The sequence below is a fragment of the Dyadobacter sp. NIV53 genome, from assembly GCF_019711195.1.
Lineage (GTDB): Bacteria > Bacteroidota > Bacteroidia > Cytophagales > Spirosomataceae > Dyadobacter.
The window spans coordinates 3,633,303-3,748,645 of the sequence record NZ_CP081299.1; the positions used below are offsets into that span (position 1 = coordinate 3,633,303).

The window sequence follows — 115,343 nt, forward strand, 5'->3', positions numbered from 1 at the left end:
TCTGGAAAATATACGTTTACATTATCCCAATCCATGCGTCAAAATCCTCTTCCCTTTGTACTAAGTGTGGGAATCAGCGTGGAAAAAGTCCGGAAAGGAGTCAAATAGTAACTAGCCAGATGATCCGTACCACGGCTGAAACACCAAGCTTCGTGAAAAACCTGATCATTCAGCCCTGTCACGGATAGTTTCGCAAAACCTTCTTATGATAAGTTATGAATAAGCTGATATATCTGTGGTTTGCTGTAAAAACTGCGTTTTGCTCCTGCCACTCAGATCATAAAATGAATGGTTTTGAGAGAATAAAATCGCATTACAAAATCATTAAAACCGGTGTACTTCCTGATGTTGCAAACGAAAGCTCAGGACTGGTAAAAGGTAATAATCCAAATTCATTCTGGACCAATAATGATAGTGGCGGCAAGCCAGAATTATATAAAATTGATTCCACCGGCAAACTTCTGTCTGTAAAAAAAGTTGATAACGCTCAAAATACAGACTGGGAAGATCTTACAAGTGATGAAAACGGCACTATTTACATTGGTGATTTTGGGAACAACAGCAATACCAGACGTAATTTAAATGTATATAAAGTACCGTTAAACAAACCGGACACTGAAAAAATAACTTTTAGTTATGCTGATCAAACAGAATTCCCTCCATCTGAGGACAAACTGAATTACGATTGTGAAGCATTTTTTTACAGCAGGAAAAATTTATACCTTTTTTCCAAAAACCGAAGTCCAGCCAATCATTATGTAAGATTATATCAGATGCCTTCTGAACAGGGAAATTATACCATATCTCCAATAGACAGCATCCGGATAAAGACACAGGTGACATCAGCAGATATCAGTCCGGACGGAAAGACATTTGCATTACTTACTTACGGGAAAATTCTGCTTTTCGGGATTGAAGAAGGCAAAATAAATTTCAAACGTCCTTTGGGATGTTTCAGAATTGTAAGAAAGCAAACAGAAGCGCTTATATTCCTGAATAATTCGGATATGCTGGTTACTAATGAGCAGAAACAGATCTTCCGCTTTACTTATCGCTGATGTTATGTTTATGTTAACAAAGCAACAAAACGTGTAATGTGAAAATCACATCCGTTAATTTTGAGCTCGATTTAATAACAAAAACAAAATGAGCACTGCAAAAACTATACATTCTATTCCGAAAGTATTAGTAGTTGATGACGATTCAGATATTGTAGAACTTCTCGAATATAATCTTATAAAGGAAGGATATTCCGTTTTAACTGCCTCTAATGGTAAAAAAGCAATTGAAATTGCAAAAACATTTTTACCGGATTTAATTTTGCTAGATATTATGATGCCTCAGCTCGATGGTATCGAAACGGGCCGGATTTTACGACAGAACCCAGATATTAAAAATACCTACATACTTTTTCTTACTGCACGTTCGGAAGAGTATTCGGAAGTAGCAGCTTTTGAAGTTGGAGCAGATGATTATATCACAAAACCCATCAAACCACGTGCTTTGATGAGCCGTATCAATGCATTATTTCGCAGAGAAGCCCAAAAAGCTGACTCGGGAGATCAGATTGAAATTCTTGACCTGGTAATTAACCGCAAAAATTATACCGTTACGCAAGGCTCGGATAAGTCTGTTGTTCTTCCTAAAAAAGAATTTGAGCTGCTATTTTTTCTTGCCCAAACACCAAATAAGGTTTTCAACAGGGACGAGTTACTTCAAAAGATCTGGGGTGCCGATATTTATGTTCTGGAAAGAACCGTTGATGTGCATATCAGGAAACTGCGTGAAAAACTTGGTGACAGTTATATCAAAACCCTGAAAGGAGTTGGGTATATGTTTAGTAACGAAAGCGAATAACCATCGCAGTTACTTTCCTTAACCAACCCAAAAATTAGATGGGCCACAAACATTAACGTTCTTTTTCCTTATTCTTATCTTTTTTCTTCCTGAAAGCCAGCTTGATATTAACTTCACCGTTTTCATCAATCGCTCTCAGGAAAATCTTGGAACCTTCGCGTTTTTCAGGATTATTAGGATCAAGAACGTAAGTTGAATCCCTTCTTTTCAGGTTACTCAGCGGAATCTGAATGTTAATGTCAGTCTTTTTACCAAAGCTGTAAATCCCGTCAATAAATAGCGTGATTACATTGGACTCAATTTCCATTGGAGCTATTTCAATCTCTTCACCACTTAGTTTAAATGTATTTTTTATCGGTGCAAACTGGACACTTTCAAAGTTACGCCGTTTGAATACCAGCCTTTTCATTTTCAGAAATGGCTCAAAATTATTGATATAACCATCTGTAAGATTAATATTTAACAACCCTTTCATGGAAGAAGGAACAATTCTGACATTATTATTCAGCCGTGTCTCAAAACTAAAATCCGTGTTTAACTTTCCTTTTAAATTCTGATCAGTAATGGTTTTTTGTCCAAAATTCTCAAAAGAATAGAAAACTGTTTGTACATCTGCATTCGTTATTTTCCCTTTCACCACAACATGCGGTAATTGATTTGCCCCGGAATTATTCATTTCTCCGGATATTCTCAATTGTCCGCCTTTAAACGCATTCATCAGGAAATATTCAATACGCATCGAATTATCCTTTACAGTAAACTCTCCTTTAACCTTAGTTGCCTGGAAGTTTTTGTATTTCAATTGATTAGAATTCAGTTTGGCAGTTATTTCTATATTATCAATCGCATTGTCGAGTAGATCCGAAAGTTTGAGTTTCTTTTTGCGTTTGTTTACTACTTGCGCTCTTGGTGCGAGTAAGGTTTCAAGCCAGTTTAACTTCCAGGATGGAATATTCACATTTACCGCCGCGCGGAGAGGTTTGGGAGAACCAAATAAATAGGGTATCAGATCCACTACTTTCCCGTTGATAAAAAGCATATTCTGGCCGTCAGAAAGGCTCAGTTTTGGAATAACCAATGCTTTTTCATTAAACACAAATTCTCCTGCTATTTTTTTCAGATGCACCTGACGAGGCAGATAATCCATAGAAATATTCTGCAATGATGCTTTGCCCCACAATTTCCCGTTAAACTGGTCACTTTTGGGATTATAAAATGCTTTCAGACTTCCATTAAAATGAAAATCAATTTTAGCTTTTCCATTCTTAAAACGATATCGGGCGGGGTCAAATAAAGAGTTTAAATTAGTTGAATCGGCCTGGATAGTACCATCAAAAATAGCCATCGGATTTCTGAAATTGTTAATCGTCAAAGCAAAGTTGAATGGTATTGTTTCAAATTGTCCGGTTACATTGGGTGCTGTTAAACGTGCATTATATACGCTGGGAACTCTGCTCGTATCACCCTGATTGGTGTAATTCCCGTCTGTCTTTACATTTCTCAACGTTCCAACCGGCAAATTATATTCAAATGGTACTGTTTTAAAATGAACGTCTACTCTCGGTATTTTTTCTGATAACTGTCCTTCGATTTTAACCTCTGTATCAACTTCTGTATGAATGCCGATGGAATCAATCTGCAACCTGGCTTTCGTGTTCAGCAATGGAAGTGCGTTATCGACTGCGATTTTTTTTGCTTCAAAATTCATTCTGAATAACTTAATCGAGTCAGACAGATCAAATTCCCCGGTAATAGCTATTTTGTCATGTGTGCTGCTTTCTAATACAGAAGGATAGATTTTGAGATTCTTTTTATCGCCGTCATATGCGATAGATAAGTTAATATTTGTTTCCTGGTTAATTAAAAAACCTCCTTTTTCCGGCCTGAATGTTAACCCGTTAAAAAATATGGTGCCTGTAAAATTGACATTAGTTGTAGAATCCGTGATCGTAACATGATTAGTGGCATCACGGAACAGTGCACTATAAGATTTGCCCGAAATAGAATCAGCAAAGCTTACAGCAAAATTGATGAATCTCAGATTACTTAGTTTTTTTATCAGATCATCCTGATTTCCCGAATCCTTATCATCCTTTTTTTAGTATCCGGTGTTTTAAAAATACTTAGATTCGTGTAGCCATCCTTTTGTTTAAACATTTTCAAACTCCCGTTTTGCAATACGAGGTTTCGGATGATGATATCACCTTTATAAAGGCTGTTAAAATCAAGTGCAACGTGAATTAGTTCTGCTTTTAAAAATGGTGTCTGATGTTTTTCATAAATGCTGTCAGTAAGCAGTACATTATCTAATGTGAAATTAAGGCCAAAGCCGCCTGTAAAAGGGCGAAATTTGAAATCCTCAATTTCAAGATCCCCATTCAGATTTTCATTTACAAGAGCCTGTACCTTACGAAAAATCTTTTCCTGATTGCGATATAGCCAAATCTCTACCGCTCCAAACAGGAATAAGGCACACAACGCAAGAATACCAACGACTTTTAAGATTTTCGCAAACATGTAACGGAAGGTAATTAATCAGGACTTGTAAGTTAGCCCATATAAACTGATTATTAAATGCTACGAACTAATACATATTAATTGTAATAATAGCGTGCCAGAAACTTACGCCTGACAATAAGAATTAGATGTTAAGTATCTCAATTTCGCTATTCACAGCAAAAAATGCTAGTTTTGCGCACTTATTTTATAGTGAAGAAGTTGATTATCATAAATATTGCTAAATAATAATGCTACTAAGCGAACAGGAAATATTACGCCGCCAAAAGCGTGAAGAATTGATACGAACAGGTATAGAACCGTATCCTACGGAAGAGTTTGTGGTAAATACTTACTCTGCTGATATTAATAAAAACTACGAAAACAATAAGATAGATTATAAGCATGTAACTATGGCCGGCCGCCTGATGGGTTTCCGGATTATGGGAAGTGCTGCTTTTGCCGAGTTGCAGGATAGTACCGGACGGATACAATTGTACTTCCGCCGCGACGATCTTTGCCCGGGAGAAGATAAAACACTTTATAATACAGTATTCAAAAAACTATTGGACATTGGTGATATTATCGGGGTAACCGGTTTTGTTTTTACTACGCAAACCGGGGAAATATCAGTTCATGTTCAGGAATTTAAAATTTTAAATAAATCGCTTCGTCCGCTTCCAGTGGTAAAACGGGATGAAGAAGGGAATGTATTTGATGGATTTACGGATCCTGAACTACGCTATCGTCAGCGGTATGTAGATCTGATCGTAAATCCGGAAGTCCGTGATATTTTTATCAAACGTGCCCGTATTATTACCACGATGCGTTCTTATTTTGATTCAAAAAGTTGGCTGGAAGTAGAAACACCCGTCTTACAGTCAATTCACGGAGGAGCAGCTGCAAAGCCGTTTGAAACACATCATAATGCACTGGATGTGGGTCTTTATCTACGTATTGCTACCGAATTACATTTAAAAAGACTGATCGTAGGTGGTTTTGAGGGTGTGTATGAAATTGGTAAAAATTTCCGTAATGAGGGAATGGACCGTACACACAATCCCGAATTTACATTGCTTGAGCTTTATGTAGCTTATAAGGATTATTTCTGGATGATGAAAATGACGGAGGAAGTTCTGGAAAAAGTGGCTATTGCTGTCAACGGAACTGCCACAGCTAAATTTGGTAATACTGAACTTGATTTTACAGGCCCATACCCAAGATTAAGCATTACGGATGCAATTCACCAATATACAGGCTTAAACGTGGAAGCTCTGGATGAGGTTTCCATCCGTGAAAAATGCCGTGAATGGGGAATGCAGGTGACTGAGAGCATGGGAAAAGGAAAATTGATTGATGAGATCTTCGGGGAAAAAGTGGAAGAGCATATCATTCAGCCTACTTTCATTATTGACCATCCGGTTGAAATGTCTCCGTTAACCAAAAAACACCGTTCAAAACCAGGCATGGTAGAACGCTTTGAGCTTTTTGTAAATGGAAAAGAAATTGCCAATGCTTATTCAGAATTAAATGATCCGATTGAACAAAGAGAGCGTTTTGAAGATCAGCTCAAACTGAAAGAACGTGGTGACGATGAAGCAATGGAAATGGATGAAGATTTCCTGCGCTCGCTCGAATATGGTATGCCGCCTACTTCAGGAATTGGTATCGGTATTGACCGTTTAACGATGTTACTTACTAATAATTTGAGTATTCAGGAAGTTATTTTCTTTCCACAGATGCGACCTGAAAAGAAACAGGAAATGGCTAAGGAAGCAGATTATATTGCTGCCGGTGTACCTGCGGTGTGGATTCCGGCATTACAAAAAATGAATATCCTGATGATTGAGCAATTGAAAGCTGCAAGTCCGAACAAAATTTTTAATGACTTGGGTGGAATGAGGAAAAAGCTGAAAATTGAAGAAAAAATGCCAACCCTCGATGATATTAAAACCTGGGTGGAATAAGAATCATTTCTCCTGAAAAAGAAAAATACCGCAGCATCGCTACGGTATTTTTCTTTTTCAGCAAGTAGATATATGATTATATCTTTTTTACCTGCACGGCGTTAAGTCCTTTTTTTCCTTCAACGACCTCGTATTCAACCTGGTCATTTTCCCGAATAGTAAGTCCTCCCAATCCTGTAACATGGACAAAAATGTCTCTGTTTGTGTCGTCTTCAACGATGAAGCCGTATCCCTTAGCTTCATTGAAAAATTTTACAGTACCTGTTGGCATAATGTTGAAAATAAAAAAATAAATAAGGTGAAAATACATCAGAATTGTAAACACTTCACGTTATAAGCTCAACTGCATTACCAAATGATTGAGGCAAGTCTAACAGAATTGCAAAAGATATTTTGGCAATTTCTATCAAGGCATCCTAATAATAATGAACTACTTACAAATTCTTCAATCACAAAGAAACAAAAATTGTCCGTAAAACAATTTATTTGAATAAATAATTTGACAATTTACGAGTAAACGGTAATTTGCTGTTTCACATATCTTTAGATAAAAATCGGGAACGAGTTGGAATTGGGGTTGAATATCGCTAACTATGAGGCAATTATTGAAAATAAGGGTATGAACAGACTTCGGTATTACGTAGAGAATCAAATATTTGGTGTATGTGCGAATTTGGGCGAAAAACTCAATTTTCCTGCCAGTAGTATTCGCTTATATTTCATTTATGCCACATTTATGACATTTGGGTCACCAATTATACTCTACCTTGTGCTTGCATTCTGGATGGAATTACGCCATCACTGGCGAAGACATAACAGTCCTACTATTTGGGAGTTGTAGGAAGTTCAGGTTTTGTAAGTTGTGTAAAATCATGTTTTCCCAAGACAAAATACTCCCATACTATGCTGCGGTAATATAGCGGTGCTCTGTAATGGGTACGTTTCTGCCCTTTTAATAAAGAAGGGATCATGGCATAAAAAGCAAAATGTGCTTTTAAAATTGCAAGTACGTCAGGCCATGCTCCGGTAGTCATAAACCGGGCGCTAGAAATCCCGTCAAGAATCAATCTGAAAATAACTGTTTTCCAGCGCCGCCCTTTTGGCAAATTTTTGAAAAGCATAATCAGGTTATTCCTGTAATTCAGGAAAGTCTTTTTAGGATTAGACTTGTGCAGGGTTCCTCCTCCAACGTGATAAACTGTTGATTTTCCGGAATACGTTATTCTGTATCCCATATTGAGCAAACGCCAGCATAAGTCAATTTCTTCCATATGTGCGAAAAAGCGTTCATCGAAACCTCCAGCTTTGTGAAATGCTTCGGACTTTACAAAAAGGCAAGCTCCTGTTGCCCAAAATACATCCCTTTCATCATCATACTGACCCAAATCTTCCTCTCTGGTATCAAATATACGGCCCCGGCAAAAAGGATAGCCCAGGTAATCCATATATCCGCCAGCAGCTCCGGCATATTCAAAGTGCGTACGAAAATCATAGGCCAGAATTTTTGGCTGACAGGCCGCTATATTTGGATCCGATTCCATAAAACTAACAACAGGCTCAATCCAGCCTGTTGTTACTTCAATATCCGAATTGAGAAGAATATAATATTGTGAATTAATGTGCTTCAGGGCTTCATTGTAGCCACCTGCATAGCCTTTGTTTTCAGAGATAGAAAACGTTTTAATAGCAGGATAATGATCCCGCAGCCATTGCAGGGAATTATCTGAAGATGCATTATCAGCAACCCAGATTTCATAACCTTCCGAATGACTTAAAACATTTGGCAGGAATTTCTCAAGATAATGCCTGCCATTATAATTAAGAATAACTATTGCAACACCAGGGTTCATGAATAAGGGAATTATTTCATAAATCCACCTAAATCCAACCCCGGAATATTGGGAAGAACTCCGTCTGTAGCTTTTTGAAGATGCTCTTTAATTTTGGGCTCAACCTGCTCAAATGCTTTATTGACTGCCGCAACAATCAAATCCTGAAGCATTTCTTTATCGTCAGGATTAACCAAATCTTTATCTATATCAAGGCCAATCAGGCTTTTTTGTCCGTTTACCGTTGCCTTAACCATGCCTGCTCCTGACTCAGCCGTTTCAACTATAGTGGCCAGCTGATCCTGAGCCTCTTTCATTTTGGACTGAAGGTCTTTCATTTTTCCCATCAAGCCCATCATATCACCCATGTTTCCAAACATACCTTCCTGTTATTAAGTTGTGTTTTAATAAAAACAAATTGCCCCAAATGGTTCCTTATCTTAAAAGCATAAAAGTACCTTTTTTTTCAACAGTTTGGTTTATAATGTCCACAGCTTTTAATCGGTATGCATAAGATCCTGCCGGAGCGTTTGCCCCGTTTATAGTTCCGTCCCAACCTTTAGTAATATCATCAGAATGGAAAACAACATTTCCCCACCTGTTATAAACATACAAATTGAATGACTGCAACAAAGTGGCTTTTGCCTGCAAAATATCATTATTTCCATCTCCATCAGGTGAAAATGCTCCCGGAATAAAAATATTTGCATTACGGTTAATAGAAATTAAATTGGAAAAGCTCTGAAAATCAGAATCCGCAGAATTGGCCCTGACCTGAAAAGTATATTCCAGATCACTTTTAGAATCCAGTGTAGGAGTATAGGAATGGCCCAGCTGAACATTTTTTTCTACTTTTGAGCCTCCTGAGCCTGTCTGTAAAATATCATAAGAAGTCACTTCGGGCAAAACCGGTTTTTCAGGTGTCCAGCCCAGATTCAGAAAACTATTTGTCAATAAAACTGTACAAATTGGTTCTGTGGCGGCAACTTTCTGATCACAGGAATTGGTATAACTCATCCTGTAACAATAAGATTTCTCATTTGTTTTTACTTCTATATCTGCAAATTGGTTCTGATTGGCCAGCGTAATAATTTTTTTAAAAATCGTACTGCCCGCCTCGGCTTTTTCAATTGTCAGATAATAAGTACTATTTAAGCCAACAATTGGGACTTTGGCACTGATGGTCACATTATTGTTGTCAATGACAGTAACATATGCTTTATCAATTGGCTTGGCCGAAGACAAATCTGCTTTGAGAGCAACAGGCGCAGACGAAGAAGTTATCCCGTTAATTTTAGCAATCACCTGATATTCGGAATAACTGCCACATTCTATCTCTTCGTCGGTATAGGTTATTTCGTCTATGGATGTGAAGGTTTTAATAATAGCCCCGTCCCGTAATAAATCATATTCTGTAAATCCCGTTGGAAAGCCATATTTACTCCAGGTTAATGTGTTTTTTCCATCTTCCGATTTACCCGATAATACCATGCTGGAAATCGGATTGGTAATAAGTTTGCTCGCACACAAGTCCTCTGAGGATAATCTTAACTGGTATATCTGGTTTGTATTTAATCCGGCAATATCATAAGGCTGAATACCTCCGGAAGATCTGATGCCATGTGTTGTATAAGTTGAGCCGTCTTTACTATACTGAATGGATGTAGGAATAGAAGTTAGTCCCTGATAAGTAATCCGGACAGATCCGTCTGCCCGCATAGCTACGCTTTGAATTGCAATGTTAGCCAATTGGACTTGCTGAAATAAGATTGGAAGAGACAGCGTTCTTCCATTGCTACAAGCAGTGTTACTCGTATATATTCCTTTAATTGTAACGATCGGACTTCCTGTGGTGCTGGCATAAACGTGCTCAAGATTCAAATCATCGCCTTTTTTCCAGATTTCAGCAGCACTTCCATCACCCCACTTAATTTCCAGCTGATCATAAACTTGTAGATAAACATTGTTAACCAATACGAGTTTTATTTTCCCTCCGCCACAAGATGAATACTGTGCATTAACCGTATTTGTTTCATACACCTTCACTTGTTTACAGGTTGAAAAAACACCAGTTGATACCGCTCCGTATTGTAAAACAGTATATGTTCCGGCTGCATTATAAGTGAAGGACGAATAATTCGCGTAAGATGGATTCTGCGCTACCTTATCATATGCAAGCTGGTATCCTACGGTAATGGAATTTGGTACAAGATTAGTAATTTTTACAGCCAGGGGGGCACATCCTTCTGTGGGTGTAATTTCAAAATCCCCACCGCCAATGTCACACAATCCCTGGCCGGAAACATGTGAATTTATAAAAAACGAAAAACAGATAGTTAGAGCTAAATGTAATGGTAATCTCATATGTGTGTGTGTTTAACTTATAGTCTTCTTCATATCAAAAAGATATTTTGAAGACTTATTCCCAAAAATTCGAATTATGAACTCAAATTTTGAAATAGCATATACTATTTCCTCATTATCAGAAACTTAACTAAGTATCAGAGAAATCCATTTCCCTACTTGCCGAATAAAAACAAGTTTCTTATCTCTTATATCAGACTAATAACTGTCTTTAACGCGTGAATATTGCTATATACGCAGCAAATATACAAATTACTATCTGATCAATAAAAAGCTACCGGTCTTAGATATAGCCCGGTTTGACCGATCAGTAATATTCATCTTAAAAGTGTAATATCCTGCTGGTGCCGGTTTCCCATTTATATTTCCATCCCAGCTGTCGACCGCATTTCCTGATTGGAAAACAACCACTCCCCAGCGATTAAAAACACGTATTTCAAATAACGATGCAAAATAATTTTTTACTTCAAACCTGTCATTAATACCGTCTCCATTTGGAGTGAAGGCATCAGGAATTAACACAATGATGTCCCGTTTCAAATTTATTACATTCGAATAACTTAACAGATTCCCATCTGAGGAATGTGCTTTTATTCGAAAAGAGTAAACAGATTCCATATTCAGGTCAATACCATGGCTCAGACTAAGCTGCTTGGGCAATTCGTCCGTTATTTTACCATCTGCATCCATTTGCAACAAGTCATAAGAAGCTATTGCCTCTGTAAAAGGCGATTCGCTGTTCCAGGTTATTTCCTGGATATTATTTTTTAGTAATATTGAACAGACCGGTTCACTGAAAGAAGGTGCAGTTTGCTTACACGCATTTTCATAATTAAAACGGTAGCAATAGGAAGTCTGGCTGGTATTCACATTACTGTCGTCAAACGTAAGGCTTTCATTGACCGGGTTAGAAATTTTTTGAAATCCGGAGCTTCCCAGATCTGCTCTCTCAACGATCAGATTATAAGTACTCGTCAGGCCTTCTCCGGAAAGCTCCACTTTTGAGACAATAAGGTTATTATTTTCAACGGACACGCTTGCTTTTTTTATAACTTCCGGAACTGCCGATTTGGGAGAAACCATGATCGGCGCTGAATAAGAACGTACGTCATTTTCAACAATCGCTACGATTTCGTACTTATAATTATTGCCGCATTTTACGTTGCTGTCAAAATACGAAAACTGGTCAGCAGTTGTATAAATTACCGTATCGTCCCGTTTTAACTGATATTGCAGAATATTTCCTGCTCCGGAATAAGCCTCCCATGTCAGCGCATTTGTTTCGTCTGCGATAGATGTTCCTTCGGTTATTTTTAAGGTGCTTACCACAATACTTTCAACCGGATTATCACAAAAATCCCTTGAAATAAGCTTGAAGCGATAAATTAGATTCGGATTAAGATTTTCAATCGTTGCAGTTTGAAGGCCGCCAGCTTTCCCGGTTTTTGAAGTTGTAACAAACAAACCATCTCCTTTGTCAATAAAAACTTCGGTTGGTACACCTTCTTCTCCTTCATATAATAATTTCGCAGTACCGTTCGCCTGCATTTCTACACTGCTTATTTTTATTTTTTCCAGCGACGGAGGATTTAATACTCCGGAAATGACGGTAGGAACTAAATTAGATTCGCATAGCCCCGCAGTATATCTTCCACGGATTGTAATGTCTGGTATGATACTGCCGGCTTTATAACTATGGTTAATAGTAAGAGGATCTCCATTTTTCCAGGTTGTAAGTGCAGAACCGTCCCCCCAGTTTATTTCAACCTGATCGTATGCTTTCGCTACGCTGTCCTGGATCAGCGTCAACCGGATGCGGCCGTTCTGACAAGTTACTAATTCTGCTTTCGGAGCCCTCGTTTCGTATACTACGACATCTTTACACAAACTAAACCCTGTACCTTCTGCACTTCCAAACTGAAAAATGGTGTAAGTTCCCGGGTTTTGATAAGTATAAGATGAGTCTTTCGAAAAATCTTTATCTTCAGGAAATGTTGTCTGAGTTTTGTCAAAATCATAAATATAACCTAAACTCTGAGCTTTCGGAACCTGATTTTTTATAGCCACTGTCAGAGGCGCGCACCCTTCTGACGGAACTATTAGAAAGCCGCCCGTCGTTCCGCAAAATTGTGCAAAAGCATTTGCCGTAATTAATATTAACTGAACCGCCAGAAATGTACTGAGTATTTTTATTTTCATGAATACGCTAAGTGTTACTTCTTATTCTTTCCAAGTCTTGAAACGCATTTTGCCAAACCTTTGTTTTCCTTATTACAAATCCAAAAATAGAACTTTTCCACATTTAGACTGTACCTTTACATTTTAAAACGTGATTTTGTTTAAAACTATTTTTCATCAACCCAATTAATGAATAATAACGGTAATACAATTGTGTTAGATACCATTGAGGAAGCCATTGAAGCGATTCGCAAAGGTGAAATGATTATTGTAGTTGACGACGAAGATCGTGAGAATGAAGGCGATTTCGTGTGTGCAGCTGAACTGGTAACTCCTGAAATTGTCAATTTTATGGCCCGTGAAGGCCGTGGTTTAATATGTGTTCCAATAACTGAAGAGCGTTGTGTGGAATTGGAATTGGAAATGATGGTGGGTAATAATACCGCCTTACATGAAACTGCATTTACCGTCTCGGTAGATTTGCTGGGTAATGGATGTACTACCGGAATTTCAGCAAGCGACCGTGCCAAAACGATTCAGGCTTTGGTAAATCCCGAGACAAAACCTCAGGATTTAGGCCGGCCTGGTCATATTTTTCCATTAAGAGCAAAAAAAGGCGGGGTTTTACGTCGTACGGGACATACAGAAGCAGCCATAGATTTCCCTCGTTTGGCAGGCTTGTCTTCGGCTGGTGTATTAGTAGAAATCCTGAATGAAGATGGCTCTATGGCCCGCCTTCCTCAGCTTCGCGAAATAGCCAACCGTCATAACCTGAAACTGGTAAGTATCAAAGACCTGATTGAATATAGATTACGCGAAGAATCTTTGATAAAAAGGGAAATCGGAGTAGATATGCCTACCAATTGGGGACACTTTGATTTGATGGCTTACAGACAAATTAATACAGGAGATTTACATCTGGCATTGGTAAAAGGAACCTGGGAAAAAGACGAACCGGTATTGGTACGTGTCCATTCATCCTGTATGACCGGAGATATTTTCGGATCATGCCGTTGCGATTGCGGCCCTCAGCTGCATGCCGCTATGGATATGGTAAACAAAGCAGGAAAAGGTGTAATTGTATACATGAACCAGGAAGGACGCGGAATTGGATTACTCAATAAATTACGCGCATATAAGCTTCAGGAAATGGGCCGTGATACGGTAGAAGCAAATCTCGAATTAGGTTTTACGAGCGACGAACGCGATTATGGCGTAGGTGCCCAAATCCTGCGTGACCTGGAAGTTTCCAAGATAAAACTTATTACCAATAACCCTAAGAAACGTGCCGGACTGATTGGATATGGCCTGGAAATTGTTGATTCTGTTTCAATTGAGATACCGTCTAATCCTCATAATGAAGCTTATTTGATCACAAAAAGAGATAAAATGGGCCATAATCTGAGTAATCTTACATTTCCTGTTAATAAAGGATGAGCCAGGTAAAAGTAGCAGTAACTGAAAGTGATATTTTAAAATGTCGCAGAGCTATACAAGCTCTGCGACATTCATTAACAGACGATATATATTTAGACCAGGCTCTTAAAACGCTTGCTGATAACCGTCAGTTTGTTTTTATTGAAGAAAACGGAGAGGCTGCAGCAGTGGCTGTTTTTGAAACTGGCTACAATCTGTTCCGTGGCAAATACATCTATATTGATGACCTTTCTACGCTTCCCGAATACCGTGGAAAAGGATTTGCAGGCATTCTGCTGGACTGGATTTCAGAGTATGCCAAAACCGAAAATTTTGATGAGATTCATCTGGATTCGGGAGTAAATGAAGCACGTACAAATGCTCACCGGCTTTATCTTAATAAACGATTCCAGATAACAAGTCTTCATTTCGTTACAAAAGTTTAATTTTGATTTCAGACCCTTTTTGAAGGGTTTTTTTTTACAAAAGCACTATAGTTAAATGAATATAAATCAGGTTTTTGAAGCATTCAATTCTTTACGGGTACTTGTCATAGGTGATGTAATGCTCGACTCCTATGTTTGGGGAAAAGTTGAACGGATTTCGCCAGAAGCTCCTGTTCCGGTTGTTAACGTAAATAAACGGGAATATCGCCTTGGAGGCGCAGGAAATGTACTTCTGAATGTGCAAGCCCTAGGTGCAGAGGCTATTATCTGCACAGTAATCGGAGCAGATACTTCCGGGGATCTGTTAAAAACGAGCCTGACTGAAAAAGGCCTGAATTGTGAAGGTTTGTTGAGAAGTAACAACAGGGTTACCACAATTAAAGAAAGGATTATTGCCGGTTCGCAACAGGTTGTGCGTATTGATACAGAGACAGATAAGCCCATTCATACAGAAGAAACTGAACGTTTGATAGCCAAAGCTAAAGAACTCATCCCTTCAAGTAATGTGATCATTTTTGAAGATTATGATAAAGGTGTGCTTACAGCCGAATCCATTGCTGAAATAACTGAATACGCCAATGAACATGAAGTACCTACGGTTGTAGATCCAAAAAAGAGAAATTTCCTTGCGTATAACAATACAACACTTTTCAAGCCCAACCTGAAAGAACTTCGCGAAGGTTTAAAAGTGGATTTTAATGTCGACAATCCTGAAGAATTACAAGCCGTTGTCGAACAGTTAAAGGCAACACTTAATGTAAAAGGAGCATTGATCACACTGTCTGAAAAAGGCGTTTTCATTGATTTCCAGAACGAAATTCATAAGCTTCCGGCACATATCAGAAAAATCGCAGACGTTTCAGGAGCAGGCGACACGGTGATCAGTATAGCAGCCTGCTGTATTGCACTTGGGCTCTCACCAAAATCAATCGCTGCGATTTCCAACCTGGGTGGCGGACTGGTTTGTGAATCCGTAGGTGTTGTTCCTATTGACAAAAATTTATTAAAAACCGAAGCAGAAAAACTGGTACTGGATTAATCGTTTTCAATTACCAGTTAACACCTGTTTGCCCTAATCCTAATTTACGTGTAAACCGTGAAGAGAAACCGGATTTGCTGGTAATATACCGCACACTTGCACCAATGTATGGTGTTGTTGCCGGATTATATGAACTCAGGTTTTCATGGGCGCTGTTAAAAGTCCGAAGCTGGCGGAAAGTCGTGACGCCAGCTTCCAGAGAAACATTCAGCACAGAAAATAAATGTACATTGGCTGCTGCTCCTACTTTAATATGGCGGTAATTTTCCCGTCGCAGCATTTTTTCTTCGGGAGTTTGTACCTGAAAACCGCCACTGTATCCATTCAGTCCGGCCATCATATCCACATTGAACCATTTGGTAACTTTATAATTTGCATTTGCCATAAACGGCAGCAGAGCTGATAACCGCCAGTGTTTTCCCAAACCTTTATTGACACCAAAAACCGGAACAAAACGGAGTTTCTGGTTATATGCCAGTATTGAACCATAAATAATCTGGGTGCGAAGTCCGAGAATGTGCATGCGAGCGGCACCTCCCCAGAAAAAAGGCTGAGGCGTAAAAAAAGTTTCATTGGTTTCTGTCATTCCCAGGCCTCCTCCATATACCCAAAGCCGGTCCTTAATACTTGCCTGTAAGCGTATGACTCCTAACGATAGTGTTTTATAACCATTGGTGGGAATGTCCTTTCCATCCACAGTCGGCTGTATTTGTGTAAACTGAGCCAGCATCACGGTATGTATCGCACGCAAATCCAGTTTCTTTTTCAGACTATAACCCAGTTGTACTTCGCTTTGAATTGGAATAATTCCGTAAAAACCACTTCTTGTCACTCCATAATCCTGCGTTCCGTTCATGCTGGATGGTACACTGTAATCTGCTTTTAAAGTTACATTGGGATAAAATAACCGGCTTAAAGCAAAATGTTGTGCTTTTACCGAAGATATGATAACCAGCAAAAAGCAAATTAACAGGTAGCAGGAACGATTCATGATAAGAATTTGGGGTGTGTTTAGGGCAAATAACGTGGAAATAGAAATGCTATTGTATAAGTGTATTTATCAGAAATATAAAATGCAGGTAGTTCTATTTACCAAATGGCCGTATCATATATATCACAGTATTAATTTCAAACACTTTACTTTCTTAGATTTAGTTTCAATGCATTCTATAATAGTATGAAAAAGCTACTTATCCTTCTATACTTTTTGATTGCTCATTCTGCCGCTTTTTCTCAGATTCCTGAAACTACTTATGCCGAAAAGTTAGGTTTTCCAAAAGGAAAAAAGGTACTGATCATTCATGTAGATGATGTCGGTATGTCATACGAATCTAATCAGGGAGCTATAAAGGCCATAAAAGAAGGTGTTGCTAATTCTTTGAGTATTATGATGCCTTGCGGATGGGTGCCGGGCTTCGTTCATTATCTGAAACAAAATAAAGAACTGGATGCCGGTTTACATTTAACATTAACTTCTGAATGGCAGGATTACCGCTGGGGACCATTGGCAGGGACAATGAATGTAAAAGGATTAGTCGATCAGGAAGGTGCCATGTGGCCAAACGTGGCCGATGTTGTTAAAAATGCGTCTGCCGATGAAGTAGAAACGGAGATCCGGGCACAACTGAGCCGCGCCAGAAAAATGGGTTTTGAACCAACACATCTTGATTCTCACATGGGAACATTGTTTGCTACACCGGAATTTATGGAAAGATATTTGAAAGTAGGAATACAGGAAAAAATTCCGGTGATGTTTCCAGGCGGTCATAATACAGCGTTACAAGAAGTGGAAAAGATGGATCCTGAACGATTAAAGATGATAAGAAGGGTTGGAAAACAGCTTTGGGATTCAGGATTACCAGTACTGGATGATCTGGAAAATAACAGTTATGGATGGAACAAACCGGAAGCTGGTGATACCACAAAAAAAGCACTTCAAAAATATAAAACGGCTAAATACATCAATGCATTCAGTAAACTGAAACCCGGACTCACGATGGTCATTATGCATTGTACGGTACATTCAGAAATATTTCCTCATATATCTGATTCTGCTCTAACACGCGAAGGTGATCTCCTGGCAATGATTGATCCTGAACTGAGAAAATACATTGAAAAAGAAGGAATTATACTTACAACCTGGAGGGAAGCTATGCAGCGGAGAGGAAAAGTAAAATAGTATTAAAGAATCCCGATGCTGTTCATTACCTCGCGATTTGCAACAAGAGTAATTTTATTTTAACAGTTAAATGATTTTAAAACAAACAAAGCCCCGAAAGACAAAAATCTCCGGGGCTTTGTTATATCAGGAAGCCGAAAGCTTACAAATCAATTGCTTCACCGTAAGCCGCTTCAGTTGCACCTTTTAATGCTTCTGACATAGTTGGGTGTGGATGGATCGAACGCATAATTTCGTGAGAAGTTGTTTCCAGTTTACGGGCAACTACTACTTCCGCGATCATTTCCGTAACATTAGCGCCAATCATGTGAGCTCCAAGGAATTCACCATATTTAGCGTCGAAAATTACTTTTACAAAACCTTCAGTAACACCGGCTGCGGTTGCTTTACCAGATGCTTTGAAAGGAAATTTACCGACTTTAATATCGTAACCAGCTTCTTTTGCTTTCTTTTCAGTAAAACCTACCGAAGCAATTTCAGGCTGGCAATAAGTACAGCCCGGAATGTTGCCATAATCCAAAGCTTCTGTTTTATGCCCTGCAATTTTTTCAGCGCAGATAATTCCTTCCGCAGTCGCAACGTGTGCCAATGCAGGGCCGGGAGTACAGTCGCCTATAGCGTAAAATCCGGGAACGTTGGTTTCATACCACTCGTTTACAGAAATTTTGCCTTTATCAGTCTTGATACCTGTTTCTTCCAGACCAATATTTTCAAGATTTGAAACTATACCAGCTGCTGAAAGAACAACATCAACTTCAAAAGTTTTTTCTCCATCTGGAGTTTTTACAGTAACCTTACAACCATTTCCGCTGGTATCTACTTTTTCAACTGATGAGTTTACATAAGTATCAACACCAAGCTTTTTGTATTGTTTGGCAATTTCTTTTGAAATGTCTTCATCTTCAACCGGAACAAGATTTGGAAGAAATTCAACCACAGTAACTTTCGTTCCCATTGTTGCATAAACATAAGCAAACTCCATTCCAATTGCACCAGAACCAACAACCAGTAAACTTCCAGGCTGTTTTTCAAGACTCATCGCCTTGCGGTATTCAATAACTTTCTGTCCGTCAATTTTAATATTCGGCAACTCACGTGCTCTTGCACCTGTCGCGATAATAACGCCTTTACCAGCAGTATAATCAGTTTTTTTGCCGTCTTTATCGGTAACTTCAACGGTTTTTACACCTTTCACTTTACCATAGCCCATGATGACGTCAATTTTATTTTTCTTCATCAGGAATGAAACTCCTTTGCTCATCCCGTCTGCAACGCCACGGCTGCGTTTGATCACCGCTCCAAAATCAGCAGCAGATTCGCCCACGTTGATACCGTAATCTTTCGCATGTTTGATGTATTCAAATACTTGCGCACTTTTAAGAAGAGCTTTAGTCGGAATGCATCCCCAGTTCAGGCAAATGCCTCCTAAAAGTTCTTTTTCAACAATTGCAACTTTAAGTCCTAATTGAGAGGCACGAATTGCTGCGGGGTAACCACCGGGACCGCTTCCAACAACGATCACGTCATATGTTTGAGCCATTTTCTGGGTATTTTTATTTGAAAGAAATGGATTGACAAAAATTTGCCACAAAGTTAAGACGATTTGCCGGAATGCCTACACCGACAACGCAAGGTATTTAAGTGAACCCGACGGTAATCATGAATTGTTATACCTTTGTGACTTTCATATTATAAAACCTTATTGATTTGGAATTGGTTCTTTAATTTCATAAGGTTATTTTTTAACTTAAAAATTCAAAACTTCAAATGACAGCAGAGCAATTGAAAGACTTGAAGGCCCGTGTAGAGGCTTTGGGGAGGTATCTTTGACTACGATAACCGAAAAAACCAGCTAGAAGATTTAGAGCAGCAAACGGTTCAGCCAGAATTCTGGAGTGATTCTGAACGTGCTGAAAAAACAATGCGTGAAATCCGCGGTTTGAAATTCTGGACCAACGGATATGAAGAACTTTCGAGGCTGCGTGATGATCTGGACACGATCTGGGAGTTTTATGACGCCAGTGAAGCTACAGAAGAAGAGGTAGACGAAGAGGGCAAAAAACTTTCTGACAAGCTGGATGAAATTGAATTCCGGAAAATGATGGGCGAGGAAGGCGATGAATTGCCTGCCGTTATTGAAATTAATTCCGGTGCTGGTGGTACTGAATCCCAGGACTGGGCTTCTATGCTGATGCGGATGTACATCATGTGGGCCGAGAAAAACGGATACAAAGTACGTGAGGTAGATTTGCAGGATGGTGATGTGGCAGGTGTAAAATCCGTTACATTGGAAATCAGCGGCGAATATGCCTATGGAAATCTGAAATCTGAAAATGGTGTACACCGCCTGGTTCGGATTTCACCTTTCGATTCCAACGCCAGGCGCCATACTTCATTTACGTCGGTTTATGTATATCCATTGGCTGACGACAATATTGAAATTGACGTCAATCTGGCTGATATTACCTGGGACACGTATCGTTCCGGCGGAGCAGGCGGGCAGAATGTAAACAAGGTGGAAACGGCAGTTCGTCTGCATCACAAACCTTCAGGAATTGTAATTGCCTGTCAGCAGGAACGTTCTCAGCTGATGAATAAAGAAGTAGCCATACGTCTTTTGAAATCGCGTTTATACCAGATCGAGCTTGAAAAACGCAATGCCGCCCGTGCAGAAGTGGAAGCTTCCAAACGTAAAATTGAATGGGGATCTCAAATACGGAGTTATGTTCTAGACGACCGCCGTGTAAAAGATCACCGTACGGATTACCAGACATTTAATACAGAAGCAGTTTTAAATGGCGATATTAATGATTTCATCAAAGCATATTTGATGGAATCGTAAGGATTTGATTGGTTAAAAACCTCCCGGCATTTTCAGTTCATTGGATTCGCCTGGAGGTTTTTTTGGGCGTTTCAAAGCAAATAACTTGTTAAGTTGAAATTGATTGTATTTCCATTTACAATAGGTACAATTGGAATTTGGAAAAATAGGGGAATCATCACAAAGTGTTACTATGGGAACGACTGAATTTATTATTTACTGGATTTCACCAACTACCAAATCCACTATGGCAAAAATTCATGAATGAGTCCATTATTACAACCCTCCACTTTCACAAACTCGGCAACGGCCCAATTATACTACTTGCCTTTCATGGCATCGGTCAGGATGGCATAAGTTGCTTCAAACCATTTTCAGAAAACTTGGGCAACTATTACACCGTTTATGCTTTTGACCTTTATTTTCACGGCAAAAGCATTGAATCATCAGAAGTTAATTTTTTTAGTAACCAGGTCATCACAAAGAAAATATGGGCAAAGACAATCCAGGAATTTCTTCATAAAGAAAAAATTTCACGTTTCGATGTTGCCGGTTTCAGCATGGGCGGACGATTTGCATTAGCCACACTGGAAGCTTTTTCCAATCAAATTGACAAAGCATTTCTCATCGCTCCCGACGGTATTTCTGAACATCCTTTATACACATTAGCTTCTGGATTTAAACCAACCAGAAAACTTTTTGGATGGTTAATGCAAAACCCGAACTCTTTTTTCAAAGCCGCCAATATTTTTCAAAAAGCCGGGTTTGTCCACAGCAGTCTTTACCGGTTTACCCAGCATGTTTTGAACACCTCCGAAAAACGGCAATCTGTTTACAATTCCTGGGTAGGTTTTCGTAAACTTCATTTTGAAATTCCTGAACTCTATCAAAAAATTAAAGTCAATGACATCGATTTGTATCTTTTTATTGGAAAGTATGACAAGCTTTTAAAGGAAAAAGGAGTCATAAGATTGGCAAATCTTCTTCCTGCTGACAGGTATATAATTTTACAAAACGGGCATTCACAACTGGTTGAGAAGGTTGCATTTTATTTGAAAAATATTCTTAAAAACTGAAATCGTTCTGCCATCAATACGATTTTGACTAAAAACGTTCTACACTCAGAACACTTTCATTATAAATTAGACAACTTCAATGTTTCAACTATTTTTTCAGAAAAATTTTATTCATCTTGTCTGTATCTCTTAGATTTTACTTTTGCCTAAAAAGAACCTAAACCGTTTCTGAAAAAATAACTCTGTTCATGTCACAAAAAAACGATACAAACTGGCGTCTTAAAGCCATTATGGGCGGCTCCGCCGGGAATCTTGTAGAATGGTACGACTGGTATGCTTACTCCGCATTTTCTCTTTATTTTGCCAACAGTTTTTTCCCGGATTCCAACCCAACAGTACAACTTCTTAACACAGCCGGTATTTTTGCAGTGGGTTTTTTGATGCGGCCTATTGGTGGTTATGTCTTCGGGAAACTGGCCGATACAAAAGGAAGAAAAGAAGCCATGACGTTATCAGTATTACTGATGTCATTCGGTTCTTTGCTTATTGCTTTTTTACCTGGTTATAAAACGATTGGTATTGCAGCGCCCATTTTACTTTTAATTGCACGTTTATTACAAGGCCTGAGTGTGGGCGGCGAATATGGCACGTCAGCAACGTACCTGAGTGAAGTTGCTACTAAGGAAAGAAGAGGATTTTATTCAAGTTTTCAATATGTAACGCTGATTGGCGGGCAATTGATCGCACTGGGCTTACAGCTTTTATTACAACGTATTTTCCTGACCGACAAACAAATGCACGAATGGGGATGGCGTATTCCATTTGTGATCGGGGCAATTCTGTCATTAGTTGCATTATACCTGAGAAGCAATTTACATGAAACGGAAGCTTTCCAAAATAAGGGCGGAACCGCAAAAAAAGAGGGTTCAATCAAAGAATTATTAAAACATCCAAAAGCACTTACCACTGTTGTCGGGCTTACTATGGGAGGAACGCTTGCTTTTTATACGTATACAACATATATGCAGAAATTTCTGGTCAATACAGTTGGGTTGAGTAAGGATCAGTCCACCACATTAACTTTCTGCTCTCTTTTTATATTTGCTTTGTTACAACCTCTTTTTGGAATGCTGAGTGATAAAATCGGTCGCCGCCCATTATTAATTGGCTTCGGTATTTTAGGTACGCTCTGCACAGTACCATTACTTACAACACTCAGTACCGTTACCACCATGACAGGAGCGTTTGGGTTATTAATGGCTGCATTGCTTATTGTGAGCGGTTATACTTCTATCAACGCGGTGGTAAAAGCCGAGCTATTTCCAGTCGAAGTCCGGGCATTGGGTGTTGGACTTCCATATTCCCTGACCGTTGCGATCTTTGGCGGAACGGCCGAATATCTTGCTTTATGGTCAAAAAATGCAGGCCATGAAAGTTATTACTACTGGTATGTAACTATCTGCATATTGCTTTCCCTTGTAGTTTATATAAGAATGAAGGATACCAAACATACTTCACTGATAGAAAGCCATTAAACACCTGCTTTACAGTATAATTACCAGTTTTCAATTATAAGAAAAGATAAATTATCTCTTGACATAATCCATCAAATTTTATAGCTTTCTGGAAATCAAACCTTTCAGAAACCATGAATATGATTGATAAAATCGAACGTTGGGGCGATACACACCATCCGGCCTGGCTGGATGTAGTTCGCATAGGTTTAGGAGTGCTCCTATTTGTAAAAGGTATCAGTTTCATCAGCGACACAACCAAGCTTTCTGAGTTAGTCAACGAGCTTGATATTCGATTGTGGACCGTAGCAGCAGTTCACTATGTTGCCTTTGCGCATATTTTTGGAGGGTTTCTGATTGCACTGGGATGTCTTACAAGAATTTCCTGCATTATTCAAATCCCAATTCTGATCACTGCCGTATTTTTCCTGAACATTCGTCAGGGATTCTCTTATATGAACTCTGAATTATGGCTCTCCATGATTACGCTGATATTGGTTATAACGTTTACCATCATCGGTTCCGGGCGTTTCTCAATGGATGAATGGATGCGTACACACGATAACTAAGTCATTATGAGTGCGGTTTGCCTTAATCTTTTCTTTTAAATTGAATATTACCGGTGACTTTCATAAAGTGCCCGTAAAGCTAAATCATAAAAAACCGCACTCAAAAAATATTTTTTCTCTTCTGATAATTCCTTCCTGAAAACGGATTGGTGCTCCTGGCTTGCATCGCCTGAAATTTCTTGTAAATCTTCTCCCTATTTGTACATACACTATGTATATCAATTTAAGAATCCAATAATACCAGAAAGTGGTATTTAGGAATCCCTTTGTGAATGATCGCATTTAACCTAAAACATGCATTGTTTATGAAAAGAAATTACATTTCACTTATTCTGCTTTGGTTATTTTTAAGTGTTTCTGCTACCAGCTGCAGCAACGATCATGACGTTCCGCCGGAGGGTTGGATCAATGAGCTGGAAACTTTATTAGGGCCTGGAACTGCAACTACACTAACAAATTGGTTCGCTGCCGGGCTGGACGAAGAAAAGACCAAAGAGGCTTTTGAAAAATCCAGTGACAAGGCAGGTTTAATGAATAATCTGAAAAATGCACTGAGTATTTACCACCAACGTGTTTATATTGAAGATTGGGATCATATTCCGGGTATTGAAAAATCAGATTATGTACCAAACGGGCTTTCAGCAGGAATATCGGATCCTGTATGGAACAATCCTGACCTTGACCTGTCGGCGGCCGATGCAGCTAACTTTGTAGATGCCAGAGCAGATGAACTTCCAGCCGGAACAAAAATTTACCGGGTTACTGGCGGCAATCCTGCTGGCGGATACTGGACAATTCAAAAGCCCGGTTCAGTTGGAGAGGTAATTGGAGGCACAGCAGTTCGGCCGGAATGGAATAATTTTTCCAAAATGTATGTATATGAAGTACCTGCGGGACAAACGCTGAAAGTATGGAGAGGAACCACAGCCAGACAACTCATTACAGATGGCATCATTAATCCGCATTTGCCCGGTGGCGCCGAACAGCTTTTTATTCCTTTTGCAGTCAGAGATAATGCATTTAAATCCTTAGTTCAAGAAACTACATTACCATGGTAAACGACTTGCAATTACAAATTGATAACTCTTTAAATGACTTAATTCAACTCTTAAGTGCTGAATCACATATAAATGAAGGCATTTCCCGGTTTCTTCTGTATGTAAAAGAAAAAAGTTTCTGGCACAATCAGGTAATGCCGGCCAAATGAAAGAAATGATCAGAGGTATTAACCGTTACTCTGATGAATTTGAATTTACTGGTACCAATGCAAAAAAAATCAAAGCCAGTATTGAACGGTTGTATAATCTGGCAAATTGATTTTACATATATTTTTTAAAAACACTAACTATTCCCAACTCATCCTCAATCTGTTTAATTTCGTTAAGCAGATTGTCCATTTTTCCCTTTAACTCATCCGTCAGAATCCCAACTTCCCTTCTTGTATAAAGTGAAATCGGAAATCCGCGCTTTTGAAGACTGTATTTGGCAATGATCGGATAAGCTGAATGAACCAAATCCATCGAATCATTGAAAAACTGCTGCACTTTTGCGACATATTCCCGGCGATCCGGATCATTGTAATGTTTACATATCCAAACCACCAGTTCCGGATATATATTTCCCTGAATACAAGAAAGTCCGGCTGCACCAGCTTCTAATGAAGAAACAGCATTGACCATGTATGCATCGTACAATCCAAATTTATAGTCACTTCCGACAGCCAAACGACGGGCGACTTCTTCCTCATCCAGGCAAGTATCTTTGTGATAAACTATTCTCCCGCTTTGTAATAACTCCCCCAAAACTCTACTGTTTATCAATCTTTTATACGGAACCGGACATTCATAAAAACCAAGTGGGATATCATTCGTCAGGTTGATCAGTTCTTTCATTTTTTCAATGAAAACCGCATCAGATTCTTCTTGTTTTACAATAAGACTCGTGATAACAATTACAGCCTGGACTCCGGTCTCATATATACGTTTTACAAATTCCGCCTGTTCCGTAACAGATCCGCCAAATGTTCCGGTGGCAACTACCGGAACTCTTCCTGCCACCTGATTTACAACAGCTTGTGTGATATCAATTCTTTCCTGCTCTGTCAGTTCAAACATTTCGCTGGACAAACAATTTGCAAAGAGCCCGGCAGCACCTGCTTCCAGATACAGCTCCGTTAATGATTTTAATCCATCAAAATCCACTTTTCCAGTATCAAGAAAAGGAGTGAGCATAACCGGAATAAATCCTTGTGGTAAAGAAGAGGTTTTGGAAATTTGAATCATGTATTTTTAATGGTTAAAAGAGCCGTTTGTGGGATCACAAAAGATGGCAACGATGGCGAATTCATAAATTGATCAATGGTTATCTATCACAATATCCGGTTCAGGATTAGTTTTGCGTTTCAGCTTCGTCAGGATTAATCCTGTTAAAAAGATAGTGAGCGTTCCAACAACCATGATCATGTTCTGATGAAGCGGGTTACGTAAATAGGCGTATTCATCCGGTAGCTGTGATGAAAAAGTCATCCAGATAATGACAATAATCCCAATCAAAGTAGCCGTTAAAGCTTCTGTATTTTTGGTGTTTTTTGAAATAATACCTAAAAGAAACAATCCTAACATGCCTCCGGCAAAAATTCCGGATAACATCCACCAAACATCCAGTACACTTTTTACACCAATCATGGCAATTCCAGTCAGCATCCCTAAAAGGCCAAAACCAGTTGTAGCTATGTATAAAAGCTTCATTGACTGCTTAGCGGTAAGATCCGGTTTGATATAACGCTGATAAATGTCAACCGAAAAAACCGTGGCTGAAGCATTCATTCCTGAACTGATCGTACTCATTGCAGCAGACATTATGGCGGCGATGATCAGCCCGAGTAAACCGGTCGGAACCTTATTTACCATGAAATGCGGCATAACTTTATCACCATATTCGGCAGGAGTGAGGGTAGAAGCTAAATTGCTAATTGCTTCTGCTGTTCCCTGAGGCAAACGTTCGGTTGCTGCCTGCATTCTTACAGCATTCAGCAAGTCGGGACTACTTTGGTAATAGGCATATAAACAGGAACCTAATACAAAAAAGATCAGTGAGACCGGCAGGTAAAGATACACACATAGCCAAACAGAACTTGCGGCTTCTTTAATGGATGTTGTTGTATGATAGCGCTGTACATAATTTTGGTCCATGCCAAAATTGTTCAGATTCATGAAAAATCCATACAATAACACGACCCAAAAAGACGATTGGACGAAATCAGGAGCAAAGGTTCCGAGGCTGAATTTGTGATCTGTTTGGCCAATATCAATGATTTTAGAAACTCCTCCATCCATACTGCTGACAACAAGATATAAAATGACCAGCGCCCCAATCGTTTTGACCACGCCTTGTACTACTTCCGTCCAGATTACTGCTTCCATCCCGCCCATAACCGTGTACAAAACGATACAAATGCCAACAACAATCATAATTGTTGACATGGGATAACCTGTAAGTGCTTGTAAACTAAGTGCGATGCCAAAGAAGATTGATCCCATCCGGGCGAGCTGTGTCAACAAAAAACACGCTACTGCATAAGTACGTGCCCAGGAACCAAAACGCTTTTCCAAATGTGTATAAGCCGAAACTTCTCCTGTATTACGGTAAAATGGAATGAAAAATTTGGTTGCTACCCAGGCAGCAAGCGGCATCGACAGGCTAAAAACAAACGAATTCCAATTGCTTCCGTAAGCTTTGCCGGGAACACCTAAAAAAGTATTACTACTTAAAAAAGTGGCATAAATGGAAATACCAATTGCCCAGCCAGGAATTTTTCCGGAGGCCTTCGTGAACTGATCCGCCGTTGTATTTTTTCTTGAAAAGTAAATACCTACCGCTATCATGCCTGCCAGATAAATAATTACAACAGCAAGATCTGTAACGGGTAAGGATTTCATTCCACTTTTGGGTAAGTATATTTTTAATTACAAAAGGAAAGGACTTTGCCGATGACATTATACTAATTGTCACCGCTATTATTGTACGGTATGGGCAATGATTAAGACTATTTGTAGTTGTAATTATTTCTCAGTCGCTTTTTTATCTTTAAAAAAATAACCCATTCCAAGTGTAGAGATTACAATGAGAACAAGAATAAAAACCTTTGTCCATAACCCCTCATTCGGATGTTTAAGCAGATAAGCAATATCCTGGGCTTCTTTTCCTGCCCAAACTGCAAGTATGGTACGCGGAATCATTCCCAAAGTACCTCCCGCAAGAATTTGTTTGAAACGTGCTCCTGCCATTGCAAAAAATAAATTGGCAACAGCAAAAGGCAGGATCGGGGAAAGTTTGGCAAAGAAAATCAACCGGAGTTCGTTTTGATGAAAACGATTTAATAAAGGTACTATCTGTGGGTAAATCTGTACCAGGTAATTTCTTACAGATTCAGGGTGCAAAAATCTTGACATACCAAATATGATAGCAATAGCTCCCAGATTCAGGCCAAAAAGCAATGGAATAGCAACCCAACCCAGAAAATAACCATAAACCAGTGCAAGAAAAGTAGGCGGGGTCAGGGCAACGGACGAAGCAAATGTGAGAACAACTGTCACGATGATCCAGGATTGTAATGGCCAGTTTCTTAACAAACTTTCATTGCTGATTGCCCAGGCTGTTACAAGAGAAGTAGTCACAAGCGGAATAATCGTGAGCAAAACACTGATTATAACCGGGAGTGAAAGTTTTCCTGCCGATGAATTCTTTGAAAACATATTATTTAAAACTGATCAATTATGTTGATTCAACGTGATGTATAGCTAAAAGGTTTTTCATAATCTTATCTTTGTGAGAAATAGCCTCCGGCATTCAGCGGTCGGCTTTCAGAAAAATAACGAGCTAAAAGCTATCTGCGGTCTGCCGCGTGGCTAATAGCTGTAAGCTAAAAACACATGAAATTCGGAACAAAAGCTATACACGCAGGCGTACAACCTGATCCAACAACGGGTGCCATTATGACGCCGATTTACCAAACCTCCACCTACGTGCAGGAAAGTCCGGGTAAACATAAAGGATATGAATATTCACGCACGCACAATCCAACCAGAACTGCCCTGCAAAATGCTTTGGCCGCTTTGGAAAACGGGAAACACGGAATTTGTTATGCTTCCGGCCTTGCTGCTACGGATGCGGTTTTGAAAATGTTCCGCCCGGGTGACGAAATTATTGCAACCAATGATATTTATGGTGGATCTTACCGGATCATGAAGAAGATTTATGAGCCTTTCGGTTTGGTTTTCAATTTTGTTGATATGAGCGATATTACCAATATTGAAAATGCAATTACCGAAAAAACCAAACTGGTATGGATAGAAACACCAACAAATCCATTGTTGAGGATTATTGATCTGGAAGCAGTAATTAATTTATGTAAAACCAAAGGGATTTATACTGCAGTTGATAATACTTTCGCTTCCCCTTACTTGCAAAATCCGCTGGATATGGGTGCTGATATTGTCATGCACTCGGTGACGAAATATTTGGGCGGGCATTCTGATACTGTGATGGGTGCGCTGATCACAAATGATGATGAGCTGGCAAAACAGCTGGCTTTTATACAAAACGCAAGTGGTGCAGTACCTGGCCCACAGGATTGCTTTTTGGTATTGAGAGGGATAAAAACACTTCATATTCGTATGCAGCGTCATTGTGAGAATGCAATTATAGTTGCGAACTGGCTGGAAACTCACTTAAAAGTTGGTAAAGTTTATTACCCCGGCCTTGTTTCCAATAACGGCCACGAACTTGCAAAGAAACAGATGAGAGGTTTTGGAGGTATGCTTTCTTTTGAGTTGAAGGGAGACGTTTATGAAGAAGCTATTCACGTAATGGAAAGCCTGCAGGTATTTTCATTGGGTGAATCATTGGGCGGAGTTGAATCATTATGTACGCATCCGGCGAGCATGACGCATGCAAGTATTCCAAAAGAAGAGCGCGAAAAGGTAGGATTAAAAGATACGCTTATTCGGTTAAGTGTTGGTATTGAGGATGTGGAAGATCTGATTGCCGATCTTGAGCAAGCAATTGGGTAAGGTCTTTTTTGCAATCGCAAACCAAAAGACTTACTTTTGAAACCGCATTTTAAAGAAACAAAAAATCAATAAATAATATGGAATTAACAGGAACGGTCATTGCTTTACTTCCTGAGGTAACCGGCCAGGGCAAAAACGGAATGTGGCGTAAGCAGGAATTCATTCTTGAAATCCCTTCCCAGTATCCGAAAAAAGTTTGTATTTCGTTATGGGGAGATAAAATCGATCAGGCTGGATTACAGGTAAACGATTCTGTGACTGCGTCGATTGATGTGGAAAGCCGCGAATACAATTCCCGCTGGTATACCGAAGTAAAAGCATGGAAAGTGGATAAAGCAGGAAGTGCAGGCGCAGGTTCAGCTCCGGCGGCTGGCAATAACAAAGCAGGAAACAGTCCATTGCCGTCAGTAACTACGTTCAGCGAAGACGAATCGGACGATCTGCCGTTTTAATTATTAAACAAGCCATACAGCCAGGCCAATGAAAAAAGCAATTCCGCTATGAATCAGATTATTCTTGTTTTTGTAGGTGGCGGATTAGGTAGCCTTGCACGTTATGGTACTGGTAAAGTTTTCATTAAATGGTCGTCAGTTTTTCCTTTTGGAACACTGACGGCCAATATTTTTGCCTGTCTGATCCTTGGATTCTTTACCGGCTGGGCTGCATTAAAACCAACCGATTCCGTTACAACTTATCGTGCTTTTATAGCAGTGGGCTTTTGTGGTGGATACAGCACTTTTTCTACTTTCACGAATGAGACGATACAACTGATCATCCATAACCGGTTTGCAGATGCATTTATAAATGTAGTGATAAGCGTAATTCTTTGCTTTGGGGCTACTCTTCTGGGAATGTGGATTGGCAAATGATTTCAATCCATTATTTAATTTGACTGATAAGCCAGTGACATTGTAAAACGATCGAGTATTTCGTGGGGGTGAACTTCCAGTATTCGTGCTAATACCATAACTACCAATGTATTGGAAGCCATTTTTCGGGGAATTCCGGCAAATGCAGCAAAAACATCAACGGTTACGGATTTCTTTTCGTCCAGAAGTCTCATTAATTTTTCTTCCTTTTCACCGTAATTGAAACGGATGTCACGTTCTCCGCGTCCGCGCCGCATAATCTCTTTCATCTCACGGCTGGCCTGGATTGACTTATCTTCAACACGAATATAAGCCTGCCTGTTTCCGGTTGAATCAATCACATAATGAGGTTTGTCAATACTTCTGGGAATGGTAATTACCAGTACGTCCCGATCTATAGAAACAGGAATTCGTTCTGAACGAAAATTAATTTTGGGATAAATATAGGTGCTGATGGCCTTCGTGAGCGTATATTCGTCTTCCTCTACGTCTTTGAGCCCCTTGATACTCTTGTCATCTCCGACTCCGATGAACAACTTTCCACCACCGGTATTGGCAAAAGCTACCATTTCCCGGACAATCTTTTCAGGATGATTGGATTTCAGTTTGAATTCCACGTGCTCACCCTCACCTTTTTTTACTAACTCTTTCAGCAATCGAAGTTCCATCAGTAGAATGGATGAATATCTGAATTATGACAAAATCATCTGGATTAATCTTTCTGCCCTTTCTTAGATAACGTTAACAATTTACATTTTTGGATATTATAAAAAAATTTGTCTGCTACTTTTTAATAAAAATCATTGGAAACAAAAAAAACGGCACTTGATAGTGCCGTTCTCTTATTTTAATATTCGTCTTCGTTAAAAAAGAAGTCATCTTTTGTCGGATAATCCGGCCAAATTTCCTCAATGCTTTCATAAGGCTGACCGTCATCTTCAAGTTCTTGTAAGTTTTCAACTACCTCTAACGGAGCGCCTGTTCTGATTGCAAAGTCAATTAGCTCGTCTTTGGTAGCTGGCCAGGGAGCATCTTCAAGATATGACGCAAGTTCGAGTGTCCAGTACATAGTATTTTCGCCTATTAATAGTTACTAACAATTTTTGCAAAAGTAAAAAAATTTGCCTCTTTTAATAGCTTTAAGCGAAAAAAAGAAAAATAATTGTTTTTTGAGGAAAAATATTTTTCTTTTTAATATAAAATATTGACTATCAAATTATTATATTTTATCAATATAAGAAAAAATCCTTTAAGTCACTTGTGATAATTATATTAAATACCTGCTACATTGGAGTTACTTGATTGTAGCAAAAAGAAAATTAATAACAAATTCATTGCATGCCGTAGCCATACCACATTAATTAATAGTACCGTAACCACGTCATGGAAGTTGGTCTAAGCTACTTTAATATCTGCAAACAGGTAGTATCGATGGTACATTATTACGGTCTTCATGGTAATTCACTCCTTGTTTTGTAATTTTCCCAATCATTTAGTACACAATATATATGACTATTGAAGTTTGTGCCTATTCTCTGGAGTCCTGTATCAATGCACAGGCCGGTGGCGCGGGAAGAATTGAATTATGCGGCGGATTAGGTGAAGGCGGAACAACCCCAAGTGCAGGACTTATTGAATTGGTTCGTGAGCACATCCAGATTCAACTTTACGTAATGATAAGGCCACGCGGAGGTGATTTTGTATATGACGTGTTTGAGGAGGAAATCATGAGGAAAGATATTGCTCTTGCAAAAAAACTGGGAGCTGATGGTGTAGTACTTGGTATTCTTCATGCTGACGGACAAGTAAATATTGAGCGGACAAAAGCATTGGTTGATTTCGCATATCCTTTAAAAGTAACATTTCACCGTGCATTTGACCTTACGCCGGATCCTGTAAAAGCGCTCAAAGCTGTCATTGAAACAGGTGCTGAAAGGATATTAACATCAGGCCAGAAACCTTCTGCGATACAGGGAAAAGAACTTTTGGCTAAATTATCAAAAGAAGCCGGCCAGTTAATAGAAATCATGGCAGGAGGCGGAGTAAACCATACCAATGCCGCAGTATTAAAAGAAGCAGGGGTACATGCCTTGCATCTTACTGCAAAAGCATTCCGACCCGGCCGGCAAAAGTTTTTTCCTTCAGATATTTCTATGGCTGGCGAAATACCTGACGAACGTTCCGTACTTTACAGTGACCTTGATCTGATAGAAGCAATTGTTCAGACAGTTTCCGTCTGACGTTTTTTACCAACTGGTCCATTTATCGACATAAAACCTTCTGTATGAAAGTTTTTAAGGCATTTATATCACTTGCTTTCTCTATTAGTTTTGTGTACGTCCTGAACAGATCCTGGGGCCGGATTCCGGCACTTGGTTCCTTTATTAGCCCTTTTGTCGGATTCTGGCAAAACGGAGACAGGCCGGTAGATCCTAAAGAAGAAGTGATCCTAAAACTAGACGGCCTTAAAAATGAGGTTATCATCAGGTTCGATGATACCGGCGTACCGCATATTTTTGCAAAGAATGACTTCGATTTATTTTTTGCGCAGGGTTATATTACAGCAAAGGACAGATTATGGCAAATGGATCTGCAGGTGCGTGCTGCCTCGGGCCGGCTCTCAGAAGTGCTTGGTTCTGCTACCTTAACGTTAGACCAGAAAAGCCGTCGGCTGGGAATGGGTTATGGAGCAGAGGCAAACTTAAAGGTTGCTATGAGCGACAACCGCTCGCGTGAAGTATTGCTTGGTTATTCAGCAGGAGTAAATGCGTATATCAGTCAGCTTACTCCGAAAGCTTTTCCGGTGGAATACAAATTATTGGGATACAGGCCTGAGCCATGGAAACCAATTAATACCATGTATATGCTGGAGCAAATGACTCTTACTCTCGCAGGACGATCTAATGACCTGAATATAACAAATGTCCTGAAAAAATACGGGCAGGAAGTTGTAAACCAATTATTCCCTGATTATCCTATGTTAAGGGAAAGCCCGATCATTCCGGTAGGTACAAAGTGGGATTTCCAGCCATTGCCACTACCAGTTAAAGGTACATTATCACAAGCCAAAGATTCATCTTTAATAAAACTAAAAGGAGTAAGCCAGCCACAATTCCCAGCCAAAAAAATACTAAAATTACCCAAAAGAGATCCTAAAATTGAGGGCTTAGGAAGTAATAACTGGGCAATTTCAGCTGAAAAATCGATTACCGGGTATCCCATCCTGGCCAACGACCCTCATTTGGAATTAACCTTACCTTCGATCTGGTACCAGGTTCAATTGCATTCTCCTGATATGAATGTTTATGGCGTTTCATTACCTGGTATTCCGAGTGTGATTATCGGTTTCAATCAGAACGTAGCCTGGGGCGTAACCAATGTTGATGCAGATGTTTTTGATTTATATAAAATAAAGTTCAGGGATAGTACCAGAGCTTATTACTGGCATGATAACAAATGGAAAGCAACACGTAAACGCGAAGAGCTTATTTATGTAAAAGGCCAGTTGAAACCTATAAAGGAAGAAATTATTTATACGCATCATGGCCCTGTTACTGATGCTGATGACTCAGAAAAAATACCTGATCTGGCTGTGAAATGGATAGGGCATGAAGCCGGAAACAGCTTTCTGACATTTTATGAACTGAATAAGGCCAGAAACTATGAAGATTACCGAAAGGCTTTAAAATACTATGTCGGGCCTGGACAAAACTTTGTTTTTGCTGATAACGGAAAAAATATCGCTATGACTGTCAATGGAAAATTTCCTTTGAAATATAAAGATCAGGGGAAATTTTTGCTGGACGGCTCAAATCCTGATGACGACTGGCATGGCTGGATACCTGCTGAACAAAATCCATATGTAAAGAATCCACCAAGAGGATTTGTCAGTTCAGCTAACCAGTCTTCTACTGATACAACTTATCCGTATTATATCAACTGGATGTTTGCTCAATCAGAAAGAGGCGTTCGTATTAATGAGCGGCTGGCAGCTATGACTAAAGCAAATGCGGATAGTTTGAGAATGTTACAGAATGACAACTTCAGTGTTCTAGGACGTACGATTTTGCCAAAACTATTATCAATCCTTGACTCTGCTTCGCTTAACACCGCTCAAAAAGATGCCGAAACAGCATTATCTGGTTGGAATTATCAGAATAGTCCTGAATCTATCGCAGCATCTATATTCGAAACCTGGATGCCACTACTGCAAAAAGCAATATGGGAAGATGAGTTTAACTCCAATTCCGTCGCATTGGAATTTCCATCCCGTGACCGTACTTTGTTCATGATCTTGTATCAGCCAAATGAAAAATGGTTTGATAATATAAATACAGTTAAAAAAGAAACCCTGCATGATATTGTTGCAGAAAGTTTTAAAGAAACGGTTGATACCATTACTGCAGGCCATGGATTTATGAGCCCGGACTGGCAATGGTCACAGGTAAAAGGCACCGAAATTCGTCATTTAAGCAGAAGACTAAAACCTTTTAACGCTCCATTGCTCAAAACAGGAGGAGGAAGCAGTATTGTCAATGCTATTACAAAAAGGCATGGGCCTTCATGGCGTATGGTCGTACAATTAGGTGCTTCACCAAAAGCTTATGGCATTTATCCGGGCGGGCAATCCGGAAATCCCGGAAGTCCGTATTATCTGAATTTGCTGGAAAAATGGGAAAAAGGCCAGCTGAATGAATTGATTTATCTAACGTTTCCCGACCAGCAGAACCCTCATCTTACATCAAAAATTACGCTTAAAAGCAATTAACAGGACATGAATTTCATTCTTATATTTGTAGTCACTGCCATTTTACAATTTTTTGCACCCTGGTGGACTATCGCACTGGTTCCCTTTTTGGTCAGTTTATGGCAGCCCGCTTCGCCAGTCAGATCTTTTGCAATAAGTTTTGCCTCCATTGCATTGCTATGGTTTACCTACGGATTATATCTTCATATTAATTCAGAAGGTGCTATGTCAAACAAAATTGCTGAAATTTTTTCTTTGCCAAATGGTATACTCCTTCTGCTTGTTACAACTGTTGCAGGTGGTTTGGTGGCAGGTTTTTCTGGTTTGTCCGGTTCCCTGGTACGGCAAACATTTGATAACTAGCCAATAACAAGTCTTGAAATTAATAATACCTACTTTGTACCCACAGCTTCCCGGATATTTATTGTACTTAAACACAAATCATTATCTTTGCGGCTCTTTCAAAAAAAACAATAAAACTTTAAAGACGTGAATAACAATACTTCGTTGATTTGGAACATCGTGCTTACCCTTGCTGTGGCGGTGTTATTCTTTTTGCATTTTTCAGGAAAACCTGAGGCTGGATCGGTAGCAGATGGTGGAGTTGTAGCCGGACGCCGGACAGTTTATGTACAGGTAGATTCCCTTTTGAAAAATTATGATTTTTATAAAGAAACCAAAAAAGAACTTGAAAATAAAAATTTCCAATTGGAAAATGAGCTGAATACAAAAGGAAGATCATTACAAAATGAAGTTGCTTTTTTCAGCAAAAAGCTCAGACAATGACGCCTGAACAAGCTCGTTCCACAGAAGCTCAGCTAATGAAAAAACAGCAGGATCTTGTTGCTTACCGTGATCAGGCTGCTCAGGCATTAGGCCAGGAAGAAGCAGTTAAAAACGAACAGCTTTATAAAAATATCAGGGCGTATATGGAAAAGTACAACAAAGAAAATGGCTACGAATATGTTTTAGGCTATTCTCTGGGTGGTGGAATTCTTTTTGCCAACCCATCTTTGGATGTAACTAAAAAGATCATTGACGGCTTGAATAAAGAACATGCAGGAACTGCAAAACCTGATACTACGAGCAAAAAATAATATTCAGTCAGAATTTATCAGCATTCTGATTCATTGCATATAGAACGAGGTCGCCAATTTGGTGCCTCGTTTTTTTTTGATTTAATGGCTACTATTACTTATCATTAGAAGGTTGGAGGAAACGATCGTGGGACGGCTCGGGCAAGTACAAAAAATTATATATTGTGGCTGAAAATGATTTACAGTTAATTTCTGAAAACAAAAAAAGGCACTGAATGATCAGTACCTTTTCTCAATCTTATAAAGAACTAATATTTTCTTATACAGCAGTCGAAGATATTTTAGCTCCGATATATTCCCGGTTCATACGGGCTATGTTAACCATACTAATTTCTTTCGGACATTCTGCTGAGCAAGCACCAGTGTTGGTACAAGCACCAAATCCTTCGGCATCCATTTGAGCGACCATTTTTTCTGCGCGGATGCTTCTTTCAGCCTGGCCTTGTGGTAATAAAGCCAACTGAGATATTTTGGCAGATACAAAAAGCATAGCCGAAGCATTTTTACAAGCTGCAACACAAGCTCCGCAACCGATACATGCAGCGGCAGAAAACGCATCGTCAGCCGCTTCTTTTGGAATTGGCAAGCTGTTTGCATCCTGTGCATTACCTGTATTAACAGAAACGAATCCACCTGCGGCAATGATCCTGTCAAATGCATCACGGTCTACAACCAGATCCTTGATAACCGGAAAAGCACCTGCACGCCATGGTTCCACAACAATAGTGTCACCATCATTAAACGAACGCATGTGTAATTGACAGGTTGTTACACCTTTCAAAGGTCCGTGCGGACGTCCGTTTATAAACATATCACATGACCCGCAAATCCCTTCGCGGCAGTCATGGTCAAATGCAACTGGTTCTGTTCCTTCTTCGATCAGCTTTTCATTAAGAATGTCGAACATTTCAAGAAAAGACATATCCGGAGAAACAGTATCGAGACTGTAATTTTCAAAACCTCCTTGTGTATTACTATTGCTTTGTCTCCAGACTTTAAGCTTAATATGCATGTTACCTGCACTCATTGTTGTAATAGTTAACGGTTATCAATTAACCTATAATATTATTAAGCCAATGGCCAGCTGCAAACGGTTGATAGCCGAATGCCGACAGCCGGCGGCCATTATTTATAACTTCTTTGGGCAATTTTAATGTTATCGTAAATCAGCTCTTCTTTATGTAATTCCCATTCTTCCTGGGCCTTGTGCTCCCATGCAGAAACAAACATAAAGTTTTCATCGTCACGCAGTGCTTCACCTTCTTCCGTCTGATGCTCCTCACGGAAGTGGCCTCCACAGGATTCCTCACGCGTTAATGCATCAATACACATCAATTCTCCTAATTCTATAAAGTCAGCAACACGGCCGGCTTTATCCAGTTCAGGGTTAAATTCTGTGATATTTCCCATTACTTTCACATCGCTCCAGAACTCTCTACGAAGCGCACGTATTTCAACGATTGCTTCTTTAAGTCCTGTTGCATTTCTTGCCATTCCACATTTATCCCACATAATTTTACCCAGGCGGCGGTGGAACAATTCAGGAGATGTGTTTCCCTGAATTTTAATCAATGTATCGATCCGGTCTTTTACTTCTTTTTCTACCTTAACAAATTCCGGGTGATCCGTTGGAATTTTACCCGTTCCTATTTCTTTCGCCAGATACGATCCGATCGTATAAGGAATTACAAAATATCCATCCGCAAGTCCCTGCATCAATGCAGAGGCACCCAAACGGTTTGCACCATGGTCGGAAAAATTTGCTTCTCCCATGCAATACAAACCAGGAACAGTAGTCATCAGATTGTAATCAACCCAAAGTCCACCCATTGTGTAGTGAACAGCAGGATAAATACGCATAGGCACTTCATAAGGATCTTCTCCTGTGATTTGCTTATACATATCGAAAAGGTTACCGTATTTTTCTTTTACGACTGCTTTTCCCCAAACTGTTATATCTTCTTTTGAAGGATTTGCGATGTTATTTTTATTCGCTTCACCTCTTCCGTACCGCTCAACCGCGGCAGCAAAATCAAGGAAAACAGCAAGCTTCGAAGTTCCAACACCATATCCGGCATCGCATCTCTCTTTTGCCGCACGTGAAGCAATGTCACGGGGAACCAGGTTACCAAATGCAGGATAACGGCGTTCTAAGTAGTAATCCCTTTCGCCTTCTGGAATTTCGTTTCCGGGACGCGTGTCATTTTTCGCTTTTGGCACCCAAATCCGTCCGTCATTACGAAGGGATTCTGACATCAAAGTCAATTTCGACTGGTGCTCTCCTGAAACGGGAATACAAGTCGGGTGAATTTGTGTAAAACATGGGTTACCAAAGAATGCACCACGTTTGTGCGCTTTCCAGGCAGCTGTTACATTGCTACCCATTGCATTTGTTGAAAGATAAAATACGTTTCCATATCCACCAGTACAAAGCAAAACAGCATGGCCGCCATGTCTTTCAATTTCTCCTGTGATCAGGTTTCTTGCGATAATACCGCGGCATTTGCCATCGATATTAACAACATCAAGCATTTCGTGACGGTTGTACATTTTGACTGTACCCATCCCAACCTGACGCTGCAAACCTGAATAAGCTCCAAGTAATAATTGCTGACCTGTTTGTCCAGCCGCATAAAATGTACGCTGAACCTGAGTTCCGCCGAAAGAACGGTTAGAAAGCAGACCACCATATTCACGTGCAAAAGGAACACCGGCAGCAACGCATTGGTCTATGATATTTCCTGAAACTTCGGCAAGACGATGAACATTACCTTCTCTTGCACGGTAGTCACCTCCCTTAATTGTATCATAAAAAAGACGGTAAACAGAGTCACCATCATTCTGGTAATTTTTAGCAGCATTAATACCACCTTGTGCAGCAATCGAGTGTGCGCGACGGGGAGAATCCTGAAAACAGAATGCTTTCACTTTATAACCCAATTCCGCTAAGGTAGCGGCTGCCGAAGCACCGGCAAGTCCGGTTCCAACGACGATTATTTCCAGGTTACGTTTATTAGCAGGGTTTACGAGAGGAACCGAAGATTTGTATTTACTCCATTTAGTTTCAATCGGCCCTACTGGTATTTTGGCATCCAGACGAGATGAAGTTGCCATATATGTTTTTAATATTTAATTAATCGGAAAAAATTAAATTCGAAAATTTAAGCTATAAGCTTAATTGTCATTTTACTTTACCCAGCCGAAATAAATAGAGATAGGCATCAGTGCAAAAAGTACCGGAATAATAATGGAATAAGCTGTTCCGATAAATGAAACAAGGCCATTGTATTTAACGTGATTCCAGCCTAATGTTTGAAATGCACTTTTGAATCCGTGCAAAAGATGCCAGAAAAGTGAAATGCAACCCAATACGTAAATCAAGACGACCAACGGATTCTGGAATATATCAAGCATCATTTGATATAAATTAAGCTCCTCTCCCGTAGCAAACTGATTAGAACGGTTTGGAATCCAGAAGTGAGATGTATGGATGACCAGGAAGATCAGCAATAATGTGCCAAGCAGGCCCATGCTTCTTGAATACCATGTGCTATTGGCCGACGGATTAGTGACCGCATATTTGATAGGTCGTGCGGCACTGTTAGTTTTCCACAACATAAGCCCATCAATAATGTGGATAAGAAATCCCGCAACAAGCCCAATTTCAAGCGTACGGACAATTGGATTTGTACCCATAAAATGTCCCCACTCAGTAAAAGTTTCACCGCCATCATTGTAAAAAATCATGGCATTGATTCCGGCATGAATAATCAGGAAAGTAATCAGAAATAGTCCGGTAAGAGCCATCAGGAGTTTCTTACCAATGGAACTCGTTAACGTTTGTGTAAACCACGACATAGGAAACACGAATGGTTTTAGTGCAAAAAAATAAGGTATATTTAGAACGATTCAAAGGTATAGCACAAACCTATGCGAGACAATAGAACTGTGCCATTTTTATAAATCTGTATATAATTTATAATGATTATTAAGAATCAAAAGCATTTTTGGCCTGCACATTTTCCAAAATCCCAATACCAAATTAGCTGATAAATAAACTCTTAAACGGAATGCCATTGATATACACATTTTTAGCATAATTTTCGTTCAGAATTTAACCAGGTTAATTAAAGCAGGATAAATCTTATGCGCGCTCTTTTACGGTTCCGGATTTTATTAATATTCAGTTTGCTCTCCCTTTATGGATATCAGTCAAACGCGACACATTTTCGTGCAGGTGAAATTACAGCAAGGCGTTTGCCCGGTGCATCTGCAAGTGACCTCACTTATGAGATTAAACTTACCGCATATTTTGACGTAACCCCTGCCGGAATAAACGCAGCAAATGCAGCAAATGATGTTAATTTCTATTTTGGAAGCGAAGGCCCTGTAAATGTAAAAAGGATTCAGAGTTCGGTTGTAAATATCGGAAATAACACTACTATAAATGAGTATATAACTACGCATAGATTTCCATCGGCTGGAAAATTCCAAATTTCAGTAATGATGGAAAACCGGAATGCCAATATCCTGAATTTAAAAAATGGTATTGGAACTGATCAGGTAAATTTCTACGTCCATTCTTCTCTCGAGATCAACGCAAATTTTGGCCTGAACCAGACCCCAGTAATGCTCAACGCACCTATTGACGTTGCCGCTGTTGGCCAGCGCTATATCCATAACCCGGGTGCTTTTGATGCAGACGGTGATAGTTTGTCATACAAAATGTTTGTTCCACAACGAAGTCCGGGAAATGGTCTGGGAATAGATATTCCATACGTTGATCCCAACCAAGTGCGTCCACCCGGTCAAACGGAAGCCGGCGCCAGCCCTGCCACTTTCAGCCTGAACCCTATTACTGGGGACCTGATCTGGGATGCGCCGACGTTAAAAGGATTATATAATGTAGCATTTGCCGTAGAGGAATGGCGTGATGGTGTTCTGATCGGCCAGATCGTGCGCGACATGCAGATCATCGTCGAGGATGCCGACAACAAAAGGCCGGTCCTAGAACCCCTGCCCGACCTGTGTGTCGAGGCCGGCACGCTCATCCGGCAGGCCGTCAAAGCCACCGACAAAGACGGCAACAAGCTCACACTGACCTCCAACGGCGGTATCTATGAAAGCACGCTGGTCAAACCCGCACTGGCCAGCTTTACCGTCGCCAACCAGGGAGCGCTCAGCACCGTCACCGGGCAGCTGCTGTGGCAGACCGGCTGTGACCACATCCGGCTCGAACCCTACGAGGTCCTTTTCAAGGTCGAGGACGGGCCCGCCACCGGCAACCCCGCCTTCTTCCGCAAACTGGCCGATATCACCACCCTGAACATACGCGTCTACGGGCCCAAACCTCTCAACCTCAAAGCCGTGCCCGCCACTGACCCGGCCGGTACTGCTTACAGGCTCACCTGGGACCCCTACAAATGCCAGGTCAGCGGCGCTAAAATTATCATCTACCGCAGTGAAGGCTGCAAGGATATTCCGGAGGATGTCTGCATCACGGGCATCCCCGCCGGCTCGGGCTATACCGAGATCGCACGCGTAGGCGTGGGCGAGCTCACCTACCTGGACAATACAGGGCTGGAAGCAGGCATCTCTTACAGCTACCGGCTCGTGGTCGCTTTCCCTAGGCCCGGTGCCAACCCCAACGAACCCGGCAGCCTGGTCGGCGGCGGACAGAGCGTGGCCTCGGACGAATCCTGCCTGAACCTGCCTACCATCATGCCCGTCATTACCCATGTCACGGTCGATTCCACCGATACGGCCAAAGGCGTCATCACCGTCAGGTGGACTCGCCCCACCTCACTGGCCGGCATACCCGCACAGTACCGGCTCATGAGGGCCACAGGCCAGAACGGGAGCGTTTTTACAGAGGTCATAAAGATCCCCACACAGCTGGACCCCAAAGTAGCCGATACGCTCTATGTGGACAAAAACCTGAACACCACTGCCAATGCCTACCGCTACCAGATCGAATATTATACCACCAGGGCCGGGGCTCTGGCTTTGCAGGACGTCACAGAACCGGCCAGCAGTGTCCGCCTCGAACAGGGTGCCGCAGATCCGGCACGTATCCGCCTGAACTGGTCGGCCATCGTGCCCTGGAGCAACGAACGCACCGTGCACCGTGTCTACCGCGAGGACAAGGCCAGGCCGGGCACTTTCAACCGCATCGACGATGTGCAGGTACAGGCAGGGCAGCCTTTCAATTATACCGACGACGGCACCGACAGGTTTGCAGCCGACGGCATTGTCAATGTCACCATTTCCAAAGAGCTCACCTATTGCTATAAAGTAGAGACCGTGGGCTCCTACAACAACCGGCAGATCAAGCCCGATACCCTGCTGAACTTCTCGCAGATCATCTGTGTGTCGGCCTCCGATACGACCAAGCCCTGCCCCCCCGTGCTCAGCATTGACCCGCTCGACTGTGCCGCGCTCAATGCCGCACCGGAGACGTTCTGTGACCAGGCCACCTTTACCAACCAGCTCACATGGACCTACCCGCAGCTGCCCTGTGACCAGAACCTGACGGCCTACAAAATCTATTATGCACGCTATGAAGGAGACCCGCTCACACTGGCAGGTACCGTCACTGCACCGCCCATACCGCTGGCCACTTCCTTTGCCCATGAAGGCCTGAGCTCATTTGCGGGCTGTTACTACGTGACGGCCGTCAACGGCTTCGGCACCGAAAGCGCCCCCAGCAACACCGTCTGCAAGGACAACTGTCCCATGTATGTGCTGCCCAATGTGTTCACCCCCAACGGGGACCGCAAAAACGACGTGTTCCGCCCTTTTGACTGCCCCGCTTTTGTGCAGTCGCTCACTTTCAGGGTCTTCAACCGCTGGGGAGCACAGGTCTATGACACCAAAGATGTCAGCATCAACTGGGACGGCAAAAACAAGTCCGGCAAGGAGCTCTCCGCAGGGCAATACTACTATGAGGCCGTCATCTACTTTGAATCCGCCAGCAAAGATGCCAAGCCCACCACCCTCAAAGGGTGGGTACAGCTCATGAGGTGACCCGCTTTTTTCTTTCACTTTCTATCAGTTCCTTTGTAGCCCCGGTAATAAAATTCCTGGGGCTACTGTATTTTATATATCATGATTAAAGCAAATAAAACGTTGATTATCAAGTAAAAATAATCTGGCTACTAGCGCTATTTTTATTTGTGATTTGCGATTTGTCCATGTTCCGCGTTAATAATACTATAATCTGCATCATATTAATGGTGAAAACACACATTTTTAGCTATATTTTCGTTGAATTAAAACAATCAGACGCTCGGATGCTAACGGTTATTTAATTGTTTTCATCTGAAAAATAGCTTCTGTCCAACTTAGTAAGTACTCTATCATCACATATGCGCTCTGTTTTACAATATCTGCTTTTAACTTTCTTTTTTGTGGTCTTGTTCATCAGCTTTGAAGCAAAGGCAACGCACGTTCGTGCGGGTGAAATCACAGCAAGACGAATAAATACCGGATCTGCCAGTGCATTAACATATGAAATAAAGCTGACTGCGTATTTCGATATGATAAATGGCCAGGGAGCAGCCGATGCACAGGAAAATGTGACTTTCACAATTGGTAACGTCAATTCTACCAGTCCGGGTGTTGTTCTGGTAGCACCACGAATTAAACCAATTGTTGATATAGGAAATGGTACCACCAGAAACATTTACATTATTCAGTATACTTTTCCTGCGGCACAGAAATACCGTATCTCGTTTGAAGTGGACAACAGGAACAATAATGTTTTGAACATCGGCCCTCCGCCAACCCAGAATCTAAACTTTTACGTAAGTACCATACTCGAGATCAACGCAAATTTTGGCCTGAACCAGACTCCAGTATTACTCAACGCGCCAATTGACCTAGCGGCTGTTGGCCAGCGCTATATCCATAACCCGGGTGCCTTTGATGCAGACGGTGATAGTTTGTCATACAAAATGTTTGTTCCGCAAAAAAGTCTGACAAACGGAGCAGGTATCAATCTGGAATACAAAGATCCTAATCTGGTTGGAGCTCCCGGCCAGACGGAAGCGGGTGTGAGCCCTGCCACTTTCAGCCTGAATTCTATTACAGGAGATTTGATCTGGGACGCACCTGTAACAAAAGGTTATTATAACGTTGCTTTTATAGTAGAGGAATGGCGTGACGGTGTTCTGATCGGCCAGATCGTGCGCGACATGCAGATCATCGTCGAGGATGCCGACAACAAAAGGCCGGTCCTAGAACCCCTGCCCGACCTGTGTGTCGAGGCCGGCACGCTCATCCGGCAGGCCGTCAAAGCCACCGACAAAGACGGCAACAAGCTCACACTGACCTCCAACGGCGGTATCTATGAAAGCACGCTGGTCAAACCCGCACTGGCCAGCTTTACCGTCGCCAACCAGGGAGCGCTCAGCACCGTCACCGGGCAGCTGCTGTGGCAGACCGGCTGTGACCACATCCGGCTCGAACCCTACGAGGTCCTTTTCAAGGTCGAGGACGGGCCCGCCACCGGCAACCCCGCCTTCTTCCGCAAACTGGCCGATATCACCACCCTGAACATACGCGTCTACGGGCCCAAACCTCTCAACCTCAAAGCCGTGCCCGCCACTGACCCGGCCGGTACTGCTTACAGGCTCACCTGGGACCCCTACAAATGCCAGGTCAGCGGCGCTAAAATTATCATCTACCGCAGTGAAGGCTGCAAGGATATTCCGGAGGATGTCTGCATCACGGGCATCCCCGCCGGCTCGGGCTATACCGAGATCGCACGCGTAGGCGTGGGCGAGCTCACCTACCTGGACAATACAGGGCTGGAAGCAGGCATCTCTTACAGCTACCGGCTCGTGGTCGCTTTCCCTAGGCCCGGTGCCAACCCCAACGAACCCGGCAGCCTGGTCGGCGGCGGACAGAGCGTGGCCTCGGACGAATCCTGCCTGAACCTGCCTACCATCATGCCCGTCATTACCCATGTCACGGTCGATTCCACCGATACGGCCAAAGGCGTCATCACCGTCAGGTGGACTCGCCCCACCTCACTGGCCGGCATACCCGCACAGTACCGGCTCATGAGGGCCACAGGCCAGAACGGGAGCGTTTTTACAGAGGTCATAAAGATCCCCACACAGCTGGACCCCAAAGTAGCCGATACGCTCTATGTGGACAAAAACCTGAACACCACTGCCAATGCCTACCGCTACCAGATCGAATATTATACCACCAGGGCCGGGGCTCTGGCTTTGCAGGACGTCACAGAACCGGCCAGCAGTGTCCGCCTCGAACAGGGTGCCGCAGATCCGGCACGTATCCGCCTGAACTGGTCGGCCATCGTGCCCTGGAGCAACGAACGCACCGTGCACCGTGTCTACCGCGAGGACAAGGCCAGGCCGGGCACTTTCAACCGCATCGACGATGTGCAGGTACAGGCAGGGCAGCCTTTCAATTATACCGACGACGGCACCGACAGGTTTGCAGCCGACGGCATTGTCAATGTCACCATTTCCAAAGAGCTCACCTATTGCTATAAAGTAGAGACCGTGGGCTCCTACAACAACCGGCAGATCAAGCCCGATACCCTGCTGAACTTCTCGCAGATCATCTGTGTGTCGGCCTCCGATACGACCAAGCCCTGCCCCCCCGTGCTCAGCATTGACCCGCTCGACTGTGCCGCGCTCAATGCCGCACCGGAGACGTTCTGTGACCAGGCCACCTTTACCAACCAGCTCACATGGACCTACCCGCAGCTGCCCTGTGACCAGAACCTGACGGCCTACAAAATCTATTATGCACGCTATGAAGGAGACCCGCTCACACTGGCAGGTACCGTCACTGCACCGCCCATACCGCTGGCCACTTCCTTTGCCCATGAAGGCCTGAGCTCATTTGCGGGCTGTTACTACGTGACGGCCGTCAACGGCTTCGGCACCGAAAGCGCCCCCAGCAACACCGTCTGCAAGGACAACTGTCCCATGTATGTGCTGCCCAATGTGTTCACCCCCAACGGGGACCGCAAAAACGACGTGTTCCGCCCTTTTGACTGCCCCGCTTTTGTGCAGTCGCTCACTTTCAGGGTCTTCAACCGCTGGGGAGCACAGGTCTATGACACCAAAGATGTCAGCATCAACTGGGACGGCAAAAACAAGTCCGGCAAGGAGCTCTCCGCAGGGCAATACTACTATGAGGCCGTCATCTACTTTGAATCCGCCAGCAAAGATGCCAAGCCCACCACCCTCAAAGGGTGGGTACAGCTCATGAGGTGACCCGCTTTTTTCTTTCACTTTCTATCAGTTCCTTTGTAGCCCCGGTAATAAAATTCCAAGGGGCTACGGTATTTTATAATCTACTCTTTTTTAAAATCTTATATGAAAAAAGCTTATATATTTCCAGGACAGGGTTCTCAGTTCAAGGGAATGGGACTGGACTTGTATCAATCTTCCGATTCAGCTAAAGCATTGTTTGAAAAAGCCAATGATATTCTCGGCTTTGAAATTACAAAAATCATGTTTGAAGGAACTGATGAAGAACTGAAACAAACGAATGTAACCCAGCCAGCAATTTTTATACATTCAGTGGCTCTTGCCAAGACAACTACTGATTTTACTCCTGACATGGTTGCAGGACATTCTTTGGGTGAATTTTCTGCATTGGTAGCTACCGGAGCCTTGTCTTTTGAGGACGGCCTGATACTTGTTACAAAACGTGCCGATGCCATGCAAAAAGCCTGCGAAATACGGCCATCCACCATGGCAGCAATTCTTGGACTGGATGATAAAACAATAGAAAATATTTGCGCAAGCATTCAAGATGAAATTGTTGTTCCTGCCAATTATAACTGTCCCGGACAAGTTGTAATTTCGGGAACCATTGAAGGCGTGGAAAAAGCATGTGAGTTGCTTAAAGCAGCAGGAGCAAAACGCGCCCTGATCCTTCCGGTTGGCGGCGCATTTCACTCTCCATTGATGGAACCTGCGCGCGAAGAACTTGCGGCAGCAATTTACGCAGCCCATTTTGAAGCTCCTGTTTGCCCTGTTTACCAGAACGTAAACGCCAAGCCATCTACCGATGTAACAGCGATACGGGAAAACCTTATTTCACAGCTTACCGCTCCTGTACGCTGGACTCAGTCTGTGGAAGCAATGGTGTCTGATGGTGCAGGGATTTTCATTGAATCGGGCCCGGGAAAGGTATTGCAGGGGCTTGTGAAAAAGATTGCGAATGGGGTAGAATTAAAAAGTATTTAATTTTTTTCTCCAAATGCTTGACAAGATCAATTCCCCGTATTACTTTTGCACCACTATTTACAGTTTTGGCTGATGGTGTAATGGTAACACAGGACATTTTGGTTGTCTCGTTCAAGGTTCGAGTCCTTGTCGGCCAACAATAGTTAAGAAGAGCTCACCCGCAAAGTGAGCTCTTTTCTTTTCTAAACCATGGATAAAACTATCCATTTCTGCTACATAAGCTTAATTCGATTACAATTTCTCAAATTAAGATACGAAAACTAAGAAAAGGTGACATATATAGCATACGTTGTATAATATTTTCATACGAAATGTTACATTTACCATGTTTTCAATCTAAACGCTACCCAAATGAAAATCGATAAAGTAAAAAAACGCGATCGTGAGCGCACAAAGGGTAAAATATTAAAGGCTGTTGGTGAAGTTATTGAAAAATACGGAACCGAAAAAGTTGGGGTTAATCTTATTGCACGCACTGCCGGCGTTAACAAAGTATTGATTTACAGATACTTTGAAAGTGTTGACGGTCTTATGGAACAATATGTAAAATCAGGTGAATACACATCAACTACGGGTGACGAATTCATTGAAAATATTGAACCGATAGCAATAGAAGACCGCAACAAGGCATTTACCCAGGTAATGTTAACTTTCCTCAATGATCTGCGTGAAAGAAAAGCCACGCGTGATCTGTTAAGATGGGAAATAGGTACCGGAAAGTCCATGTTATCTGATTCTAGGAATGATGTTGGAAACCGCTTGCTGGAAAAAATAGGTGAACTTCCCCAATTTAAAGATACTGGCGCACTGATGGCACTTCTTACTGCCGGAATATACTATCTGGTTATTGCAGCAGATTACCGGGGGAAATTAATTGATGTTGACCTGAATTCTGAAGAAGGCTGGAAACGTATTGAAGATGTAATAGAACGGATCATTTTTGATTTAGGTAAATAAAGATTTAAGAAGCTTTGAAGTCCTTTTCTTTAAATAATAGAGAAGGACTTTTTATCAATAGACGATATACTGTATTCCTTGACTTATATTTGTTCCATTGATTTTCTTTAAAAGTCATTACCTGAATCTGAAATTTATAGTCTGCACCAACTGAATTAAGTGGATAGCAGACTAAATAATTATGAGTGTATTAAAAAAACTGGCCAGTGATACCGCAACTTACGGCATCAGCACCATGCTGGGCCGATTTCTGAATTATTTACTGGTCGCGCTTCATACCAAACTATTTGAACCCGAACAAATTGCGGCTCAGGGCCAATTGTACACTTATGCAGGTCTGGCACTTGTGTTATACACATTTGGCATGGAAACTGCGTTTTTCCGTTTTGCCCGTCAGGAAACCGATAGAAAGGAATATTACAACCTCATCCTGAGTGCTGTTACCATCGTAAGTCTGTTTTTTTCTGGCTTACTTTTCATTTTTGCAGAAAGTGCAGCTGATTTTATCAAATACCCTGAAAGCGTTTCCATAGTCAGGATGTTTGCCATGATCATGGCCATTGACGGCATCGTTTCTATTCCGTTTGCCAGGTTACGACTTGAAGGCAAAGGAAAGAAATTTGTGGTACTGAGGGTAGCAAATATCCTGATCAACATATTTCTTAATCTTTTTTCCTGGTTGTCTGTAAGGATATTTATGCTGGTAAATATCTGACGTTTTTAAAACCTGTCATTGGTGTTTTTTACAACCCGCTGCATGCTCCGGATTATATCGTATTGGCCAATCTGGTTGCGAACCTTGCGTTCTTCTGGATGCTGAGAAAAGAACTGGCAGATTTTAAATTCGTTTTTAACCGAACCCTCTTTAAACCGGTTTGGGTTTATGCATTTCCGATCATGATCATGAATGCCGGCGGTGTCCTCAACATGCTTTTTGACCGGGCTTTCATTCAGTTTCTGCTTCCTGACCACTTTTATCCCGGCCGGACAACAAAGCAGGCTATTGGAATTTACGTACAGTGTTATAAACTGTCTATTTTCATGAGCCTTGCAACTCAGGCGTTTAAATATGCAGCCGAGCCTTTTTTCTTTTCAAAAGGTGAGGATAAAAATGCACCGCCTGTTTTTGCTAAAATCACTAAATGGTTTGTTATCATCTGCGTACTGATGTGGGTGGGGATAAGCCTGAACCTGGATCTGCTGGCAGAATTATTTTTAAAGAAAAAAATATATCACGAAGGATTGCCAGTAGTGCCATGGCTTTTAGCCGGATATCTGTTTCTGGGCGTATATTATAATCTTGCAACCTGGTTTAAGCTCACAGACAAGACCCAGTATGGAACCTGGCTGACTTTGACAGGCGCACTAATAACAATTGCTACCAGTTTTATTCTGGTACCTAATATCGGTTATCTTGGTTTCGCCATTGCTTTTGCACTTTCCGGTTTTACAATGGTTGCCTTGTGTTATTATTTCGGACAAAAATATTATCCTGTTCCTTATGATGTAATATCGGCTTTGGGATATATTGGAGTAGGCGCACTTCTTATTTTCGGATCGACATTTTTCAAGATTCCCGACTTATGGATTTCTGTTCCCATCCACATGTCAGTATTCACTGTTTTTCTGGCAGGTATCTTTTTGATTGAGAGAAAAAATATTCCTTTTTTGCAGAAGAAATAACGGTTAGTTGTGGGTTGTCAGTGATTAGCCGCTTTCCGTTCTAACTTTAAACAGCGCGGTCGCAGCTTTAAACTTTTGACTCTAAACTTAAAACTTCATCTTTCCATTTCCCGCAATAGCTTATTTGAGAACAAGAATTCTTTCAATTCAGGAACGTCTGTTTTAGTAATGGTGCTGTTTAAACCCTCCCATAATTTATCACCCTGATACAGGAAAATAATATTCTGCCCGATTTCCAGTACCGAATTCATATCGTGCGTAATGATGATCGTTGTGATCTCATACTCTTCCGTAATCTCTTTGATCAGTTCATCAATTTTAACAGAAGTAAGCGGATCAAGTCCTGAATTGGGTTCGTCACAAAACAGGTACATGGGGTTCATCACAATAGCCCTGGCTATACCTACGCGTTTTTTCATACCACCACTTATTTCTGACGGCATTCGTTTAGCTGCTGCTTCCAGGCCTACACGCTGAAGACAAAATGCTACGCGTTCCCGTTTTTCTTCGTGCGACTGGTCCGTAAGCATATCCAATGGAAAGCGTACATTTTCCTCCACGGTTTTAGAATCAAAAAGTGCACCTCCCTGAAACAGAACACCCATTTCACGGCGAATAGATTGCTGTATATCTTTATCACTATTATAAAAATCCCGTCCGTTATATAACACTTGTCCTGCATCCGGCTTTACGAGCCCGATCATCGTTTTCAACAAAACACTTTTGCCGGTACCACTGCCTCCGATAATCATATTTGTTTCCCCTTTTTGAAAAGTGGACGTAATTCCTTTTAAAACCTGTTTACCGTTAAAAGATTTCGTGATACCTTTTATTTCAATCATACCATGTTGTATTAATGAGCAGAAATGTCAGATTTTGGCTGAACCTGAAAAAATTATAATAATAACTGAGCCAGCATATAATCGGCAATCAAAACAGAAATACAACTATTTGTTACAGCCTGGGTACTTGCCTTACCAACTTCCAGTGCCCCGCCTTCAATAAAAAATCCCTGAAAGGATGATATCGTCGAAATCAAAAACCCAAATACAAACGGTTTTACACACATAAAAAACAGATTGTAAGGAACAAATGAATCACGGATGCCGTACAAATAATCTCTTTCTGTAATAACACCTGTAAGTGTTCCGGCCAGATATCCACCAAAAATTCCGAGAAAAGCGGCAAAAATAACAAGCATGGGAAAAGTAAACATGGCCGCCAAAACTTTGGGAAGTACCAGATACGAAGAAGAGTTGATTCCCATTACTTCCAGTGCATCAATTTGTTCCGTAATACGCATCGTACCCAGTTCACTGGCAATATTTGATCCTACTTTTCCTGCAAGTACAATACAGGTGATTGTAGGAGCAAGTTCAAGGATCTGCATGTCGCGCACGATAAGCGCAACGGTTGAAACGGGGATAATAGGGCTTACCAGATTATACGCTGTCTGGATGCAGGATACCGCTCCGATAAAAGTAGAGACAATGGCAACAATAAAGATAGAACTCACTCCAATCCCCACGCACTCTTCCATGAAACGCCGCCAGTAAACAGATAACTTTTCACCTTTGCCAAACAATGATCCCAAAAAAATGAAGTATTTTCCGATAACAGACATAATATCTTAATTGTATTCAATATTTTCGGGAAAATTAGACAAAAAAAGAAGCAAACAGAAAAATGAATCCATTAGTAATAGTAACCGGAGGTACAAAAGGGATAGGAAAGGCAGTGATTGAACGGTTTATGGAAGGTGGTTTCGATGTAATTACCTGTGCCAGAAATAATACGGATCTTTTTTCTTTGCAAGAGGAAATGAAAACCAGCTTCCCTTCCGCTGAGCTTTATTATCTGCCGGCTGATCTTTCGCTTCGAAAAGATGTAAATGAATTTATATCTTTTATTTTGTCAAAAAACAGGCAGATTGCGGTACTTGTCAATAATACAGGAATATTTATTCCCGGGCAGGTCCACAATGAAACGGAGGGTACTCTTGAAAAAACAATGGAGACAAATGTATACAGCGCCTATCATCTTACAAGAGGCCTTATTGCAGGAATGATCGATCAGAAAAAAGGACACATTTTTACAATTTGCTCTACTGCAAGTATTACTGCTTATCCTAATGGAGGTTCTTACTGCATTTCAAAGTTTGCTTTATATGGTATGACCAAAGTTCTGCGCGAGGAAATGAAGCCGCATAATGTAAAAGTTACTGCTGTTTTGCCCGGCGCTACAATGACAGACAGCTGGAAAGGAACGGAACTTCCGGAAGAGAGATTTGTGGCATCCAGGGATGTCGCCGACGCAATATGGGCTGCTTATTCACTCTCGCCGCGGGCAGTTTTGGAAGAAATTCTGATCCGTCCGCAGTTAGGAGATTTAGATTGATTAGTAAACAATAAAGCAATTTTACTAAATTGCCGCATTTTTAAAATTATTTATTAAACCCGTATTTCATTTCATGGAACAATACCTCGGTATAGACGTGGGCGGTACCAACGTAAAAATGGGGATCGTTGATGCTTCAGATGGGAGAATTTCAAATTTTTACAGCCACGATACTGCCAGCTGGCGTGTTTCAGGCCATTTTATCGAACGGCTTGGCGATGCCATCTCACTTCAGCTGGTGGAATACCCAGAGGTGAAAAAGGTAGGAATCGGTGTTCCGGGACTGACCACCCGTGACCGTACTACACTCATTGAAATTACTGCTATTCCTGAAATTGACGGAATTGCAATCGTCCCGGACTTAAAGGCGCGTTTTCCTAATCATGATTTTTATCTTGAAAATGATGCTAATGCAGCAGCTTTGGGAGAATATTATTTTGGTGAAGATAAGCTTCCTGAAGACTACATTTTTGTAACGCTGGGAACCGGTATAGGCGGAGCAGCTATTATTGACAAAAAAGTGTTTAAAGGAGGTGGCGGAAATGCCATGGAACCCGGTCACGTTCCTTCCAAGAACGGAAAAGTACTGGAAAGAAACATCGGAAAAAAAGAACTGCTTGACATGGCCAATGCTATGAGAGCAAGTTACACCGGCGTTACTCAACTTCCCGGAGACGGCACCATATCTACAACAGGACTTGTTGCGGCAGCCTCGGGTGGCGATGAGCTTGCAAAACAGATCTTTTATGAAATGGGCTATCTGCTTGGAGAAGGTCTGGTATCCATGATCAGGATTCTGGACATTACTACAATATTGATAGGTGGCGGGATTTCTGCATCATTCGAGTTTATACTTCCAGCTATTACCGATCGTTTCAAGTACTGGCTTACACCTTATTATTTAAAAACAATCAGTATCAAACGTGCCACATTGGCTAATGATGCTGGTTTGCTTGGAGCGGCATCCTTGTGCTTTGATTAATGCAAATGCATTGATCCGGCAAGGATGCCGTTTCATTTTGATTCATCAACAACACACTCATGAAGTTATCTGTTATAGTTCCGGCATACAATGAAGAAAAGACGATTTGGAAAGTGCTGGATAAATTGAATTCCGTAGAACTGATCGGAGGATTTACGAAAGAAATAGTTGTTATAAATGATTGCTCTTCTGATAATACAGAAGGAATGATTAAACGATTTATCGAAGAAAATCCGCTTGTAGAAATCAGCTACTTCCGCCATGAATACAATCAGGGCAAAGGAGCTGCATTGCATACAGGTATCCGTAAAGCAATCGGGGATTATATTATTGTACAGGACGCTGATCTTGAATATGATCCTCAGGAATTTAATATTTTATTAAAGCCTGTTATTGAAGGCTACGCTGACGTGGTGTACGGTTCCCGTTTTATGGGCGGTACACCACATCGTATCTTGTTTTTCTGGCACACGATCGGAAACAAGTTTCTTACCTTTTTAAGCAATATGTTCTCCAACCTGAACCTAACGGATATGGAAACATGCTACAAATTATTCAGGGCTGATATGTTGAAAAGCCTTGTCCTGGTCGAAAAAAGATTCGGGTTTGAGCCTGAAGTAACGGCCAAAATCTCCAAAATACCCCGGATACGTATCTATGAAGTAGGTGTTTCCTATTACGGCAGAACCTACGAAGAAGGTAAAAAAATTAACTGGAAAGATGGTTTCCGGGCAATTTATTGCATTTTAAGATACGGGCTGGGAAGCTGACCAACAATCAAATAACAGCTTATTATTTTCCTTAGACAACCAATAATAAGCCGTTAAAAACTACAATTTGGGAGCCATATACTTTTCGTAAAACGAATCTGATTTTCCTAAATATTGGTTAGCTTCCTGTTGCGACCATTTTTCCTTTAACACTTCATAAATATTGGTATAGGCATCATATGGGATTGCCCGGAAAGTAACTTTGTCAGGGTTCATTTGCGCCGTATACTGGTTCACTGTCGCGGCTCTGAAAACCCGTGTAATACCAATAAGAGATGACGTCGCCAAAAGCAGTACAAGAGGTATGGCCATCCATGAATTTTTGATGATACCAAATGTTCGTTTTGATCTGTAAGTCGCTAACGGATAGAACAAGTACATGCCAATAATAATTAAAAAAGGCATCATTCCCCGGAATAAGAAATCATTGACCTTTCCCAATCTGTAAATCGGGAAAATGATACATAAAGCAAGTATGAGATAGAAAGGGAATTGTTCCAAAGATGGTAGATTGATCTTCCTGAAGTAAAAATAGGCTGTCAAAAAAAGTACTGCGTTAATGCCAATATTCACTGCATATTCTGAGATCGTATTACTGATGTCAGAGCTGAAATTCCATATAAAACCGGAGATAGGCGCTTCTGCATGTGACATGAAAAATATAAGTACCGGCAAACATATAAGGAAAGGAAGAACTACTTTCTTAAAAACTCTTACCCAATCCAACTGAAATTTTGTAAGAATCCAGTCTCTTATAATTAATACAGCCAATAAAAATCCACATACAAACGCGGGAAAAACAGCCCACCAAAAGCTCAGGGCTATGGGTAAGACCATTAAATCAAAATTTAAATTCCTCGTTAAAATATACATGAACATGCCTCCTAATATCAATGTCGGAATTACCTGGTTAGGCACCCATAGTAAATTTTCAAGATTAGACCAGTTTTCAATTCCGAAGTCCCCAAATGCATAAAGGCTGACAGACAATTTATACAAAACTGTTTTTAAAACATGGGGAAGATCTCCAATGCAAACTGCCAGTAAAACAAATACTATTTTTTTATTTAAAACCAGGTATATCCATGAAATCCCAATGGCGATTCCCAGCCACGTCCATACGAAAATAGATGCTTCATTAATGGTGCCGGTAACTTTGGAAAACAGGGCAGGAATAATGTAAAATCCATAATAATAGGAAATTACCGGTCCGTTTTTCGGAATCCTTATAGGCCAGCTGTAAGATAGTAATTCGTAGAATTTGGTATTGTGGCACCAATAATCAAAAGTTTGGTAACAATAACCATTTATACCGGAAACAAACGTGAGAACTAATGTTGTAAGGCCAATGATGATGACATCTTTCCTCTTCAGTATTCTAAAACCATTAAAACTCTTATCTTTTCTGTCCTCAATTAAAAGATATATTAAAGTAATCACTCCTGCTATGGCAATTGGTAAATTTGTCCAATTATAGAAAAAAAGAATATTAGGAAGAATCAGATAGGCAATACTTAAATTTCTTAGGGATTTTTCGCTCATCGTATACTCGTTAATACAATGTTTTAAGGACAAACATACATTGTATCACAATTCTACTACAATTTATTCTATAAAAATATATAGGAATAGAATAAATTTTATATTTTTAATCTGAAAATCCAATGAAATTTTATTCTAAACTCATTAAATATTTATGTCAAAATCGAATTAATGAATAATAAATTATTTCACAATTTTCTGGCTAACCGCAATTCCCTTGTCATTTTTAAGCGTGATAATGTAAGCTCCGGATGGTAAAAGCGCTGTATTAATGAAATACTCCTTTTTCAAAACAATGTTGTCGCTGAATACGCTTTGCCCTTGCTTATTAACGATTTGTAATACTCCGGAAGTTGCTTTTTTAAACTGAATATTTAATTTATCTGTCGAAGGATTTGGATAAACATTCATATAATCACTTTTATTTTGTGGCTCCACCGCAAGAATTGGCACAACCGTTATAGAAGATTCATACTGTTGTGATTCAGAAACGGCGCTGAATGCCTGAATCCGGTATGTATACGTTTTATTCACTGCGACATCCTTATCTACGTAACTAACCGTTTTGTCATCAAACTCTTTTATTTTAGTAAAAACGGCGGAAGAATCGGTTTTTCTTTCCAGAACATAATTAGTTGCACCTGTGGCAGATGGCCATTCTACCTGTACTGTCATACCCGCCTGAATAGATGAAAGAGAAAGCAGCAACGGGTCACCAATAGTAACATTATTAAAAGAAAAGGCACTCAGTCCCGTACTATTGGTAATATACGGCCCACGAAAAACCGAAATGTTTGCCGGTTTTACAATCGGAAGATAATTGATCGTTTTTGCAGTAACGGGTTCCGTCATTGACAATGTCACACGGTTTCCGGCCGCTGTACCCGATTTGACTTTGGCAGGTGATGCATTATTTCCATCGAGGAAAAAGAAGTTACGGTTACTCATTGTCACTGGCGTACCATCCTCCCCTTTTATTATCGTATCTGCCGGCCATTTTAAATGTTGTCCTTCATCAAACAAAAGCACGATTTCATCTTTTTTTGCTGAAGAGTAATATGCCTTTTTTATGTCAGGGCACGAAACATCAACGGTATCCGCTAATCCGTAATTTTTCGGACTTAAAAAGTGGAATAACCGTTTTCCAAGTATCTGATAACCATCAATTAAATAATGAATTCCGTCTGTATATAGTGGTAATCCTAATGTTGCAAAATGATCTGTTTTGGGATAAAGATATTTTGTCCTCCGCTGAAAATCCCTTATCTCACCCGCAGTAGGACTCCAGAAAGCATTTATCTGTATGATATCAAACTCATCCACTTGCGGGTAATCAATTTGCCAGTATTTAAATAGTTTGTCAAATTCCGCGTCATAACCTGCAATTCCTTCAATCGCTTCCTGTTCCCCCTGATACCAAAAAAAGTTACGGATCCTTGCTGGTTTTGCTTTATTGACCCGATGTAAAAGACCGCCATAAAGAGAGGTAGGCTTAGCAGGATTGCTCGCATCCCTGTCCAAAAACTGCGTTATCTTCGTTCCTGGCAAAGAGCCATTGATAACGCAGGTAGGAATACCGTAAGTTTCAAGAACAGACCTTTGAAGCTGCAAACCCCAGGCTCCCACGTAAGTCCATGACCATGCCGCAGGAATCCATAGCGTATCACCGGGAGTGAGCCCCGGATTGGAATCGGGAATACGTGCAACCGTACGGCAGTATTTGTTTGAATAATCCCCAAATTGAAGAGCCAATGCATTTGATTGTCCGCTGATTACATAAAAATCACCTGCAACAACTTCGGCTCTTTTTACTATTAAAATAGAATCGGCCTGTTTACATGCGTATATCTCGAAAGAATAATCTGCCATTTCCGCCTTAATAGATGGCTTAATATCAAAGGAAGCCGAAGGTTTTCCCTCATAAGCAAGTACTGATTTATTATAGGCATAACGTTCTTTATTCCTGAAAGTAACAACAGAAATATGATCCCATCCTGCAACTTCAATTACTCCTGAAACTGGCACGACAGCCATGTCATCGTCTTCTCTGGCATACAATTGCATGTCTTCCGGAAGCTGATCAAAGACGACAGAATAAAAACGCTGCGCATAAATTTCTGCTTTAAAACCACAAATGAAGATAAGCAGTAAAATAAATTTTTTATTCGTTGAGTTCATTATCAAATCTTAATTTCAGACTCTTGTTAAATCAAAAATATGTCTTTATTATTTCACATTCAAAGCTTCTGTTTTATTTTCATATTGACTATGTAAACGTATATTCTTGAAGTCTGGTTTGCAAGAAATCCTTTTTGTTATATCTATGTGCGAAAACCACTAAAATTCTGTTTTATTATGATAACAGGCGGTTGTATAATAGATTTGTTATTTCTGCAACGCCTGTAATCATTACAGCAACACACACTATACGGTTTTATGAAAAAAATTATACTTTTATTCAGCCTGATACATATCAGCTTCGGACTTTCCTGTGGCTTTGCGCAGTCAATTGGAATTGTAACTTTCGACAATTTGCCCGCTGATAAACAGCTTTTTGGAAGAGATAGCCAGAGCGAGGCAGATATAAAAATTTCAGGTAAAATTGAAGCTTCCGGTTATGCCTATGTATCCGTTGTAAAATACAGAAATGCAATAAGAACAGGTTATCAAAAAATGAACCTGCAATACAGTGCCGCAGTTGCACCTTTTAGCACTTCCTCGAAAATAAAAGCTGAACTGGCTGAATATTCTTTTGAAGTCTATGCATGTAAATCTGCAACCGATTCCAGCCTGATTGTACGCAGGGATGACATTGTTGCCGGTGATTTTTATATTATTTATGGCCAGTCAAACGCTGTCGCATGGGAAGTCGATTATACATATAGAAATGAATACTGCCGCACTTACGGATCTCTGGGAGGAACGAGCGTAAACTGGGGACTATCAAACGACCTTACACCACGTGTAGGCATTTTTGGTATCGAATTTCAGCGAAAAGTAGCCGAAAAATACCAGATTCCTACCTGTGTGATCAATGGGGCACTTGCAGGAGCTTCTATTCAGGACCTCTTGTCCAGAAATGCTAATGATCATTCGGATGCCTCAACTGCGTATGGAACATTACTGCATTATGCCAAACAATCAGGATTGTTACCTTATCTGAAAGCGATATATTACTGGCAGGGAGAAAATGAGGCCGCATCCGAAACACCATTGGTATGGGCACCGCGTTTTGACCAGATGGTTGCGCAATGGAAAGAAGATTATCCAATGGCAGAAAAGATATACGTTTTCCAGTTACCTCTTTTTGGAGGAGGTGCCTACAATGATAACATTGGGATTTTTAGAGAACAGCAAAGAACTTTAAATCTCAAATATCCGATCATACAGCCATACGCCGCCTTGGGCGCACCTAGCTGGAACGGGTTTCATTACGGATTGGAAGGTTATTTAAAACTTGGCCAAGAGCTTGCTGATATGGCTGGTTTTTATCATTACAAAAAAAAGGAAAAAATCACCTCTCCCAGTCTTCAGAAAGCATTTTATTCAACACCTGAACGGGATGAAATAACTTTGGTGTTTGAAGATTACCAGCAAATGGTTTATCCCAATGATACCATTGCGGCAAATATTGAAGGAAGCCAGGAACCAGTATCTACATATGCTGTGAAAGATTTTTTTATTTAAATAAAGTTTGGCAAAAACTCCGATCGGGAAGAGCAGAAGCGAATAAGATCATTTTGAATTTAAAGGAAGTTGGCAACGACTCTTTGATAAAATATTTGCCCTCTAAATATCATTACTCAGGTCTTTTAAGCGCTCCCTGGGTTTATATCGGTCCATTTTTGAGAAATAAACAAGGATTCAGGGCATTTGCTTTTCATCATAACAAAATTTTTCCCTACCCGAATTTTGGAGATGTAGCACTTAGGGCTTCCGAAAATAAGAGTAAAATTGTACTTAGTTGGACTAAATTGTCCAATGTTACGGGCTATATACTTGAAAGGTTCAGCACTGATTCCCTATAGATGCACGATATCATTTATTTACCAAACAACCAAAGCGAGTATATCGATCAGTCAGCACAGAAAGGAATTGCATATACCTATCAGATAAGAGGTTATACCAATGAAGTGGAATCTGCCATTTCATTGGTTATGATTACGAAACAAAGTGATGATGTTGTGGATGATTCCGGTATAATCGTTTATCCCAATCCTGCCTTTGATATAGTAAATGTAATTTCGGATTTAAACACAATTAATCAGATTGACATATTTTCCAGTGCCGGTATACGCTTAAATAGAATTACTTATCCGAAAAAGAATCTAATCCACCTGCCCGTTGGCGATCTCGTAACAGGAATATATTTTCTTAAAATCCAAATAGGAGATCAATCCATCACAAAAAAAATATCAATAGCGAAGTGACGGCTTAGGTTCTTTTCCAGTTTTCGAGAGCGACCAGTAATTATCAAACATTGCCAGAAACCACAATGCCATGATCATGGGCAAAGAATATTTATCCCAGGAAAGTTGTGCTTTGCCCAGTAATAATACATTGATCACAACGATACAGCTTGCGAGGTTAAAATGAGGAGAAACAAAACGCATCAATGTAATCAGCATTAAAAACCCGAAACAGATCTGCTTGATAAAACCGGTTATTCCGACTGTCATAAAAAGCTGATCAATATAACCCAGATATGGCCATGTAAAGTAAGGATTATATGCTTGCCTGGCCGGGGAAAAGCTGATTAAGGCGATGACGATAATTACGAATGTTATGAACAATCGCGGATAATTGCGCGGATAATCCATAAAATACCTGAGTTTTCCGGTGATCAGGACTTCGGGAATTACATAATACACAGCAAGGCAGACGCAGGAATAAATTACGTATCCAAAATTGTAAACAACTAACTTATCAGAGTCATAATGCTGCTGAGCCATAACTGCCGCAGGTGCCGGTCCGTGCCAGAGCAAAACCCATGGAACAATACTGATAACTGCCACAGAATAATAGATCCAGGTTTTGTCCAAGAATAAGTTCTTCCAAAATTGTTTTAAACCTGAACTCTTTTTTAATAATTCAAGAAGTTCATAACCCGCAATAGCGGCCGGAAACGCGAGCATATATTGTCTGCTGCTTACTGCTGCTATAAAAAATAAGGCTCCTAATGCATGTGATCGTTTGATATAGGCAACAGTTCCTGCCAATACAAAAATCATTGCAAAAATGTCTGTATAATAGTATACGCTGCACAGATAATAATTCGGGAAGGCAATTAATCCGGCAAGGCATAAGAAAAAGCGCCTGGAATTGTCTGGTGCAGACCACACAAAAATCATAAGCAGCAAAAAGCTTATACTGTATGTTAGTAAACGGAGATACTGAACATTTTCACCAAAAGCACTCATAACCCAGCCCCCTAAAATAAAAGGTACCGGTGTATTCAATTCATTATAACTCTTGAGCAAATCCAGGGAGGGCAGGGGTTCTTTACTAAAAAAAACAGCCGTTGGCAAATAATGAAATTCGTCCTGATATAAGGGTCCGCTGAAATTCTTTTTTAGAAAAAAAATGGCAATGAAAATTATTAAAAGTACTAATGAGGTATAAAGTTTTTTTGAATACATATAACTTGTTTTAAACAAAATTAACCTCTGCCGATAAACGGATCCCAAATTTATGTTCAACAGAATCCTGAATTTTTTCTGACAGCATTTTTATATCTTGCCCGGTTCCTTCACCATAATTAACCAAAACCAATGCCTGACGTTCGTGGACTCCTATCTGCCCTTCGCGGTAGCCTTTCCAGCCAGCCTGTTCAATAAGCCAGCCAGCAGGTACTTTAATTTTATCATTTCCAACAGCATAACCTGGCACTGTTGGGAAAGAATTTTTCAATAATTCAAACTGTGATTTTTCTATTTCAGGGTTTTTAAAAAAACTTCCCGCGTTTCCGATTTGTGCCGGATCGGGCAATTTGCTTTGCCTGATATGAATGACAGCATTGCTAATGGTACGTAGTGAAACATTTGCAACATTCATTTCCTGCAATGTCTTTTTTATGTCACCGTATTCAATATTAAAAACCGGCTTTTTATTTAGCCTGTAAACAACTCCGGTAATGATGTACTGATCTTTCAGCTCTTTTTTAAAAATGCTTTCCCTGTACCCAAACCGGCATTCTTCCCACGTGAAAACACGGACTTCGGCAGTAGTAATAGAAATGGCTTCAACGGTTTCAATCACATCTTTTATTTCCACTCCGTAAGCTCCGATATTCTGCATGGGAGCAGCTCCGGCTGTTCCGGGGATCAAGGACAGGTTTTCTATACCTGCGTATTGACTGGCCACACAGTACATAACCAGGTCATGCCAAACTTCACCAGCACCTACATGAAGCCATACGTGGTCGTCATTTTCCCTTATTTTTTCAATTCCTTTAATATCGGGATGAATTACAAGGGCGTCGATATTTTTGGTAAGCAAAATATTACTTCCTCCACCCAGAATAAATTTTGGAAAGTTGTTCCAGTTTTTGTCTGTTAATATAACTGCCAGTTCATCAACTGACTTTGCTTCCACGAAGTATCTGGCTTCCGATTCCAGGCCAAATGTATTGAGGTTACGAAGCGATACGTTTTGTTGGATTTGCATTGACTGTTTTTATTACTTGCCGCAAAGTTAGGTATTACATTCAAAATAGTGTTGAATTGGTGATTCTTCCAATTTTGGTTAAGTTTGTAAGCTCAATATGAATCGTTCCGAATATGCTGCCTGAAAAAAGTTTTTTTTTATGGACCTTATTATTAGGCATCCTTACACTATCAGGCTGTAGCAAAAAAATCTGTCCAGTTCTTCCGGTTCTGAATATCGTGAAGATTTATCCTCGATAAGGCCCCGGTTTGAATATATTGAACCTGTTTTTGACAAGAAAACCGAGACTGTAACCGCTCCTGTAAATTCGAGCGCAGGCAATGACAAACCATTGTATGTAAACAAAAGGCTGGAAATGGTTCTGGACACCATGTCCAAACAAAATAAATCTATTCGCTATATCAGTGGTTACCGGATTCAGATTTATGTAGGAAACGTAAGACAAGAAGCAGATGCTGCAAAATCTTACGTTTACCAGTCTTTTCCTGACCTGACACCATACGTTTCTTACTCCCAGCCAACATACCGCGTGAAAGTAGGCGACTTTATGTATCGCAGCGATGCCGAGCAATATCTGGATCAGATCAAAGAGCAGTATTCTTCTGCTGTGATCCTGGCAGACAGGGTTGAGATTAAAAAAAGCCTGATGCTGAGTTCCGGCGAACAGTGATTGCACTTAACTGATTATTATCAATTCATAAATTTCTATACATACTTATTTCATAATGAAAAAGGCATTAATTACGGGTATTACCGGGCAAGACGGGGCTTATTTGGCAGAATTACTTTTGAGTAAAGGCTATGAAGTCCATGGTATCAAACGCAGAAGCTCTCTGTTTAATACACAAAGAATTGATCACATATACGAAGATCCGCACGAAAGGAATGTTCGCTTTCATTTGCACTATGGGGATTTGAGTGATTCTACTAATATTATCAGGATCATTCAGGAAATCCAGCCTGATGAAATCTACAATCTGGGTGCTATGTCACACGTTCAGGTAAGTTTTGAAGAACCTGAATATACAGCCAATGTAGACGGAATTGGTACGTTGCGTATTCTGGAAGCGGTTCGTTTGCTTGGACTGACCAAGAAAACTAAAATCTATCAGGCATCTACTTCAGAACTATACGGATTGGTTCAGCAGGTTCCACAATCTGAAACTACTCCATTTTACCCGCGTTCTCCATATGCAGTTGCTAAGTTGTACGGTTATTGGATTACGGTAAATTATCGTGAAGCTTACGACATGTTTGCGGTGAACGGTATTTTATTTAATCACGAATCCCCATTACGCGGAGAAACTTTTGTGACACGTAAAATCACACGTGCCGTTGCCCGTATTGCATTGGGATTACAGGATAAAGTATATCTGGGAAATCTTGATGCTCAGCGTGACTGGGGTCATGCAAAAGATTTCGTAGAAGCAATGTGGCTGATCTTGCAGCAGGAAGTTGCAGAAGATTACGTTATTGCAACCGGTGTAACTACCAGAATCCGTGATTTTGTAAGAATGGCATTTGCTGAAGTAGGTGTTGAACTGGAATTTTCGGGCGAAGGCGCAGGTGAAATTGCAAAAGTGGTAAAATGTAACAATCCGGGCTTCCAGATTGAAATCGGAAAAGAAGTTGTAGCTGTTGATCCACGTTATTTCCGTCCTACCGAAGTTGAATTGCTGATCGGCGATCCGACAAAATCAATGACTAAATTAGGCTGGAAACCTAAGTATGATTTGAAAGCATTGGTAAAAGATATGGTTACTGCAGACGTGACTCTATTCAAAAAAGACCAGCTTCTGGAAAGCAGCGGCCACCGCGTTCCAAATTACTACGAATAAGAAATATTCATACACCATATAAAAAATAACCCTGAGGTAATGATATTCCTCAGGGTTATTTTTTATAAATGCTTGAACTGATATTTACATAGCAGAATGCTGTGAAATCTTTTTGCCGATCTTAATCAGTGTTTCTGGATTTTGGTAGCCGGTTACCTGTTCAACCATTTTTCCGTTAGCATCTATAAAAAACAATGTTGGATAACCTTCTAATGGATACTTTTTTGCCAGCTTAGGCCCTTCGCCACTTTCCATGTCAAATTTTACGTTGATAAAATTCTTATTGAAAACATCGGCCACATCGTTACGTGTAAAAACATTTTTCTGTAACAATTTGCACGGCCCGCACCAGGTAGTATAAGCATCAAAGAATATAATTTTTTTCTCCGCTTTCGCTTTTTTCAATATTTCGGACCAGGAGCCAGATGTAAACTGTATTCCGGTATCCTCTTTTTTGGTTTCCTTTTTACCTCCGTCGAAAGCATTCGCAACCGAAACGGTCATGATAAATGCCAGAATAAAAAATGCCTTTTTATAAATTTTCATGATTTTTGATTTTGTAACGGCTTGAATAAAAACATAACGAAAATAGTGCTTTGTTTTGTTCTAATAAAACAATTCTTTTTCAATAGTTTACAAATTAAGGCCTTAAACTGCTCGCTTTTCGTAGCACTTAAAAAGAATAAGTACCTTTGCACCCAAAATAACCGGATACAAGATGAAAATTCAGGAAGCGAAATACGTGATGAGCAATTCAGATTATGAAAAATGCCCTCCTCCTGACATGCCTGAGTATGCGTTTATTGGCCGTTCCAACGTGGGAAAATCGTCGGTAATCAATATGCTTACCGGAAAAAAATCTCTTGCCAAAACTTCTCAGCAGCCTGGCAAAACCCAGTTGATCAACCATTTTGAGATTAATAATGCGTGGTATCTCGTAGATTTACCTGGCTATGGTTATGCCAAAGTAAGTAAAGCAGAGCGCGAGAAATGGGAAAAGATGATCGGCGATTACCTGCATAACCGCGAAAACCTTGTTTGTATCTTTGTATTGGTTGATATCAGGCACAGCGCATTGGCCGCGGATCTGGAATTCATGGCAGGACTTGGAGAAGCCGGGCTTCCTTTTCATATTATTTTCACAAAAGCAGATAAACTCAAAGCTTATCAGGTTGACATTCAGGTGGCTGCTTACTCAAAAAAACTAGCAGAACTTTGGGAAGAAATACCACCTCTTTTTGTAACTTCTGCTGAAAAAAATGAAGGAAGAGAACCTATTCTTAAGGCAATAGAAACTTATAACGATACGTTTTCAGCAAACAAGAAATAATTATGGTTGTTTGCGGATCAATCTTTCCGTTATTTTGCGGGAAATTTGCCAGATCCAAAGCTACCTGGAAGTGATCATTTGCCATCAGAACCTGGCTAATGTGTATGGTGGAGAAAAAATTAACAGAAAACTAACAGCAGAGAAAGAATGAGTGATAAAGTAGAGGCAACCGGAATGGATTTGTTGAAAGAAATAGCCAACGTTTCTGGCAAAGGCGGTTTATTCCGCATTTTAAAACCAAGTCGCGCAGGTGTGATAGTAGAAAGCCTGGATGAAAAACGTGAAAAAACATTGATCGGACCTACTGCACGGGTATCTGTATTAAAGGATGTTTCTATTTTTACTGATGGCGAAGAGGAATCAGTTCCTCTGGCTGACGTTTTCCTGAAAATTAAAGAATTACACGGAGAGTCGATAGATTTACAGGCGAAAACTGCTTCAGACAAAGATTTTATTGAATTTTTAAATAAAATACTTCCTGATTTTGACAGATCGAAAGTATATATTTCCGATATCAAAAAAATTATCACCTGGTATAACCTGTTGTCAAAATACGTACCAGAATTGTTCGTAGAAGCTGCTGCTGAAGCAAAAGAAGAAGTTTCTGAAAATGCTGCATTGGATACTGCCACAGTTGATACAGAAGTAAAAGAAGAAACTACAAAAGCATAAATTAGTAAGAATTTCAGTATCATATTAAAAGCCCTGTCGGTTAGACGGGGTTTTTGCATTAGCCCGATGAGCCTTTTTAAGTAATATAGATGACAAACCTTTCCTCTTACATTGATCATACCCTGCTCGTTCCCACTGCCAGGGAAACCGATATCAGGAAACTGTGTGAGGAAGCCTGGATTCACCAGTTCAAAGCTGTTTGTGTTGCTCCGACTTATGTTGCTTATACGAAGGAAATGCTGGAATTCTGCCCGATCAGGATCGAAATTGCCACGGTAATCGGGTTTCCAATGGGTTACTCAACTACTAAAACAAAACTGGCCGAAGCACAGGATGCATTGAACAACGGAGCTACTGAGCTGGATGTGGTGATCAATGTCTCTCAGTTTAAATCAATGGCATACTTAAGCGTTAGGGAGGAAATCCGTCAGTTGACAATGCTGGCGCACGAAAATAGCACGCTCATTAAAGTAATTATTGAAACGGCTTACCTTGATTCCTTTGAATTATATACCGCTTGTGAAATTTGTGCTGAAGCAGGAGTTGATTATGTAAAAACATCAACCGGATTCGCCTCAAACGGCGCTGAAACAGATACTGTTCGTAAAATGAGAACGATACTACCGGCAGAAATCAAAATTAAAGCATCCGGAGGAATCAGGTCATATGAACAGGCAATTGCTTTTGTAGAAGCCGGTGCTGACCGCATCGGAACTTCCGCCGGCGTATACATCGTAACTCAGGCATGACACAGCGGGTACTACTTCTTAGCAGTGTGCATCCGGCCACAGACCCACGCATTCTTTACAAGATTGCGCCTTCACTTGCGCCGTTTTATGAAGTATTCTGTGCCCTACCAAATGCCGGTCATTACGAAACCCAGCCTGCTGTTACCATGGTCCGGTTGCCTGAATTTAAAAGTTTATTGTTCAGGATTATTTTTACACACCCTGTTTTACTTTGGAAATGTATTCGTTTACGCCCCGATCTGGTACATATATTCGTCCCTGAACTTATACCGATTGCTTTTTTCTTCCAATGGCTCGGCGCACAAATTATTTACGAAGTACAGGAAAATCTGTATAAAAAATTCCAGATCAAACAATATAATAATCTGGCTGTATTTCAGGCTTTATTCCGGTATTTTGATCACGCTGCCAGAAGAAATTTTTACTGCATTTTTACCGAACATGCGTATTTGAACGAATACCAAAACCTGGCCTTACCGTCAGCCGTTGTTCATAACTATGTTTCGTTGCCGTTTATTGATGCCTGTTCACGACAATCCATTACCTCATCTCAGGTGCCAACGTTTTTCTATTCAGGTGTTATTTCCATGGAAAGATGTTTTGATACGCTGGTAGCAGCATTGGTTATCCTGAAAAGAAAGCACCAACGCTTTCATGTACATTTGTTCGGGCCAGTTCGATTCAGTCAGGATGAAGCCAATTTATTGCCGGGATACGAACGCATCAGCCAGCATCTGACTTTTTATGGATATACTGATCTGCGGTTGGCCGTTCCATTTGCGCAGGAATCTCTGGCCGGAATTGCCTTATTAAAGCCATTAGCTGATTATCCCGATTCTTATACGACAAAGCTGTTTGAATACATGGCATTAAAATTGCCTGTCATTACATCAGATTTTGCGCTTTATAAAGACGTCGTAGAAAAATCCGGATGCGGTTTCTGTATTTCTCCTTATGATTCAGGCACGCTGGCAGAAACGCTGGAATGGATTATTGATAATCCTGCAGAAGCCCTGGAAATGGGCAATAATGGAAAAGAAGCCGTGAAAAACCATTACAATTGGAAAACTGAACAAAAAATTCTTTTATTATTTTATAAATCCATACTCAGGCCTTAAAATTATAACTAACCGAACAATTAGATATAATTTTATTAGTTTATTCTTGAATTGTTCAAATATTAAGTACTACGTTTTCTACGAAATATTTAACTTTCGGAATTAAATTGAATCTCAGTGTGCGGAGCCAACTTCTCAACCATGTATATTAATACTATAAGTCATTATTTGCCAAGCGAAGTAATTGGTAATGAATATTTTACGAATCTCAATAATCTTTCTGACGAATGGATTGTGGCACGTACCGGAATTTCAGAACGCCGCAAGGCTTCCAGCAGACGAAAATACCGCTACTATGGCTATGAAGGCCGTGGAATCTTTGCTTGAAAATATTCCTTACAGCAAAAATGAAATTGATCTTATCGTAGGCGGTACTTACACTCCTTATGATACTATTGTAACACTCGCACACGCAGTTCAGCACCAACTTCAGATTCCCGATATACCTGTTGTTACTATTTCCTCAGCATGTTCGTCACTTCTCAATGCCATTGAGATCGTGGAAGGATATTTTGCTCTTGGTAAAGCAACAAAAGCGCTTGTAGTGGTTTCGGATCAGAACACGGCTTATTATAATGAAATGGACACGGTTTCAGGCCACTTGTGGGGCGATGGCGCTTCGGCCATGCTGATTTCAAAAGAAAGGCAGACCGAATCGGATATGCAGATTAAAAAGATTATTACCGGAGGAGCTGCAACCAGCGGGAAAGCAATAGAAGCCGTTGTGCTGCGCCCTAATCACCGCGGGGTTGTGATGCCTCATGGCAGGGATGTTTTTCAGAATGCGTGTATTTATATGCCAAAAGTAAGTCAGCAGGTTTTACAGGATTGCGGACTGACAATTGATGATCTGGATTATCTTATTCCGCACCAGGCCAATCACCGTATTAGTTTGAATGTTATTAATACTTTGGGAATTCCGGCTGAAAAATTGATTTCAAATATTCAGTATTTGGGAAATACAGGCTGTGCAGGCTGTGCCATTGCATTATCGGAAAACAGGGATAAATTTAAATCAGGAGAAAACATTGTAGTTACTGTATTTGGCGGTGGTTATTCATACGGGGCAATGCTGATTACGGTCTGATTTCTGCTCTGTTATTTTTAATAATATAAAAAGCCTTTAAGCTCTGAATCACAATCAGAGTTTAAAGGCTTTTTTATGGAGTTCTTACAATTTATTTCCGCTTGTTAAAGGCTGGAATCTAAAAACTAGTTCACTTCCGGTTCTGAAATTTTCATTGGTTTCCAAACATTGTTTTCCGGATTGATATCAGGCAGGCTGTGATCAGGATCAATGGTTACAGAGCGAATTGGCTGCTGTGTGGATGCACGGAAAGTCCAGCTTCCACCACGTTGCCATATTTCCACCGGCAGCTGTACACGCGTTTTTTTACCGCTTACTTCTTCAATATCTATTTGTACAGGCATCGCCCACTGATTCAGGTTTTCAATCGTTATAATAGAACCCTTCTCAGGATTTTGCTCAACGTAAGTTACATCTTTAACGCCCTGGTCAAGCTTGTAATTTTCAAAAAACCAGCCTTTCCAGAACCAGCCTAGATCTTCTCCCGCTGCATCTTCCATAGTACGGAAGAAATCATACGGTGTAGGATGTTTGAAAGCCCAGCGCTGCACATATAAATGAAATGCATAATCGAAACGGTCTTTACCAAGCACCTGCTCTCTTAACATTTTTAATCCGAGCGCTGGTTTGTGGTATGCCTCCCATCCAAGATTTGCAGGCTGTACCACATCAGGTATAGTCATGATAGGATCTGCCTTGGGACGGAAAATGATAGGCGCAAGGCGATGCAGATTGTTCATTTGTCTATTCTTGTATTCTCCGTTATTAAAGTTATCTCCTGACAGGAAATTGATAAAAGTATTAAATCCTTCATCCATCCACGCATATTTGCGTTCGTTATTCCCAACGATCATAGGAAACCAGTTATGCCCGAATTCATGGTCAGTTACTTCCCAAAGATCATCTTTTCTGCTTTGGCTGCTGCAAAAAACGATTCCAGGATATTCCATACCACCTACGATACCAGCTACATTGGTTGCTACCGGATAAGTAAATTCATGGATATAAGAAGAATAAAATTCAATACAGCCTTTCACATATTCCGTTGAGCGCCCCCAGCCATCCGCGCCGCCGTCCTCAGCAGGATAGGCAGATTGTGCCAAAGCTGTTTTTCCGTTAGGAAGGTTCATTTTAGCCGCATCCCAGACAAATGCTTTTGATGTTGCCCACGCAATGTCGCGGGATTGCGATATTTTGAAACGCCATGTCAGTGTTCCGGATTGTTTTGGCCTGCTGGATGGGTTCGTAACCTCCTCAGCAGTACGGATCATCACTGTTGCATCGCTTTTTGCTGCATCTGCCAGTCTTTTTCTTTGTTCGGCTGTCAGTACCTCAGCCGGGTTGGTTAATTCACCTGAGCCAACAACAATGTGATCCCAGGGAACGGTAACATTATATTCAAAATCACCATATTCCAGATAAAACTCTCCTGCTCCAAGGTAAGGAAGCACGTTCCAGCCTTCAATGTCATCAAAAACAGCCACTCTCGGATACCATTGCGCCATTTCATACACGATACCGTTCTTAGTTTCCAAAGTACCCATACGGTCTGCTCCGTATTCAGGAATTTTGAACGAATAAGCAATTTTTATTTTGATCACATCTCCGTTTGCTTTCAAAGGAGTTGCCAGGCGAACCTGCATACGGGTATCAGTTACCGTGTAGTTTGCATTTACAAACTTATCTTTTCCGTATTGCACCATGACTGATTTCAGGGAATCGCCACCGCTGAATCCCGTATTACCAAAACGGCCACCGGTTACAGGCGTCGTTTTACCTCCTCTTGATTTTTCGTTGAAGGTATTCTGATCCAGTTGCAGCCATATAAATTCCTGGTTTTCAGGACTGTTATTTTTATACGTAATCTCTACATCACCGCTGATCATCCCTTTTTCTTCTTCCAGGGCAACGTTAATTTTATAGTCGGCACGGTTTTGCCAGTATTTTGGACCTGGTGCGCCGCTTGCTGAGCGATATTCATTACCTGGCTGGAAATTAAATAATGGATGAAAAAGTACGTGTGCATCATACTTTACCTTGTCGGCATCCTGGGCAGAAGCCACCGAAAAACCAAGACAACATACAGCAATGATGCCTAAACAAATTTTTGAAATTTTCATTCGAAAAGTGATGTATTGAAAAGATGTTATTTTAAACGAACAATATACAGGATTTAGCGTTTTTTCAGATTAAAAAGTTTCATTTTTCATAGTCAATACCGACTTTTACAACCTGTTCCTCTAAATCTTAAGCAGTTCATGCGCCAGCGACTTTCAATTGATGATTACACCAATGGCATTTTTTCTGGTGACCGTTTTGTACTAAGCCGCGCTATAACCATCATTGAAAGCAGACTTTCCCAGGATCGCAATCTCGCTAAACTGATACTCAAGAATATATTGCCAAATACAGGAAATTCCCTGAGAATCGGGATTACCGGGATACCCGGTGTTGGAAAAAGTACGTTTATTGAAGCGTTGGGCAAACATATTACCTCCCTGGGAAAACAGGTAGCCGTACTGACCATTGATCCATCCAGTAAAAAATCGGGTGGGAGCATATTGGGAGATAAAACCAGGATGGAAAGACTTGCACATGATCCATTGGCTTATATCCGTCCATCCGCTACCAATTTGTCACTTGGTGGCGTTGCGCGTAATACAAGGGAAACCGTTTTATTATGCGAAGCGGCCGGCTTTGAAGTAATTATCGTTGAAACTGTCGGTGTCGGACAGTCGGAAACACTGGTAAAGGGTATGACAGATTTCTTCCTGCTGCTTATGCTTGCAGGTGCTGGTGATGAATTGCAGGGAATTAAAAAGGGAATTATGGAAATGGCCGATGCAGTTGCAATTAACAAAGCAGACGGATTAAATAAAATGGCAACGGATCTGGCTGTGCATGAATACAAAAATGCGCTTCATTTATTTCCCAAATCGGATTCCGGATACATTCCTCAGGTAATTTCCTGTTCGGCAATGGAAAATACCGGGATAACCAACATCTGGGAAATCATTAATGATTACCAGCAAACAACAAAACAAAATGGCTTTTTTGAAAAAAACCGCCGGCTTCAGAACCTGGATTGGATGTATGAGCATATCCGGCAAACGCTGGAAACGATGTTTTACGAAAAGCCCGCTGTCAGAAAAAAAGATTGGTACAATAGAAAAAACAGTGAGTGCGGGCCAGGAATTGCCTATTGCAGCAGCAGAAAAATTGCTAAATCTTTTCTTTGAAAAAAAAGCTTAAACTGATAACTGCTAGCCTGTTCCATTTCCGAATTTTGTTAAAAATCTTAACTAAATGCAATTTTTAAAGTAATTTTAAGTCATTAAAAAACGTTTTTGAAAAACTAATCAATTCACCACTCTAATCTTATGGCTATTCACAATCTTTTCAGTAAAACTATTTTCCTGATTTTCCTTTCGTTGGCTTTTGTATTGACTTCCTGTAAAGATGATGACAAAGAGCCTGAAACAGTTGATAACAATGAGATCGTAGGCAAATGGGAGCTTGAGTCAGCCACTCCAGAAACGGCTGGAACAAATATCCCTGCGTTAGCTTTAATCCCTGTTGCAGCTCCTTGTGCTTATGACCTGAAATTCACTTTCTTATCCAACAATACAGTTACTGCCTCAGATTGCGAATCTGCCATTGCAGCATTATCAACATTTGGCTATCTGACTGTGGGACAGGCTACAACATGGAAAGTAGAAAACAGTACGCTGACTTTGACCAATGGAACAACCACACAATCGTTACCAATCAAACAAAACGGCAACACAATGACGCTCACTGTCAATACCAATACAACCGGAAGTGGTGCAGCTGTTAATGCGCTTTTATTATTCAAAAGACTTTGATATAAAATTTTCATATTGATGGCAGCCGGATGTATTATTTACGTCTGGCTGTTTTGTTATTGGCATGTGAAAAACTTAAAGACCGGTTTCTCACATTTTTTTTGGATTTTTGCAAAATGAATTACTGTATAATCTTTCAGTATAATTTATAATGGTTGTAAGCTGCTACAAACCCAATAAGCGCATTAATTATGAGTAAGTTTGATGATTTGTTCAAGAAACTGGATCGGCAAAAGTATCCTTTTATCGATGGTCTGTATTATTTGTTCATCATCGTTTTTATTCTTATTCTGTTCCTTTTCTTTGCTTAATTCGTGGGTGATTATCTTTTTATACTTAATCCGACGTCGGGTACGTCCATTGGGCAAAATGTTGATGCTGTGGCAAAAACCATCGATACATTTTCTCACAAATACGGAAATAAAGCGCATATACTTTTTACCGAGGCAAGGAGCCATGCAACAGAACTGGTTGAAGAAAATTTAAAATCAGAAAAATGGAAAGCCATCGTGGCAGTCGGTGGCGATGGTACTGTAAACGAAATTGCACGGCCGTTAGTCAACCATTCTATTCCAATTGGCATATTGCCGCTTGGTTCCGGAAACGGGCTTGCGCGCCATCTTGGCCTGCCACTAACACTGGACGCTTCCCTGAAAAGACTATTTGAAGGAAATCCCATAACTATTGACAGCGGCCAGCTAAATGATATTCCTTTTTTCTGCACTGCCGGAATGGGATTTGACGCTTATGTTGGCCATTTGTTCAGCCAGCAAACGCAGCGTGGATTTGCAACTTATGTTCGTGTTTCGTTTAAAGCTTTCTGGGATTACAAACCACAATCATTTTTGGTCAATGGAACAACCACTGAGGCATTTTCGCTGACATTTGCCAATGCAGGACAATTTGGTAATAATGCCTGGGTAGCACCGCAAGCAAGTTTACAGGATGGATTTCTGGATATTTGCACCATTAAGCCATTTCCTGCATGGTTCGGAACTTCACTGGCCTATCAGCTTTTCACCAAACAATTAAAATCTTCCAGATATATTTCATACCAAAGTATTACCGAGGCTGTAATAGAAACAAAAAAACCACCCATAATACATTACGATGGCGAACCATTCCAACTCGATACTAATTTGATTAAAATAAAGATTAATCCTCAAAGTCTGAATGTAATTGTTTAAATCATTTAACCATTATGTCGAAAAAAAACCGCTCCGGAATTGTATTCTCTACCAACCCGGAATTCGAATATAACGATGCCGGAGAAGACGAACCGGAAACATTGGCACCCGCTCAGCAAGATCTGCGCATTTGGCTTGACCGCAAAGGTGGCGGTAAAGTCATTACCATTGTAAAGGGTTTCGTTGGTAAAAATGATGATATGGAAGCACTTGGCAAACAAATAAAAACATTGTGCGGGAGTGGAGGAACTGTAAAAGACTACGAAATCCAGATACAGGGCGACCATCGTGACAAAGTGATTACCTGGCTGTTATCGAAAAATTATAAAGCAAAAAAGGCGGGAGGGTAAAAAGGGTTAAAAGGTTAACGGTGAAAGGAAGAAAAGGGACAGAAGGAGAAATGGCTCAAACCTTTCATCCTTCGTCCCTTTCCTCCTTTAACCATTAACCTTTTACCCACTTTATAAAACAGCGTTCGTATCTATTTCAGTAGGAGCGGGTATGGTAGCTGGTGCAGGTGTGGCTGGGAAATTGTTGGTACTTCTGCCACTTTGCAAAACTTCAACTTCCGTTACAAAATACTTGGTGTCTCCATTCCAGGGAAGTGTAAAAAATTTCTGTTCGTATGTTAATGAAACGCGATGTCCGTTCTGAATGGCTTCTTCCAGTTTCGCAATAGCGCCTTTGTTTTTTGAGCTCACTGAGAAAATCCATTTGGATGAGTTCATAGTACCGTCGCCTTCGCTAAGGCCGCCCATTCTTAATTCGCCCTCGTAGGTTTTAAATAAATATCCCTTGTTACTCAGTTGAGTTACAAATCCGCCCCGTTTGCCTTCACTGTAATACCCAAATGTGAGGTAATATAAAATTCCGAAGATGATAGCCAGGAATATGAAGAATATGACCCATTTACGCATAATTTCTAATAATATAAGGTTATGATTTAAAGCGAACTTCGTAAAACAGTTTGGTTTTTCCTAGTTATTATTTTGCCCGGATTGCAATTACAGGATCCATTTTCGCCGCCAGCATCGCCGGAATGATCCCCGACAAAATACCAATAACACTGGAAACCCCTAATCCAAGTATAATATTACCAGGTGTCAAAATAATCTGTAATGATCCCATTTGCATGAATGATAATAAGTATACCAAAAATATGCCAAACAGGCCACCCACCAGACTCAGCATAATAGCTTCAAAAAGAAACTGGAAAAGTATAGAATAATTTTTTGCACCCAGTGATTTCTGGATTCCGATCAAATTGGTTCTTTCTTTTACAGAAACAAACATAATATTAGCAATACCGAATCCGCCAACCAATATTGAAAAGCTGCCGATTACCCACCCAGCTACCGAAAGAACCGCAAAAAGCCCGGCAATTGCCTGTGCTGCAGCCTCAGGCCGATTTAATGAAAAGTTATTTCCATCACGTGGTTTAATTCCTCTTTTGGTACGCATCAGTCCTGTGATTTCAGCCTCTACTTCTTTCATGCCCTCATCCTCAGGAAATCCTTTTACAACAATAGTTGCTCTTCGTCTTCCTGATTGAAACAATTTCGAAAATGTGGCAAATGGAATGATACATTTTTTATCAGGACTGCCTCCAAAGTCTACCAGACTTTCACCCTTTTTTTCTGAACTCCTATAATTACAAATTTATTTCCTGCCAGTTTAAATACTTTTCCAACAGCTTCCTGTCCCGGAAAAAGCGCCTCTCCAATATCAGCACCCACTACCGCCACATTCCGTGCCCCGGATGATTCTATCGGCATAAAATAGCGGCCATTGTCAATAGGAATATCAGTGATCTGATTATAATCATGAGATACGCCCTGAACCTGCCCCTGAATACTGCTTGATCCATTTTTTAACGTTATATCTCCCCGGGAATCTATTGCAGCTATTGCACTCGCACTTTCGAGGTTGTCATTTAAGTATTTATATTCCGTATAATTAGGTTCAGGCCACTGAAAATATTTCCACCATTGAAATTCACCATCAAAAATCCATGGCCATTTCTGGACATAAATCACCTTATCCCCGATAAAACTCATGCTGTCTTTTACGCTTCTTTCCAGCGAATCGACAATAGTAAATACTGCGACTATGGCAAAAATACCCACAGTTACCCCCAGCAAAGACAGTATTGTTCTGGTAAGATTGGATTTAAGTGCCTGCCAGGCAAATCTAAAACTTTCCCATATCTGGCGTAATAATTTCATAGTAGCGGCAATTGTATTTAATCACTAAAACATTAATCCTGAAAAGTTAACACGAATGCATAATGCTCCGATATAAATTAGGATAAAAGGCATTAAAACCATTTGAATAGCCGGTAATAATTAAGCCATTGACAAATTTTGAAGGAAAATTTAAAAAAACGTATATCATATCATTCCTATTATCTAGATTTGGTAAATTACATCACAAACAAGGATACCATAAACATGAAAATTTCTTACAGGCTTATTTTGCTTCTTGGTACAATATCAGGCTTTTCACACGCACAAACACCGGTTAAAGAATCAACAGGATTTTACCAGTTCCCCTCAGACGACCCTAATCAAAAACCATTCTATAGTGACCGTAAAGGTGTTATTGCAAAAAATGGAATGGTTGCGTCCGGTCATCCCGATGCTTCACGCGTTGGTATTGAAATATTGAAAGCCGGCGGAAACGCAATTGATGCAGCCATAGCGGTTCAGTTTGCACTGGCCGTTGTACATCCTTCAGCCGGAAATATAGCAGGTGGCGGCTTTATGGTATTGCGGGATAAAACCGGAAAAACAAGCAGTATTGATTTTCGTGAAAAAGCACCCGCAAAAGGATTCGCAGATATGTACCTGGACAAAGCCGGCAACGTAATTCCTGATGCAAGTACATTAAGCAGGTTAGCGTCTGGCGTGCCGGGCTCTGTGGACGGAATGGCTGAAGCGCACGCAAAATATGGCAAATTACCCTGGAAACAACTTTTTCAGCCAGCTATTGACTTCGCTATAAAGGGAGTCATCCAAACGGAAAGAGAGGCCCGCGGGTTAAATGCAATCAAAAAAGATCTTCTGAAACTGAATCCCGGCACTAAGTATTTTCAGAAAAAAGACGGGACCGAATGGGCCACCGGCGACAAACTGGTTCAGAAGGATTTGGGAAAAGTATTAAAAAGTATTCAAAAAAATGGTCGTGATGGTTTCTATTCAGGTAAAGTAGCCAAACGGCTGGTGAAAGATATTAATCAGAATAAAGAAGGAATTATCAGCAAAAAAGACCTGGCTGAATACCATGCAAAATGGCGGGAAACTATCATAGAAGATTACAAAGCCTATAAAGTAATTACCATGGCGCCGCCGTCCAGCGGAGGTGTTGCATTGGCCCAGTTAATGCATTTGCTTGAAGAATTTCCGCTTCGTAAATGGGGCTGGAACAGCGACTCAACTGTTCAGGTGATGATTGAAGCCGAACGTCGCGTATATGCTGACCGGGCTAAATTTCTGGGAGATCCTGATTTTGTAAAAATTCCTGTTGAAACATTGGTAAGTAAAAACTATTTGCAAAAAAGATGGAGCGACTTTTCATGGGATAAAGCTACCGACAGCAAGAATGTTAGCGGTGGAGTTCTTCCCGGTTACGAAAGTCTGGAAACAACACACTTTTCAGTTGTTGATAAAGAAGGCAATGCGGTATCTGTAACCACTACTTTAAATGGAAGCTATGGCAGCCGGGTTGTTGTTAAAAAAGGGGGTTATCTTATGAACAACGAAATGGATGATTTCAGTGTGAAACCGGGTACTCCTAATATGTATGGGCTTGTTGGCAACAAAGCTAATGCCATTGCTCCCGGCAAACGCATGCTTTCGACAATGACACCTACTATAATTGAAAAAGACGGCAAATTGTTCATGGTTGCAGGAACTCCGGGCGGTTCTACTATTATTACATCCGTTTTGCAAACAGTCCTGAACGTAATTGAATATGGCATGACCATGCAGCAGGCCGTAAATGCATTGAAATTTCACCACCAATGGCTTCCTGACCTGACTACCTTTGAAACCAATGCATTTTCGCCCGCTACTATCAAAAAACTGGTAGATAAAGGTTACATACTGGAACAGCAACGCAACACGATAGGCCGCATGGATTGTATCCTTGTTACACCTGATGGCTGGCTCGAAGGTGGATCAGATTCACGCGGAGATGATCTGAGTGTGGGTTATTGATCAATGAATTGAGTGATTATTGCAAACTTTTTAAAATGATTCAGGAAGAAGTTAATTCCTGGATCATTTTTTTATGCTGGGGAAAAGAGTTTTCTAATGTTTCCCTCTTTGCCATTTCAAAATCTTCAAAATCAAATCCGGGAGCCACTGTGCAGCCAACCAGTGAATAGGTGCTGTCAACAGCCGGACGTGACCCAAACCAGGTTCCGGCTGGTACAACTGCCTGGAAAGTTTCGCCATTATCCGGATCTGAGCCCAATTTTATAATTTCCAGGTTTCCGGTTTCAGGATAAATTACAAAAATATCCAGCGCTTCGCCAGCATAAAAATGCCACATTTCATCCGATTTGATTCTATGAAAAGCTGAAAAATCATTCGCTTCCAAAAGAAAATAGATTCCCGTAGAAAATGCCCTGTTTCCTGTAAATCGTTCAGGTAAAGCACCCTTATCAATATCCGCGGATGAGCGATACGTTTCCGCATAATAACCTCCTTCCGGATGCGGCAGCAGATTGTATTTTTCTATCCAGTAAGTGGCTGGTTTCATTTTATTATCAAGATTGATTAAACTAAAACGCGGATTCCTTTTTTCTCCAATTTAGGTATTTGATCCGTTTTTTTATCAGTAATTAACACATTTACCAAAGTTACCGGTGCAAACTGCAAATATTTATCCTTTCCAATCTTTGAAGAATCACAGAGTAAATAAGTGACATCAGCATGCGCAGCCATGGCTCGTGTAATGCCGGCTTCCAGTTCACTATGCGCGCTCAGGCCATTTTCTGCCGATATTCCGTCTACACCAATAAATGCTTTATTTGCACGATAACGTGCAATATGTTCCTCGGCTATTTTTCCATGAACAGCCAACCTGTCTTTATCTATTTCGCCACCAGCCAGATTAACCTTTATTCCTGAACCCATTAGTTCGTATATAACAGGTAATGAATTGGTTACCACTCTTATTTCTTTGTGTTTGATAAACTGGCATAAGCGAAATACTGTGCTTCCACAATCCATAAAAATAACATCCCCATCCGCAATTTCCTGAGCGGCAAGACGGCAGATATGGTCTTTTGCCTCAATATTAGCAGCTACTTTATTTTTAAAATCAAACGGCGTTTTGGTTAACTCAACTTTCATTGCGCCACCATGTGTACGATAGATTAAGCCGTCGGCAGCCAGTGTTACCAGATCGCGGCGTACTGTGATCTCGGAAGTACCAATTTGCTCAGCTAATTCCCTGACATTCACTTCACCAAGATCTTCTACCAAATTTAAAATTATGTTTTTTCTTTTTTGAAAATTCATATCTCATTGTATATTTGTTCAAAAATAATCATTAATAATCAAAAACGATCAAACAATGAATGATAAAGTAAATGTAATCTCGGAAGAAGTTCTTTCCGACAATTGGTACACATTAAGAAAATTTACGTTTGATTATCAAAATGCAGATGGAAAATGGGAGCGCCAGTCCCGCGAAGCTTATGATCGTGGTAATGGTGCAACGATTCTGCTTTATAACCCTGAGAAACAAACCGTTATTCTTACACGTCAATTTCGCCTGCCTACTTATACCAATGGCAATGACACGGGAATGCTTATAGAGGCTTGCGCCGGATTGCTGGATAAGGACAATGCCGAAGATTGTATCAGGCGGGAAACGGAAGAAGAAACGGGGTATAAAATCAAATCTGTGAAGAAGATATTTGAAGCATACATGTCTCCCGGGTCAGTGACGGAAATCCTTTACTTTTTTGTGGCCGAGTATACCGATGATATGAAAACCGGAGAAGGCGGCGGCCACGAAGAGGAACAGGAGAATATTGAAGTAATGGAAGTTTCTTTTGCAGAAGCAGTAAGTATGGTCGAATCAGGAGAAATCAAAGATGCAAAAACGATTCTTTTGATTCAGTATGCTCAATTGAACAATTTACTTCACATATAAAGAAGGATTGAAGATTAGCCACTTATGCTTCTTCAATCCTTCTTTGAAATAGTATAATATCAGGATATCGGATCAGGAACCTGCGTCATATCTGGTGTTGCGGGTTGATTTCCTTTGTTGCCTACGAATTTTTCATACAGTTCTTTGAAGAAACCCTCAGCATCCGGAAAACCATTTTTTAATGCATCTGCACCTTTTGTTTTAAGCTCATCAAAATAAACCGGTGCTTTTTCTATCGCTCCTTCTGCTTCTGATTTAAGATCATTTGCTTTTGTTTTCAAGTCTTCCAAAAGCTTTTCACCTTCCTCAGACTGAAGATATTTATGCGCTGCCACCCCAGCGGCTGCACCAAGAACAAATGTGGCCAGATGTTTTGCGTTTATGCTCATAATTTTGAATCCTTTAATTAATAACTGATTTAAAGATACTTACCTTTTAAGATAAAAGAAACGACTTAGATCAATAATCCATAAGCGGTTAAAAAATGATGCCAGAGAGACTTCGGCGGGCGGCTTTCGGCAATCGGCTTTTTCCAGATCAACGTAGCCGAAAACCGAAAGTCATTATTTTATTTCAAATGCTGCTTGCATCCGGTAACTTATTTTAATTTTTTGATACTGAACATCGCTGTCAGGCGCAACATCTGCTGATTCGGCGGCTGCAAATGAACGCATGTTGGCTTTCATAAATACAGGTTGTGGATATTGTATGTTTTCATCCAGTTCACGGATTTCCATAATCTTGCCCAATTTCTGATCAACTGCGGCAACCAGATATTCGGCTTTCACTTTTGCAGCCTTTAAAGCGTCAATCTTAACCTGTTTTTTAAATTCTTCTCTTTTGGAATGTTCAACGCGGCTTACATTTGCATACTGAATACCACGGCTTTCAACTTTTGACAGGATACCATCCAGCTTATCGGTACGGTCTACTTTCAATTCGTACTGTTTAGATTCCAGAAAAGTAGCCGGCTTTTTCTTTTTATCCGTATAATTCTGATACCCACCTACTCCACTTATCGACAGGCTTTCTTTTGGTAAACCTGCATCCGCAATAGCTTTGATCAGCTGCTTTTCTAGCGTGCTGATAATGACTTTATCCTTTTGGTTTTTTTCATCATTGAAATATTCTTTCAATGATACACTAAAATAAATTTCATCAGGAATAACTTCCATTTCGGCAAAACCAGCTACTTCGATTTTCGGAACAGAAGGAGTTAGCTGCACAGCTGTGGTTTGTGAAAAAGAAAGAAATGAAATGGCTCCCATCATCAGCGAACTCAACAAAATTACTTTTTTCATGGCTTTAATTAATGTAAAATATTTGTTAGAAATTATATTTAGTATGTGACAAATTCCCAGGCTGAAAGGTTGCAGCTGGTATTTTGCAAACATGAAGTTTAGACGTAAAGAAATTGGGAAGGTTTAAGGGGCTATTTGAGACGTGATGACCCAGGCTTCATGAAATTTGCATTATCCAGAAGCTAATATGCTTGGTTATGAAGCAGTTCCGAACGAAATGAATATCTTTTCTTGGCTATCCGATAAGCAAAATATTTTCTTTTTAGTTTAAATAACTTCAGGTGAAATTATTATAAATGGAATCCATAATACGGACAAAGTGCTGATAATCATCCTCTTCCAGATCGCCCCATCCTTTTCTCCGTATTTCGGCAACAATGGGAAACGCTTTTGTATAAATGGAATTTCCTTTATCAATAAGAAACAAATTAAATTTCCGGCGATCGCCGGCCGCAGGAGTGCGTTTTACAAATTCCTTTTTTTCCAGCAGATCAATAATTCTGGTTACCGTTGGCGGATCTTTAAACGTCAGTTCTGCAAGCTCGTTCTGACTGATACCCGGTTGCCGCTGAATATGATCTATTAATACCCACTGATCTACTGTTAAATCAAAACCTGCCTCATTTAATTGCTTTTGCAACGCGTTCCGGATTTTTTTTATCGTTGTATCGATTTTAAAAAAATACGCACGCTGGTCAGAATGATGGGTCATATTTATAAAATTATTGTGGTAATATTAATACATTATTAACAATATAAGTCAGCGTAATTATTAGTCTACTAATAATTACGTCATAATAATTGCCATATATCGATCAATTATAATTCAAATGGATTTTAGCAAAAAAGCACCGGACAACAAATGGCCGGTGCTTCCTTATATTCTAATAAAAATTAAGCAGAATTTCTTGCAGCATTAATAATACCAAACATTGCCCTCATAATCAGTTGATTATAGGTTTCTACATCCACTGGTAATGTTTTAGGATCTTCCGCCAGCATTTGCAGCGCATATTGTTGGATTGTAATGAGTGGCAATACAATCCGCTCACGTACTTTGATCGAAACCTTTGTAACGTTATTGCTGTCCAATAATTCCTTCTGTTCAGAAACATCCAGCAGCAAATCCAGAGTCAGTTTGAATTCCGCATACATTTTATCCCAGAATTCCCTGTAAGCATCTTCATCACGAAGATATTTGGTTGCTGGGAAGAACGCCTTAGACAGTGATTGCATAGAGTTTTCTATCAATGTCCGGAAGAAAAGTGATTTCTTGTAAAGCACTTTGATCTCTTCTTTTCTGCCCAATTTATCCATTTCAGCAATCGCCGTCCCGAATCCATAGAAACCAGGCACATTCTGCTTCATTTGCGCCCATGACCCAACAAAAGGAATAGCACGTAAATCAGCAAATTGCAGCCCTTCATCATCATTCCCACGCTTGGTAGGACGGCTTCCAATATTGGTTTGTCCATAAAATCTGAGCGGAGTCTTTTTATCCAGATATTTTACAAACATCGGATGGTTTTTCAGGTCCAGATACGAATCATAAGCGGCACTTGCCATTTCTTCTATCAGATCTTTATCTTCTTCGTTCAGCTCTTCTTCTTTCCGGTTTCCTCGGAACAAGTGATTTTCCAATCCGGCCGTAAACAATCTTTCCAGATTATACATGGCAGTAGTAACCGTTCCATAATTGGAGCTGATTGTCTGGCCCTGAACGGTTAGCTGGATTTCTTTATCCTCAATATCTTTACCTAACGAAGAATAAAAATTATGGTTATTTCCACCTCCGCGTGCAGGTGGGCCTCCACGGCCATCGAAAAAAGTGACCTTAATCCCGTATTCGCGTGAAACTTTTGTCAATTCTTCTTTCGCCCTGTATATCGACCAGTTAGCACGCAGGTAACCGCCGTCTTTGGTACCATCAGAGAAACCCACCATAATAGTCTGGTGATTTGCTCTTCCGGTCAAATGTTTGCTGTAATATTCGTTTTCATATAATATGCGCATAATTTCCGGCGCATTGGCCAAATCGTCCACCGTTTCGAAAAGAGGAACTATATCAAGCTTCAACACACCATTTTCATCAGCAATCAGGTTTTTGGCTAATGCCACTACCTGCATTACATTAAGTGCAGACTGATTATTGCTGATAACATAGCGATGTGCACCTTGTTCGCCGTTCTTTTCCTGGATTGTTTTGATCGCAAGAATTGAGCCCAGAATATCTTTTGTAAGTGAATCTTCATAATCTTCAATACGCAAAGGAATATTGAGTGATAACAACAGATCTATCTTCTTGGCTTCATCCCAGCTTTCATAATCATTGTATTTCAGCAATGGAATTTTTTTCTCAAGCCTTTTCAAAATATCTTCCCATGCTTTGCCATGTTTGCGGCTATCCTGGCGTACATCCAGGCTCGCAAAGAAGAACCCGAAAATATTCAGTTTAAGAATAAAGTTATCCAATAACTCTACGAATAATCCCTGATGTTTTGCAATCAGTACTTCACGTGCTTTAAGCAATTCATCAATTAATTCCTGCGGATTGGAGTATCCTTCTTCAAAAGGCCCGAAAATCGTACTGTTCATTTTGCGCTCTGCAATGGCAATTGCATCGTCAACTCCTTTGAAAGTCAATCTCCGTTTTAATTGGCGTATGTCTCGATAATAACCGCGAAGCAACGTTTCGCGCAATCGGTCAGCAACCTGAAGAGTCGTATCTGCACTTACAAAAGGGTTTCCATCACGGTCTCCACCTGGCCAGAAACCAAGCCGGAACAAATTGGGGTAAGGCCAGTCATGGACACTCATTCCCAAACCATTAATCAGTTTGATAAGTATAGACGGAATGGCATCATAATATACGTTTTCAAGAAACCAGCATAAGCTTACTGCTTCATCAAAAGGAGTCGGTTTTTCATGATTGATAAATGCCGTTTTACCAAGCTGTAGAAGCAATTGGTTTACCTCAGTAAAATCATTGATCTTAATCGCATCTTCCAGGTCATTGATAATCCCTAATACTTTACCGGAATAAAACTGCGTAGGATGCGCTGTTAATACAATCCTGACACTGAAATCCTCTAACTTGGTAAGTAGTTTCTTTTTCAGATCATCATCATCAACACGGTCCGTAAGGTAATCGATAGATCCTTTTCCGGTCAGGTCGTGTGTCTGGTCAAAAGCAGCATCTTCAACTGAATCAAATAAAACTACTTGTCTTTCAATGTATTGGATAAAAGCAAAAAGAAGATCTGCACGTTCCTTAGGAGTTGCAGTTTCCAATAACTCTTCAAAAAAATTCTCTATAATTTGCCGGGGAGATTTTCCCTCCTGAAATCCTACTTCGCTTTGCTGTGTAAGTAAAGGAAGCAATGAACCAGTCTGGAAGATACCTCTGTAAGGTAAACTAAGGAAAAGACTATTGAAAATATTGTACTTCGTGACTACGGCGTCTTGAAAACTATTATTCATAGTAGGGCAACAAAATTTTATTTGGAGACTGGAAACTGACAACAAAGATACCTCAAAAAATCAATATCATGCTTTTGGATGTGCCTGTTGATGCGATTTTTTGAGCTTTTCAATAGAATTATGTGTATAAATCTGGGTAGCGGCCAGGCTTGAATGACCAAGAAGTTCTTTAATGGCATTCAGATCTGCACCCCGGTTCAGCAAATGTGTGGCATAGGTGTGACGCAGGACGTGCGGGCTTTTTTGCGAAAGTGTCGTTACACCTGCAAGGTGCTTTTTTACTGTCCTCTGAATAAATACAGGATATACCGGCTTACCATTATCCGTTAAAATCAGAATTTTGGTGTTTTCTTCCGGAGAGCGCTGTGTAAGATACTTGGTCAATAAAAGAGTTAATGACGGAGAAATCGGGATCATCCGTTCCTTAGATCTTTTTCCAAAAACACGGATCGTTTTTCCATATAAATCAAGATCCGGTATTTCCAGGTTGACCAGTTCTGATAAGCGGATTCCTGAGCCATAAAGCAATTCCATAACCACCTGATCACGCAATCCTTCGAAATCATCCGAAAACCCTACTGTATCAAATAGCATTTCCATAGATTTTTCTTCTACAAAAGCTGGTAGTTTTTTCCTCGTTTTTAATGCTGACAATTGCTTTGCAGGATCAGACAAAACCAATCTTTTTTTCTCAAATAACCATAAAATGAGCGAAGAGAGGCTATTTTACGGTTGATAGAAACCGGATTCAGGCCTTCTTCCATTAAGCTTACAATCCATGACCGCAACATTTGTGGCTGCGCCGTTTCCGGTTTATCCACTTCATATTGAAACAGAAGATACTTTTTAAACTGGTCAAGATCAGTCTTATAAGAGGTGACTGTATTAGCACTGCTCCGTTTTTCAAATTGCAATGATTCCAAAAATGCTTCTATCATGACCCTAACGTACAAAAAAGAGCGGCCTTATGCAAGACCGCTCTTTTCATCAAATATATATTATCAAAAGGATATAATAATCCCCTTAACACACTCAACAGAAAACAATTCCTAAGAACTAATCTTCTAAATGACCGTATGTTTTTTCTTTATATACTGCACGCAAAACTTCGAAACGACGCTTTACCGATGGTTTCTCAAAAGCAGTACGCGCACGGAGCTGGCGCATAGTACCAGTTCTCTCAAATTTCTTTTTGTAACGCTTAAGAGCGCGGTCAATCGATTCGTTGTCTTTAATGTTTATAATAAGCATGCTTATAAAATATAATGTTCTTTGGATTGCTTTTCTGAAACGGACTGCAAAGGAAAGATATATCAATCAGAAAATCAAGAAACAAGGCATTAAAATTAGGATATTTTTGCATATTGCCCTTGAAAACAAAGGAATTAACAGATTTGCTTTACCATATGGGCACTCGATTGGGTATTATTGATTTAGGCACAAATACATTTCATCTTCTTATCGTAGAAAAAAACGGAGAGGATGTTATAACCCATTTTCATGAGAGCCGGCCTGCACGTATCGGACTTGGAGGTATTAATAACCGGATCATTACAGATGAAGCTATTGAAAGAGCGCTTGCAGTCCTTCGTTTTTTCCGTGAGCAACTGGACCTTTTTGAAGTATCGGTTGAAAACACAATGGCATTTGGTACAAGTGCAATCAGAAATGCAGGAAACCAGGATCATTTTTGTGAAATTGTATTACAGGAAACCAAAATCCCGATTACGGTAATTGACGGTGACAAAGAAGCTAATTACATATACAAAGGTGTCCGTTACGGCGCCAACCTGGGAACTTCTACTTCCCTGATCATGGATATTGGAGGAGGGAGCGTTGAATTCATTATTGGCAATGCAGCCCAGATTTTCTGGAAGCAAAGCTTTGAAATAGGTGGGCAGCGTATGATGGAAAAATTTATGCGTAACGATCCGCTCACAGAAGGCGATAAAAAGAGAATCTATCATTATTTCGAAGAAAACCTGATTCCGCTGGCGAATGCAGTACATCAATATGCACCGGATAAACTGGTAGGTTCGTCAGGAACATTTGATACGCTGGTCGACATTGATTTTCATTACCGCACAGGCAACTGGCCCCCTAAGGAACAAACGGATTTTGCTTTGCCGATAGAAGAATTCTATCGGATTTATTCCCTTATTCTTAATGGAAATCATGATGAAAGAATGGCCATTCCGGGAATGATCCCGTTACGTGTGGATATGATCGTTGTGGCTGTTTGCCTGGTCGATTACGTACTTCGCAGCCATGGAATAAAGCAGATACAAGTTTCAAGTTTTGCTTTAAAAGAGGGCGTTCTGGCAGAACTGATTGGTAAGTAACTCTTCGAAATTGACTGCATAAGGAGGAAACTTTTCTTATACACAAAACTGCAATTCTAAAATTTTCAGTAACTACAATATTTATCTATCCCAATAAATATCCTCTGCCATATTATCGAACAAAATTTATATTTTTGTATAATGTGTAAATTTAGTTCTAATACTTTATGAAAATAATTCGTTACCTTCTTCTTTTAATAACAATTTTAGTTTGTTTTTCTGCGGCACAGGCACAAAAAAAGAAAAAGGAAAAACAGGAAGATGCCAAAATTGATAAGGTTGTCGATGAAGTTGCAACAGCTGTAAAAGACAAATTAAAAGATGATAAAAAGAAAGGCCCCAAATCTTTCAAAGATCTGATCGACAAATCGGCTATTAGCCAAAAGGGAATGATATCAGTTCATAAAGTAGATGAAAAATGGTATTTCGAAATTCCTGATTCTCTGCTGAATAACGATATCATGGCCGTTACCCGATATTCAAAAACTGCTGCCGGCGGTGGGATTTTTGGAGGTGAGGAAGTGAACAGGCAAATGATCCGTTGGGAAAAAGGGATTGATGATAATTTATTGCTACGTTCAGTAACAGTGGTTGTAGCCAGCCCGGATAGCACCAAACCTATTTTTCAGGCAGTAAAAAATTCCAGTTCTGATCCGATTATTGGTGTATTCGAAATAAAAGCAATAAAAAAAGACTCATCTGTTAATAGCTCCATTATTGACGTCACTGATTTTTTCAATGCAGATAATCAGGTATTTTCTCTAAGCAGTACTTCCAAGCAACTTCTGAAACTGGCTTCATTTAAAAAGGAAGCTTCATTTATTGAAAAAATAAGTTCGTATCCGATCAATACTGAAATCCGGACTGTAAAAACCTTTTCTGTAATTCCCCAGGTTTTAAGCATTGTACCCATGCCTTCTGTGGGCCGTTATTTACCATCCGGGCTCGATGCCGGAGTAGTAACCATGGAGATGAATACTTCTCTCATATTATTACCAAAATACCCTATGCGAAAACGGCTTTTTGACAGTCGGGTGGGTTATTTTGCCAGTCAATATGCTATGTTTGGTGAGGAATCCCAACGATCGGAAGACGAAGTTTTCGCGGTCCGGTGGCGGTTGGAACCTAAAAATGCAGCGGATGCAAAACGCCAGGAAAACGGGGAACTGATTGAACCTAAAAAACCGATCGTTTATTACATTGATCCGGCAACTCCACAAAAATGGCGTAAATGTTTGAAAGCAGGCGTGGACGACTGGCAGGCTGCATTTGAAAAAGCGGGCTGGAAAAATGCGATTCGTGGTGAATACTGGCCCGAAAACGATACAATTATGAGCCTGGAAGATGCACGTTATTCTGTAATCCGTTATTTCGCAGCAGACATCCAAAACGCATACGGGCCCAATGTACATGATCCGCGGAGTGGGGAAATCCTGGAAAGCCACATTGGCTGGTATCATAACGTAATGCGCCTGCTGCATAACTGGTATATCATTCAGGGTGCGGCCGTAGACCCGAATGCACGTAAGAAAAAATTCGATGATGAATTAATGGGCCAGCTGATTCGTTTTGTTTCATCCCATGAAATTGGCCATACGCTGGGTTTAAGGCATAATATGGGTGCCAGTTCTGCTACACCGGTTGAAATGCTCCGCGACAAGGAATGGGTGGAGAAAAATGGCCATACTTCTTCTATTATGGATTATGCCAGGTTCAATTATGTAGCACAGCCAGAGGATAGTATCACAAATCTTTTTCCAAGAATAGGTGATTATGATAAATGGGCGATACAATGGGGTTACAGTAATTTTCAAAATTCAAAAGGCGCCGAAGACGATAAAGCTGTTTTGAATACAATGACCAAAGAAGCTTATAAAAATCAGCGGCTTCGTTTTGGAACAGAAATCAGTCCGTATGACCCGCGTTACCAAACCGAAGACTTGGGCGACAATGCCATGAAAGCATCGGAATATGGCATTAAAAATTTACAGAGAGTTTTGCCTAACCTGACGGAATGGACTAGAGAAGACGGCGAAAGTTACAAGGAACTGGAAGAACTCTACAACAATGTAATATTGCAATACCGGCGATATATTGGGCATGTGATCAAAAATGTAGGAGGAATATATGACACGCCAACTACTTATGATACAGACGGTGTAACATTTATTACCGTTCCTAAAGAAACTCAGAAAGAAGCAGTTAGATTTCTGAATAACCAGTTGTTTAAAACACCGGCCTGGCTTTTGGATTCAAATATCCTGAATAAAATAAAACCAGAATCGGGTGTGGAGGCAATCAAGGCGTTACAGGAATATGCGCTTACTTCCCTGTTTGCCGGTGACCGGGCCGTTAGATTAATGGAATCCGGCTTATCTGTCAAATATTTCACACTGGATGATCTTTTCTGTGAACTGGAAAATGGGATTTGGCTGGAAGTAAAAAAGGGACAAAGTATTGATATGTATCGCAGAAATTTACAAAAAGTGTATGCCGAGAAACTTATTGCACTACTAAAACCTGGCAGAGCCAACGTACTTTCCGTTCCTGTTGGCATAACTTATGGTTATTCAACAAGAGTGGTTGAATTGGAAAAAACAGATCTAACGTCTATTTCACGTGCACATCTGGAAAGTTTAAAAACGATGATACAGCTTGCTATTCCAAAAACAACTGATAAAATAAGTAAATATCATTTGCAGGATGTTGCGCAAAGAATAAAATTTGCACTCGACCCCAAATAGAATTTACAGCTTATGATTTCCCTTAACGATGTACTGAAAAATCATAAAGGATTTTCCAAAGTTATTTCTAGTCCGAAACCGTACATGAAATTAGATTTTTCTGAAAGTAACAGGGATTTGCTTCACCGGGATTTATCAGAAACTTCTGTTTTTTCAGATTATGTATTTAAAGAATTATTGAGGAATAATACTTATACCGGTATTGGAGGTTATAATGAAAACCGTGTCATTTACAAGCAAAAGGAACATTTTACCAAACAGGAAGAAAATCCGCGCTGTATTCATTTAGGAGCTGATATTTGGGCCGATGCAGGGGAAACCATCTATGCACCACTAAACGGAGAGGTGCATAGTTTTGCTTTCAACGATCAGTATGGAGATTATGGCCCGACGATTATTTTGAAACACGAATTGGAAGGACACCCATTTTACACATTATATGGCCATCTATCTCTTGATTCACTGGATGGACTGTATGAAAAAAAACCGGTTTTAGCAGGTGAAAAAATAGCAGCAATTGGAAATTATCCAGTAAACGGAGATTGGCCACCACATTTACATTTTCAGATAATCACTGAAATCAGCACACATAAAGGCGATTTTCCAGGGGTTTGCAGTATTCAGGATCAGGAATATTACCTTTCTGTTTGTCCGGATCCTGATTTGATATTGAGAGTTGAAAAAATCAGTTAATCAATATTATTGACTAATTACAATGCGCACGAATAAATTTTATGCGTATATTAGCTTTATGAAAACAAGACTTAATATAACAATTGAAGGTGCACTACTTTCCAATGTAAAGAAATATGCAGCTTCCAAAGAAATTAGCGTTTCTCAAATTGTAGAAGATTATTTCAGAAGTTTAATAAAACCGGATTTTAAGAAGAAAAGCATTATTGACCTCGTTAATCAGCTAGAAACCCCACATCAGATTAATAAGGAGTTGGACTTAAAAAAATCTTTTTACGAAGATAATTCTGAGAAATATGGCTTCTAAGGTCTTTATTGATGCCAATATTTTATTAGACTTTTTATTGAAAAGAAATGATTACAAAGACTCTGAAAAGATTATTCAATTAATCTTGGATAAAAAAGTACATGCTTTTATAACTCCATCAATTGTCCACATTGTTGGATATTGGATTACAAAGGCTTACGGAAACTTAAAAGCAAAAGAACTATTATTGACTTTGTTGTCAGATATAACAGTTATTGACTCGAATCATCAAATCACTTTGATAGCCCTACATTCTAAAATTGACGATATTGAGGATGCATTACAATATTACACTGCGATCCAACATAAAATAGATTTATTTATTAGCAGAGATAAGCGACTAAAAAAATCAGCTATTGCTTCTTTACCCGTTTATAATATGATGGAATTTTTAGAATTATATTAAAAATCCTAACAGAACAGTATTTTATTTTCACTTCCTGTGAATGACAGTGGCTGCTGACTGCGCACCGGCCAAAATTGTAATGTCAGCAATGGTAACCCGGCCGGGAGCATTTACTGCATAAAGAATAGCATCTGCAATGTCTTCTGCCTGCAAGGGTTCGAAACCTTCGTATACCTTTTCTGCACGGCTTTCATCTCCTTTGAACCTGACAAGTGAGAATTCCGTTTCAACCGCTCCGGGAGCTACATTAGTAACTTTGATACCATGCTGGGTTAGTTCCAGGCGCATACCCTCGCTTAATACTTCAACTGCTGCTTTGGATGCACAATAAACGGCGCCATTGGCATAAGTTTGTTTGCCCGCAATAGAACTGATATTTACGATATGCCCCTTTCCCTGTTCCAGCATTAATGGAATAATGGCTTTGGAAACATATAATAATCCTTTTACATTCCCGTCAATCATAGCATCCCAGTCGTCCATATCACCTTCATCCAGCGAGCCCATTCCGTGTGCATTGCCCGCATTATTAACCAGAATATCAATACTTTTCCATTCATCAGGAAGTGAGCCGATCATGGCAAGAACAGCACCTTTGTCACGTACATCAAAAAGAAGTGTCGTAACTTTTACTTTTTCAGATAGTGTTTTAGAAACTTCATCCAAACGCTCCTGACGGCGGCCACAAAGAATGAGGTCGATACCAGCACTCGCGAATGCTTCAGCTGTGGCTTTACCAATTCCGGAAGTGGCTCCGGTGATCAATGCAATACGGGACATTTAGTTTTATTAATAGTGAATGATTAATTGTTAAAATCCGTGATACAGCTGAAACAATTTCCCTATAATCGGGTAACTGCATAGCCAAACCACGGATTTTCCGAACCTTACTCCCTTCTTCCTCTCTTCCTTTTTACTGCTCTATTCCTTTCCTCCTTTAATCGTATTCAGGCTGCTAAAATCTCCTGCTTCAAGCTGAGAAGCTTGTCCAAAGAGTTGTATTGCATGCTGATATACATTATCCGTTGGGTTCAAAACCTGGAAAACTTCATTATTAAGACCTGTTTTTTGTTTCCTTCCCCACACATAACGGCCAATAATTGCTTTTGTCTGAGCTGTAATAATTGGCTTTGAAAGATTAAGCTCTTTTGCATTCGGTTTGATACCCGATTTAGAAGCATCTTTTACCATTTCAGCCAGCATCACATCTGTTACCTGAAATGATTTAAGATATTCATTGAATGACTGTTTTTCAAGCTTTTTCACGTTGTCATTGGCATAACGTAAAGCATACTCGCGGATAATATTTTTGGCATACAATTCAAACAAATACTTACTGTTCAGAAGTGTATCGCGGGGAACAAAGGCGTCGGGAGTAATACCGCCACCACCATAAACAATGCGGCCTCCATCTGTTTTATAAATCTTGCTTTTATCAAATTTTATACTGTCTACGTTGAAAAGCTCCCCACTTTCGTAACGGTGTGACAAATCCTGGCTATAATCTTCCCCTTTTCCTAATTCGTAAGGTTTCTGGATGCTACGGCCACTTGGCGTATAATAACGTGAAATGGTTAATCGTAATTCCGAATTATCCGAAAGTTTAATAGGCATTTGCACCAGTCCTTTTCCATACGATCTGCGGCCTACAACCAATGCCCGGTCGTGATCCTGCAACGCGCCTGCTAAAATTTCCGATGCTGATGCACTTCCTTCATCTACTAAAACGATCAAAGGCCCCTTTTCAAAACTTCCTTCAACATGTGACCTTGTTTTTCTGTCAAACCGGCTGTCTTTTCCCTCTGTATAAACTAATAACTTATCCCCGGAAATAAATTCGTCTGCCATGCTTGTAGCACGTTCCATATACCCGCCCGGGTTTCCACGAAGATCCAGAATCAACTTTTTCAGTCCGTCTGCTTTCAGCGTTTTCAATGCCGATTTAAACTCATCGAAGGTTGTTTCCGAAAAACGGCTCACTTTAATGTATCCAATTTCCTGATCGACCATGTAGGCTGCATCTACCGAATAAGTTGGTATACGGTCCCTGATCACAGCAAAATTCATTTTTTCATTCAATCCAACCCTTTCAATACTCAGATCAACTTTTGTTCCTCTTTTACCGCGAAGTAGTTTATAAACCTGTGCATTGGTTACTCCCGGCCCCGACAGTTTTTCTTTATCCACCATCAGTATCCGGTCACCGCTTTGTATCCCGGCAGTTTCCGAAGGCCCTCCGCTTAACGGCGTTACAACATAAACGGTATCATTAAAAATGTTAAATTCAACACCAATGCCATCAAAACCAGATTCCAGCTGAGACCTTGCAGCTGTGGCTTCTTCACTGTTGAAATAAGCCGTATGCGGATCAAGTTTTTCAAGCATTTTCGAAATAGAAAAATCCACGAGCTCGTCCGTATTGACAGAATCCACGTAGTTATTTTCTACATACATCAACACTTCCCTGAATTTCGCAGATCCTTTTGCAACATCAGCAAGTTTATTCCCTCCACTAAAAAACGTACTTCCAATCAACATTCCTGCTGCAAGTGTAATAGCTACGATAATTGGAAGACGCACCACTGCGCGTGAATTCTGAACCGGAGCCTGGGTTTTTTCTTGTTTCATCTATCTATCTTTTTGGAGCCAGGGATAAGCAAATTTTAATAAGATCGGGCAATATGCAATTAACGTATTATTGCTCATTATCGTTGTGCAAGATTTTAAATATACATAAACTAAAATTAAAGTTTAAATACTAACAATGCTTTTTACAAGGATGGAAACGACGGAAAAATTCAAAGATATTGCTAAATCAAATTTAAAGAATATTTGTAGCAATTGTTCATATATTACAATAAATAAAATTTACATAACAGTATAAATAATTATATCAATCTCAATTAACTCACGTTATAACATGCTGAAATTTCTAGTTGTACTTAAGCAAGAGATAACCTGATAAATACGGAGATACGATTTTTGCCCAGTTATCCTTTACAATCGGAAAACGATTCAAAATCAATTGATCTGCTTCATACAAATGCTCTCAAAGATTCCGGATTTCTCATTGTATCTGGATTAATGATTTTGGCAGGATCCTGTCCCATTAATATTTTTTTTACAGGGGCTTCCATTTTCTTCCCGCTGATGGTGTACGGAATGTCATTCACCTGCTCAATCGTATCAGGTACGTGCCTTGGGCTGTATTGTGTCCTGAGTGAATCTTTTATCTGGTTTTTTAATTCTTCCGTCAGCAATTTGTCCTTCGCCAGTACTACAAATAATGAAATAGTTCCGCTGCCATTTTCTTTTTCAAGGTAAACAGCCAGACTGTCTTTTACATCCTGAATCCTTTCCACTGCACTATATATTTCGGCAGTACCAATCCGGATCCCGTCGCGGTTTAAGGTGGCATCGGATCGTCCGGAAATAATGACCGATTGCCTTGGTGTTATTTTAATCCAGTCGCCATGACGCCAGATATCCGGATACATTTCAAAATAACTGCTGTTGTACCTTTCATTGTCTGTATCTCCCCAAAAGTAAACTGGCATAGATGGCATTGGCTGCGTAATTACCATTTCACCTAATTCGTCCAGAACAGGTTTACCATTTTCATCAAATGCTTCTACTTTTGCACCCAGCATCCTGCATTGTATTTCTCCTGCATAAACAGGCAAAATCGGACAGCCGCCAACAAATGCGCTGCAGATATCTGTACCGCCGCTTAGGGAAATGAGCCAGACATCTTTTTTTACATGCCTGTAAATCCATTCAAAAACTTCTGCCGGCAATGGAGAACCGGTAGAACCTATCGTTTCCAGATGATTCAGCCGTTCCGTTGTAATACTTACACCAGCTTTCATAGACGCAATAAAGAAGGCTGCACCGCTTCCAAAATGTGTTATTTTTGCTTTTTCGGCCAAAGACCATAATACCTGCGAAGAAGGAAATACCGGAGCGCCGTCATAAATTACCAGTGTGGCACCGCAAAGCATAGAGCCCAGGGCGTAATTCCACATCATCCAGCCTGTTGTGGAATACCAGAAATAGCGGTCACCGGGTTTTACATTCTGATGCAGTACCAATGCTTTCATGTGTTCGATCAGGCATCCGCCAACACTGTGTGTAATTGCTTTTGGTTTAGCAGTTGTTCCTGAAGAATATAAAATCCAGATCGGATGATCAAAAGGAACAAATTCAAAGTCCAGGCCATGATTTGGCAAATGCAGTATATCCTCCCAGGATGTGAATTTGTCAGGTTTAAACTCTGAATTAATATTATCTATCAATACCACATCCTTTAATGATGGAAGTGCGGAAGATAGATCCTGGATAAAAGTCGTACTGTCATGTGTTTTTCCATTGTAAACATAGCCATCAGTTACAAAAAGCACTTTTGGCTCTATTTGCAAAAAACGGTCGGTAACGGCTGACTTACCAAAATCCGGCGAACAGGAAGACCAGACAGCTCCCACAGCATTGGTCGCCAGAAAAGCCACCACAGCCTGAGGTATATTAGGCAATACAGCTGCCACGCGGTCTCCCGGCTTTACGTCCCGCTGCCTTAGCCAAGCAGCCACAGCGGAAACCTGTATTTCCAGCGTTTCCCACGAAATTTCGGTCAGGCCGCTTTGTTCCGACTGAAAAATGATGGCAGGCCGGTCTTTTGTTTTATTCCTGAAAATATGTTCGGTGTAATTCAGCTTAGACCGTGTGAACCATTTGGTACCAATAATCCCGGTTTTTGGCTTTTGAATAACTTCCAGATAAAGGTCGTGTGATTTTATATGAAAATAATTCCAGAGACTTTCCCAAAAATCTTCCAGATCCGTCACCGACCATTCCCACAAGTCTTTATATGATCTAAAATAAAGCCCCTTTTTGACAAAGAGCCAATCCATGTACTTTTTAAGATTGGACTGCTCCATTAAATTTCGTCCAGGTTTCCAAAGTGGCAACTTTTGTATTTCCGTTGACATATTATTTCAAATAGTTGAAGGTTCTTTCTCAGATTAAAGCTGTAAAACCGGCTTTAGTTAACAGAATTTATAAACGATCCAATAATGCTTTTGACATAAAAGTGACCAGAAATATTTACTGAAAGAAAATTACGTATCTTTGCACTTTAAAACATATATACTTAGTACTCTGATCATCAGATACGTTCGTCAATGCGTTTTAGTGGCAGCCACAGCGTGGTACTTTAATGGCAACGGTCATTACAACACTAATCAATTACGCTCTAAATTTGTAAAGAGGAAATAAAAATCCAGTAGTGATACTGCATTCCTAATGAGAAAAAGAATTAACAACTCCAAGGATTCGAGCTCTTCGCGTCCATCTGGCGACGGACAGAAGTCATTTCGCCGCCCATCAGCTAAAACACGCCCGGAGGCAGAAAGTCGTTTTAGCAAACCAAGTATCAAAAAATCCAGTTTGAGAACAGCCAGTGCTGGTTCCGGGTCATCAGATAAACAAGGTTCTTACAAACCGCGTGCATTTGATAAAGATAGCAAATCAGCTCGCGCATACGTCCCTGGTGACAGACCTGCAAGAGAAGGATTTGAAAAATCCGGTTCTGACAGGCCCCGTTTTGACAAACCACGTTTTGATAAGCCAGGTATCGGAAAACCAAGATTTTCAGACCGCGACAGAGATTCCCGTGAATTTAAACCAAGAGAAAGCAATTCAGACAGACCCGGTCAGGATAGACCCGGTCAGGATAGACCCGGTCAGGACAGACCCCGGTTTGACAAACCTGATTTCAATAAGCCACGTTCATCTGATCGTGACGGAGATTCCCGTGGATTTAAACCAAGAGAATCAAATAGTTCAGGTTACGAAAGATCCTCTGACAGAAGCGGAGAAGGCCGCAGCTTTAAACCAAGAGGCGAATCAAGAGACAGAGTTATAAGAGACGAAAAACCGCGTTTTGAAAGACAGAGCAGTGATAAGCCCGCTTATGGTAATTCACGCCCTTCGGAACCACGGGAAGAACGTGAGTTCAAACCTAGAAATACAGGTTTTGATAAGCCGGGTTTCGATAAACCACGTTCATTCGGGCGTGACGGAGATTCCCGTGATTCTAAGCCAAAAAGCGATCGCCCATACGGCGAACGCGGCCGGAGCGAGAAGCCTGCTTTTAAAAAAAAGATGAATCGGATTGGTTAGAAGAGGATAACGCACAAGATAAGCCAACCGTTGACGAAGGTGCCAACCGTCGTGTAGGTAGATTTGAAACTGCACCGCATTATAAATTAGGCGCTTACGAGAAAAAGGCGGGTATTAAAAAGCGTAAACCGGAAAATCAGGAAATGAGGCTGAACCGGTATATTGCTAATGCCGGTATATGTTCGCGCCGTGAAGCTGATGACCTGATTGCTGCCGGACAAATTTCGGTTAATGGCAAAGTTATCACAGAAATGGGGCATAAAGTGTTGCCTGTTGATGTAGTAAAGTATGGTAAAAAAGCATTAAATCCCGAAAAACTGGTTTATGTGCTGATCAACAAACCAAAAGATTACATTACCACAACGGACGATCCGGAAGAGCGCAAAACTGTTTTGGATCTGATTAAAGGTGCATGTTTCGAGCGCATTTATCCTGTTGGCCGTCTGGACAGAAATACGACGGGTTTACTACTCATGACTAATGATGGTGAACTTGCCGAAAAACTGACTCATCCGTCTGGAGGTATTAAAAAAATATATCAGGCAGAACTGGACAGGGCAATTACGAATGACGATTTTGAAAAACTTCAGCATGGACTTGAACTGGAAGACGGTTTTATTCATCCCGATGAAGTAGGAATTGTTACGCCGGATGCAATGGTTGTAGGCTTGGAAATACATAGCGGACGCAACCGTATCGTACGCCGTATGTTTGAACATCTGGGTTATGAAGTTCAAAAACTGGATCGCACGGTATTTGCTGGATTGGATAAAAAAGACCTGCCACGTGGAAAATGGAGATTCCTGAGTGAAAAAGAAGTAGTCAGGCTGAAATATATGCTCTGATTTTAAACACAATATAAGTAAATGGCCCGTCCGGAAATTCCGGACGGGCCATTTACTTTATAACTTACTTCCGGTTTTACAACCTGAATCCGAATGAGAAAACATCATAGGGGGCATCCGCATATAATCCTTCAAACTGCACCATTGAATCCTCTTTGCCAGCAATAGCAGTTTCAAATTCTTTCACAGATTTTATTGCTTTGCCATTCACCTTGGTAATAATGAAGCCCTCTTCAACACCGGAGCGGGCAAGTTTACCACCATCAACAGACAGCACTTTCACCCCGCCATCTACTTTGTAACGAACCAGACGTTGTTTTTCCTGATCAGAAAGATTACCAAACTGAGCACCCAATGCGCTTTTTACAATGGCTGTTTCATCACGTTTGATTGGATCTGCCCCGCCAGTACGGTTTCGTAATGTAATGCTCAGATCTTTCTCACTTCCATCACGATTAACTGTAACGTTCACCTTATCGCCAGGTTTGTGCAGGCCGATAGCTTGTTGTAATTCAGGAATTGAATGAATATTCATACCATCCACCTTTACAATTACATCGCCTTTATTTACACCACCGGATTTAGCGGCACTGTTTTCAGTAAATTCTCTGACATAAACACCATCATTTACTTTTACTCCGTATTCTTCGGCTTTACGGCTATCCAGGTCTTCCAGAGAAATACCCAGGTATCCGCGTTGAACATTTCCAAATTTGATCAGGTCGCTTGATACTTTTTTAACGATACTGGACGGAACAGCAAACGCATATCCTGCAAAACTACCGGTAGGACTTGCAATGGCAGTGTTAATACCAATCAATTCACCCTTAAGGTTCACGAGTGCACCACCACTATTACCAGGATTTACTACTGCGTCTGTCTGAATAAAAGATTCCAAAGGTGAATCGCCGGCAGTTGCAGCAGTAGGTGTTACACCATTACGACGGCTGGATTGTCCGATAATACCCAGTCCACGTCCTTTTGCACTGATAATACCGGCGGTAACAGTAGATTCAAGGTTAAAAGGATTACCAACTGCAACAACCCATTCCCCAACTTTAACAGCATCAGAACTTCCAAAAGCAATGGCAGGAAGATCTTTCGATTCAATCTTGATTACCGCTATATCTGTAGACGGATCAGTACCAATCACCTTTGCCTTTAATTTTCTTTTATTATGCAAAGTTACTTCAAGCTCCTGAGCACCTTCTACTACATGGTTATTGGTCACGATATAACCGTCAGCCGAAATAATAACTCCCGAACCGGATGCTTCTGCAGGCTGTGATCTTCCTCCAAAATCTTCACCCATGCCGCCTCCGCCAAAAAAGTCGCGTAACATGTCTTGCATATCATTTTGTCTGCCACTGCCACGTGTTTGTGTCATAGTTGATTTAATATGCACAACAGTAGGTGTTGTAGCTTCCGCCGCATATACAAAATCACCTGGTGCACCAGCCGGAGCTCCTGCTGACGTAAAACGTGCTATTGACTGTGAAGGAGCTTCTTTAAAAATTACATCTGTACCGTTATCTGTACTTAATAGCTTAAAGCCGGCAAGAGTTGATGCACTCGAAATCAACCCAACCAACACTAAACCTTTCCAATTTGTTTTCATAGACTATGTTGGGGTTTTATTTTTGTGAATGAATAACGCAATTTAAATGACAATCTATTCCCGTATCCTGCTCATTTAACATATTTTAACAAAGATATGGAATATCATAATTTACTAAAATACTTCTTCTTATTAAAACAATTTCTATGAATACTGGTTCATAAAAAAAGGGCGTCATCCTAAGAATAACGCCCTTATAAAATTTAAATTTTAAGCAATTTCAATTTCACGAGCTGGTTTTTCTTTTGCTTCTTCACGTTTTGGCAAAGAAACACTTAGAATTCCGTCTGCATAATTGGCTGCAATTTTTTCACTGTCAACAGTAACAGGCAAAGTGAACGTACGTTGGAATGAAGAATATTTAAATTCCTGACGTGTATATTTTCCGTTGTTTTCTTCTTCTTTCTGCTCTTTCTGTGCTGAAATAGTCAATTGATTTTTTTCAACATTTAATTTAAAATCAGATTTCTGCAAGCCGGGAGCCGCAACTTCAATTTTAAAACCTTCTGTATTTTCAACAACATTCACTGCCGGAACGCTTCCTGAAAATGCAGGAGCATATAATTCATTTAATAGATCTTTTCCAAAAAATCCGTTGAAGTGTTTAGGCGCGAATTGTGTTTTTACTAATGTGCTCATTGTTATGGTATGTTTGTGTTTTTAGATTTTTATTCAGTTACCCCTTTCGGTATATAGACCAACTAACAACTTTTGTACCTCTTAACTAAGACTCAAAAATATCAGACATAATGTCCGATTTGTCTCATTTTAATTAATTTATTATGACAAAATGTCTTTTTTGTATTTACAAAGTTAGCGGCAATCCAATTTCTTGCCTATTCAAACCATTTTTAAATCTATTCAAACCATTTTTTCTTTCCTGACAATCCTGTGATTTAGTTTTGATGAAAAATCTATTAGCCATGAAAGAATTACAAATTGTTCGGAGATATGAAGGAATTTTGATCTTATGCTCGACAGTTGCCTACGTAGTAATAAGCCTGATGAAAAATGCTTATGATTTTGATAATTACATTCATATGGCAAGATATCAAGGCGTTAAAGTCTCAACAATACTCAGTGATTTGTACGACTACAATAACATTACTGACTACAATATTCCAATTTCGTTCTCAGCGGTTTTTACACTTCTGGCCTGGTTCCTGTTCCATTATTTCACCTTTCCTAAAATTCAAAAGCTGGGATGGAATAATATGACACTCGGATACCTGGCCCTGACTGCCGTGCTGATAGTGCTCAGTTCTTATGTGCTGAAATATTATCCCGAATATTTTGATCACAGAAGGACTGAAACTGGTGAAATTATAGGCTTCAAAGTGTATTCTGAATACAGAATCCTTTCGGTCGTGACAGCAGCTATGTCGACATTTACACTGATTTGTATTTATGAAATGCTGGCTCAGCTATTTTACAAAATCTATGAAATAGATAACTTTTCAAAACCAATCTATTACATCATTTTGTTATTTATATTGATGGCAGACCTGCTGATTATTTTTAATTCTGCATTAGCCATTTTATTCAAGTCCTTCGGGTTGCAACAATTTTTAAGTTTTATTTTAGGAGCAATAGTCATCGTTGAATTGCAAAAATATTTCTCATCAAAAGTCACGCACAGACTGCATACTTCTAAAACTTCCGAATTATACCTTGCCAATCTGGCCATATATCTAATGTTATGTTTGGTTGGTTCCGTTCTCGTTTGGGGACAATTCTCGAACTTTGGCCAGTCCGTAGAACCAAAAGTTTTTTATCCAGCCACTTTTATTTTGTTTGTCCTGGCTCCAATACTGATATCTTACATTGGCCAAAAGGAAAAAAATGTTTTGCAAACCACCATCTCAAATAAATCAGCAGAACTTTCCAATCTTCGTTCCCAAATTAATCCGCACTTTTTATTCAATGCATTAAACAGCTTGTATGCCACTGCATTAAAGGAAAACAGTGAAAAAACGGCTGATGGAATTCAAAAATTGGGAGATATGATGCGCTTCATGCTGCATGAAAACAATCACGAACGAATTCCACTGACCAGTGAAATCGCATATTTACACAATTACATCGACCTGCAAAGAATGAGGCTGGATGAAACACAGAATATTGAGATCAGGGTAAATATTCAGGAACCAGCGAAGGAAATTTGTATCGCACCAATGTTATTAAATCCGTTTATAGAAAATGCTTTTAAACATGGAATCAGCTTGTTACATCCTTCCTGGATCTACATTACATTGACTCTCGATGCAGATCATATATACTTTAAAGTACATAATTCGCTCCATATTCAGTCTGGAAATGATCCGGAGGAAAGCCACAGCGGAATAGGATTAGAAAATGTGGAGAGACGGTTAAAGCTCATTTATCCTGGCAGGTACAATTTACATATTCAAAGGTCTGCTCAGGATTACTTTGCTTCGCTAACTTTGAATTATTAGAAAGCTTTAGCCATTTGCTGATAGAGATACAGATCAATTTGAAGCCTTAACCTCTCTAATTATGAATATCAGCGCAATTGCCATCGACGATGAACCGAAAGCCTTAGAAGTTGTAAAACTGCATGCTGCAAAAGTTCCATTTTTAGATTTGAAAAGTTGTTTCACCAATGCATTCGAAGCAATTCCTTATCTTCAGAAACAAAAAATTGACCTGATATTTTTGGATATCAAAATGCCGGATATTTCCGGAATCGATTTTATTAATTGTTTGCAAAAAGTGCCCATGGTTATTTTCACAACCGCTTATTCGGAATATGCGGTTCAGGGATTTGAGCTTGATGCGCTTGATTATCTGCTCAAACCTTTTTCATTGGCCCGCTTTACAAAATCCTGCAATAAAGCATTGGAGATTCATACACTTCGCAATGGAGAACGTCAGAATTTTATTTTTGTTAAAACAGGATACGAAGAAGAAAAAGTATTTTTAGAAGAAATCTTTTATGTAGAAGCAGAAGGAAATTATGTTTCTTTTATTCTAAAAAATAAAAAAATATTAAGCCGCCAATCACTTGTGCATGTTGCGATGATCTTACCGGAGCACCAATTCGTACGTATTCACCGGTCATTTATAATCGCCATAAATAAAATCGAAAGGATCTCAAAACAAGAATTGCTGGTAGCAGGTGTAAGCTTGCCGGTTGGAGCATCCTATGAAGAAAAAGTAAATGAGATCCGCGAGAGGATTAAAGAAAGGAAATAGACTTATTTCAATTCCAGCAATAAACAAGCCTGCTCGGAAGCAGATTGCTCAGCTTTTTTCTTGGTAAAACCATTTCCGGTTGCAAAAGGCTCATCGTTAACTAAAATCTGGGAAATAAATTCTCTGTGATGGCGGGTTCCACGTTCTTCAAGAATTTCGAAGCGGATTTCTTTACCCTCTCTTTGTGCCCATTCGATAATAAGGCTTTTGAAGTTTGCATTGTTCTGGATAATACTATCCAGGTCGTAATGCGTAATAAGTTTGCTGATTATAAAAGTACGCGTAAAACGGAAACCTTTGTCGAGATAAATAGCTCCTACAAATGCTTCCAGCGCATCCCCATACATAGATGAACGGGGTGACATACCACGCCGGTTGCCATCATATTCAATCAGATTATCCAGCCCGAGCTTGCGTGAAATCTGGTTAAGCGATTCACGGTTTACTATTCGCGACCGGATCTCTGTCAAAAAACCTTCGTCTTTGTAAGGATATTTTGTAAAAAGAAATTCAGCCACTACCATTCCCAATACCGCATCTCCCAAATATTCCAGTCTTTCGTTTGACTCACGAAATCCTTTGATGGCGGTTTCCCGGGAGGCAGAAGTATGACGAAATGCTAACTGGTATACACCAAGGTTTGAAGGACGGTCGCCAATCACATGCGCTATCGATTCCTTAAATTTTTTATCCTCAGCACTTCCGGATCTGAAAAGAGAGAGTATCGGTATAAGAATTCGCTTTGCCAAGGTTAAATATTTAATCAGCCCTCATACTTTTTGAAAATGACGGAAGCATTATGACCGCCAAAACCAAAAGTGTTACTTAAGGCAATATTGACCTTGCGTTTTTGTGCGTGATTGAAAGTAAGATTCAATCGTGGATTGATCTCAGGATCATCCGTAAAGTGATTAATTGTAGGCGGGATAACCTGATCGTTAAGTGCCATGATACATGCCACAGCCTCAACTGCTCCCGCACCACCCAGCAAATGACCCGTCATTGATTTTGTTGAACTAATGCTCATATTATAAGCATGTTCTCCAAAAAACTGCTCGATCGCTTTTATTTCCTGTGGATCACCGATCGGCGTTGACGTACCATGTGTATTGATATAATCAATATCTTCAGGCTGAAGTCCTGCATTTTCAAGTGTATTTTTCATCACCATATATGCTCCTCGTCCTTCCGGATGTGGCGCAGTAATGTGATAAGCGTCCGAAGACATGCCTCCACCGATCATTTCGGCATAAATTTTTGCTCCCCTTGCTTTGGCGTGCTCATATTCTTCCAGTATTAGTGCAGCGCCGCCTTCTCCCAAAACAAACCCGTCACGGTCTTTATCATAAGGACGGGAGGCAGTTTCAGGTGAATCATTTCTTTCGGACAATGCTTTTAAAGCATTGAACCCACCCATACCTGCATTGGTGACAGCCGCTTCGGACCCCCCGAAATACATACATTCATCATACCCAGGCGGATGTAAAGAAATGCATCTATCAAAGCATTGGTAGCAGAAGCACAAGCTGAAACAGTAATGAAAGTAGGGCCACGAAATCCGTAGCGGATAGAAATGACGCCGGATGCACTGTCGGCAATCATTTTTGGAATAAAGAAAGGGTTGAAGCGGGGATTCATTCCTCCCGCAGCGAAATTTAAAACTTCATCTTCAAAAGTTTTTAATCCGCCGATTCCAGAACCCCATATTACACCGGCTTTGTCAAGATCAAGCTTATCTGTGTCAAAGCCGGCGTCCTTCATTGCTTCATCTGTTGCAATTACGGCATATTGGGTGAATGGATCCATCTTACGGGCTTCCTGCCGCGGAATGTAATCATTGATATCCAAACCTTTTACCTCGCAGGCAAAACGGGTACGAAACCTTTCTGCATCAAACCTGGTAATAGGCGCAGCACCGCTAACACCTGCAACCAAATTTTTCCAAAAGGTAGGAACATCATTTCCAACGGGCGTTATAGCGCCCATTCCTGTGATTACAACTCGCTTAAAACTCATAAAATAGGGGACAGAAAGAAGATGATAACTGTAAAGGAAACCTGAATTACTTCACGTTTTCTTCCAGATATGCAACAGCCTGACCAACAGTACCAATGTTTTCTGCCTGATCGTCCGGAATAGAAAGATTAAATTCTTTTTCAAATTCCATAATCAATTCAACGGTATCTAGAGAGTCTGCTCCCAAGTCGTTCTGGAAGTTTGCTTCTGGCGTAACCTCCGACTCTTCTACGCCGAGTTTTTCGACGATAATTTGCTTAACTCTTTCTGCAATTGCTGACATTTTATAATCACTTTTTGGTTAAAATCGGGACAAAGAAAGATATTTCAGTTCACTTTGTCAAAATTTTTTTAACCCTATCAGAATTATTGCATCTATTTGGGGGTAAATAAAAAAACAGGAAATCAAATGCTTATGCTCTCATATTCCAATAAATCTACTTATTACCTAGAGAACATTATGGATAACTGTACATTCGCAAAACTTTTGACAACGATTGAACTATAAAAATATGATTCACATCCCCAAATTAAAAAATACAGATTCCCCTCTTTTTTTTCTGATGGCCGGTCCATGCGCCATAGAAGGGAGAGATATGGCACTGCGAATTGCCGAGCATATTGTTACGATTACAGACCGTATGCGAATCCCTTATATTTTTAAAGGGTCGTACAGGAAAGCAAACCGGACCAAGGTTGATTCATTTACCGGAATTGGTGATGAAAAGGCTTTAAAAATATTAAAAGAAATCAGTGACACTTTCGGCATTCCGGTTGTAACTGATATTCATGAATCGCACGAAGCTGCATTGGCGGCTGAATATGTTGATGTTTTGCAAATTCCGGCTTTCTTGTGCCGCCAAACCGAATTACTGGCAGCAGCAGCACGAACCGGAAAAGCCGTAAATGTAAAAAAAGGCCAGTTTCTTTCAGGGGCATCAATGAAATTTGCTGTTGAAAAAGTAAATGAAGTCAATCCTGAATGCCAGGTTTTACTGACTGACCGTGGTAATAGTTTTGGTTATGGCGATCTTATTGTCGATTATCGTAATCTTCCTGAAATGAGCTCTTTCGGCGTACCTGTTATTATGGATTGTACACATTCATTACAGCAGCCTAACCAAAGTTCAGGTGTTACAGGAGGCAAACCTAAATTAATTGAAACCATAGCAAAAGCAGCCATTGCTGTAGGAGCGGACGGGCTCTTTATCGAAACACATTTTAATCCTTCCGAAGCTAAATCGGATGGGGCAAATATGCTTCCTCTGGATCAGCTGGAAAAACTTTTAGAAAGACTTGTTCGTGTTAGAGAAGCAATATTATGATGGTAATGGTTTACGTTACGGCTAAAAAAAGAATAAGCGGAGTTTTAAAAAAAACATCCTGCTTTACATTTAATTTCAGTAGTAATTTATTTTTCTTATTCATACTATGCTCAGTTCAGTTCACATTTTGTACTGAATCTTTTGCCCAGGAGCAAGATTCCACACTTTGGGTCGTAAAGCCTGCGGATGCAATTGCCCCGGTTTCACTGGCTCTGGCCGGGCTTATTACACGTGGTAACATAAGCCGTCGTTTGCAGCACAGCGTTGAAAGAAATTATCCTGATTTTAATACGACCGCAGATGATTATCTGCCATTTTTACCTGCTGCTGTCAGTCTGGGCCTTGCATCCTCAGGCGTAAAAGGAAAACACAAACTGGGGGATCAGATCATACTGGCCCTTATATCAAATGTTATTTCTCAATGCGTAACACAAGGTTTGAAACGGGTTATCCATTATCCCCGTCCACAGGGAGAACGTGATTATGCGTTTCCTTCCGGCCACTCTACTGCTGCTTTTACAAACGCAACTTTACTGCACGAAGAATATGGAGAAAGAAGTGTTTATTATAGCATTGGCGGCTACACAACAGCCAGCGCAGTAGGTGCTATGCGGGTTTTAAACAACAAACACTGGTTAGCAGATGTGTTAATGGGGGCCGGAATTGGCATTGGTGCAACCAAAGTCCTTTACATTAGTTATCCATGGATGCAGCAAACGGTTCGTCGGATGAAGCACAAATAATTAATCCTGCTGACATAAGGTTGTCACCTTGCTGGTTTTAATTTGTGGTCAACAATCTATCAGATATTATGAAAATCAATACAATTCATCCCATGCATGTGCTTTGTTTCGAAACAGAAACAAATTTCCGGGATATTTTTCAGTACGTCCGTTTTGTTGCCCACCGTCTTTACAAAGAGGCAGTAAAAAATGACGTGGAAATTACCGGCCCGGTTTACTGGATTTATGAAGGTGCAGACGGACAGCCAGATACAACTTTTAAACTTACCATTGCTCTGCCGGTTTATTACAAAGAATACGAACTGGCTGGCTCTGAATTTAAGTTGAAAACTTTGGATTCTTTTAGTTGTGTCAGCCGGCAGCATCCCGGAGACTGGAATAAATTAGGTGAAACGTATGGCCAAATGATTACTGAAATTCAGGCAGACAACTTTCCAATGAGTGGACAGAACCGGGAAATTTATTTAAATATGGATTTTGAAAATCCGGTAAGAAATATCACAGAAGTTCAGATTGGAGTCGTTCAGAAATAGTTTTGAACATATTTATTTAAGTTATTATATACCCTCAAAGAAATGTCCTATTGCAATTATATTCAAAATAATATTTCCGAGCAGACTGACTATTTGCTTAACAAACATTATCACGATCATCAGTATGGTTTTTCAATTGAAAGTGATGATGAGTTGTTTGGCAGATTGATATTGGAAATTAATCAGGCCGGCCTTAGCTGGACATTAATGTTACGCAAGCAGGCAGGATTCCGAATCGCATACCATGATTTTTCTATTGAAAAAATTGCAGCTTATAGTGAGGCTGACCGCGAAAGATTATTACAGGATCCGGGAATTATAAGAAACAGGCTGAAAATAAATGCCGCAATTGTAAACGCACAGAAAATTCTTGAATTGCAAAAAGAATACGGGTCATTTAAAGCCTGGCTGGAAGCGCATATTCATTTAACCAAAGAGGAGTGGATAAAACTTTTTAAGAAAACTTTTAAATTTACCGGCGGAGAAATCGTCAATGAGTTTTTGATGAGCACCGGATATTTGCCCGGAGCACATACCGAAGATTGTCCGGTGTATCAGAATTATCTTAAAGCTTAGCTGCTGATTTTACTTTAAATATTCCACCAATTCTGCCGGTTTGTCTGTCTGCAATCCATTTACGCCCTTTTTCAAAGCAGCATTCCAGGAGACAGCACCTTCTTTTGGATCCTGGACATCCAGCCAAACAGATACGCCAAGCTGATTAGCCAATTTCACAAGCTTCGGATCAGATAAATTATCCAGTACACTTATTTTCATTTCTTTTAAAAATAATTCCAGTCCTTCCTCATTGTTCATTTCTTCTGGTAAACTGGTCATTAATGGAACATGAGGTGCGATTTTCTTCCATTCTGCATACTGTTCTTTTTTATTGAGATACACAACAACATGATGTTGCATACCTGCTGCTTCAATTTGTTTCCAGGTTTGTGCTACATCAGCTTCTTTAAAATCAAGATAAATATTAATTTTCCCTTTGCACGTTTGAAGTACTTCCCGAAATTCCGGAATCTTATGCGTTTTCCAGTTCTGGTTAAAAACCTTAAGTTTTTTCACTTCTTCCAGCGTCATCTCACTAATTTTCCCTTGTCCGTTAGTTATCCTGTCTACTTTTGAATCGTGCAGCACAATCAAATGCCCATCTTTGGTTGTACGCAAATCCACTTCCACATAATCTGCACCTGCCACAATTGCTAATTTATACGAAGCCAGCGTATTTTCAGGAACATTGACATGATTTCCCCGGTGTGCTATTACAACCAACGTATGTTTTGATTCAGGCAAGGTCTGGCTAAGTGATTTTGTAATAAAACCAAAATAAACCACACCGACCAGTATAAATGCTGTTACAAATTGACGCATCGGAAGAAGTTCGAAATTCATGAATTCCAAGGAATAAAATTAGTTGAAAATCAAAAAGGCCGATAAAATACAAGAGATTTTACCAGCCTTTTTTAATATTTATCAGCAATTATTTACTGTATTTCAAAACTGGAAAGATTTACAAATTGCTGTACTCTATCATCAATTTCTTCCTGCGTAAGATTTACCAAGCGTTCTGTACCGAATTTCTCAACACAAAAAGAAGCCATAGCAGAACCGTAAATAATGGCACGTTTCATGTTTTCAAAAGAAATATCATCTGTACTGGCCAAATAACCAATAAATCCTCCTGCAAACGAATCACCGGCTCCGGTCGGATCAAAAACCTCCTCTAATGGTAAAGCTGGTGCATAAAAGATTTTTTCTTCCTGGAACAACAGTGCGCCATGTTCTCCTTTTTTGATAATCAGCGTTTTTGGCCCCATTGCCATAATTTTAACAGCAGCTTTGCGCAACGAATATTCGCCTGAAAGCTGACGCGCTTCTTCATCGTTGATTGTCAGCACATCTACCATTCCGATCACTTCTTTTAAATCGTCCAGCATGATGTTCATCCAAAGATTCATGGTATCAAGCATGATTAGTTTTGGACGTTTTGCCATTCTTTCAATTACTAATTTTTGAGTAGCAGGAACCGTATTGCCCAGCATCAGATACGCTGTGGTCTGATACGATTCAGGAATGATAGGATCAAAATGCTCCATAACATTCAACTGCGTTTCCAGCGTGTCGCGTGTGTTCATGTCTTCATGATACCTTCCCGACCAGAAAAATGTTTTCCCATCCTGTACAATCTCCAAGCCTTCCGTATTCACACCATGTTCTTCCAGCAAACCTATCATGCCCTGAGGAAAATCTCCGCCAACAACTGCAACCAGATTATTTTCTTTTGTAAAATAAGAAGCCGATAAAGTAATGTAAGTGGCGGCGCCTCCTATTATTTTGTCTGTTTTTCCGAATGGGGTTTCAAGAGCATCAAACGCGACAGACCCTACTGTTAATAAACTCATAAATTAGTATTGTATTGATTTTAAGTTAGTTTCAGATGTTGTTCTAAATAAAAAACGGTGCGAAGATACGCAAAACGATTGAATAGCATATTTTACATATTGGATTATCATAAACTGTTGGCAATCAATCATTGGTTATTTGCTATTTTTGTCGGCAGCACCGGATATTTTGTAAAAAGATTCTGTTAGAAATTTAATAAACTTCTTCATCAAACTTAATAATTCATTATGGACGCTATTTTAGAAGCAAAAAGACATATCGACAATGCGAAAAGCTTTCTTAGCAATAATGCAAAGAAAGAAGATGGTTTTTATCAGGATCGTAAGTATATCAAAATAGCTGGTCATACTGCATACACTGGTATTCTTCTGGCGTTAGATGAATTATTAAAAGAAAAAAGAAGAAAACCAGAAAAAGTGTTGAATGGTATCAAAAGGAATTATCCGGGCTTAATACAAAAATTACTTCCGATTTTGCTGCTGCATACCAGATTTTACATTTAGATATGGGATATGAAGGCACAAATAGTTCTGAAATAGCAAAATTTGGAATGGGAAAAGCTGAAAAAATAATTGGCTGGGTTGAAAACAGACTTACAAATCATACAAAATGAAAAAACAGCGTTGTTGTCCGGGTTTTTCAAATAAAAAAATTACCCAAAATTGATTTTAAAAAGAAAGTAAAATATACATGGCCGAAGCAACTTACCAGCCGCTCAAGATTTTTAATACACTTACACGAAATAAGGATTTATTCGTCCCACTTGCAGCACCATACGTAGGCATGTATGTCTGTGGCCCAACGGTTTACAACAATGTCCATTTAGGAAATATCCGTACTTTTCTTTCATTTGATATTCTGTTCCGATATCTCACACATATCGGCTACAAAGTTCGTTACGTCCGTAATATTACGGATGTAGGCCATCTTGTGGGTGATGGCGAAGTTGGAGAAGACAAAATCGGTAAAATGGCCAAACTTCAAAAACTGGAACCGATGGAAATTGTTCAGCGGTATACCAATGACTTTCATGATGTTTGCGCTATTTTCAGGTTATTACCTCCAAGTATCGAACCTACTGCAACCGGGCACCTGATCGAACAAATTGAAGCCGTTCAGACTTTAATCGACAAAGGAATGGCCTATGAATCAAATGGTTCCGTTTATTTCGATATCAGCAAATACCAGGCAGCAGGAAATGATTACGGAAAACTTTCAGGCCGGATTATAGAAGATCTGCTGAATGAAACGCGTGATCTGGACGGACAGGCGGAAAAACTGAATCCGCTTGATTTTGCACTTTGGAAAAAAGCCAGTCCCGAACATATTATGCAATGGGACTCGCCATGGAGCCGTGGATTTCCGGGATGGCACCTGGAATGTACCTGCATGAGCGCGAAGTATTTAGGCAAACAATTTGATATTCACGGCGGTGGAATGGATTTGAAATTCCCTCATCATGAATGTGAAATCGCGCAGGGTACAGCCCTTACCAATGTGGAGCCGGTAAGATACTGGATGCACACCAATATGCTGACAGTCAATGGACAAAAAATGTCTAAGTCGTTGAACAATTCGTTTTTGCCTGCTGAATTATTTTCAGGAAACCACGAATTGCTGGATCAGGCATATAGTCCGATGACAGTACGATTTTTCATGCTGCAAAGCCAATATCGCAGTACGCTCGATTTTTCTAACGATGCACTTAAAGCAGCTCATAAAGGATATAAAAAACTGGCTAATGCAATCCGGATTGTAAAACGGCTGACTTATTCTGAAAATCCAGAAATTGAACAGGATGAAAAGAAGAAATCTGAGATCGAAAAATCAATTCAGGGTTTTTACGATGCCATGAATGATGACCTTAATACCGCAGTTGCGTTTGCAAATCTTTTTAATCTGGTAAAATACGTCAATATGCTCAATCTCGGACAACTTGATCCGGGTGTTTTGGGAGAAGAAGTATTCAACGAACTGAAACAAAAATTCGTTGTTTTCTTTGAGGATGTATTAGGCCTGGAAGAGGAACTAAGTGAAGGAAATGCAGTTCTGGATGGTATGCTTAATTTGTACCGTGAATATAAAATGGTACGGAATTACGAAAAAGTCGATGAAATCCGTTCTTATTTCAAAAAACAAGGCCTTGCAATCCACGATACCAAGCTCCGGATTGACTGGGCCTATGAGGAATAAACCATGAGAAATCGTCAGTCGGTATTCGCTTATATTCTGCTGGCCGTATTCCTGTTGGGTGGCGTGGCTTATTTGCTGGCTCCCTGGCTGAATAAAAAATCAGTTTCTCATGAGACTGCGATCAAATCTGAATCACCGTTATCTTCGCCGGCTTTTAAAAAAGAAGGCGAAGTAACTTTTTTGAGTGATGGAAAAATAATCAGGAAAATAGATGTCGAAATAGCAGAAAATGAGATGGAACGCAACAAAGGCCTGATGTACCGTGCCTATATTCCTGATTCTACAGGAATGCTTTTCATCTTCCAGGAAGCCAGGGAATTGGGATTCTGGATGAAAAACACGCATATCCCGCTTGATATTATGTATGCTGATGAGAATAAAAAAATTATTTCCATTCAAAAAAACACAAAACCTTTTTCTGAAGAAAGTCTTCCTTCCAATGGTATTGCCAAATATGCTGTGGAAGTGAATGCCGGTTTCAGCGATCGCAACAATATAAAACCAGGAGATGCAATTTCATTTTAAAAGATCCTTTGCCCAAAAATTATTCCTGGTATTTATTGCTGTAACAGCATTGGATAGCTGTAAAACCAAAACAGATCAGGAAACAACAAATGCTGATGCAGCAATCAAATTAGTAAACAGCCCGGCGTTCAATGCGGATTCTGCATTTCTGTTTGTAAAAAAACAAGTTGATTTCGGCCCAAGAGTACCAAATACCACTGCGCATAAATTATGTGGGGATTATCTGGTGAACATGCTTAAAAAATATGGCCTGGAAGTTACCGAGCAGGATTTCATTGCAACTACTTATGATGGCAAAAAACTGAACGCCAGAAATATAATTGGTAGTTTTAATCCAAAAGCGCCTAAAAGAATTTTGCTGACTTCCCACTGGGATTCCCGCCCGTTTGCAGACCAGGATTCGCTTGAAAAAACAAAACCGGTACCGGCCGCAAATGATGGTGCCAGCGGCGTTGGAATTTTACTTGAAATTGCCAGAACACTTGCCAGCTCGGACAAGAAACCCGATTTAGGCGTGGATATTATCTTTTTCGACGCCGAAGACTGGGGCAATTCTGATAAAGCTACTGACAAATTCAGTGGATATTGTCTGGGTTCGCAACATTGGGCTGCGAACAAACATATACCTAACTACACGGCTTATTTTGGCGTATTGCTGGACATGGCAGGAGCGAAGGGCGCAACATTTCCAAAAGAAGGGTATTCGGTTCAAATGGCAGAAAGTGTGGTGAAAGAAATCTGGGATATTGCCGGTCGGCTAGGCTATGGTAATTATTTTATTGATCAGAGAGGTTCTGCTATTACCGACGACCACGTTCCGGTCAATGAAACGGCCAAAATACCAATGGTTGACATTATTCACACCATCCCAAATAATTTGAGCCAGACATTTTTTAAAGAATGGCATACCACGCATGATACAATGGATAATATTGATCCTAAAACTTTAAAAGCTGTCGGGCAGACATTGGTTCAGGTTTTGTTTCAGGAAGCAGCTGCGGAAACGATTCAGTAAAATGCCAGTTATACATGCACCGTTGAGACACCAAGCCTCGTGAAAAAGCCAGATGGATTAGTTGTGCCACGGATTTGGCCGATTTTATACAATGTAAGAAAATATGCATACAAGTACGTGAACCTTTTCCTTTTGCCGTCTTTGATAAACAACTCAATCTATTTGTTAAAATTCTAAGATTTTTTGTTAAGTTACATTCATTCTTGGATGTCGTTTGATAAATAAAACCTCCCTCACTTTGAAAAAGTTAAATTTTTGCCTGGCAATCTTCTTCTCTACTATTATTCTTAATTCCTGCAAGAATAATGATCTTAAACCTTCTGATCTTAACATTGAAGGAAAATGGGAGCTGGAATCTTTCCGTGGAGGATGGACCGGTGGTGATTATCCACCTGGCACCGGCCCAGTTTTTATTTTTCAGAAGAAACTTATCAAGAATTTAAAGGTGACACACTTCTTGTAAGTGGCTCTTACAAAATTGTAAAGGCCTACCGAAATTTACTCAATGAGGAGGGAGATAGGCTTGATTTAGAAAAGAAGGAGGTATTCGGTGGGACGTTTATCAGTATGTATAATGGTAAGTTAATTTTGTCCACTGATGCCTATGATGCCCCATCGTATTTATATAGACGAATAGAGTAAAATCACATTCTCTTCACCACAATCCACATATCCGTATTTCTTCCTTTATCATCACTGCATGAAATTTTTACTCTTCCCAATGGCGG

Annotated in this window: 106 protein-coding genes, 1 tRNA gene and 5 pseudogenes (2 of these 112 cut by a window edge); 66 read left to right on the forward strand and 46 right to left on the reverse strand. The window is 40.3% G+C overall.

Translation table 11 applies throughout. The features are described from left to right. From KZC02_RS14720 to KZC02_RS14730, 3 genes are all read left to right on the forward strand, one after another. A protein-coding gene (locus tag KZC02_RS14720) for a gliding motility lipoprotein GldH (protein WP_221394779.1) crosses the window boundary here: on the forward strand, positions 1-108 show its 3' portion. The gene continues 378 nt to the left of window position 1, outside the view; the window shows 108 of its 486 coding nt (coding positions 379-486); the start codon falls outside the window, past its left edge; it ends in the stop codon at positions 106-108. Between the two features lie 107 nt (positions 109-215). Beyond that, entirely contained in the window at positions 216-1,058 is an 843-nt protein-coding gene (locus KZC02_RS14725) for a hypothetical protein (protein WP_221394780.1), read from the forward strand. An 88-nt stretch (positions 1,059-1,146) separates the two neighbouring features. Then, positions 1,147-1,857: a response regulator transcription factor gene (locus tag KZC02_RS14730; protein ID WP_221394781.1), complete on the forward strand. Its 711-nt coding sequence runs from the start codon at positions 1,147-1,149 to the stop codon at positions 1,855-1,857. A gap of 52 nt (positions 1,858-1,909) precedes the next feature. Here the strand turns inward: KZC02_RS14730 and KZC02_RS14735 are convergent, their stop codons facing one another. After that, the gene (locus KZC02_RS14735; RefSeq protein ID WP_229254339.1) at positions 1,910-3,565 is read right to left on the reverse strand and encodes an AsmA-like C-terminal region-containing protein; all 1,656 of its coding nucleotides are present in this window, start codon (positions 3,563-3,565) and stop codon (positions 1,910-1,912) included. Between the two features lie 350 nt (positions 3,566-3,915). After that, positions 3,916-4,374, reverse strand: coding sequence for a hypothetical protein (locus tag KZC02_RS31830; protein WP_229254341.1), 459 nt, complete (start codon positions 4,372-4,374; stop codon positions 3,916-3,918). 230 nt (positions 4,375-4,604) lie between these two features. On the opposite strand from KZC02_RS31830, the gene lysS reads away from it, so the two are divergent. After that, positions 4,605-6,320 (forward strand): lysine--tRNA ligase, encoded by a 1,716-nt coding sequence (gene lysS, locus KZC02_RS14740; RefSeq protein WP_221394782.1) that lies wholly within the window; start codon positions 4,605-4,607, stop codon positions 6,318-6,320. 76 nt (positions 6,321-6,396) lie between these two features. On the opposite strand, the gene KZC02_RS14745 is transcribed toward lysS, so the two are convergent. Next, positions 6,397-6,591 (reverse strand): cold-shock protein, encoded by a 195-nt coding sequence (locus KZC02_RS14745; protein WP_026629450.1) that lies wholly within the window; start codon positions 6,589-6,591, stop codon positions 6,397-6,399. A 348-nt stretch (positions 6,592-6,939) separates the two neighbouring features. Here KZC02_RS14745 and KZC02_RS14750 point away from each other — a divergent pair, with 348 nt between their 5' ends. After that, the gene (locus KZC02_RS14750; protein ID WP_221394783.1) at positions 6,940-7,161 is read left to right on the forward strand and encodes a PspC domain-containing protein; all 222 of its coding nucleotides are present in this window, start codon (positions 6,940-6,942) and stop codon (positions 7,159-7,161) included. Here KZC02_RS14750 and KZC02_RS14755 read toward each other — a convergent pair. From KZC02_RS14755 to KZC02_RS14770, 4 genes are all read right to left on the reverse strand, one after another. Beyond that, positions 7,145-8,170: a glycosyltransferase family 2 protein gene (locus tag KZC02_RS14755; protein WP_221394784.1), complete on the reverse strand. Its 1,026-nt coding sequence runs from the start codon at positions 8,168-8,170 to the stop codon at positions 7,145-7,147. The genes KZC02_RS14750 and KZC02_RS14755 overlap by 17 nt on opposite strands. Positions 8,171-8,181: 11 nt before the next feature. Then, positions 8,182-8,529, reverse strand: a complete 348-nt coding sequence (locus KZC02_RS14760; protein WP_221394785.1) for a YbaB/EbfC family nucleoid-associated protein — start codon at positions 8,527-8,529, stop codon at positions 8,182-8,184. A 55-nt stretch (positions 8,530-8,584) separates the two neighbouring features. After that, a complete protein-coding gene (locus KZC02_RS14765; RefSeq protein WP_229254343.1) occupies positions 8,585-10,513 on the reverse strand; it encodes a gliding motility-associated C-terminal domain-containing protein in 1,929 nt (642 codons plus the stop codon). Between the two features lie 255 nt (positions 10,514-10,768). After that, the gene (locus tag KZC02_RS14770) at positions 10,769-12,712 is read right to left on the reverse strand and encodes a gliding motility-associated C-terminal domain-containing protein (RefSeq protein ID WP_229254345.1); all 1,944 of its coding nucleotides are present in this window, start codon (positions 12,710-12,712) and stop codon (positions 10,769-10,771) included. Between the two features lie 168 nt (positions 12,713-12,880). Here KZC02_RS14770 and KZC02_RS14775 point away from each other — a divergent pair, with 168 nt between their 5' ends. Genes KZC02_RS14775 through KZC02_RS14785 form a run of 3 tightly spaced genes read left to right on the forward strand, consistent with a single transcriptional unit; the run spans position 12,881 to position 15,592 of the window. Next, entirely contained in the window at positions 12,881-14,128 is a 1,248-nt protein-coding gene (locus tag KZC02_RS14775) for a bifunctional 3,4-dihydroxy-2-butanone-4-phosphate synthase/GTP cyclohydrolase II (protein ID WP_221394786.1), read from the forward strand. Next, positions 14,125-14,553: a GNAT family N-acetyltransferase gene (locus KZC02_RS14780; protein WP_221394787.1), complete on the forward strand. Its 429-nt coding sequence runs from the start codon at positions 14,125-14,127 to the stop codon at positions 14,551-14,553. Before KZC02_RS14775 ends, KZC02_RS14780 begins: the two co-directional genes overlap by 4 nt. 55 nt (positions 14,554-14,608) lie before the next feature. Then, complete coding sequence (locus KZC02_RS14785; protein ID WP_221394788.1) at positions 14,609-15,592, forward strand: bifunctional heptose 7-phosphate kinase/heptose 1-phosphate adenyltransferase; 984 nt, start codon at positions 14,609-14,611, stop codon at positions 15,590-15,592. A 10-nt stretch (positions 15,593-15,602) separates the two neighbouring features. Here KZC02_RS14785 and KZC02_RS14790 read toward each other — a convergent pair whose 3' ends face one another. Then, complete coding sequence (locus KZC02_RS14790) at positions 15,603-16,583, reverse strand: hypothetical protein (protein WP_221394789.1); 981 nt, start codon at positions 16,581-16,583, stop codon at positions 15,603-15,605. Positions 16,584-16,769: 186 nt separating this feature from the next. Between KZC02_RS14790 and KZC02_RS14795 the strand changes: the two genes are divergently transcribed. Further along, positions 16,770-17,771 (forward strand): polysaccharide deacetylase family protein, encoded by a 1,002-nt coding sequence (locus KZC02_RS14795; protein WP_221394790.1) that lies wholly within the window; start codon positions 16,770-16,772, stop codon positions 17,769-17,771. A 142-nt stretch (positions 17,772-17,913) separates the two neighbouring features. Here KZC02_RS14795 and lpdA read toward each other — a convergent pair whose 3' ends face one another. Next, the gene (gene lpdA / locus KZC02_RS14800; protein ID WP_221394791.1) at positions 17,914-19,311 is read right to left on the reverse strand and encodes a dihydrolipoyl dehydrogenase; all 1,398 of its coding nucleotides are present in this window, start codon (positions 19,309-19,311) and stop codon (positions 17,914-17,916) included. 227 nt (positions 19,312-19,538) lie between these two features. Here lpdA and prfB point away from each other — a divergent pair. The 5 genes from prfB to KZC02_RS14825 all read left to right on the forward strand — a co-directional run bounded on the left by prfB (position 19,539) and on the right by KZC02_RS14825 (position 24,749). After that, positions 19,539-20,613 (forward strand): peptide chain release factor 2 gene (gene prfB, locus KZC02_RS14805; protein WP_221394792.1). Its coding sequence is split into 2 segments (ribosomal slippage): positions 19,539-19,598 and positions 19,600-20,613, totalling 1,074 coding nucleotides; the frame shifts between segments, so codons are not numbered across the junction. 239 nt (positions 20,614-20,852) lie between these two features. Next, positions 20,853-21,668 (forward strand): alpha/beta hydrolase, encoded by an 816-nt coding sequence (locus KZC02_RS14810; RefSeq protein WP_229254346.1) that lies wholly within the window; start codon positions 20,853-20,855, stop codon positions 21,666-21,668. A 188-nt stretch (positions 21,669-21,856) separates the two neighbouring features. Further along, on the forward strand, positions 21,857-23,143 hold the full coding sequence (locus KZC02_RS14815; RefSeq protein WP_221394793.1) for an MFS transporter: 1,287 nt from the start codon (positions 21,857-21,859) through the stop codon (positions 23,141-23,143). Positions 23,144-23,256: 113 nt separating this feature from the next. Beyond that, entirely contained in the window at positions 23,257-23,691 is a 435-nt protein-coding gene (locus KZC02_RS14820; protein ID WP_221394794.1) for a DoxX family protein, read from the forward strand. Between the two features lie 305 nt (positions 23,692-23,996). Next, complete coding sequence (locus KZC02_RS14825; protein WP_221394795.1) at positions 23,997-24,749, forward strand: hypothetical protein; 753 nt, start codon at positions 23,997-23,999, stop codon at positions 24,747-24,749. Between the two features lie 261 nt (positions 24,750-25,010). On the opposite strand, the gene KZC02_RS14830 is transcribed toward KZC02_RS14825, so the two are convergent. From KZC02_RS14830 to KZC02_RS14840, 3 genes are all read right to left on the reverse strand, one after another. Further along, complete coding sequence (locus KZC02_RS14830; protein ID WP_221394796.1) at positions 25,011-25,973, reverse strand: dihydrodipicolinate synthase family protein; 963 nt, start codon at positions 25,971-25,973, stop codon at positions 25,011-25,013. A gap of 72 nt (positions 25,974-26,045) precedes the next feature. Continuing rightward, the gene (locus tag KZC02_RS14835; protein WP_221394797.1) at positions 26,046-27,629 is read right to left on the reverse strand and encodes a sodium:solute symporter; all 1,584 of its coding nucleotides are present in this window, start codon (positions 27,627-27,629) and stop codon (positions 26,046-26,048) included. Between the two features lie 123 nt (positions 27,630-27,752). Continuing rightward, positions 27,753-28,445: a TVP38/TMEM64 family protein gene (locus tag KZC02_RS14840; protein WP_221394798.1), complete on the reverse strand. Its 693-nt coding sequence runs from the start codon at positions 28,443-28,445 to the stop codon at positions 27,753-27,755. Between the two features lie 177 nt (positions 28,446-28,622). On the opposite strand from KZC02_RS14840, the gene KZC02_RS14845 reads away from it, so the two are divergent. The 3 genes from KZC02_RS14845 to crcB all read left to right on the forward strand — a co-directional run bounded on the left by KZC02_RS14845 (position 28,623) and on the right by crcB (position 30,631). Continuing rightward, positions 28,623-29,762, forward strand: a complete 1,140-nt coding sequence (locus KZC02_RS14845; RefSeq protein ID WP_221394799.1) for a cystathionine gamma-synthase — start codon at positions 28,623-28,625, stop codon at positions 29,760-29,762. Positions 29,763-29,839: 77 nt separating this feature from the next. Further along, a complete protein-coding gene (locus KZC02_RS14850) occupies positions 29,840-30,214 on the forward strand; it encodes a DUF3127 domain-containing protein (protein ID WP_221394800.1) in 375 nt (124 codons plus the stop codon). A 48-nt stretch (positions 30,215-30,262) separates the two neighbouring features. After that, positions 30,263-30,631, forward strand: coding sequence for a fluoride efflux transporter CrcB (gene crcB / locus KZC02_RS14855; RefSeq protein ID WP_221394801.1), 369 nt, complete (start codon positions 30,263-30,265; stop codon positions 30,629-30,631). A 14-nt stretch (positions 30,632-30,645) separates the two neighbouring features. Here crcB and KZC02_RS14860 read toward each other — a convergent pair whose 3' ends face one another. Further along, positions 30,646-31,299, reverse strand: a complete 654-nt coding sequence (locus KZC02_RS14860) for a helix-turn-helix domain-containing protein (protein ID WP_221394802.1) — start codon at positions 31,297-31,299, stop codon at positions 30,646-30,648. Positions 31,300-31,478: 179 nt separating this feature from the next. Then, positions 31,479-31,700, reverse strand: a complete 222-nt coding sequence (locus tag KZC02_RS14865; protein WP_013927448.1) for a DUF2795 domain-containing protein — start codon at positions 31,698-31,700, stop codon at positions 31,479-31,481. 439 nt (positions 31,701-32,139) lie between these two features. Between KZC02_RS14865 and KZC02_RS14870 the strand changes: the two genes are divergently transcribed. From KZC02_RS14870 to KZC02_RS32945, 5 genes are all read left to right on the forward strand, one after another. Further along, on the forward strand, positions 32,140-32,871 hold the full coding sequence (locus KZC02_RS14870) for a copper homeostasis protein CutC (RefSeq protein WP_221394803.1): 732 nt from the start codon (positions 32,140-32,142) through the stop codon (positions 32,869-32,871). Between the two features lie 44 nt (positions 32,872-32,915). Then, on the forward strand, positions 32,916-35,399 hold the full coding sequence (locus KZC02_RS14875; protein WP_221394804.1) for a penicillin acylase family protein: 2,484 nt from the start codon (positions 32,916-32,918) through the stop codon (positions 35,397-35,399). Positions 35,400-35,405: 6 nt separating this feature from the next. Continuing rightward, the gene (locus tag KZC02_RS14880) at positions 35,406-35,741 is read left to right on the forward strand and encodes a hypothetical protein (protein ID WP_221394805.1); all 336 of its coding nucleotides are present in this window, start codon (positions 35,406-35,408) and stop codon (positions 35,739-35,741) included. A gap of 126 nt (positions 35,742-35,867) precedes the next feature. Further along, entirely contained in the window at positions 35,868-36,164 is a 297-nt protein-coding gene (locus tag KZC02_RS32940; protein ID WP_310590447.1) for an OmpH family outer membrane protein, read from the forward strand. After that, positions 36,161-36,475 (forward strand): OmpH family outer membrane protein, encoded by a 315-nt coding sequence (locus tag KZC02_RS32945; protein WP_310590448.1) that lies wholly within the window; start codon positions 36,161-36,163, stop codon positions 36,473-36,475. Before KZC02_RS32940 ends, KZC02_RS32945 begins: the two co-directional genes overlap by 4 nt. 259 nt (positions 36,476-36,734) lie before the next feature. On the opposite strand, the gene KZC02_RS14890 is transcribed toward KZC02_RS32945, so the two are convergent. The 3 genes from KZC02_RS14890 to KZC02_RS14900 all read right to left on the reverse strand — a co-directional run bounded on the left by KZC02_RS14890 (position 36,735) and on the right by KZC02_RS14900 (position 40,333). Beyond that, a complete protein-coding gene (locus tag KZC02_RS14890; protein ID WP_221395064.1) occupies positions 36,735-37,487 on the reverse strand; it encodes a succinate dehydrogenase/fumarate reductase iron-sulfur subunit in 753 nt (250 codons plus the stop codon). A gap of 113 nt (positions 37,488-37,600) precedes the next feature. After that, entirely contained in the window at positions 37,601-39,589 is a 1,989-nt protein-coding gene (locus KZC02_RS14895; RefSeq protein WP_221394806.1) for a fumarate reductase/succinate dehydrogenase flavoprotein subunit, read from the reverse strand. A gap of 72 nt (positions 39,590-39,661) precedes the next feature. After that, positions 39,662-40,333, reverse strand: a complete 672-nt coding sequence (locus KZC02_RS14900) for a succinate dehydrogenase cytochrome b subunit (protein WP_221394807.1) — start codon at positions 40,331-40,333, stop codon at positions 39,662-39,664. A 645-nt stretch (positions 40,334-40,978) separates the two neighbouring features. On the opposite strand from KZC02_RS14900, the gene KZC02_RS14905 reads away from it, so the two are divergent. The 7 genes from KZC02_RS14905 (at position 40,979) to KZC02_RS31840 (ending at position 50,352) form a co-directional block, all read left to right on the forward strand. After that, positions 40,979-43,501: a gliding motility-associated C-terminal domain-containing protein gene (locus KZC02_RS14905; protein ID WP_229254347.1), complete on the forward strand. Its 2,523-nt coding sequence runs from the start codon at positions 40,979-40,981 to the stop codon at positions 43,499-43,501. A gap of 341 nt (positions 43,502-43,842) precedes the next feature. Then, on the forward strand, positions 43,843-46,731 hold the full coding sequence (locus KZC02_RS14910; RefSeq protein WP_221394809.1) for a gliding motility-associated C-terminal domain-containing protein: 2,889 nt from the start codon (positions 43,843-43,845) through the stop codon (positions 46,729-46,731). 102 nt (positions 46,732-46,833) lie between these two features. After that, complete coding sequence (gene fabD, locus KZC02_RS14915) at positions 46,834-47,712, forward strand: ACP S-malonyltransferase (protein WP_221394810.1); 879 nt, start codon at positions 46,834-46,836, stop codon at positions 47,710-47,712. A 66-nt stretch (positions 47,713-47,778) separates the two neighbouring features. Then, positions 47,779-47,849, forward strand: a tRNA-Gln gene (locus KZC02_RS14920). Positions 47,850-48,063: 214 nt separating this feature from the next. Continuing rightward, positions 48,064-48,669 (forward strand): TetR/AcrR family transcriptional regulator, encoded by a 606-nt coding sequence (locus tag KZC02_RS14925; RefSeq protein ID WP_221394811.1) that lies wholly within the window; start codon positions 48,064-48,066, stop codon positions 48,667-48,669. Positions 48,670-48,850: 181 nt separating this feature from the next. After that, complete coding sequence (locus KZC02_RS31835; RefSeq protein ID WP_229254354.1) at positions 48,851-49,384, forward strand: lipopolysaccharide biosynthesis protein; 534 nt, start codon at positions 48,851-48,853, stop codon at positions 49,382-49,384. A 62-nt stretch (positions 49,385-49,446) separates the two neighbouring features. Then, positions 49,447-50,352 (forward strand): lipopolysaccharide biosynthesis protein, encoded by a 906-nt coding sequence (locus KZC02_RS31840; RefSeq protein WP_229254355.1) that lies wholly within the window; start codon positions 49,447-49,449, stop codon positions 50,350-50,352. Between the two features lie 95 nt (positions 50,353-50,447). Here KZC02_RS31840 and KZC02_RS14935 read toward each other — a convergent pair whose 3' ends face one another. Further along, on the reverse strand, positions 50,448-51,194 hold the full coding sequence (locus KZC02_RS14935) for an ABC transporter ATP-binding protein (protein ID WP_221394812.1): 747 nt from the start codon (positions 51,192-51,194) through the stop codon (positions 50,448-50,450). A 53-nt stretch (positions 51,195-51,247) separates the two neighbouring features. Then, complete coding sequence (locus tag KZC02_RS14940; RefSeq protein ID WP_221394813.1) at positions 51,248-51,976, reverse strand: ABC transporter permease; 729 nt, start codon at positions 51,974-51,976, stop codon at positions 51,248-51,250. 62 nt (positions 51,977-52,038) lie between these two features. On the opposite strand from KZC02_RS14940, the gene KZC02_RS14945 reads away from it, so the two are divergent. From KZC02_RS14945 to KZC02_RS14955, 3 genes are all read left to right on the forward strand, one after another. Beyond that, positions 52,039-52,749 (forward strand): SDR family oxidoreductase, encoded by a 711-nt coding sequence (locus KZC02_RS14945; protein ID WP_221394814.1) that lies wholly within the window; start codon positions 52,039-52,041, stop codon positions 52,747-52,749. A 73-nt stretch (positions 52,750-52,822) separates the two neighbouring features. Continuing rightward, positions 52,823-53,731 carry an ROK family protein gene (locus tag KZC02_RS14950; RefSeq protein WP_221394815.1) on the forward strand — a complete coding sequence of 303 codons (909 nt, stop codon included), beginning with the start codon at positions 52,823-52,825 and terminating at the stop codon, positions 53,729-53,731. Between the two features lie 59 nt (positions 53,732-53,790). After that, on the forward strand, positions 53,791-54,501 hold the full coding sequence (locus tag KZC02_RS14955) for a glycosyltransferase family 2 protein (protein WP_221394816.1): 711 nt from the start codon (positions 53,791-53,793) through the stop codon (positions 54,499-54,501). A gap of 60 nt (positions 54,502-54,561) precedes the next feature. Here the strand turns inward: KZC02_RS14955 and KZC02_RS14960 are convergent, their stop codons facing one another. Both KZC02_RS14960 and KZC02_RS14965 read right to left on the reverse strand, forming a co-directional pair. After that, entirely contained in the window at positions 54,562-56,043 is a 1,482-nt protein-coding gene (locus KZC02_RS14960) for a hypothetical protein (RefSeq protein ID WP_221394817.1), read from the reverse strand. A 183-nt stretch (positions 56,044-56,226) separates the two neighbouring features. Continuing rightward, positions 56,227-58,221, reverse strand: coding sequence for a sialate O-acetylesterase (locus tag KZC02_RS14965; RefSeq protein WP_221394818.1), 1,995 nt, complete (start codon positions 58,219-58,221; stop codon positions 56,227-56,229). Positions 58,222-58,479: 258 nt separating this feature from the next. Between KZC02_RS14965 and KZC02_RS14970 the strand changes: the two genes are divergently transcribed. Both KZC02_RS14970 and KZC02_RS14975 read left to right on the forward strand, forming a co-directional pair. After that, the gene (locus tag KZC02_RS14970) at positions 58,480-59,730 is read left to right on the forward strand and encodes a sialate O-acetylesterase (protein ID WP_221394819.1); all 1,251 of its coding nucleotides are present in this window, start codon (positions 58,480-58,482) and stop codon (positions 59,728-59,730) included. Positions 59,731-60,071: 341 nt separating this feature from the next. Further along, positions 60,072-60,473 carry a T9SS type A sorting domain-containing protein gene (locus KZC02_RS14975; RefSeq protein ID WP_221394820.1) on the forward strand — a complete coding sequence of 134 codons (402 nt, stop codon included), beginning with the start codon at positions 60,072-60,074 and terminating at the stop codon, positions 60,471-60,473. On the opposite strand, the gene KZC02_RS14980 is transcribed toward KZC02_RS14975, so the two are convergent. Then, the gene (locus tag KZC02_RS14980; RefSeq protein WP_229254356.1) at positions 60,459-61,523 is read right to left on the reverse strand and encodes a hypothetical protein; all 1,065 of its coding nucleotides are present in this window, start codon (positions 61,521-61,523) and stop codon (positions 60,459-60,461) included. The two genes, KZC02_RS14975 and KZC02_RS14980, sit on opposite strands and share 15 nt — an antisense overlap. Before the next feature lie 169 nt (positions 61,524-61,692). Further along, positions 61,693-62,709, reverse strand: coding sequence for a UDP-N-acetylmuramate dehydrogenase (murB, locus tag KZC02_RS14985; RefSeq protein ID WP_221394822.1), 1,017 nt, complete (start codon positions 62,707-62,709; stop codon positions 61,693-61,695). A 355-nt stretch (positions 62,710-63,064) separates the two neighbouring features. Between murB and KZC02_RS31845 the strand changes: the two genes are divergently transcribed. Continuing rightward, positions 63,065-63,379, forward strand: coding sequence for an SPOR domain-containing protein (locus tag KZC02_RS31845; RefSeq protein ID WP_229254357.1), 315 nt, complete (start codon positions 63,065-63,067; stop codon positions 63,377-63,379). A 55-nt stretch (positions 63,380-63,434) separates the two neighbouring features. Then, entirely contained in the window at positions 63,435-64,547 is a 1,113-nt protein-coding gene (gene gmd, locus KZC02_RS14995) for a GDP-mannose 4,6-dehydratase (RefSeq protein ID WP_221394823.1), read from the forward strand. A gap of 84 nt (positions 64,548-64,631) precedes the next feature. Here gmd and KZC02_RS15000 read toward each other — a convergent pair whose 3' ends face one another. Further along, a complete protein-coding gene (locus KZC02_RS15000; RefSeq protein WP_409014266.1) occupies positions 64,632-65,051 on the reverse strand; it encodes a thioredoxin family protein in 420 nt (139 codons plus the stop codon). A gap of 214 nt (positions 65,052-65,265) precedes the next feature. Here KZC02_RS15000 and yihA point away from each other — a divergent pair, with 214 nt between their 5' ends. From yihA to KZC02_RS15025, 5 genes and pseudogenes are all read left to right on the forward strand, one after another. Continuing rightward, positions 65,266-65,877 (forward strand): ribosome biogenesis GTP-binding protein YihA/YsxC, encoded by a 612-nt coding sequence (gene yihA, locus KZC02_RS15005; protein WP_221394825.1) that lies wholly within the window; start codon positions 65,266-65,268, stop codon positions 65,875-65,877. Between the two features lie 147 nt (positions 65,878-66,024). Continuing rightward, on the forward strand, positions 66,025-66,549 hold the full coding sequence (locus tag KZC02_RS15010) for a DUF5606 domain-containing protein (RefSeq protein ID WP_221394826.1): 525 nt from the start codon (positions 66,025-66,027) through the stop codon (positions 66,547-66,549). A gap of 89 nt (positions 66,550-66,638) precedes the next feature. Next, entirely contained in the window at positions 66,639-67,298 is a 660-nt protein-coding gene (deoC, locus tag KZC02_RS15015; protein ID WP_221394827.1) for a deoxyribose-phosphate aldolase, read from the forward strand. Beyond that, a complete protein-coding gene (locus KZC02_RS15020) occupies positions 67,295-68,416 on the forward strand; it encodes a glycosyltransferase (RefSeq protein ID WP_221394828.1) in 1,122 nt (373 codons plus the stop codon). Before deoC ends, KZC02_RS15020 begins: the two co-directional genes overlap by 4 nt. A 141-nt stretch (positions 68,417-68,557) precedes the next feature. Next, a pseudogene (locus tag KZC02_RS15025) lies at positions 68,558-69,503 on the forward strand (3-oxoacyl-ACP synthase III family protein). A gap of 125 nt (positions 69,504-69,628) precedes the next feature. Here the strand turns inward: KZC02_RS15025 and KZC02_RS15030 are convergent. Then, entirely contained in the window at positions 69,629-71,623 is a 1,995-nt protein-coding gene (locus KZC02_RS15030; RefSeq protein ID WP_221394829.1) for a M1 family metallopeptidase, read from the reverse strand. A gap of 138 nt (positions 71,624-71,761) precedes the next feature. Between KZC02_RS15030 and meaB the strand changes: the two genes are divergently transcribed. The 4 genes from meaB to KZC02_RS15050 all read left to right on the forward strand — a co-directional run bounded on the left by meaB (position 71,762) and on the right by KZC02_RS15050 (position 74,906). After that, positions 71,762-72,742: a methylmalonyl Co-A mutase-associated GTPase MeaB gene (gene meaB / locus KZC02_RS15035; RefSeq protein WP_221394830.1), complete on the forward strand. Its 981-nt coding sequence runs from the start codon at positions 71,762-71,764 to the stop codon at positions 72,740-72,742. A gap of 141 nt (positions 72,743-72,883) precedes the next feature. After that, positions 72,884-73,369 (forward strand): lipocalin family protein, encoded by a 486-nt coding sequence (locus KZC02_RS15040; RefSeq protein WP_221394831.1) that lies wholly within the window; start codon positions 72,884-72,886, stop codon positions 73,367-73,369. Positions 73,370-73,683: 314 nt separating this feature from the next. After that, positions 73,684-74,556 carry a diacylglycerol kinase family protein gene (locus KZC02_RS15045; RefSeq protein WP_221394832.1) on the forward strand — a complete coding sequence of 291 codons (873 nt, stop codon included), beginning with the start codon at positions 73,684-73,686 and terminating at the stop codon, positions 74,554-74,556. Between the two features lie 14 nt (positions 74,557-74,570). After that, positions 74,571-74,906 carry a translation initiation factor gene (locus KZC02_RS15050; RefSeq protein WP_221394833.1) on the forward strand — a complete coding sequence of 112 codons (336 nt, stop codon included), beginning with the start codon at positions 74,571-74,573 and terminating at the stop codon, positions 74,904-74,906. A gap of 111 nt (positions 74,907-75,017) precedes the next feature. Here the strand turns inward: KZC02_RS15050 and KZC02_RS15055 are convergent, their stop codons facing one another. Together KZC02_RS15055 and KZC02_RS15060 are read right to left on the reverse strand one after the other, a co-directional pair. Further along, entirely contained in the window at positions 75,018-75,473 is a 456-nt protein-coding gene (locus KZC02_RS15055; RefSeq protein WP_221394834.1) for a hypothetical protein, read from the reverse strand. A 67-nt stretch (positions 75,474-75,540) separates the two neighbouring features. Then, positions 75,541-76,781: pseudogene (locus tag KZC02_RS15060) on the reverse strand (ABC transporter permease). Positions 76,782-77,006: 225 nt separating this feature from the next. Between KZC02_RS15060 and ggt the strand changes: the two are divergent. Next, entirely contained in the window at positions 77,007-78,773 is a 1,767-nt protein-coding gene (gene ggt, locus KZC02_RS15065) for a gamma-glutamyltransferase (protein ID WP_221394835.1), read from the forward strand. A 40-nt stretch (positions 78,774-78,813) separates the two neighbouring features. Here ggt and KZC02_RS15070 read toward each other — a convergent pair whose 3' ends face one another. Next, positions 78,814-79,320: a cupin domain-containing protein gene (locus KZC02_RS15070; RefSeq protein ID WP_221394836.1), complete on the reverse strand. Its 507-nt coding sequence runs from the start codon at positions 79,318-79,320 to the stop codon at positions 78,814-78,816. A gap of 17 nt (positions 79,321-79,337) precedes the next feature. Further along, positions 79,338-80,084 (reverse strand): DeoR/GlpR family DNA-binding transcription regulator, encoded by a 747-nt coding sequence (locus KZC02_RS15075; protein WP_221394837.1) that lies wholly within the window; start codon positions 80,082-80,084, stop codon positions 79,338-79,340. A gap of 55 nt (positions 80,085-80,139) precedes the next feature. On the opposite strand from KZC02_RS15075, the gene nudK reads away from it, so the two are divergent. After that, complete coding sequence (gene nudK / locus KZC02_RS15080) at positions 80,140-80,724, forward strand: GDP-mannose pyrophosphatase NudK (protein ID WP_221394838.1); 585 nt, start codon at positions 80,140-80,142, stop codon at positions 80,722-80,724. Positions 80,725-80,783: 59 nt separating this feature from the next. Here nudK and KZC02_RS15085 read toward each other — a convergent pair whose 3' ends face one another. The 6 genes and pseudogenes from KZC02_RS15085 to rpsU all read right to left on the reverse strand — a co-directional run bounded on the left by KZC02_RS15085 (position 80,784) and on the right by rpsU (position 86,756). After that, positions 80,784-81,113, reverse strand: a complete 330-nt coding sequence (locus KZC02_RS15085; RefSeq protein WP_221394839.1) for a YtxH domain-containing protein — start codon at positions 81,111-81,113, stop codon at positions 80,784-80,786. A 174-nt stretch (positions 81,114-81,287) separates the two neighbouring features. After that, entirely contained in the window at positions 81,288-82,025 is a 738-nt protein-coding gene (locus tag KZC02_RS15090; RefSeq protein ID WP_221394840.1) for an SIMPL domain-containing protein, read from the reverse strand. A gap of 277 nt (positions 82,026-82,302) precedes the next feature. After that, the gene (locus KZC02_RS15095; RefSeq protein ID WP_221394841.1) at positions 82,303-82,737 is read right to left on the reverse strand and encodes a MarR family winged helix-turn-helix transcriptional regulator; all 435 of its coding nucleotides are present in this window, start codon (positions 82,735-82,737) and stop codon (positions 82,303-82,305) included. A 182-nt stretch (positions 82,738-82,919) separates the two neighbouring features. After that, positions 82,920-85,505, reverse strand: coding sequence for a phosphoenolpyruvate carboxylase (locus KZC02_RS15100; protein ID WP_221394842.1), 2,586 nt, complete (start codon positions 85,503-85,505; stop codon positions 82,920-82,922). 66 nt (positions 85,506-85,571) lie between these two features. Beyond that, positions 85,572-86,443, reverse strand: a pseudogene (locus KZC02_RS15105) (tyrosine-type recombinase/integrase). Positions 86,444-86,561: 118 nt separating this feature from the next. Further along, positions 86,562-86,756 carry a 30S ribosomal protein S21 gene (gene rpsU, locus KZC02_RS15110; RefSeq protein ID WP_090154901.1) on the reverse strand — a complete coding sequence of 65 codons (195 nt, stop codon included), beginning with the start codon at positions 86,754-86,756 and terminating at the stop codon, positions 86,562-86,564. A gap of 155 nt (positions 86,757-86,911) precedes the next feature. On the opposite strand from rpsU, the gene KZC02_RS15115 reads away from it, so the two are divergent. From KZC02_RS15115 to KZC02_RS15135, 5 genes are all read left to right on the forward strand, one after another. Continuing rightward, complete coding sequence (locus KZC02_RS15115; RefSeq protein WP_221394843.1) at positions 86,912-87,847, forward strand: phosphatase; 936 nt, start codon at positions 86,912-86,914, stop codon at positions 87,845-87,847. Positions 87,848-88,014: 167 nt separating this feature from the next. Continuing rightward, positions 88,015-90,591: a zinc-dependent metalloprotease gene (locus KZC02_RS15120; RefSeq protein WP_221394844.1), complete on the forward strand. Its 2,577-nt coding sequence runs from the start codon at positions 88,015-88,017 to the stop codon at positions 90,589-90,591. Between the two features lie 84 nt (positions 90,592-90,675). After that, positions 90,676-91,284: a peptidoglycan DD-metalloendopeptidase family protein gene (locus tag KZC02_RS15125; RefSeq protein ID WP_229254359.1), complete on the forward strand. Its 609-nt coding sequence runs from the start codon at positions 90,676-90,678 to the stop codon at positions 91,282-91,284. Positions 91,285-91,342: 58 nt separating this feature from the next. After that, entirely contained in the window at positions 91,343-91,591 is a 249-nt protein-coding gene (locus KZC02_RS15130; RefSeq protein WP_221394846.1) for a DUF6364 family protein, read from the forward strand. Next, on the forward strand, positions 91,581-91,997 hold the full coding sequence (locus tag KZC02_RS15135; RefSeq protein WP_221394847.1) for a PIN domain-containing protein: 417 nt from the start codon (positions 91,581-91,583) through the stop codon (positions 91,995-91,997). The genes KZC02_RS15130 and KZC02_RS15135 overlap by 11 nt, the downstream gene beginning before the upstream one ends. Positions 91,998-92,024: 27 nt before the next feature. On the opposite strand, the gene KZC02_RS15140 is transcribed toward KZC02_RS15135, so the two are convergent. The 3 genes from KZC02_RS15140 to KZC02_RS15150 all read right to left on the reverse strand — a co-directional run bounded on the left by KZC02_RS15140 (position 92,025) and on the right by KZC02_RS15150 (position 96,982). Beyond that, positions 92,025-92,777: an SDR family NAD(P)-dependent oxidoreductase gene (locus KZC02_RS15140; RefSeq protein ID WP_221394848.1), complete on the reverse strand. Its 753-nt coding sequence runs from the start codon at positions 92,775-92,777 to the stop codon at positions 92,025-92,027. A gap of 141 nt (positions 92,778-92,918) precedes the next feature. Continuing rightward, a complete protein-coding gene (locus KZC02_RS15145) occupies positions 92,919-94,625 on the reverse strand; it encodes a S41 family peptidase (RefSeq protein ID WP_221394849.1) in 1,707 nt (568 codons plus the stop codon). Positions 94,626-95,032: 407 nt separating this feature from the next. After that, a complete protein-coding gene (locus KZC02_RS15150) occupies positions 95,033-96,982 on the reverse strand; it encodes an acetoacetate--CoA ligase (RefSeq protein ID WP_221394850.1) in 1,950 nt (649 codons plus the stop codon). Positions 96,983-97,295: 313 nt separating this feature from the next. Between KZC02_RS15150 and KZC02_RS15155 the strand changes: the two genes are divergently transcribed. Both KZC02_RS15155 and KZC02_RS15160 read left to right on the forward strand, forming a co-directional pair. Further along, entirely contained in the window at positions 97,296-98,174 is an 879-nt protein-coding gene (locus KZC02_RS15155; protein ID WP_221394851.1) for a hypothetical protein, read from the forward strand. Between the two features lie 143 nt (positions 98,175-98,317). Then, complete coding sequence (locus KZC02_RS15160; protein WP_221394852.1) at positions 98,318-99,019, forward strand: pseudouridine synthase; 702 nt, start codon at positions 98,318-98,320, stop codon at positions 99,017-99,019. A gap of 76 nt (positions 99,020-99,095) precedes the next feature. Here the strand turns inward: KZC02_RS15160 and KZC02_RS15165 are convergent, their stop codons facing one another. Further along, a complete protein-coding gene (locus tag KZC02_RS15165; RefSeq protein WP_221394853.1) occupies positions 99,096-100,637 on the reverse strand; it encodes a Do family serine endopeptidase in 1,542 nt (513 codons plus the stop codon). 210 nt (positions 100,638-100,847) lie between these two features. After that, a complete protein-coding gene (locus tag KZC02_RS15170) occupies positions 100,848-101,276 on the reverse strand; it encodes an Hsp20/alpha crystallin family protein (protein ID WP_221394854.1) in 429 nt (142 codons plus the stop codon). A 284-nt stretch (positions 101,277-101,560) separates the two neighbouring features. Here KZC02_RS15170 and KZC02_RS15175 point away from each other — a divergent pair, with 284 nt between their 5' ends. Beyond that, positions 101,561-103,093 (forward strand): sensor histidine kinase, encoded by a 1,533-nt coding sequence (locus KZC02_RS15175; RefSeq protein WP_221394855.1) that lies wholly within the window; start codon positions 101,561-101,563, stop codon positions 103,091-103,093. 61 nt (positions 103,094-103,154) lie between these two features. Continuing rightward, positions 103,155-103,853, forward strand: a complete 699-nt coding sequence (locus KZC02_RS15180) for a LytTR family DNA-binding domain-containing protein (protein WP_221394856.1) — start codon at positions 103,155-103,157, stop codon at positions 103,851-103,853. A gap of 2 nt (positions 103,854-103,855) precedes the next feature. Here the strand turns inward: KZC02_RS15180 and rnc are convergent, their stop codons facing one another. From rnc to KZC02_RS15195, 3 genes and pseudogenes are all read right to left on the reverse strand, one after another. Next, entirely contained in the window at positions 103,856-104,602 is a 747-nt protein-coding gene (gene rnc / locus KZC02_RS15185; RefSeq protein WP_221394857.1) for a ribonuclease III, read from the reverse strand. A 14-nt stretch (positions 104,603-104,616) separates the two neighbouring features. After that, positions 104,617-105,869 (reverse strand): annotated as a pseudogene (gene fabF, locus KZC02_RS15190) (beta-ketoacyl-ACP synthase II). 46 nt (positions 105,870-105,915) lie between these two features. Further along, entirely contained in the window at positions 105,916-106,152 is a 237-nt protein-coding gene (locus KZC02_RS15195; RefSeq protein ID WP_015813362.1) for an acyl carrier protein, read from the reverse strand. A gap of 229 nt (positions 106,153-106,381) precedes the next feature. On the opposite strand from KZC02_RS15195, the gene kdsA reads away from it, so the two are divergent. From kdsA to KZC02_RS15215, 4 genes are all read left to right on the forward strand, one after another. Next, the gene (gene kdsA, locus KZC02_RS15200; protein ID WP_221394858.1) at positions 106,382-107,194 is read left to right on the forward strand and encodes a 3-deoxy-8-phosphooctulonate synthase; all 813 of its coding nucleotides are present in this window, start codon (positions 106,382-106,384) and stop codon (positions 107,192-107,194) included. Beyond that, the gene (locus tag KZC02_RS15205) at positions 107,191-107,937 is read left to right on the forward strand and encodes a phosphatase PAP2 family protein (RefSeq protein WP_229254360.1); all 747 of its coding nucleotides are present in this window, start codon (positions 107,191-107,193) and stop codon (positions 107,935-107,937) included. Before kdsA ends, KZC02_RS15205 begins: the two co-directional genes overlap by 4 nt. Before the next feature lie 68 nt (positions 107,938-108,005). Beyond that, positions 108,006-108,470 carry a GyrI-like domain-containing protein gene (locus KZC02_RS15210; protein WP_221394859.1) on the forward strand — a complete coding sequence of 155 codons (465 nt, stop codon included), beginning with the start codon at positions 108,006-108,008 and terminating at the stop codon, positions 108,468-108,470. Between the two features lie 42 nt (positions 108,471-108,512). Next, the gene (locus KZC02_RS15215; protein ID WP_221394860.1) at positions 108,513-109,046 is read left to right on the forward strand and encodes a DNA-3-methyladenine glycosylase I; all 534 of its coding nucleotides are present in this window, start codon (positions 108,513-108,515) and stop codon (positions 109,044-109,046) included. 9 nt (positions 109,047-109,055) lie between these two features. On the opposite strand, the gene KZC02_RS15220 is transcribed toward KZC02_RS15215, so the two are convergent. Then, positions 109,056-109,871, reverse strand: a complete 816-nt coding sequence (locus KZC02_RS15220) for a glycerophosphodiester phosphodiesterase family protein (RefSeq protein WP_229254361.1) — start codon at positions 109,869-109,871, stop codon at positions 109,056-109,058. A 92-nt stretch (positions 109,872-109,963) separates the two neighbouring features. Next, positions 109,964-110,881 (reverse strand): PfkB family carbohydrate kinase, encoded by a 918-nt coding sequence (locus KZC02_RS15225; protein WP_221394861.1) that lies wholly within the window; start codon positions 110,879-110,881, stop codon positions 109,964-109,966. Positions 110,882-111,109: 228 nt separating this feature from the next. Between KZC02_RS15225 and KZC02_RS32500 the strand changes: the two are divergent. The 6 genes and pseudogenes from KZC02_RS32500 to KZC02_RS15250 form a co-directional block, all read left to right on the forward strand. Then, positions 111,110-111,205: pseudogene (locus KZC02_RS32500) on the forward strand (DUF5618 family protein); the annotation flags it as partial. 62 nt (positions 111,206-111,267) lie between these two features. After that, the gene (locus KZC02_RS32505) at positions 111,268-111,495 is read left to right on the forward strand and encodes a DUF5618 family protein (RefSeq protein ID WP_255637483.1); all 228 of its coding nucleotides are present in this window, start codon (positions 111,268-111,270) and stop codon (positions 111,493-111,495) included. A gap of 77 nt (positions 111,496-111,572) precedes the next feature. After that, positions 111,573-113,075 (forward strand): cysteine--tRNA ligase, encoded by a 1,503-nt coding sequence (cysS, locus tag KZC02_RS15235; RefSeq protein ID WP_221394862.1) that lies wholly within the window; start codon positions 111,573-111,575, stop codon positions 113,073-113,075. A gap of 3 nt (positions 113,076-113,078) precedes the next feature. Further along, positions 113,079-113,600 carry a DUF192 domain-containing protein gene (locus KZC02_RS15240; RefSeq protein WP_221394863.1) on the forward strand — a complete coding sequence of 174 codons (522 nt, stop codon included), beginning with the start codon at positions 113,079-113,081 and terminating at the stop codon, positions 113,598-113,600. Beyond that, positions 113,584-114,615, forward strand: a complete 1,032-nt coding sequence (locus tag KZC02_RS15245; RefSeq protein ID WP_221394864.1) for a M28 family peptidase — start codon at positions 113,584-113,586, stop codon at positions 114,613-114,615. Before KZC02_RS15240 ends, KZC02_RS15245 begins: the two co-directional genes overlap by 17 nt. 238 nt (positions 114,616-114,853) lie before the next feature. Next, a complete protein-coding gene (locus KZC02_RS15250) occupies positions 114,854-115,078 on the forward strand; it encodes a hypothetical protein (RefSeq protein ID WP_221394865.1) in 225 nt (74 codons plus the stop codon). A 181-nt stretch (positions 115,079-115,259) separates the two neighbouring features. On the opposite strand, the gene pbpC is transcribed toward KZC02_RS15250, so the two are convergent. Further along, positions 115,260-115,343, reverse strand: partial view of a penicillin-binding protein 1C gene (pbpC, locus tag KZC02_RS15255; protein ID WP_221394866.1) — the final stretch only. It continues 2,241 nt past the right edge of the window; only the last 84 of its 2,325 coding nucleotides appear in the window; its start codon lies beyond the right edge, outside the window; the stop codon is at positions 115,260-115,262.

Excerpts from the sequence above, each read along its gene's own strand:
- KZC02_RS14725 (WP_221394780.1), top strand. The coding sequence starts at position 216 with ATGAATAAGCTGATATATCTGTGGTTTGCTGTAAAAACTGCGTTTTGC.
- KZC02_RS14730 (WP_221394781.1), top strand. The coding sequence starts at position 1,147 with ATGAGCACTGCAAAAACTATACATTCTATTCCGAAAGTATTAGTAGTT.
- KZC02_RS14735 (WP_229254339.1), bottom strand. The coding sequence starts at position 3,565 with ATGAATTTTGAAGCAAAAAAAATCGCAGTCGATAACGCACTTCCATTG.
- KZC02_RS31830 (WP_229254341.1), bottom strand. The coding sequence starts at position 4,374 with ATGTTTGCGAAAATCTTAAAAGTCGTTGGTATTCTTGCGTTGTGTGCC.
- lysS (WP_221394782.1), top strand. The coding sequence starts at position 4,605 with ATGCTACTAAGCGAACAGGAAATATTACGCCGCCAAAAGCGTGAAGAA.
- KZC02_RS14745 (WP_026629450.1), bottom strand. The coding sequence starts at position 6,591 with ATGCCAACAGGTACTGTAAAATTTTTCAATGAAGCTAAGGGATACGGC.
- KZC02_RS14750 (WP_221394783.1), top strand. The coding sequence starts at position 6,940 with ATGAACAGACTTCGGTATTACGTAGAGAATCAAATATTTGGTGTATGT.
- KZC02_RS14755 (WP_221394784.1), bottom strand. The coding sequence starts at position 8,170 with ATGAACCCTGGTGTTGCAATAGTTATTCTTAATTATAATGGCAGGCAT.
- KZC02_RS14760 (WP_221394785.1), bottom strand. The coding sequence starts at position 8,529 with ATGTTTGGAAACATGGGTGATATGATGGGCTTGATGGGAAAAATGAAA.
- KZC02_RS14765 (WP_229254343.1), bottom strand. The coding sequence starts at position 10,513 with ATGAGATTACCATTACATTTAGCTCTAACTATCTGTTTTTCGTTTTTT.
- KZC02_RS14770 (WP_229254345.1), bottom strand. The coding sequence starts at position 12,712 with ATGAAAATAAAAATACTCAGTACATTTCTGGCGGTTCAGTTAATATTA.
- KZC02_RS14775 (WP_221394786.1), top strand. The coding sequence starts at position 12,881 with ATGAATAATAACGGTAATACAATTGTGTTAGATACCATTGAGGAAGCC.
- KZC02_RS14780 (WP_221394787.1), top strand. The coding sequence starts at position 14,125 with ATGAGCCAGGTAAAAGTAGCAGTAACTGAAAGTGATATTTTAAAATGT.
- KZC02_RS14785 (WP_221394788.1), top strand. The coding sequence starts at position 14,609 with ATGAATATAAATCAGGTTTTTGAAGCATTCAATTCTTTACGGGTACTT.
- KZC02_RS14790 (WP_221394789.1), bottom strand. The coding sequence starts at position 16,583 with ATGAATCGTTCCTGCTACCTGTTAATTTGCTTTTTGCTGGTTATCATA.
- KZC02_RS14795 (WP_221394790.1), top strand. The coding sequence starts at position 16,770 with ATGAAAAAGCTACTTATCCTTCTATACTTTTTGATTGCTCATTCTGCC.
- lpdA (WP_221394791.1), bottom strand. The coding sequence starts at position 19,311 with ATGGCTCAAACATATGACGTGATCGTTGTTGGAAGCGGTCCCGGTGGT.
- KZC02_RS14810 (WP_229254346.1), top strand. The coding sequence starts at position 20,853 with ATGAATGAGTCCATTATTACAACCCTCCACTTTCACAAACTCGGCAAC.
- KZC02_RS14815 (WP_221394793.1), top strand. The coding sequence starts at position 21,857 with ATGTCACAAAAAAACGATACAAACTGGCGTCTTAAAGCCATTATGGGC.
- KZC02_RS14820 (WP_221394794.1), top strand. The coding sequence starts at position 23,257 with ATGAATATGATTGATAAAATCGAACGTTGGGGCGATACACACCATCCG.
- KZC02_RS14825 (WP_221394795.1), top strand. The coding sequence starts at position 23,997 with ATGAAAAGAAATTACATTTCACTTATTCTGCTTTGGTTATTTTTAAGT.
- KZC02_RS14830 (WP_221394796.1), bottom strand. The coding sequence starts at position 25,973 with ATGATTCAAATTTCCAAAACCTCTTCTTTACCACAAGGATTTATTCCG.
- KZC02_RS14835 (WP_221394797.1), bottom strand. The coding sequence starts at position 27,629 with ATGAAATCCTTACCCGTTACAGATCTTGCTGTTGTAATTATTTATCTG.
- KZC02_RS14840 (WP_221394798.1), bottom strand. The coding sequence starts at position 28,445 with ATGTTTTCAAAGAATTCATCGGCAGGAAAACTTTCACTCCCGGTTATA.
- KZC02_RS14845 (WP_221394799.1), top strand. The coding sequence starts at position 28,623 with ATGAAATTCGGAACAAAAGCTATACACGCAGGCGTACAACCTGATCCA.
- KZC02_RS14850 (WP_221394800.1), top strand. The coding sequence starts at position 29,840 with ATGGAATTAACAGGAACGGTCATTGCTTTACTTCCTGAGGTAACCGGC.
- crcB (WP_221394801.1), top strand. The coding sequence starts at position 30,263 with ATGAATCAGATTATTCTTGTTTTTGTAGGTGGCGGATTAGGTAGCCTT.
- KZC02_RS14860 (WP_221394802.1), bottom strand. The coding sequence starts at position 31,299 with ATGGAACTTCGATTGCTGAAAGAGTTAGTAAAAAAAGGTGAGGGTGAG.
- KZC02_RS14865 (WP_013927448.1), bottom strand. The coding sequence starts at position 31,700 with ATGTACTGGACACTCGAACTTGCGTCATATCTTGAAGATGCTCCCTGG.
- KZC02_RS14870 (WP_221394803.1), top strand. The coding sequence starts at position 32,140 with ATGACTATTGAAGTTTGTGCCTATTCTCTGGAGTCCTGTATCAATGCA.
- KZC02_RS14875 (WP_221394804.1), top strand. The coding sequence starts at position 32,916 with ATGAAAGTTTTTAAGGCATTTATATCACTTGCTTTCTCTATTAGTTTT.
- KZC02_RS14880 (WP_221394805.1), top strand. The coding sequence starts at position 35,406 with ATGAATTTCATTCTTATATTTGTAGTCACTGCCATTTTACAATTTTTT.
- KZC02_RS32945 (WP_310590448.1), top strand. The coding sequence starts at position 36,161 with ATGACGCCTGAACAAGCTCGTTCCACAGAAGCTCAGCTAATGAAAAAA.
- KZC02_RS14890 (WP_221395064.1), bottom strand. The coding sequence starts at position 37,487 with ATGCATATTAAGCTTAAAGTCTGGAGACAAAGCAATAGTAATACACAA.
- KZC02_RS14895 (WP_221394806.1), bottom strand. The coding sequence starts at position 39,589 with ATGGCAACTTCATCTCGTCTGGATGCCAAAATACCAGTAGGGCCGATT.
- KZC02_RS14900 (WP_221394807.1), bottom strand. The coding sequence starts at position 40,333 with ATGTCGTGGTTTACACAAACGTTAACGAGTTCCATTGGTAAGAAACTC.
- KZC02_RS14905 (WP_229254347.1), top strand. The coding sequence starts at position 40,979 with ATGATGGAAAACCGGAATGCCAATATCCTGAATTTAAAAAATGGTATT.
- KZC02_RS14910 (WP_221394809.1), top strand. The coding sequence starts at position 43,843 with ATGCGCTCTGTTTTACAATATCTGCTTTTAACTTTCTTTTTTGTGGTC.
- fabD (WP_221394810.1), top strand. The coding sequence starts at position 46,834 with ATGAAAAAAGCTTATATATTTCCAGGACAGGGTTCTCAGTTCAAGGGA.
- KZC02_RS14925 (WP_221394811.1), top strand. The coding sequence starts at position 48,064 with ATGAAAATCGATAAAGTAAAAAAACGCGATCGTGAGCGCACAAAGGGT.
- KZC02_RS31835 (WP_229254354.1), top strand. The coding sequence starts at position 48,851 with ATGAGTGTATTAAAAAAACTGGCCAGTGATACCGCAACTTACGGCATC.
- KZC02_RS14935 (WP_221394812.1), bottom strand. The coding sequence starts at position 51,194 with ATGATTGAAATAAAAGGTATCACGAAATCTTTTAACGGTAAACAGGTT.
- KZC02_RS14940 (WP_221394813.1), bottom strand. The coding sequence starts at position 51,976 with ATGTCTGTTATCGGAAAATACTTCATTTTTTTGGGATCATTGTTTGGC.
- KZC02_RS14945 (WP_221394814.1), top strand. The coding sequence starts at position 52,039 with ATGAATCCATTAGTAATAGTAACCGGAGGTACAAAAGGGATAGGAAAG.
- KZC02_RS14950 (WP_221394815.1), top strand. The coding sequence starts at position 52,823 with ATGGAACAATACCTCGGTATAGACGTGGGCGGTACCAACGTAAAAATG.
- KZC02_RS14955 (WP_221394816.1), top strand. The coding sequence starts at position 53,791 with ATGAAGTTATCTGTTATAGTTCCGGCATACAATGAAGAAAAGACGATT.
- KZC02_RS14960 (WP_221394817.1), bottom strand. The coding sequence starts at position 56,043 with ATGAGCGAAAAATCCCTAAGAAATTTAAGTATTGCCTATCTGATTCTT.
- KZC02_RS14965 (WP_221394818.1), bottom strand. The coding sequence starts at position 58,221 with ATGAACTCAACGAATAAAAAATTTATTTTACTGCTTATCTTCATTTGT.
- KZC02_RS14970 (WP_221394819.1), top strand. The coding sequence starts at position 58,480 with ATGAAAAAAATTATACTTTTATTCAGCCTGATACATATCAGCTTCGGA.
- KZC02_RS14975 (WP_221394820.1), top strand. The coding sequence starts at position 60,072 with ATGCACGATATCATTTATTTACCAAACAACCAAAGCGAGTATATCGAT.
- murB (WP_221394822.1), bottom strand. The coding sequence starts at position 62,709 with ATGCAAATCCAACAAAACGTATCGCTTCGTAACCTCAATACATTTGGC.
- KZC02_RS31845 (WP_229254357.1), top strand. The coding sequence starts at position 63,065 with ATGGTTCTGGACACCATGTCCAAACAAAATAAATCTATTCGCTATATC.
- gmd (WP_221394823.1), top strand. The coding sequence starts at position 63,435 with ATGAAAAAGGCATTAATTACGGGTATTACCGGGCAAGACGGGGCTTAT.
- KZC02_RS15000 (WP_409014266.1), bottom strand. The coding sequence starts at position 65,051 with ATGACCGTTTCGGTTGCGAATGCTTTCGACGGAGGTAAAAAGGAAACC.
- yihA (WP_221394825.1), top strand. The coding sequence starts at position 65,266 with ATGAAAATTCAGGAAGCGAAATACGTGATGAGCAATTCAGATTATGAA.
- KZC02_RS15010 (WP_221394826.1), top strand. The coding sequence starts at position 66,025 with ATGAGTGATAAAGTAGAGGCAACCGGAATGGATTTGTTGAAAGAAATA.
- deoC (WP_221394827.1), top strand. The coding sequence starts at position 66,639 with ATGACAAACCTTTCCTCTTACATTGATCATACCCTGCTCGTTCCCACT.
- KZC02_RS15020 (WP_221394828.1), top strand. The coding sequence starts at position 67,295 with ATGACACAGCGGGTACTACTTCTTAGCAGTGTGCATCCGGCCACAGAC.
- KZC02_RS15030 (WP_221394829.1), bottom strand. The coding sequence starts at position 71,623 with ATGAAAATTTCAAAAATTTGTTTAGGCATCATTGCTGTATGTTGTCTT.
- meaB (WP_221394830.1), top strand. The coding sequence starts at position 71,762 with ATGCGCCAGCGACTTTCAATTGATGATTACACCAATGGCATTTTTTCT.
- KZC02_RS15040 (WP_221394831.1), top strand. The coding sequence starts at position 72,884 with ATGGCTATTCACAATCTTTTCAGTAAAACTATTTTCCTGATTTTCCTT.
- KZC02_RS15050 (WP_221394833.1), top strand. The coding sequence starts at position 74,571 with ATGTCGAAAAAAAACCGCTCCGGAATTGTATTCTCTACCAACCCGGAA.
- KZC02_RS15055 (WP_221394834.1), bottom strand. The coding sequence starts at position 75,473 with ATGCGTAAATGGGTCATATTCTTCATATTCCTGGCTATCATCTTCGGA.
- ggt (WP_221394835.1), top strand. The coding sequence starts at position 77,007 with ATGAAAATTTCTTACAGGCTTATTTTGCTTCTTGGTACAATATCAGGC.
- KZC02_RS15070 (WP_221394836.1), bottom strand. The coding sequence starts at position 79,320 with ATGAAACCAGCCACTTACTGGATAGAAAAATACAATCTGCTGCCGCAT.
- KZC02_RS15075 (WP_221394837.1), bottom strand. The coding sequence starts at position 80,084 with ATGAATTTTCAAAAAAGAAAAAACATAATTTTAAATTTGGTAGAAGAT.
- nudK (WP_221394838.1), top strand. The coding sequence starts at position 80,140 with ATGAATGATAAAGTAAATGTAATCTCGGAAGAAGTTCTTTCCGACAAT.
- KZC02_RS15085 (WP_221394839.1), bottom strand. The coding sequence starts at position 81,113 with ATGAGCATAAACGCAAAACATCTGGCCACATTTGTTCTTGGTGCAGCC.
- KZC02_RS15090 (WP_221394840.1), bottom strand. The coding sequence starts at position 82,025 with ATGAAAAAAGTAATTTTGTTGAGTTCGCTGATGATGGGAGCCATTTCA.
- KZC02_RS15095 (WP_221394841.1), bottom strand. The coding sequence starts at position 82,737 with ATGACCCATCATTCTGACCAGCGTGCGTATTTTTTTAAAATCGATACA.
- KZC02_RS15100 (WP_221394842.1), bottom strand. The coding sequence starts at position 85,505 with ATGAATAATAGTTTTCAAGACGCCGTAGTCACGAAGTACAATATTTTC.
- rpsU (WP_090154901.1), bottom strand. The coding sequence starts at position 86,756 with ATGCTTATTATAAACATTAAAGACAACGAATCGATTGACCGCGCTCTT.
- KZC02_RS15115 (WP_221394843.1), top strand. The coding sequence starts at position 86,912 with ATGGGCACTCGATTGGGTATTATTGATTTAGGCACAAATACATTTCAT.
- KZC02_RS15120 (WP_221394844.1), top strand. The coding sequence starts at position 88,015 with ATGAAAATAATTCGTTACCTTCTTCTTTTAATAACAATTTTAGTTTGT.
- KZC02_RS15125 (WP_229254359.1), top strand. The coding sequence starts at position 90,676 with ATGAAATTAGATTTTTCTGAAAGTAACAGGGATTTGCTTCACCGGGAT.
- KZC02_RS15130 (WP_221394846.1), top strand. The coding sequence starts at position 91,343 with ATGAAAACAAGACTTAATATAACAATTGAAGGTGCACTACTTTCCAAT.
- KZC02_RS15135 (WP_221394847.1), top strand. The coding sequence starts at position 91,581 with ATGGCTTCTAAGGTCTTTATTGATGCCAATATTTTATTAGACTTTTTA.
- KZC02_RS15140 (WP_221394848.1), bottom strand. The coding sequence starts at position 92,777 with ATGTCCCGTATTGCATTGATCACCGGAGCCACTTCCGGAATTGGTAAA.
- KZC02_RS15145 (WP_221394849.1), bottom strand. The coding sequence starts at position 94,625 with ATGAAACAAGAAAAAACCCAGGCTCCGGTTCAGAATTCACGCGCAGTG.
- KZC02_RS15150 (WP_221394850.1), bottom strand. The coding sequence starts at position 96,982 with ATGTCAACGGAAATACAAAAGTTGCCACTTTGGAAACCTGGACGAAAT.
- KZC02_RS15155 (WP_221394851.1), top strand. The coding sequence starts at position 97,296 with ATGAGAAAAAGAATTAACAACTCCAAGGATTCGAGCTCTTCGCGTCCA.
- KZC02_RS15160 (WP_221394852.1), top strand. The coding sequence starts at position 98,318 with ATGAGGCTGAACCGGTATATTGCTAATGCCGGTATATGTTCGCGCCGT.
- KZC02_RS15165 (WP_221394853.1), bottom strand. The coding sequence starts at position 100,637 with ATGAAAACAAATTGGAAAGGTTTAGTGTTGGTTGGGTTGATTTCGAGT.
- KZC02_RS15170 (WP_221394854.1), bottom strand. The coding sequence starts at position 101,276 with ATGAGCACATTAGTAAAAACACAATTCGCGCCTAAACACTTCAACGGA.
- KZC02_RS15175 (WP_221394855.1), top strand. The coding sequence starts at position 101,561 with ATGAAAGAATTACAAATTGTTCGGAGATATGAAGGAATTTTGATCTTA.
- KZC02_RS15180 (WP_221394856.1), top strand. The coding sequence starts at position 103,155 with ATGAATATCAGCGCAATTGCCATCGACGATGAACCGAAAGCCTTAGAA.
- KZC02_RS15195 (WP_015813362.1), bottom strand. The coding sequence starts at position 106,152 with ATGTCAGCAATTGCAGAAAGAGTTAAGCAAATTATCGTCGAAAAACTC.
- kdsA (WP_221394858.1), top strand. The coding sequence starts at position 106,382 with ATGATTCACATCCCCAAATTAAAAAATACAGATTCCCCTCTTTTTTTT.
- KZC02_RS15205 (WP_229254360.1), top strand. The coding sequence starts at position 107,191 with ATGATGGTAATGGTTTACGTTACGGCTAAAAAAAGAATAAGCGGAGTT.
- KZC02_RS15210 (WP_221394859.1), top strand. The coding sequence starts at position 108,006 with ATGAAAATCAATACAATTCATCCCATGCATGTGCTTTGTTTCGAAACA.
- KZC02_RS15215 (WP_221394860.1), top strand. The coding sequence starts at position 108,513 with ATGTCCTATTGCAATTATATTCAAAATAATATTTCCGAGCAGACTGAC.
- KZC02_RS15220 (WP_229254361.1), bottom strand. The coding sequence starts at position 109,871 with ATGAATTTCGAACTTCTTCCGATGCGTCAATTTGTAACAGCATTTATA.
- KZC02_RS15225 (WP_221394861.1), bottom strand. The coding sequence starts at position 110,881 with ATGAGTTTATTAACAGTAGGGTCTGTCGCGTTTGATGCTCTTGAAACC.
- cysS (WP_221394862.1), top strand. The coding sequence starts at position 111,573 with ATGGCCGAAGCAACTTACCAGCCGCTCAAGATTTTTAATACACTTACA.
- KZC02_RS15240 (WP_221394863.1), top strand. The coding sequence starts at position 113,079 with ATGAGAAATCGTCAGTCGGTATTCGCTTATATTCTGCTGGCCGTATTC.
- KZC02_RS15245 (WP_221394864.1), top strand. The coding sequence starts at position 113,584 with ATGCAATTTCATTTTAAAAGATCCTTTGCCCAAAAATTATTCCTGGTA.